Raw genomic sequence first — 115,343 nt, forward strand, 5'->3', positions numbered from 1 at the left:
TTGAACCAATTCGAACCATCGACCGGTCCACCCCAAAATCGTGGAAAGACAACAACTTCACCGGCGGCCGTTATGCATAAGCCACTGAGGCGCCACCGAAATCCCGATGTGTCTTGCGGCGCTCAGGCGGCGACCGGACGCCGCACACTAACCGTACGACTCAACCAACAGCGCTGAGTGGCTTCACGCGGCGTTTCGCTAACACATGAGAAGCGTGCTCCAAATCCCCAGAAGCAAATTTAACCGTGCAACACTCGGCGCCTGCCTTCCACCGGAACACGAATTCGTGCACTCAGGTTGCAAAGAGGAGCGACACCATGAGCACTGAGGAGCCAGAAAAGTCCAAATCGGAAACGCCGAGCAGCCGGATCTACGATCTATTCAGAGTGCTCGTTTCCTCTGTGCTCATCAGCCTGCTTTTGGCAGGTATCAGCACATCGGCGGTGAGACTCTGGGAGCGGCTTTATCCGGAGAAAGTTGTCAAGGTCTGGCAGGTGTCCGAAGGCGACTACCAACGCATCTCAATTGCCCTGAATAACTCGGATACCAATCTTGTGCGCCTCAAAGAGTTGGTTGCCAACAATCCGGAAGCGTTAAAGCTGGCAACGACCATGCAAGAGGAGCTTCAGGCTGCACATACGTCGCTCGCGAATTCGCCATTCATCGAGCAGCGCGATACTATAAGCGTCTCGTGGAATCTCATCTCCTCAGCCTACGCCAAAAGCGTGACGGGCGACACTGGCGGTCAATCCGACAACACGATTATCTACATTCTCTTAGCTTTGGTCGCCTTCGTGCTCGTTGCCTTCACCGGCATCTATGCCTTCTGCAAGGATAAGTCGCAGCGCGCATTCATCGAGAAGACCATCACGACCATCGTTGGATTCGCGCTTGGGATGATAACCGGCTCAACTACCGCGCGGTTCAAGTAGTCGGTGGCTCAGGAGCTGCGGGCGCGACCGGCGTGGGCTTCGGGAGCGAACGGAAATATGCGGTGCGCCGCTTTTTCTTGTGACCTGTGCGCCACGTCTTCGACTCCACGATATCGCAGTAGGTCTTGAACCCTTCCTCGCTTGCAGGAGAGCGTTCCTCAGCGAAGAACTCGTCGACGCGATCCTGCAAAACCTCGGTTTTGCCGTTGGTTAGACTGCAATTGAAAATATCGATTTGCGACGCAGGGGCGCGCGTCTTGTCGTCGTTGAGGGTGAAGCCAGCTTCGGCGACGGCGGCAACAAGCCCATCGAACGCCATCTTGAGCTCGGCCTCATCGTTGCCCGAGAGACATATATCGTCCATATACACGGAGACAGTAACGGACGCGGGAAGCGCACGAAGATAGACGCCTATTGGGGACTTCGCGAGAACGAGCGTCGCCAGGATAGGCGATTGGACGAACCCATAGGGGAGCACATACCCTGCCCCGTAAGGATTTTTGACTGTTGACCACTTCGCATAATATTCCGGGCGCTGGACGTGGATGTCCTTCAACACGCGCTTAACGCGATTGCGCTGGATGCTGTAGAAAAATTTCGAGATGTCGATGCGGCAGAAAAGCTGGTTGTTTCGATGCCGATGCAGCGCGAGAACGTGCGACCCGTCCTTGAAATGGTAAACAAAGCTGTCGAATTTGTGCGCCTTGTTCACCTTGCGCTTGAGTTCAGCGCCAAGTTTTTCCCCGAACGGATTAGGCGCATAAATGGGCTTGCCGTTCTTGTTGTAAGAATACAGGAAGTTTTCGAACGATAAGGGCATAGTTGACAACCTTGCTATAGATATCGAGCGCAACATTGATGATCTCCAAGGCGGAGTACAACATCGTCAAGACAGCTACAGCAAGGTCGAGATGCTTATGAAATTTCTTCATCGGCAAATCCTCCATTGCGAGATTTCAGCAAACTGCAACCCATGTTTAACCATGGAGTCGTCAACTGAGAGAACAATAGTATATTCCCGAAGCTCGTACATGAGGACAACCCGAAGGTCGAACTTTCCGTAGAGCCGTGAGCTACAGCCTATTGCTGAAATCGATGTGGATATACGGTTGCCTTCAAAGAGTTGCAAGGGGTACAACCTCTGAAGGAATAAGATTCTTACTGGGACTGGCGAGTGCCATTGCCACCGACCGCCGGACATGTTGCCCGATTAACCAGGTCTCGATCAATTCAAGTTTTGTGCGCCGGTTGACATGCTGCTTGACACATGGCTGCGGCCGCTATCATTCCTTTGTGCTCTTCGGCGCGGTTTTGACCGTCGCTTTCTTTCGAGTTGGAGCCCTCTTGCGCTTCTCGCCCGCGTTTGGACGCGCAACATCCAACACGATCACCGATATCTTACCTTCAGATTCCGATGGTAGGTCGTCGACAAGCATGGCCTGCAGTTCTTCGGCGGTGGCAGGAGCTTCTTTCCGGTCGCGTCTTGCTGGCACTCTGTATTCAGAGCCGAACCAGAAAACTAGATAAATGCCGTAGCCGAAAGCGCCCTCGTCCGCAGCGTAACCCGTCAACTGCTCGATGGGCGCACTCCACAGCTCTGAATTGTAGTGCCGTTTGGCTTCAATTGGAAGGTTTTTGCCTGCATGCGTTAGGAGCAAAACGTCGGCACGTGTACTTTCAGCCCGCCGAGCCTCTGGAAGAGATGCCGCAACACCGTAGCGCTCCAATCGAGACCTAAGAAGCTCAAGAAGTCGATCCCGATCCTCGTTTTCGATTTGAGGTTTGGTCGCAGCGCCCGTGTGGTCGGTATTCCAATAGCGCTTCCATGGCATTTCGCTGCCCGTCCGAAGGCTCGCCCTATATCGTTCGATTTCCTCCATGACGACTGCTGCAAGATCCGCTGGGTTCGCGGGTGGCCCGCCGCTAAGTGCAGCTTTCAATTGCGAAGCGGTCGGCGCAACGAACATGCTGTCTCGCAACATCGAGGCATGCTCCGCAGCTGCGTGACTCAACACCGGGCTCCAGCTTGGGTCGACGCCCGGAATGAGCGCCTTCAGGAGTTTTCCGGCATCCGCGCGACTTGACGCACTGAGGCGATTGATTGCCGCCCGAACAATGCGGCTTGAACTATCTGGATTGGCCCAGTCACGTTCTTCTGCAGGCTGATCCCCACCGAGCGCGGCTATGCGGAGATAGTCAAGCTGATCGAGATCAAGAGATAGCTGATTGTATTTTTCGACCAGGTCGCCATTCGGAGCAAGAAGCGCGGCACCAACCGCCTCGCGTGAATGGCCGATGGCGAATCTGACAGGGTCAAGCGCCAGATCGATGAAACTCCATAGCCCTGTCGCTTCCGCGTCGAGGGTGCCACCGAGCGCATTTGCGACAAGCTCCAAAATTTCATCTCGCGTCAAAAATTGAGCGGACGCGCTTAAGGCCTGTCTGAGCGCGGCCGGTGGCAGATTTGGTCGCTCCTTTAAGAGTGCTTTCAAGACCTCTGAGACCAATTCGTGCTCGTTCGATTGGGACAGGTAGTGGATAGCATCGAGGTCGGAATCGCCAGCATCGAGAGCAGCGTTCCAATAGTTCAGAATCTCGTGTTTCCCTACAGCGGCGTCGCGCGCGAGATGCCCCATCGCCCAATTCGCAAGCGACGGTTTCTCGTCTCCGCTGAAATAGTTCTGCCTCAGGGCTACAATTGCGGTCACGGGAGGGCATTCTGAGATTTCTTCGTCCCTTCCAGCCAAAATTGCCTGGTGAATGCCGGCGGCGACCACATACTCGTTATGGAAAGCCCTATTTTCCGCTTCGGCTTTTCCCAGATCGCTTGAGGTCAGTTTAATATCAGCGTGAATCGCAAATTGAACGAACCCTTCCGCGATCGCGGACTTGATCCGATTGTTAGTATATTTCTCAATCTTCGCGAGCGGATCTTCCTTCTTCCGGATGACTGCGTTTCGATAATGCTGAGAAGCCCACCGCAGGACCCCCAATTCGCTCTCGCGTCCCGCCGCAATTGCATTCATCTTGGGTGTCATGTCTGCAATGTTATGAGCTCGGGCTTCCTCATTATCCGCAAGCTCCTTCGCTTGACGCTTTGCCTCCTTTTCCTTCCAATCTCTATTTGGGTCGGTGCGCAGTGACGTTATGAAATCGCCAAAGCCGCCCTCTTTCTCCAGGGTTTCAACAATGCGCTTTTCCCAGATGGGCCAATGCGTTTCAGTCCGCACGGCGTATGCCGCGACCTCCAATAGCCGTCGGCGATATGGTCCTTCGGGGGTGCTCTCGGCAAGGTTGATCAGGTTTTCGATCAGCGTGTCCGACGGAAGCCTGCGCGCGATGGTGATGAAATGGTTTGTAGCCATCCACGCGCCTTCACCCTCTTCGCCGCTTTCCATCAAGACGGTAAAGAGGTCGAGTTCTCTTTGATTCGTGTCCCGACCAATCCAAGCGTTGATTGACTTCGACAGATCGTCGTCAATTCGCTCCCACTCATATTCGCGCGTATTCCGAATCCAGGACCAAAGTGTTCGCGCATCGATGTCGAGATTTGACGCGATTGCCGAGGATAACGTCTGCTGCAAGAAGTGCCGCACTTCGACCTTGTGACCACGGTGGTCGTCCGATTCACCGATCATCGGTTGATCAAACAGATCGCTGCGAGGCGATTTCATCAGTCCCATCATCAAGGAGAGCAAAGCCCCCGAGTCTTCGCTTTCCCCTGGGGGAACCGGGGGAAGTCGATCTAGGTCGGAAAGCAGCCCCCGAATCTCCTCCAGTTGGAGCTGCTCGGGCTTGATGCCGGAAAGCAGATTGGCTCGGAGCGAAACCTGATCGTAGTTGACCGGGGTAGCAGCGATCTCGCGGAATAGCTGACGTCTGGCCGCAGTTGGATCGGTCTGGCCCTTGATCCACGCCTCGGACGTGCGCAATCTCTGCCAATGTGGACGGGTCGGCGCGATTGAGATTTCGTGCAGCTTTACCTGCATGCCGACAAGAGGCAGACCATCCCCTAATGCCTCGAGTACGGTGAGCTTAAGGTGGCTCTGTGCGTCACTATCGAGAATGGCTATGAACTCGTCGACAAGATCGTCTGACGCCAGACCGCCAAGCACGGTGGCACCATCCCGCGATGACAGAAAATATGGATCGTCGCGATCCAGATTGTTTAGAATAGCCTTCCGACCGGCCGCTTTGAAGGCAGCCGCATCGCCGTAGGCTAAAACGGTTGCCGCATCTCTCTCAATCAACCGGATCGCTCCGGTTTCATCGCCCTTCTGTGACAGGCCTGCGGCAAACCAAGCGTACAATCCCCTTAGCTCACTCGGCGCCTTTCGATCGTTGCCTGTGATGAGCGCGGCAGCACGACCAAGAGGAAATGGAAGGCTGCCTGAGGAACCAGAAACCGCCCCAGCAAGATAACGGCCGGCAAGAAATTCGGCGACGGTTCTGTGGGAGGGTTCGAAACTTTGCCCTTCACCACGAAAAATGGCCGTATCCAATGCGAACGCCGCGCGGGCTCTATCGACTCCGATTGCATCGACGGTGACATAGCCTTCGGCTTGCACTCCAGTGGCAAGCGCGTTTGAACGCCAGATCCTGCGGGCGCCGGTCGCCAAAAGGTAAAAGCACAGTCGCTCGGCGTCAGCGATGATCTCCTCGACGCCTGGGCGGGGATCTAGGACGCGCTGAGGATCGTGTTCGTGCGCGAGAGCATCGATGGCTCGCTCGAACAGCTCAAACCTCGTTGCTGGCCAGACACCATCCCTGCGCACAACAGAATGAAGAAGGCTGAGGCTAAGAGGATTTTCGAGGGATGCTATTGCTCCCCTGCCGCGCGTGTCGGCTATGAATTTTTCGGGGTCAGGCTCTCCCAATCCGGCAAGGACAGCTTCCGCCTCTTCGTCGTCCAGAGGAAGAAGATGAGCGACAATGATTGGCTGGTTGTTCGCCGCCCGTCGCATTTGCTGGAGATCACCTGCGGCCCTCCAGTCCTCGGCCCGGCAGGTAAGCCGCCAACGCCCGACTGTACTGTTGGAAATCGCCGTGGCGAGCTGAAGTAACTTGTCCTTGCCGCCATCTCCCGCTCGATACTCATCGAGAGCATCGAGATACGCCGTCTGCGAACTGCTAAGAGCGACGCCGTTCATGACCTCTCGGCATGTTACGACCTCGCCGCCTTCCTGCATTGCTTCATGCTGAAGTGCTGTCGATTTTCCGACCCCGGGCTCCCCAAGCAAGACCACATATGGTCTGTCTCGTAATTCGCTAAGATGAAATTCAACGGTTTCGCTCTCGAGGCGAATGTTAACCCGTCGGTCGAGTGGCACAATGGTCATGACATCAAAGGTAGAGTTGATCGTTGCCCGCAATCAATTCCTAGATGAGATGCTCAACAATTTTATTGCGCGAGGCAGTGCCGCAGGCCTCAAGGATCAGGTCGGGATAATCGAGTGCAGCTCGGCTCGCTGCTGGCGTCAATTGAGTAGATCGACCTTGCGGCGCGCTACCGTTGGGTCAGTCGCGGACACCGGAGATCGCAGGCAATCGGCGCTCCTTCTCGCTCAGCCAACGTCGCTTGCGCCGCATACCGCCTCCGCGGACTTTGCGGCACATTTGCTACATTTGCGGGCGATGGCCACGGAAGCCATCTCGAATCGGAAGACGTTTCGACGGCGGCACTCAGACTAGCGCGGCAAAAATAGCACCCGATTTAAGGTCGGACCTCGCGATATTGTCACGCTTTCGACCTTCTGCTCTGTTCACAACTTTTTGCTGCAATCTCTTCATTCGTACTTGGCAGCAAACGATTTGCAGTGTGCAACTACAGCGTAAAATTATTCCCGACACGGGGCGGCGATGATCTCAGAAGACAAATACATTGAAATGCTGGCCGCGGCGCTACAGCGCGCGACCATTCCCGACGCCGATGTTCAGTGGAACGTCAAAGTTGGAACTCGGCAGTTCGACGTACTGGCGACCATCGCCGCTGGAATGCATAAGATTCTAATTGGATATGAAGTCAAAAACAAAACGCGGCCGGTCGCGGTCGACGCGATCGATGCCTTCGTGACGAAAACCAGGGACGCTGGTGTAAACAAGGCGGTGTTCGTCAGTCGATCCGGTTTTCAAAGTGGCGCTATAACTGTGGCGGCCAAACATAATATCGATCTGTTCCAGATCGACCTCTTGCCTGACGGGCTTCCGGGCGTTTCGAAGACCTAGGCTCATTTTGTGATAAGTCGCGGTGCAGCTCGCCCATTCGAAGGTTTGAAAGTATCCGTCGTCGACGAAAGCTACAGAACGAATGCGGTAGAGACTGTCCACATCATCTATGAAGATGGACGAGTGATCACTTTGCCCGACGAGCCATCGCAGATGAACTATCTGATCACGAAGAGCAAATTCAGATCAGGGCTATCGCTGAAAGATGTCATCGATCCTGTTGTCGATGAACTCGTCCCGCTTGGAACAGTCATCGATCGATCCATCTCTGTTCGTGATCATCTTATCCCCCCCGACGAGTATTTTCTAAATTCCGGCAAGACGATGGAAATCAAACTCGTCATACGAGGGATCCAAGCAATGCTCTTGTCATCGAATGCCACCGTGGAACTGACGACCGCTAAGTCGAAGGTCCGATACTCTAATCTTACGACAGGTGAGAATATCGAGGTCCCGGCTCATCAGTTGCCTGTGGGCGGTGACAGCTTTCGTGTCGGCGCCTTCTATTTCACTTATGAACCGTTGATATATTATTACTGCGACCGGATCGACGGCGACATTGCCCAATTCTATCTTGTCGAGAGTTTCCAGTCCGGAGAACTCGTACAGGCCCTCTTCAAGCTATCGACGAACTATAGCCGCTTTTACATCGAGCTGACGGATCGAGACATCATCACGCGACTCGAAGCGCGCCTAAGGAAGCTGAAGCAATGAGGGTGGGAAGCATATCCCCTGCAACTGCGCCCTGTTCAATCGGCGCGCTCGCCGCTCCATTTCCGCAAGCACCATGGGGCATGTAGTCGATGTATCCCAATGAAACTTCAGCCCCTCTGCCAAATATCGATTCCTTGAGGAAGGCCACCGCCCATGGTGTACTCGGCTTTTTTCGCCGAGCCGAGGTCATCGAAATCCTAGCCTTCAAAAAGGGCAATGCTCAGCCTATCAACGTCTTCACCTTGGTTGCCATCGATGAAGAGGAACCAACGAAGACGAACACGAGCCCACAGTTTCTCAATGAAAAGCGACTGTCGCTTCCCGGCCTCAGTGGTATTACGTTCGGGGTATGCCGCTATGAGCGAACGATAGAGCATCTCCTTCAGGCCATAGAGCGCCTCACGCGCGACCACATCTGGGACTTGTCGGGCAAGGCGGTGCTTCAGGAGGCCTCGACAGCCCAGCCGCCGATTTTTGTGTCGCCGAATTCGTTCCAAGAGATTCCCATCAATTCAATCCTGAAGAACAATTTCTGGAACGGGAGCCACGTCTTCGAATGGGCGGATGCAGAGAAACGCCTGATCTCTCATTTGCTGACCGAACCCCAACGCCTGCAGATGCTGTCGGAAGCGATCACGGAATATCTCCCTATACGGTTGGCGACTTTGTCGGACCGGATCGGGAATATTATCGTGCAGGTACCAGTGAATATTTTGATGACCCGTTTTTCCGGAGCTCAGCATGGTGACTTCGTTCTGGAAACAGGATGGCATCCCCGGGCGAAAGCGCGTCCTTTACGCACGACGATCGAACTTGAGTTCGACAACCTGATCACCGGCTACTGCTCCGCTGTCGTTTTGAACGAACGCACGGAGCTGTCGATGCCGCCAGGTTCCGGATCGCACCGCGCCACCCTTTGGGATGATGAGCACCAGTTGCTGCTCGCCGCAACGGGTCCAAGCGCCTTTGTTCGTAGCGTTCATTTGAACTTTCAGCCAATTGCTCCCGAGCCCCGTATCTTTTCGTTGCCTGATGGCAAAGGCGGCGACACGCCGCAGAGGGTGTCAATCCATACCTCTATCGAAAGCCTGGTGGGTGCGGTCGATTCCGATGAAAGAGGCGGCTGGACAGAGGGGCGAATTTATAAAAGCGAAACCGCGCGCCAGGCAAAGGAACGTCAGTTTGTGCAATATCTTCCCGAGCCAGGACGACAGCGAGAAGAGCATGATAGGGCTGTTGCCGACATCAGAAATCTGATTGTCAGATACGGAGAATCCGGAGCGTGGCTATGGGATCCGTACCTTAGTGCGCTCGACATCTTGGAGACACTTTTCTTTTCGCCCCATCATGGAGCTGACCTTAGAGGCTTGAGCGCTCGCAAAACCGCTTGCGAGGACGACTGTGTCGTAGTCGAAGACGATTATATGTCGCGGCAACAAGCGCAGTTTGGCTCTTTCGCAGGGAATTTATACGGATTGAAGCTCGAATTTCGCGCCAGAAGTGGACCAGCCGGGTGGAATTTCCACGATCGCTTCCTGATTTTTCCGCAAAAGAGAAAGGGCGCTCTGGCCTGGTCGCTCGGTACTTCGGTCAACAGCCTCGGCAAGGCGCATCACATCCTTCAGCGAGTCGACGATGGCCAGATCGTCATGGACGCCTTCGACGAGTTGTGGAGAGCGCTTAACGCTCCCGAACACCTTGTATGGAGAAGCACAGGTGCATAGTGGTCATTGATCAGATGTCTAAGGACGAGCTGGCGGACCTCCTTGCGAATCGTCGAGGGCGCGCGCCGACTGGGTTGTTGGCAGCACTCAGCGTCAAGGCGGATCCGCTGTCAGCTCTGGAGACCGTACGTTGGCAAGACGAGATCTGGCCCGCGGTTGTAGAGGACTTCGGGATACTCGCTGAGAGCCCTCCTCCTCGCATCTTCCATGGCGATGAGACAGCCAGACTGTGGGCCGAAAGCGTGTCGTGGTTGGTTGCGGGAATTGCCGCCTGGTCCAAGGCAGAAGATGAGCGACTTGTTATGCTATCGGCCCTCCTGATAACCGCCGACATTTGCGGCGGCCGACGAGGCCTTTGGGAGTTGCTGCCGGATGACTTCGCACCGTCTTCCGATTTTCTCGATATAATCGAGAGATATGTCGCGCAACGAAAAATAGTGTTTGAGCCCCGCGGAAGCGCCGTGGCGCCGATATGGGAGCGAGAGTTCGTCGACGCCTTTCAGCAAGCTGACAGCGAGGGCGACTGGCCGAGAGTAGCAACGATGTGGCCCTCAATTGAACAGGCAACTTATCGTCAGGGCGGGTTGGTGAGCCCTCTGGCCTTCCTAACGCGATATGGCTTTGAGCGACTGGTTCAGGCAGTCAATGCAATCGAGCAGGTTGCGGCAACAATGGAGGTTATTGATGCGTTACCGCCACGGCGGCGGCTGTCTCTAGCGCTTGCCAGCCCGTCGAGTCGTTTACGATTCTGCGTAACCATGCGTAGCGTACGGGCGGACGCACGACGTGATGCAACCGCTTATTCTTTGGACGAGCTGACAGAGCTTCTCGTGAAGGTAGCTGCCAGAGGCGATGAATGGCGTAAATGGATGAAGGCTTTCAACGCCTACCCGTCTCGTTACCCCCACCTCCATAAAGCTCTCGGGAAAGCGCTTGCGATGTCGTCGCCCGAGGCAATGTTGATCTATCTGGAATCGGTTTCCCTGCAGCCAAGCCCCCTTACGATGCGTGACGAAGGGCGGAGATGTGTCAGCGATTGTTTGCGTACCTTTGACGAATGTGCCTCCGAGTCCGATCGCGCATTAGCCTTGGCAAAGGCGTTTCAGCTTTGGAACGAATGGGGATTTGCATCACGGGATCCGTCTATTCATCTGACTGGCATCAACAGATCTGCCCTGGATTATGCCATCGTGCGGTATATCGAGGTTTGCATGGACGAAGAGCAACGCCAAGCAACCTTGTCAAATATCCGGCAAAACCTGTCGAAGGTGGATGTCCGATGGCATGCAAGCGATGTCGACTGCTACAGTGAGTGGAATCGTTTGTTGTCTCGATTCCAGCCCTATGCTCATGCAATCTCCCGGCAAGAAGGACGAGATGACGCCCTAGCCGAGAAAATATACTACCCGTTTGACCCAACACAATCACTGTATCACGTCATTCAGTTTCACATGACAGATCCCATTCGAAATCTCTGATTCGGATCAAGGTTGATGCTTGTCTCAGTTATAAGCCCGATCGGCCCAGGATATCCTCCCGCTTTCAGATAATCGATACCGTTTGTTCTGGCGCGTATATTTAGGATCGACCGTGAGGCCGGTCTCTTCAAGCTCAGGATTCGTCATCGACGCGGTGAAGATAATTTGACGGGAACCCTAAGCGTTCTTCGAAGGCCGAGAGCGGCGCACTCCGACCGTGAATTCATGAGGCCTTTGCCGCTGATAGGGTGCGATCAGACCTCATCGCCATTTGTATTCAGAAGCGGTTTTCTAAACTTCTCGGGGAAAATGACAATCCGGTCGGCGGCCTTGGGCCACAGAACCCGCGCACTTCCCCACTGACTTGCCGTCGACAGTTCCGGATATCCATCAGAGAATGGATGACCGTGCTCCTTTGCCGGCTCGAAATAGATATGAGGATGGCTTGTGATATCGTCGCCAAGCTCATCAATCTCGACGATCGAAGAAAAGGGAACGACACCCCACACCTCAAACCACGCCTTGTTCTTTTCAGGGAGCGAGTGCCAGAAGGCAAAGAGTTCGGCACGATCGTCACCGGCTGCATCCGTTCCGCGCCAAGGATCAGCGTGGGTGCCGAGGCGGGCATCATTTAAGGCGTTCGCCAAGTCCCAGTTTTTATCCTCGTCGCCGCGGTAAGCGAAATAACGTCGATGTAGACACTCCAGTCCTCGGAACGTCATCTTTGGCCGAGAATACACCCACCATGCATGGTCGTCGGAGCCGTCAGAGGCATAAGGATAGCTTTCGTCGGCAACATCCCGGAGAAGGATCTCGTACTTGTCCGTAATTGCCCGTTTGAGCTTGCGCTTAATCGTAGTTTGCGCGCGCAGGCGCGCTTGATCGGAGCGGCGTCGAATTGTCAGGGACAGGCCAAAATAGGCAAAAAGAAGATGATCGTTCTTTGGCTGAAAGAGTGCGTCCTCCAACTCCGCCTTTCCCCAAAGATAAAACTCACCAATGGAATTTTTGGCGCACCAGGATCGAAAAGCGTCTCGTGCCCGTTTCGAAAAATCTGAACAGGCGGCAAAGATCAGACCGTGTAACTGTGATCGTTCCACCGGAGGAATGGCGTCGAGATAGCTCAGGAGTTTGCCGGGACCGATCGCGCGCTCACGCTTGCATTGGACGAGCCAGATCCGATCGCCAGACTGTCGCAAGGCGATCTCTTCATCTTCATCGCTTGTCGCATCGGCGAGTGATCCGTCGGCAACTTCCCATCCCCTGGCATCGAAACCGTCGTCACCGCCAAGGCGTCCCGTGGGCTCCAGGGCGCGCCAAGCTCGGAAATCATAGAGCACCTGCCGCACCAGATCCTCGAAACGCTTAGGTTCGAGCGCCTCAAACTGCAGTGGATTGACCGTCCGTGTATACTTCGGTGAAACCATCGTGCTTAAACCTCAAAATATTGAGCGACGGCGATACCCGTCGCGTAGGGTGGCACCAATTCGGCGGATTCAATACAGACCATCGAGTCCAAATATTGGCTAAACTATCCCCCATGCCCGAAACCTCCCCCTCCCCGTCATCTCCCTGAGGCCGAGCTCCAGAACGATCCGCCGCGCCGCCTGCGGCGTCACATCCAGCGTTTTCGCCACCATCCCGGCCGACACCAGCGGCTTTGACATTACCAGCTCGACCAGCTCCGGCAGTTTTGAAGACGTCCGGCGTCCGTCCAGCTTTCGCTCAAACATTGTTCGCGCCAGCGCCAACCGGTCGTGCTCTTTCATGCCGAGTTCGGCGGCCGCCAACAATCCATGGGCGATGGCGAGCAGCCGGGTTTCGCGATCGCGATGCCGGCGCCGATCGACAGCAATAGTTTTCAGGCCGAGGTTGATGGCGGCGAGATGTGCGCCGCTGGTGATGCCGGCTTCTCGAAGGATCGAGGCGGCAAACAGCCGGCCGAGCCAAGGCGCGTGCTGCAGCACGGAGAGTTCGTTCCAAGCATCGAGGGCAACAATCGCCTGCAGCGCCGCCGGCAGATGTTCGGCCTGCCGCAGCACGCTGCGCCATTCGTCGAGCCGCCCATCCTCGTCCCAGTCGAGATCATAGATCATCGGGTCCTTCTCGGCTGCAGTGCGACCTCTGGCCCCGCCAGCCCGGGTTGCGTTCTCGATTGCGGCCGACGACCGGGCCAGCGTCGCATCGATGGCGGCATAGTCAATGTCGGGCAGATTTTCCTCGTCATCACCATCCCCCTCTCCTTGCGCGTCGATGGTGACCACGGGCGTGGTAACACCGGCCAGCGCCACAGCTTCGGCGCCGCCCGCGCCAGTGTCCGACGTTTGTCGCAAAGTCCGGATACCGTCGGCTGAAAGAGCCCAGTCGGGCGACTGCCCGGAAATCCGTCGGCGGGTTCGCAGCACGTCGCGGGCGATGGTGAGCTCGTGGGTTGGGGTGCGGGTATCGCGAAAGGCGTCGTGGAGGACGAGGTCTTCGAGATGGACGAGTTCGCCGTCGATCCACAGCGAGGCGCAGGCATCGGCGAAATGCATCCTCTCGATCCAGCCAGCGCCGACGGGCGAACGGGCGATGCGCTCGTCGAGACGCGTCAACTCGAGGCCGGCTCGAAAAGCCGGGTCCATCAAGGTACTCATTGGTAATTTCGCGAGATCGTAAGTCATTGAAATCATGGTAAACGATTTGCTAAACGAACTCTATCTTAAAGTTAGTATTCCATAGTTGGCATGACGGTGAGTCATTGACCTCACTTCCGATAAGTCATGCTTATCGGACGTTATTGCTATAACGCCGCAAATCAGTGAAAACGGGGTAAAGCGCAGTCGCTGACGCCATGCCTACAGCCGGATTTCCCCGCTTCAGGAGGACCAATGGACATTCTCGCTCCGAAATCAGCGCCGGACGCCATCGCCCGCCGGGCCGAAACGCTCGATACCATTGCCGCGGTGCTGCCGATCGACCGACGCGACAAGCTGGCGGAAATTCTCACCGACCAGGACGTCGAGACGCTGCGGCACCTGGTCAACGAAGGCATGGGCGACAATACGCTGCGGGCGCTCGCCTCCGACCTCGGCTACCTCGAGGCCTGGTGCCTGGCGGCGACCGGCAGCCCCCTCCCATGGCCGGCGCCCGAGGCGCTGCTGCTGAAATTCGTCGCCCATCACCTCTGGGATCCACGACGCCGCGAGACCGACCCGGAGCACAGCGTGACGGCCGAAGTCGAGCAGGCGTTGCGAGACGGCGGCTTTCTCCGTTCGATCGGGCCGCACGCGCCGGACACGGTGCGCCGACGGCTGGCCAACTGGTCGACGCTGACCAAGTGGCGTGGTCTCGACGGCGCCTTCGCCTCCCCTGCCCTTCGATCGGCGCTCCATCTCGCCGTCCGCGCCGTACCGCGGCAACGCCGCCGCAAGAGCGCCAAGGCGGTGACATCAGAGGTGCTGGCCAAACTGCTGGCGACCTGCAGGTCGGACAGCCTGCGCGATCTGCGCGACCGCGCCATGCTGATGGTCGCCTTTGCTTCCGGCGGCCGCCGGCGCAGCGAAGTCGCTGGCCTGCGGAAAGAACAGCTGACGGTCGAGGCGCCCGTTACCGGCGACGACGGCAGCCCCCTCCCCTCACTGTCGATCCATCTCGGCCGCACCAAAAATTCCGGCGCCGGCCAGGACGAGGTCGTCTATCTCACCGGCCGGCCGGTCGAGGCGTTGAGCGCCTGGCTGGCCGCCGCCAAGATCGACGGCGGCAGTGTGTTCCGGGGGATCGATCGCTGGGGCCATGTTTCTCGGCGGGCGCTCGATCCGAAGGCTGTCAACGACATCGTCAAGCAGCGGGTCAGGATGGCTGGGCTGGAGGTGGGGGAGTTTTCCGCGCACGGGCTGCGGTCAGGGTATCTGACAGAGGCGGCCAACCGTGGCATTCCCCTCTCCGAAGCGATGGAGCAATCTCGCCATCGCTCGGTCCAGCAGGCATCGAGCTACTATAACAATGCGACGCGTAGAAGCGGGCGAGCCAGTCGGATGCTGTAGCTGTGGCTCTCGGACATGCACCTGCCCTTCCGGCGAACACGGTAGGGCTATAGGGGCCATGCTTAGCGAACAACGGCTGGTTCAGATCTTTGAACCGTGTCGGGAGCGCTCCGCGATGCTAGACAGATCGACTTTCTTGCCCGCGACATCCGCGACGATCTTCAAAGTGCCTCCGAGGGATTCGACATAATCGCGGAGCGTCGACAGCTTCATGTCGGCGCGCTTCTCCAGTCTGGAAACATTGGTCTGCTTGAAACCTGTCGCAGCAGACACGTCTTCTTGTGTTCGTCCGGCAAGTGCCCGCAGTTCACGCAGATTATGAGCGGTCACGAGGTCCTCGGCGCGCTTTGCAATGGCGCGCTGTTCATCCTCAGGCAGCGTTTGTATCAGCTTGTCGAGATCATCCATGCTTCTTCTCCAACTCGCTCAAATGCTCGTCGTACCGTTTGTCCGCCAGATCGATCAGCCGTTTGTAGAAGAGTTTCTGGCTCACACCGCTCTTCGCACCTCCGCAGAGGACGACCGCCTTTCGCTCCGGATCGAAGGCAAAGGCGAACCGCCATTGTACCTTCAAGACCTTGACGCGAAGCTCTTTCATGTTCGCGTGTCTGGAGCCTTCGAGGGTGTCGACCTCAGGTCGTCCCAATCGAAATCCTTTCTCGCGAAGCAGCACCAGATGCGCGAGCAATTCGACCCGGACATCGGCTGGGAGGTCTGCGATCTCGCCTTTGAAGCGATCATGAAGCTCGACCTTCCATTGCGTCATTTCATATCCTGAACGATATAGATACTTTGGGATATATAATCCGTGTCTCTCCTCGACGCAATAGGGTTTGCTTCGTCGAAGAGACGCTCACAACATCATTTTTCTCACGCATTTCTTATCTGTACAAAACACATCAAATGGATCGCTGGAAAGCCGGATGGCAACGTCCTAAACCTATGAAGCGGCTCATTGGCTATGTTCGCGTCTCTACTGACGACCAGGCCCATGACGCCCAGATGAACGAACTCCGCGCCGCCGGCTGCGATCGGATTTTCCAGGAACACGGTTCCGGGGCATCGCGTGCTCGGCCGGTGTTGACGCGGCTGCTTAGAGAGCTCAGCGCGGGAGACGTCCTCGTCGTTGTCCGTCTCGACCGGGTGGCCCGATCTGTCAGCCACCTCCTGCAGGTGATCGAGGACCTTGAGGAACGCGGAGCTCGTCTCCGGCGAGGTTTCGAAGCTTTCCCTCCCTTCCCTGCAGGCCGTGATCGCTTTTCTTCGGAGGTACCGATTCGGTATCGTTTGGGATTGGTTATGTCATTTTCCTCGGCACGAATAAGATGGACCGGGATCATCGATAGATGTTGGGCCGTTTTTCGCACGACTTCGGGAAGACTGCTTTGAATCCAGAGAAAGATGTAATTGCCTGTCTTTCACCGGATGTGCGCGCGTATCATTGATTCCACAGGTGAGAACCGTCACTGTATTAACCACTTGTTAACCAAAAAACTCTTGCTCAGAGCACAGAATCGGCGCCTATTGCCATCGGCGGAAATCTTTTGATTTTTCGCTTCAAACCGCCACTGGCAAGAAATAGGTTACGAGATGGCGAATAACGCCGCAAAAACAGCACCCGAAATCGAGGGACTGACCGCTTTGATGGAGCGGCATGCTGAGGCCTTGTCGGGGCAATTGCAAGCGCATCATGTCAAGGTCTTTCCGCCATCTGCGGAGAAAGGCATCCGCGGGTTTGCGCCGTCGGAGGCCGCCAAGCTCCTGGGCGTTAAAGAATCCTATCTTCGCCAGATTGCCTCCGACATGCCTGAGTTGAACGTCAGTACGGGGGCGGGCGGCCGGCGCATATTTTCGATAGAGGATATTCATCAGATCCGAAAGCATATGGATCAGGTGGGCCGTGGCAACCGACGCTACCTGCCCCATCGGCGCGATGGCGAGCAGTTGCAAGTCATCTCTGTGATGAACTTTAAAGGCGGCTCCGGCAAGACCACCACGTCGGCGCATCTGGCCCAGTATCTCGCGATGCGTGGATATCGCGTGCTCGCGATCGATCTGGACCCTCAGGCCAGCCTATCCGCCCTATTCGGCAACCAGCCGGAAATTCACGTCGGTCCTAACGAAACGCTTTACGGCGCCATTCGCTATGATGAAGAGCAGCGCCCGATCGAGGAGGTGGTCCGGGGAACATACATACCCGATCTCCATCTCATTCCCGGCAATCTTGAGCTTATGGAGTTCGAGCACGACACACCGCGCGCGCTGATGAGCCGCAAGGAAGGCGATACGCTTTTCTACGGGCGGATCAGCCAGGTCATCGAGGATATCGCGGACAATTACGATGTCGTCGTCATCGACTGCCCTCCCCAGCTCGGCTACCTGACCCTTTCGGCCCTGACCGCAGCGACGTCGATCCTGGTGACTGTGCATCCGCAGATGCTCGACGTCATGTCGATGAACCAGTTTCTGGCGATGACGTCAAACCTGCTGCGGGAAATCGAAAATGCTGGCGCCAGGTTCAACTTCAACTGGATGCGGTATCTTATCACCCGCTTCGAGCCGAGCGATGGCCCACAAAACCAGATGGTAGGTTATCTCCGGTCAATCTTCGGCGAGAACGTGCTCAATTTTCCAATGCTGAAGACGACGGCTGTCTCGGATGCCGGGCTTACAAACCAGACGCTCTTCGAAGTCGAGCGTGGCCAATTCACGCGTTCGACCTACGATCGCGCCTTGGATGCGATGAATGCCGTCAATGACGAGATTGAATCTTTGATCAAAAAAGCGTGGGGTAGAACCACATGAGCCGAAAGGACATTTTGGGCGTTTCCGCTACCGTACCGGCTGCGCCCTCGCCGCGCGATCCGCAAGTGGCAAAGAGCCGAACCATGCCGCTTCTCGGTGTGGCTCGCAAGGACCGTGACCCGGCGACCAAGCTGACCGCTAATATCGGCAACGCTTTGCGCGAGCAGAACGATCGCGTGGAACGAGCCGAGGAAATCGAACGGCGTCTTGCCGAGGGACAGACTGTGATCGATCTCGATCCGAAGGTTATTGACCCTTCGTTTATGCAGGACCGGATGCCAGGCGACATTGATGGGCTGCTGGCGTCTATCAAGGAACAGGGCCAGCAGGTGCCGATCCTCGTGCGCCCTCACCCGCAAAAGTCCGGCCGCTATGAAGTTGCCTTCGGCCATCGACGCTTGCGCGCGCTGACGGAACTCGGTCTGGCGGTCAAGGCGGTCGTCCGCGATCTGACGGACGAGCAGCTGGTGGTTGCCCAAGGCCAGGAAAATAACGAACGGCAGGATCTTTCCTTTATCGAGAAGGCGCGCTTTGCCGCCCGCCTGAAGGAACGCTTCCCCCGGGACGTAATCATCTCATCGATGTCCGTCGACAAGGGCGATCTCTCCAAGATGTTGTCCATCATTGAGGCGCTTCCCACAGACTTGATCGATGCCATCGGCCCTGCCCCCGGTATCGGCCTCAGAAGCTGGCAGGAAATGGCCGAGCTGATCGAAAAAGCATCTCCGGCCGCCAACACCCTCGAACGTGTACGGTCCAGCGAATTTCAGGTGCTTCAGTCCGCCGACCGTTTCAAGGCGCTAATTGCGCACCTGAGGCCGCGCCGGTTGAAACGTGGACTTCCCGATGTCATGGCGAGCCCCGCTGGCGAGCGCCTAGCGCAGGTGAAGCAGAGCAAGGCGAAAGTGGAAATCATGATCGATCGGAAGGCGACGCCGGACTTTGCGGCCTTCGTGCTCGAGCAATTGCCGGCGCTTTATGAAGCGCACCGTGCGAAACAGAAACAGAAGAAGGAAGCGTAAGCCGCAAAAGAAAAGAGCCCCCTCAACGTTGCCGTCGCGGAAGCCCTTCTGTCTCTTTAGCACGAACAGAATCGCATTTCCTCGAATCCTCGTCAAGAGTCTTGGCACCGATTTGGTGAGCAAATTTCTTTTGCCTGCGGAAAGGTAAGAGACGATGCAAACGGGAAATGTGACGACGCCCTTTGGGCGGCGGCCGGTTTCGCTCGCCCTGGTCAGACGACAGCAAGCAGTTGCCGAGATCAAGGCGGGGAAGTCGGCGCAGAAGTGGAAAGTCTTTCGGGATGTTTCTGCAGCAATGGCCGCACTTGGCATTCAGTCGAACAGCCTGGCGGTGCTTGACGCTCTGTTGAGCTTCCATCCGGAAAATGAATTGCGCCAGGACGCGCCGCTTATCGTTTTCCCGTCGAACGCACAGTTGTCGTTGCGTGCCCATGGCATGGCGGGATCCACCCTCCGACGGCATCTTGCGGCGCTTGTTGAGGCCGGCCTGATCGGTCGAAAAGATAGCGCCAACGGCAAGCGTTATGTTCGCAGGGACCAGACCGGCGATATCGAGAACGCCTTCGGCTTCGATCTTTCGCCATTGCTGTCTCGCGCTGATGAGCTTGCGACACTGGCGCAGCAGATCGCGGCGGAGCGCGCCGCCTTCAAAAGGATGAAAGAGAATCTGACGATCTGCCGGCGCGACGTGCGCAAGCTGATTACGGCCGCCATGGAAGAGGGCGCGGCTGGCGACTGGCAGGCTATCGAGGGCATTTATGTAGGGCTGATTGCCCGGCTGCCACGCACACCGTCGCCCACCGATGTGAGCGTAGTTCTCGACGAAATGCAGATGCTGAAAGACGAAGTGCTCAACCGGCTGGAAAATCAAGAAAAAGCAGAAAATCCCGGCGGCAATGGCGCCCACAATGAGCGGCACATACAGAGTTCAAAACCCGAATCCCTTAATGAACTTGAACCTCGCTCTAGAAACGAGCAGGGGGCGAAATCGAGCAAAGCGAATGGAATTCAGCGAGAGCCGTTGAAGGCATTTCCACTCGGCCTCGTGTTGAAGGCCTGCCCGGAAATTGTCGACTATGGGGCTGGCGGCGCGATCGGGTCCTGGCGCGAGTTGATGTCCGCTGCGGTCGTCGTCCGGTCGATGCTGGGAATAAGCCCGTCGGCCTACCAGGAGGCCTGCGATATTATGGGGCCGGAAAATGCGGCGGTCGCTGTTGCCGGCATCCTGGAGCGCGTCAACATGATTAACTCGCCCGGTGGGTACCTTCGTGATTTGACGCGGCGAACCGAGCGTGGGGAGTTCTCACTGGGGCCCATGATCATGGCTTTGCTGAAAGCAAATGGTGCGGCGCAAGCGAAAGCGGGGTAGGGCGGCCGCGCCATTTTCGAGGTGAATTGCGTCGCCGCTTGCCTTTCAGAGCCCCGAAAGCGAGTTGGTCGCGACCAACTCTGCTAAACCTTTGTAGTCGTTGATTTTTCGGGCATGGGTGTTTTGGAGTAAAATCACCGGCCGCAATAATGACGTTCCACCAAGACCGATCGGCTGACCTCTGTAATTCAGCGGCGCCAGCCGTGGGATCGACGACGAGTAGGGTGGCTAAGGTACTTCAGCGTGTGAATAGCCGCTCGATCTCCCCACGCTGTTCGGCGTGTTTGACCGGGTTGTCGTTCTTTAGTTTTTGCGGGTTGAGGATCTTCCAGCGGATCGGCGGCAAGGCGAGGGCATGTGGCAAGCCGATAGGCTCGAAGTCGGGTTCGCCATCGTGAAGAGACAGCAGAAACGTGCGGCCCCGGCCGCGCCCACCGCGGTCTTGTCATCGAGGCCTGCCTGGATGTCCTTCAGGAACCGCTCCCGGATATCCAGCAAGTCATCCAGTGAGACCTTTCGATCGTCATCCCATCGAATTCTTGATTGAAGACATGTGTGACGTCGGCCCTATTGGGCTGCAGCAACTCATGGGGCGAGCGCCCGGAGCTCGCCACGTAGACAAGGAAAGTACGAAACAGCGGGTCAGTCAGTCCCTCGTTTTCATAAAGCAACTTGATGTCGAAGAGATCGCGCGGATGTTGGCGATCAATTGCTGCATGCATCTTGCCGCCGAAGAGGACTTCGAAGGCGACAACCTCCATTTCTACAAACCAAACTGGTCTTCGACCAGCTCGCTGACCCTGCGTCGTTCGACGGGGCGGACCGTGCCGCGGGCGACCGGAGAGGTCTCGACCTTGACTGCGGTTTGGCCCCGCCTCACTTCGACGCGCGTATCGCCGCCGCCACCGCCGGCTATTCGCTTTGCTCGGACTCCCTTGATCCTTTCAACCTTGGCGGCGACCCGGTCGAGGATCTCGTTGATTTCGGCCAAGCTCTCGTCCCTCGGTTTGAGCGGAAGGTAGGTCAGGTCGATATCGACTGACACGCGGGGGAGGTCTCTGTAGAAAAGATTGATAGCGGTTCCACCCTTCAACGCGAAAGCCGGCTCGTTGGCAATCATCGGCAAGACCTGGACGAGGAGATCTAGCTGGGAAAGATACTGGTCACGGGCCATCGGCGCTCTCTGGCTTTCCTGGAAGGTACTCTTCTGGGATGGTGATGCGGTATATGGGATGCAGCTTGCCGCCCTTGATGAATGAGCGGTCGCCTCTCCCAAGATCGATATTCGACCGGTCAATATATTTGAGCCAGGCGTGATCATGGCGGTCGGCAAACACGAAGAAGAGCCGTTTCACCTGGACTTTCGTGCAGTCTGCGAGAAGTTCGGTTATGCGGCGCGGACGAAGGGTTGTCAGACCCTCGAAGATCGCATCGATGTTATCAAAGCTCTCGTTTTCGGGCAGTTCGTCCAGCGCCTCGATAATGGCCCGCTCCGGCGTTGATGCGCGTATCGTCCAGCTCTGCAGAAACAGGATGTGATTGCCGTCCGGTTCCGCCGCCAGTAGTTCAATGCCGATACCCGCTGTCTTGAAGAGGCGCGTGCTGCGAAGGAGAGGGAGGCCATTGGTAGGCAGGTTCGCGAGCCAGCGCGGCGCATCGCCATAGATGAAGATCTTCTCGGCAGCCTCTAGTGTCAGGTAGGGCACATGACCGCGAAGGGCCAGCGCCGTGCGGCCGCCAACATGGAACGGATAATTCATGATCGTCTGTGCAGACATGACGGCAATGCGCCAGTCGATGTGTTCTTTCGGTGAGCCGTCCCGTCCTGAGGGGCGCCGGTAGACGCCATGAATGACAGGCTGCAGCCAACCGCGGCGGAGATAATCATGCGTCGAGCTCCGGCGGATTTGCATTTTCCGCATCCATGCCGAATCCACGAGGAAGCCTGCAGGAACCTCATCCAGCATTGACTTTAATTTAGCGCGTTTTCGATCGCCCATGACGGACAAAAATGACATTATTTAAAGTCGCTAGCAAGGATACTTTGATAAATGGCGAAAATGTCCGTTTGAAACGGACTTTTGTGATCGATTATACGGCGATGAATTGGCCGTTTGCTCACGCGCGAAAAATTAACGCCTTTTCGTACTAACGAAGCTGAACGCCCGAATCGGCGGCCATGCGGGATATCAGGGAGGATCTCAATGGATGCCCAATTGTGAATTTCGTGTCGCTATGGATTGTGGGCCGCCAATGCGATAGTCGCTATCTGCAGAACCTGCTGCGATGCTGAGTGCATCGCCGAACTTCAACGCAGACATCCAAGGCCATCAAAGTGAAAAGAGTCCAGCGCAGCTTTGCCGTCGAATACAGATCTGGTCGGCGAAAAGCAAATTCCAATCCGAATTCAATCTGGGGAAACATGGATCTTAAGTCCGTTGCGCAGGAACTGCGCGACGAGGCAATGCCATTACTACCGGGCGCACCTCAGACCGGCGGCAGCGAAAAGGCTTTGACCGGCGAAGACCAGGCCTCGGGGCTGTTGACACTACCTATAGAGCAGGAGACAAATGGGTCGGCTTTACAGGAGACCAGAATGGCCGACGAAAACAATACGATGAGTGATGCTGACACGCCGGCCGCAGCGGCGCCCGATGTCCTCAAGAAGGAGCGCAAACCTCGCGCCAGGAAGGCGGCGCCTGAGACCGCCTCGGCAGCAGTTTCCGCGCAACCGGCAGCGGCTTCGAATGCCGCAGCTGGAAGGCGAAAGAGAGGACCCAAGGCACAGGCTGACGAAGGTGCGACGAGCGCCAAACGTGCGCGTGTCAAACGTGCTCCGAAGGTTGTACAGGCGGTGACTGCACCGTCGGTGGCGGCCGTAGATGAGTTTGCCGATCTTCTGCAGCTGGAAGAGGAAAACCAAAGACTGCGAAAGCTTCTGGCCGAGAAACTCCGAGCTGAAAATGCCGATCTGCGAAAGCGGCTCAACCTCGGTTGATAGCTCGCGGCTGGTCAAGCGCTGGCCGCATTCTCATGCTTATCGAGACGAGCATATTGGCGGCGGTTAGTCCTGCCGCCAACGTTTTTGCCCGCTGCCTGCATGCGGGGAAAAATACGAGGTCGACTAAAATGGCGTCTCCATGGAAACTTCTTGCCCGGCTGGTGTCGCCGCGACGTCAGCAGAGACAAGAACACGGCTCGACCGATGACGTGAAGCCGGACCTGTTGGCCATCGCCACTCCGACTGAAACGGCCGACAACGGCTTGACCACCGGGGAATCGCCGGCCGACGAGAAGCCGGTCGCTGACGGTCAATTGGGCGCCGTGTCAGCGGCCCTGAATCATCCCCAAACGGCAAGCAGTGCCCACGGCACAGCGGATAGCGAAGATGCCAAGCACGTAGAGGCAGCTGACCCGGCTATATCCGATGACGTTGCTACGGTCGCACGCGACCCACGAAAAGCCTCCCAGGCTGGCGATGGTGCAAAGCGAAAGCCTAGCAAGCGGGGGAAGACAGCGGCAAGGAGTGAAGTTGTTCCGCCACCCTCTCCAGGCGTTCGCGCCGTTTCTGACGATGCGATCAGCCTCGATGAAGAGATCACGCTGCTCCGTGAGCAATTGGCGCGCAAGCTTCGGCTGCAAAATGCACAACTAAAGAGAATGCTGGCGCGGTTCGAACGCTGAACGTGTCATTCTCCATCGCACCAACTGGTGCCAGTCTCTTGACTGGGCAACTTGTTACACTAGCGCCTTCCATAGCGTCCAGCTACCGACATTGATGCTGGCCGGGGTCACCGCAGCTCCGAGTGGGATCGACGGATAAATTGCGCTGACACCTGCGACTAGGCCTGCAACGCCGCGAAGCGTCGGGTCTGTTTACCTTCACGTCACCAGCGGATCGCCGTCATAGATCTGACAGCGCCCTATGCTGAGACGCAGCTGCCTTCAACGTTTCGACCGTTCGGTTTCCTTCGCGAAACAGGTTGAGCATTACAGCTGCGGCAAGCTCGACATCTGGACTGTCTTTAGGAAAACCGCGCTGCGACCTCCACGCCTCGAGCACATTGTCCAGGATGTTCAGCTCCTCCGGCCCAAACGTCGTTTCCAGAAACTGATGCATGCTCGAATGACCCCTTCACAAGTGACGGCCGCAATATGGGGAGGGCTCGGCGCGGATCAAGGGCGGGTTCGCAGGTGGCGCGGTTGCAAAGAGGAAGAGGAGGGAAGGGGAGCTGTGACGGATTGAGAGGGTTGGAGAGAGTCTCCGTCCGGTCCGTCATGGAGAAACGACATGGCACAAGCCACCCCGAAAATCACCCTCAGTTCAGCCCGCGACATCCCCTTCAACAAGCTCGTGCTGAGCCAGCAAAACGTCCGCAAGATCAAGGCGAGTGTGTCGATCGAAGATCTGGCGGAGGACATCGCCCATCGCGGTCTTCTGACCAGCCTAAACGTGCGTCCGGAAGTCGATGCAGAGGGCAAGGAAACCGGTATCTACCGGATCCCGGCCGGCGGGCGCCGGTATCGCGCCCTTGAACGGCTGGTATCGCAAAAGCGGCTTGCCAAGACGGCCGGTGTTCCCTGCATTGTCAGCAGCGGCGAGACGCTTGAAGTTGAGGATTCTCTTGCCGAAAACGTCCAGCGCGTCGGCCTGCATCCGCTCGATCAGTTCCGCGCCTTCCAGACGCTGCGGGAGCAGGGGCTCGGCGAGGAGGAGATTGCCGCGCGCTTCTTCGTCTCGGTCGCCACCGTGAGGCAGCGCCTGCGGCTTGCATCCGTCTCGCCGCGGCTTCTCGACTTCTACGCAGAAGACGAAATGAAGCTCGAGCAGATCATGGCGTTCTCGATCACCAACGATCATGTCCGTCAGGAACAGGTCTGGGATACGATCTCGCGGTCGCATAGCCGCGAGCCATACTATATCCGGCGCCTGCTGACGGAAACGGCCATCCGCGCCAGCGACCGCCGCGCCGTCTATGTCGGCATCGACGTCTACGAGGCCGCCGGTGGCGTGGTGATGCGCGATCTCTTCGAGCAGGATCAGGGCGGATGGCTGCAGGATCCGGCGGTGCTGGAGCAGCTCGCGCTCGAAAAGCTCAAGGTCGACGCCGACGCGATCCAAGAGGCCGAGGGCTGGAAATGGATCGAGGTCGCCTTCGATTTCCCCTATGGCCATACATCAGGGCTGCGTCGCTTCTATGGCGAACAGGCCGAGATGACCGAGGAGGAGCTCGCTCGCTATGATGCCACAAGGGCCGAGTACGATAAGCTCGATGGGGACTATGCCGCGGCGAGCGAACACTCGGAGTCGACGGAACAGAAGCTCGAAGAACTCGGTGCGGAGCTCGACCGGCTCAATGATCGGCCGTATGTCTTCGATGTCGAGGAGGTTGCTCGCGGCGGCGTTTTTGTTTCGCTGGGCGCCGGCGGCGAGCTCAAGATCGAACGGGGCTTCGTACGGCCAGAAGACGAGCAGCAAGCCGAGGTCGATACCCCCGATGCTGACGGCGCGGGAAGCGTCGATTTTGACGGCGGTCCATTGGTCACCGACGGATCGGCCAGCAGCGGCGATCAGCTGGAAGACGAGGACGAGATGATTAAGCCCCTCCCTGATCGCCTGGTTCTCGATCTGACGGCCGTGCGGACCATCGCGCTGCGTAACGCGCTCGCCAACGATCCGGTCATGGCCTTCATTGCCGTACTGCATGCCTTCGTGCTGAAGACCTTCTATCTCTACGGCTCGGATTCATGCCTGGAGGTGACCCTGCAGAGCGCCAGGTTCAGCCAGACCGAAGGACTTGCCGACACGGTATGGGCAAAGGAAATCGACCAGCGGCAGGAAGCCTGGGGTCAGGATCTGCCCAAGGATCCGAACGACCTCTGGGCGTTTCTGATCGCACTCGACGAGGTCAGCCGCCAGGCACTGTTTGCCCATTGCGCCTCGCTGGCGGTCAACGCGGTGATCGAGCCCTGGAACAAGCGGACCCGCGCAGTCGCACATGCCGATCAACTGGCCCGATCGATCGGTTTCGGGATGGTCGAGGCAGGATGGACACCGACCACTGACAACTACCTTGGCCGCGTCACCAAGGCCCGCATCCTGCAGGCGGTCCGCGAGGCGAAGGGCGATCAGCCGGCGGAGCTGATCGGCCATCTCAAGAAGACCGACATGGCCCGCGAGGCAGAGCGGCTGATGACCGGCAGCGATTGGCTGCCGGAACCGCTCCGGCTTGTCACGGACAGCGCGTCGGTCGAGCCGGCGACTGTCGAAGCCGGGGAGATCGCCGATGGCGGGACGGTCGATGCACCGGCCCGCGACCTGCCGGCTTTCCTCACCGACGATATCGATGATGTCTCCACGTCCACCGACGAGATCGACGAACGCCAGCATCTCGACGCGGCCGAATAATCCCATTCACCAGACTCAACCGACGGCCCGGCTCCGCAAGGAGACCGGGCCGCATCTGTTTTCAGGAGAGTTCAATGCCCGATTTTACGATCGAAACCACCTATCACTTGCCGGTGTTCCGGCATCGCACCTATGCCGCCGAAACGCTGGAGGCGGCTTGCCGTGCTGCAATCGAAGACGACAACTGGGAGATCTCCGAGAAGGACCAGGATTCCTCCCGCGAAGTCCACGTCACCGGCGTCTGGAAGGGAACGCACGCTGCCTATACCGGCGCTTCGATCCCGGTGCCGCCGCAATTCGATGAAGCGGTCCAACGTCGAGCCCGCCATTTCGAAATTTTGCTTGGTCTCTTGAAGATCTTCCTCGACGATGCCCATGCAGCGCGTGAACCATCGCTCGATTGGCTTGCCCGTTCAGCTTGGGAGATCGCGCGGGGAGAAGCCATTCTCGCGGGAAGTCCGGATCCTGACGAACCTGTCGACCCGCCAAAGCCTGTCCACGTTCTCGCCCGGCTGCAGGAAGATCGGGTTCGCGACGCCATTACCGCCGTTCTCGAGGTCGATCACAGTTTCGGTGGGCTTTCGACCGAGGCGGTCAGCGATGACGAAATCCACGAGGCATGTGTATCCATCGCAACGACGACGGACTTTTCTGACGTCGTCGGCAATGCCGAATTCCAGGCCGCGCTGACGGCGATCCGGGCAGCGCACCTGCGCCTCCGCTGACACTGACCCAATCAGCGCTTCATATCCCTTCACCCCAGCCCGGACATTGCGCCGGGCTCTTTGCTTTTCAGGAGATAGTCCAATGAACATCCCCAGCTCCAGCCCTCGGCCCACCACTTCCGGCTTCAAAGTCGATATTTCCCGCGGCGAACGGATCGGCCGCGTTTCGTCGGAATGGTTTACGCGCCCCGACGACGAACGGTTCCTCTCATTGACCGAGCTCTACGATACCGTTCGCTCCCGTGCCGACCGGGCGCAGGCGCGAACGATCGAGAGTGCCGCTATCCGCGTCGAGGCCACGCGCGACAACGCCGAGGGGCTCGAACTCCTTGTTCCCGGCCAGCGCCAGCCGATCGCGCCGACCCATTGGAGCTACGGCCAGCTCTGCGGCCTGGTCGGCGCGCCCGCCACCTATATGCGCCAACTGCCGGCGCCGCTTGCCGCCATCAACCTTCAGCACGGCCTGCTCAATCACCGTGCCGAGCTGGTGAAAACACTCGAGATGGACGATGGCCGGCTCGAACTCCGGGCCGTCACCGGGCCGGAATACGGCCGCATCTGGGATCATGAACTCGTCTCGGCGGTGATGAAGATCGCCGGCAATGGCACAGGCGATACGATGTGGAAGGTGCCCGGCGTGCTCGATTGGGCGACGATGACGCACAATCCCTTCGTCGACATCACCAAGGACACGACGACGCTCTACGCCAGTGACCGCGACGTGTTCCTGTTTCTGGTCGACGACACCCATCCAATCGAAGCCGGACGGTTGCCAAACGGCGAACCGGATCTTTATTTCCGTGGCTTTTATGCCTGGAATAGTGAAGTCGGGTCAAAGACGCTCGGCATCGCTTCCTTCTACCTTCGCGCCGTTTGTGCCAATCGCAACCTCTGGGGCACGGAAAACTTCGAAGAGATCACCATCCGGCATTCCAAGTTCGCCGCCCAGCGTTTCGCGCATGAAGCAGCTCCCGCGTTGACCAGTTTCGCCAATTCCTCACCGGCGCCGTTCGTGGCCGGCATCAAGGCGGCGCGTGAGCGGATCGTCGCGCGTAAGGACGAGGATCGCGAGACCTTCCTGCGCCGTCGCGGCTTCTCGAAGGGGGAAACCGGCAAGGTGATCGAGATGGTCTTGTCGGAAGAAGGGCGTCCGCCGGAATCAGTCTTCGACTTCGTGCAGGGTATTACCGCACTGGCGCGCACCAAGACCAACCAGGACACGCGCCTGGAACTCGAAGGCAAGGCGAAGAAGCTGCTTGAAAGTGTCTCCTGATCGGAATGCGACCGCGAGATCGCATCTCCGAAACTTTCCATCCCACCATGCGCCCGGCCTTTGTGCCGGGCTTTTTTGATTTCGGATATGCAATCCAAATATCGCGACCCTTGCCGCTCCGGTCCCTGAAATTGGAGCTGTCGATTATGATAATTGGAAAGTCAAATACCTGTTGCTTGGGACTGGCTGGCATGAATTTTGGGACCCGGCAGTCGGTCGGATGCGTGCTTCCGGCTGCTGGTTGCCGCTGACAGGCGTCCGTCTCTCTCGACGGCGATCAGAGAGGGAGAGAGGGGCCGGAAAGGGTTGGCCTGGCGGGTTTAGAGAGCGCTCGACCGGGCCGATCCTTTCCTCGCTCTCGATGGGTTCTCCATGACCATCTCGTCTCTAGTCGCCGACGCGGCCACACCCTCGATTGTTTCCATACCTCACGGCAGCCGAGGCGGCTCTATCCTCAATGCCGCCAATGGGCTGCTTGCTTTTCTTGAGCAGGGTCGGCCCGTCGGCTCTGCCGACCTGCGCACTGTTATGACCGACGTTTTCGGTGGCAGCGATGCGGCGGGCTTCTGGCTTTGGAAAGACGCCTATGAAGCGGCCGAAGTCGCTCAGGTCTTGTTCCTGCGTAAGTTCGGCACAGCAATCGCGGCCCGTTGCAATGCGCCGCAATTGGCGCTCGCGATGCTGACGAAAGTTGCAAAGCTCCTGCCGACCCACAGCCGGCGGTCGGAAGAGAGTCAGGCGCTGCAGCAGCTTTCAACCCCGCTTCCCCTGGCTTTTGTCGCTGCACGGGCCGCAGCGATCAAGGCCGACGACCTTGTTCTCGAGCCCTCGGCCGGGACGGGGATGCTTGCAATCTTCGCCGAGCTTGCGCGCGCCCATCTCGCTCTCAACGAAATCGGCGACCTCCGTGCAGACGTGCTGCAAGAGCTGTTCTCCAAGAGGGTGGTCAGCAGGCACGATGCGGCTCACATCGACGACTATCTTGATGACGCGGTACGACCGACCGTAGTGCTGATGAACCCGCCCTTTTCGGCCGGTGTCCATGTCGAAGGCAGAGTCGCTGACGCCGCCTGGCGTCATCTCTCTTCGGCTCTTGCGCGCCTTGCGCCCGGCGGTCGTCTGTTGACGATCACGGCTTCGTCGTTATCTCCTGACAACGGCAGATGGCGCGAGCCCTTCGTCCGACTTCAAACCCAGGGGACGGTAATCTTCAGTGCCGCCATCGATGGCCGTATTTACGCTCGCCATGGCACTACGGAGGAAACGCGCCTCACTGTCATCGATAAAGTTCCGGCACCTGATCCGGCGCGGGTGATCGCCTCCCGGAGCATGGCGCCGGATGTCGAAACGCTGCTGGAATGGATCGGCGACCTCCCGCCGCGTGCGGCATTGTCGTCCTCGCCGGCGGTTGCTCAAACCGCTGCGATAAAAGCATATTCGGTTCTCGATACTCGGAATCGGGATAGGTCACCAAAGCCTATTGCTCCGAAGGTCGAGACCAGCGCCGCCACAGCTGCGAATGACATCGTCGAGCTTGCCTACGAGCTGGTTGACACCGACGTTCGAGCTGAACCGAAAATTGGCGTCGACGTTGTCTACGAACCTTACCGCCTGCAGACGATCCGTATCCCGAATGCCAAACCGCATCCGGATCGGCTGGTCGAGTCGATGGCGATGGCATCGGTCGCACCGCCGCAGCCGGGCTATCGTCCGCATCTGCCGCGCTTCATCGTCGAGAGCGGCGCACTTTCAGATGCTCAGTTGGAAAGCGTCATCTATGCGGGGGAAGCCCATAGCGGCCATCTCGCCGGCAACTGGACGGTCGATACGTCGTGGGACAATCTCAAAGCGGCGAGGGACGAAGACCAAAGTGCGGTACGTTTCCGTCGTGGTTGGTTCCTCGGCGACGGTACCGGCGCGGGCAAAGGTCGGCAAGTCGCCGGCATCATCCTCGACAACTGGCTGAAGGGAAGGCGCCGGCACGTCTGGATCTCGAAATCCGACAAGCTGATCGAGGACGCCCAACGCGACTGGAGTGCGCTCGGTCAAGAAAAGCTGCTGGTGACGCCGCTCTCGCGCTTTCGTCAGGGACGGCCGATCCAACTGCAGGAGGGAATCCTGTTCGTCACCTTCGCGACGCTCCGCAGCAACGAGCGCGAGGGAAAAGACTCACGCGTTCAGCAGATCGTCGATTGGTTGGGCCAAGAGGCGGGGAATGGCGAAGCCGCGACAGGGAACGAAATGCGCTTTGATGGCGTGATCGTTTTCGACGAAGGCCATGCCATGGCCAATGCTGCCGGCGGCAAGACCGATCGCGGCGACAAGGCCGCCTCGCAGCAGGGAAGGGCAGGGCTTCGACTGCAACGCGCGCTTCCCGATGCCCGCGTCGTCTACGTCTCGGCCACCGGTGCCACGGATGTCGAGTCTCTCGCCTATGCCGAACGGCTCGGTCTCTGGGGCGGCGCCGACTTCCCGTTTCCCACCCGTTCGGAATTCATCGCCGCGATCGAGGACGGCGGCGTCGCCGCCATGGAAGTGCTTGCCCGCGATCTGAAGGCGCTTGGACTCTACGCCTCCCGCTCGCTCTCCTTCGAGGGTGTCGAATACGACATCGTCGAACATCGCCTGACCGACGAGCAGATCCGCATCTACGATGCCTATGCGGAAGCATTCCAGGTCATCCACAATCATCTCGATGCCGCAATGCAGGCGGCTGGGATCATCGGCGCGACCGGCACGTTGAACCGCAACGCCAAGGCGGCGGCCCGCTCGGCCTTCGAGAGCTCGAAGCAGCGCTTCTTCAATCATCTGCTGATCTCGATGAAGACACCATCGCTGTTGAAGTCCGTCGAGGATGATCTGAAGGCGGGACATGCGGCGATCATCCAGATTGTCTCGACCGGCGAGGCGCTCACCGAACGCCGGCTGGCGCAGATCCCGACATCGGAATGGAACGACATTCAGGTCGACGTCACCCCGCGCGAATATGTGCTCGGCTATCTCGCGCATTCGTTTCCCGTCCAACTATTCGAGGAATTCTCCGATGGCGACGGCAATCTCAGTTCACGACCCGTCTACGATGCCAGCGGGCAACCGGTTCTATGCCGCGAGGCCGTCCAGCGCCGTGACGAACTGATCGAAAAGCTGGGTAGCCTTGCGGCGGTCTCGACTGCCCTCGATCAGATCGTCCAGCGTTTCGGGACTGAGATGGTGGCGGAGATCACCGGCCGCTCACGCCGCATCGTCCGCAAGGATAGCGGATCGATCAGCCGCTATGCTGTCGAAAACCGGCCGGGCTTGGCCAACCTCGACGAAACCCGAGCCTTCATGGAGGACCAGAAGCGCATCCTGATCTTTTCGGACGCGGGGGGCACTGGTCGCTCCTATCACGCGGAACTGACGGCCAAGAACCAGCGCCTGCGAGTTCATTATTTGCTTGAGGCCGGCTGGCGCGCCGACGTGGCGATCCAGGGGCTCGGTCGCAGCCATCGCACCAATCAGAAGCAGCCGCCCCTGTTTCGCCCTGTCACCACCAACGTCAAGGCCGAACGGCGCTTTCTCTCCACCATCGCCCGGCGGCTCGACACACTTGGCGCCATCACCCGCGGCCAGCGCCAGACCGGCGGACAGGGCATGTTTCGCAGCGAGGATAATCTCGAATCCCAATATTCCCGCGATGCGCTCCGGCAGTTCTACGGGCTGCTTTACGCCGGCCAGATCGGTGGATGCTCGCTCAGCCAATTCGAGGCGGTGACTGGTCTATCGCTGACGTCGGATGAAGGCGGCCTGAAGGACGACCTGCCGCCAATCCAGACATTTCTTAATCGAATGCTGGCGCTGACGATCGCAATGCAGAACCTGTTGTTCGATGCTTTCGAGCAATTGCTGACCGCACGGATCGAGGGCGCCATTGCGGCGGGAGTCTATGACAAGGGTCTGGAGACGATCACCGCCGACAGCATGAAGCTGACCGATCGGCGGACGATCTACACCCATGCCAACGGCGCGCAGTCGCATCTGCTGACGATCGAAGAGAAGCGCCGCAACCAGCCGATGTCGCTCGCCGATGTCCAGGCTTTGGTGCAGCAGGATCCACGCGCAACGCTGATGATCAACGGCAAGTCCGGCCGCGCCGCAGTCATGGTGCCGACGCTGTCGATCATGCTCGACGATGGCTCGATCCAGCCGCGCGTCTCTTTGCTCCGGCCGCTCGATGAGTTGCGCTTCGAAGTCCGTCAACTGGAAGAGACCAACTGGGAAGCGGCCGACCTGAGGAGCTTCGAGAAGGCCTGGATAGCCGAGATAAATAATCTGCCGGAATTCTCCGTCTCGACGCTGCACATCGTCAGCGGTTTGCTTCTGCCGATCTGGCGCCTGCTGCCGCAGGATTATCGCCGCGTCTATCGATTGGAGACGGATGACGGCGAGCGCATCGTGGGTCGCGTCATCGCCACGTCGGTGCTTTCCGCGCTTTGCCGTAATCTCGGTGTGGATCAGGCCCAGACGATATCAGCCGCACAGGCTTGGGCCTCGCTCATCGGCGGATCATCGGTGGCCGTGCTTGCCGGCGATCTCAGCCTGCGTCGCGTCCGGGTGATGAATGACCACCGGATCGAACTCGCCGGCTTCAGCGATGGCATGCGCGACTGGTTGAAAGCCATCGGACTTTTCTCTGAAATCATTGCCTGGAAAACGCGGTTCTTCTTGCCCGTGACGGAGGAAGGACCGTCGATCCTCAATAGGCTGATCGAGCGTCATTGGCTGCTCGAGCTCTCGAGCCGAAGCTGAGGGAGGTGATCATGGCATCCGCCTCCGAACTGGCTGCCCGTCTCGCGCGTGATGCCGAAGCGGTGTGTCGTCATTATCTTTCGGCCGGCCGGCGATATGGCAACTACTGGATCGTCGGCGATACCTGCAACAACAAGGGGCGGTCGCTCTATGTTCATCTGGCCGGCCCACGGGTCGGTCGCTGGACCGATGCCGCCACCGGTCAATACGGCGATCTCCTTGATCTTGTTCGTGAGAGCTGCGGCCTGATCGATTTTCGCGATGTCGCGAGCGAGGCGCGGCAATTCCTGCGCCTGCCGAAAACGGAGGGAGCGTCGGCATATCAAGCAACCAGCGCCACAGGCCGAACCAACCGCCCAGCATCCGCGCGGGCACGGCGGCTTTTTGCGATGGGGCAGCCGCTCAGCGGCACACTTGCCGATAGCTACCTGCGACAGCGCGCGATCTTGCGCGGATCGGAGCACGCCAGTCTCCGTTTCCACCCTTCCTGCTATTACCGCGATCTGCTCACGGGCGATATCGCGCGCTATCCGGCCCTGATTGCTGCTGTCACAAGTCCAAGCGGTGCGATCACCGGGGTGCATCGGACCTGGCTCGACCCGAACGGTGACGGCAAGGCGAAGGTCGAGGATCCCAGGCGAGCATTGGGCAGCCTGCTCGGCAATGCAGTGCGTTTCAACGTGCCAGCCGATGCACCCGTGTCGGTGATGGCGGCAGGTGAGGGCCTCGAAACCATGCTGTCGCTGTCGCATGTCATGCCGGGAATGCCGATGGTGGCGGCGCTCACTGCCAACCACCTTGCGGCCTTCCGGGCGCCGACAAGCGTCTTACGCTTCTATATCGCTGCGGATGCGGATGCGGCCGGCCGGCACGGGATCGAAAGGCTGAGCCAGGCGGCTCGATCAATCGGCATCCTGCCGCTCGTGCTCGCGCCCGAACTCGGCGATTTCAACGAGGATCTGCGCAGGCTGGGACCGGACCGGTTGACGGCGAACCTTCGTCGGCAGCTTATACCCGAAGACGCCGCTGCGTTTCTACCTGCTGCGTAACACCGGCCAGGCGAGGGCGCGAAGTGGCGTCAGGTCGGATTCTGATGGACGCGGCGTCATGGTTCTCCATGTTTGCCCGCACCCGCCAGCCTGCCGAGAGGCGACCCATACCACGCGGTGCCCTGACCTTCAGCGGGTCGCTCAGGTTTCTTCCCCGCAGCGGCTTTGCCGCGGCTCCTCGCGAGCCAAGAAACCCTCCCTCCGCCGCCCGGCGCTTCGCTGGGCCGCGGCGCGATCCGCCGCGGTTCCGGCCCGGTCCCACGTGGACAGGGATCGCCGTCAGGCCGCGAGAGGCGCGGCGAAAAACCGACGGAGATCGACATGAACCTTTTTCCATCCTTCAACGAGGCCCCCGAGCCGCAGCACGCATCCTCCCCGACCGACCGCTTCATCTACGAGATGCAACTGCACGGGTACCGCCCTTTCCAGGACGAGCCCGATCCTCGCCCGCTCCCTGAAGAACCGGCCGTCCAGGGGTCGCTGACCACGATCTTTGACGCCCTGTTCGAGATGCTCGGCGACACGCGGCTCGAACCTGATCTCGAGGACCTCTTCTGGTCGACCGTCAATCTCTTCCACCGTGCCGGCGAGCGCATCCAGCGTGAGCTCGACCGCAACGAGGAGGCGCAGCGCAGCGGTCAACGCGAACAGGACGGCTCCGAAGTCAAAAGCGTCGAACTCGAACGCCTGATCGCCGAAGGCATTACAATGCTGGAGCGCCGCAACAGCTTCGAGTTCATGCGCGACTTCGCCGCTGACCTCTTCGAGGCGCAAACCGGTTCCGCCTGGCGGCCGCGCACCGGCTCGAAAATCAGCCACGCCAACATGACCGCGGCGATGATCGATAGCCGTGATTTCCTGTCTGCCCGGCGGCGCGCCGAGACCGAAGTGCTGATCCCGCCCGGCACCAAGATCGCCTTCGCAGGCGGGATGGACTATAACGACCACGATCGCATCTGGGCGAAGCTCGATCAGGCCTATGCCAAGCATCCCGACATGGTCCTGCTCCACGGCGGCTCGCCTAAGGGCGCCGAGCGCATCGCCGCCTGCTGGGCAGAAGCCCGAAAGGTGACACAGATCTCCTTCAAGCCGAATTGGACCAAACACGCCAAGGCTGCTCCGTTCCGCCGCAACGACGAGATGCTGTCCGTCATGCCGGCCGGCCTGATCGTCTTCCCTGGTAACGGCATCACCGGCAACCTCGCCGACAAGGCGCGCCGGCTCGGCATTCCGGTCTGGCAGGCAGGCGGCGATTAGGCCGCCTTGTCGCCCATACGGTGGACAGAAGAGCGATCGGTCGACGGTGGCAATTGGATGGCTAAGTGGATGGCTTGGTGACAAGAAGCGGGATAGGAAGTGCAGCATTCGCATCGTCAAGGATTTCGAAGGAATGCCTTCCTTCGTCGTCGATTGACACGGAGTAACTCATTCGATCCTGGATGTGGTTGTTCTCATCAAAGGTTAGGATCTTCGGCTTCAGCGATGTGATCCGGTTCTCGTCGAGATAGATCGAGTTGCAGATGATAATTTGGTCCCCGGGCTGGCAGGTGCGGGCAGCCGCACCGTTGAGAATGCAGCACCGGGAGCCTCGCTCGCCCAGGATGACGTACGTCGAGATTCTGGCTCCCGAATTTTTGTTCCAGATCTCGACGAACTCCATCGGGAGTATGCCCGCTTCTTCACAGTGATCGGGATCCAGAGTAATCGAGCCATGATAGTTGAGATTTGCCTCTGTCACGTAGATGCCGTGCAATTTGCCAGCCACCAATTTTCGCATGTTCCCTCGCCTCAAATTTCAACGACGGCTTTATTAGAGGAAACTTGAAATCGACAAAAGAAGTTTGCTGCGATGCCCCGGCTCCGTCGAGCGGTATGTGGAAACCGCCACCCACTTCGTGGGCCACGGCTTGCAGGGACTGACGCGCTCGTCCTGATCGATAATTGCGAAGAAGCCATCAAAGTCCTGCTGGCGGCGCGCCCTCCGATCGGAAGGCTTTTGTAGTCTGGGTATTGTTTCAGAGGAAGCGTTAATCCCGGGCACGAACCGACTCCGGACAATCGCCTTTACGGTGCCTTTTGGTGCGGCTGCGTTCGTGGCTGACGTTCTGCCTTCACCCATCGCCGCAGACGAGTGTCACGGTTTACCCGCTAAACAATCTCAGGACGGCTCGCGCCATTGAGGCGATCGGGCTTGGAAGCGAGCCGTTACGCAGGGGGCGCGCGAGACGGCGGCAGCCCGGATTCCTCAACGACGGTGACGGGCTCCTGGTGGCTGCATCGAGGTGCGGTCGAGCCTTAAGGGCGCTTCCTCCGTCGGAGGCTTCGAAACCATTCCCTTCTCTATGTCGCCTTTCTAAGGGACCGGCCGCAATCAGCGTCAACCCGCAAGGGGTTCCCCTGCGCTGACGCTCCGGTGACGCCTGCGGCTCGCCCCCTTCTCCGGGCGCCATCGGGAATGGTCCCGAGCAACCGAAGGAGAATTACCATGGCTACCACGATCGCAACCCTGACGCAGAAGACCGATGGCAGTCTCGAAGGCGTCTTCGCCACCATCCGGGTCAATGCCTTGATCGCCATTATCCCCAATGTCAACAAGGCTAGCGAAGAAGCTCCGGATTACCGCATCATCCACCGCAAGACCGGCTTCGAAATCGGCGCAGGCTGGAACCGCATCGCCCGCCAGACCGGTGAAGAATATCTCTCCGTCAAGCTCGAAGCGCCCGAGATCGGCGTCATCTTCGGCAATCTCGCACCCGCTCCCGGCGGCGAGGCAAATCGCAAGGTCATCCTGTGGAACAACCCGGCCTGAGCGAGGTGGCCGGTCCCGAAATGGATCGGCCTCTCCCATCCACCTAATCCGAGGAGATGGCGATGAGCCGCTATACGATCACCGTCACCAGAACCGCATTACGCCATGCCGATCCCGATGCCGTCATCGGATACGACCGCCCGCTACAGACGTTCTTTCTCCAGGCCTTCGCCGACAGCGAGGGTGAGAACCTGGCGCTCTGGCTCGGTACTAATATCCGGGCGTTTGAAACCCTGTCCGATCTCCGCGCAGCCGCGATCGCTCTGGGTTACGACTTCGTTCCGATCGCATCTGGCACGCTATGCCGGCTGCTCGACGACTATGCCCGAGAGGCGATCTGCCCGGTGCCTGATAGCATTGTCCAGGATTTGCAGCCTCAAACTCACTAATCGGCGCTAGTTGCGCAAAACACGAAAGCCCGACCTCTGCTGGAGGCCGGGCTTCCTCTTATTCGCCCAGTTGGCCTACTTGTTGAGGGCATCCTTCAGGGCCTTGGCCGGCGTGAAGGCCAGCTTCTTCGCCGCGGCGACCTTGATCGTTGCGCCGGTCGCGGGATTGCGCGCTTCCCGCTCCGGCGTGTCCTTGACCTTGAACTTGCCGAAGCCGGGCAGCGAGGTTTCGTTTCCGGCGACGGCAGCCTCGGTAATCGAGGCGATCACAGCCTCGACGATTGCCTTACCTTGCGCCTTGGTCAGGTTGTGCTCAGTAGCGATCTTGTCGGCGATTTCATTGGTGGTGGTCATGTCAGTCTCCGCATCGTGATTGATATGGAATCCGTGACAGGCGATTTTCGTCCTGTCATCGGTGAAGAGTGAGTACGACGTTCAAAGCGCTGGATTTCCACAGCTTCTGATCGAGCGCAGCACTCCGCGTTCTGAGAGCCACGACAGTGTCCGCCGCCCCCGACAATTATCGGTGCCACACGAGAGGTTGGTTGTCTGCTTAGTCCCTCCGAGGGTGTCATGGCGGTCTGGCTCTACTCGTGTCGCTTCGCGCCACTCCCGGAGCCCGCTTTGCGGTCTCCGCCTCCGGTCACGATCCATCTCGCGGGCCAAGAAGCGATGTCGACGCCTCATGTCGAAACGGCGCCTCATCCATATGGCCGGCTGATCGCCGGATACGGTCGCGGCGCCTGCCGGCACCGCGGTGCTCTTCTTCTCTGACGTCCTATTGTGCACCCGCCACTCCGGCGTCAAGGACTGCGTGGGCTCCTTTCGTCAGAAACGAAAAGGAGAATGCGTCAATCAAAAGTTCAGCAGAATGGTCGATAGATAGTCAGCGGAATGGTCGATAGGAAGTCAGCGGAGTGGTATGTTGCTAGAGCCAAGCATTGACAAAAATGTCCATCGATCACGGCTCGCAAACCTTCACGTTACTGCGACCGAAGACCTTGAACACAGTTGCAAAATCAGCCTTGTACCTTTGCAGTCCTTCCTGTCTCGATCTCCTCAATCATTGCTTCGAAATCTTGTGGCAATGCTACATAATTCAGCAAGAATGCCGCCGCGGCGACACTTTACCCGAACCAAGACAACGGATGGCAGTTCCTTGAATGTGTCTCAATCGAGATACACACATGAACGTAGAGGTCAGGAGAAACTGCGATGGCCGCACACACATCCATGCTGCACGTTCGAGTAGACGACAAGCTCAAGGCCGATGCCACCGAAACACTGTTTCGGCCTATCCGTCTCGGATGCCGTGCAGATGTTCCTAACCCGCGTCGCCAAGGAGGGCGTCCTGCCAGTCGCTCTGACGACCGCCCCGAAGCGCACGACGAATGGTTCCGTGCCAAGGTGCGCGAGGCGCTGGTCGATACTCGACTAGGCGTGCCGCATCGGCAGGTCATGGACGAGGCACAAGCATTGATCGACAGGAAGCGCCGTGCCCGAGCTTAAATGGTTTTGCTGAAGACGAATTATTGCCCCGGTCAAACCGAGTCGATAAAATATCCCCGACAAAAGAGCGAGCTTGGAGTGTGCCGTGACAGATCAAAGCATCTCGTGGAAACAGGATGGAATCGACTCCGGCTGGTTCTTCGCCCAGGGCGTCGGTTCGGTGAGAAGCAGTGTCAGCTACCGCCCAGGCGGGTGGTGGTTCCTTGCGGAATGGCTACCCGACACTGAAGAGCATGATATCGGCCCCTTCAAAACCAAAGCAGCCGCGATAGCCGAAGCGGAGCGCCTTGCCGTTCAGCGGCTAAAGGACAATCATCGATCGCATGTGCTCACGACCTACTGTCAATAGGTCGGTTGGAAATGGAACCGATACGAAAATGAATGTTACGGAAATCATCGCCGCAATAGAGCGCGTTATTGAAAGCGCGACTCCAGGACCATGGTACGGTCGTGGATCTAAGGGTTCTGAAAGTTATGGGGGTGGATGTGTTGCCACGACAACAACCTATCAGGACATAAATTTTAAGGCGATCGCCGACGTAAGATCGCACTCTTCGGAAATCAGCTACGATCAAGCTGCTGCAAATCGCGAGTTTATTGCGGCCTGCAATCCTGAAAATATCGCCGCTCTTATCTCGGCCTACAAGGAGTTGGAGAGAAAGCTGGCGGCTGATGGCGTGTCTCTGTCGACATAATCGTAACAGCCTTTGCTGTTCGGCAGCCGGCTCAGAGCCTATGACCCGGGCGTCGTCCCAAACCTTCGGCGAACTTCCGAAATGCAGATGGCGACTTTCGATCGGGCCACAACGGGGTGGGGCTCCAGCCTTGTCAAAATCGTCATTAACGCCTGTCTTCAGGAAGCGTGCTTTTGCGCGGCGTAGACTACCGCGTGCGAAACACCTTTGCAGATAAACGGAACGCACGGGCGGGGGCAGTCGGTTCCGCCTCCCTGCCGGCCGCTATGCTGAGGCTCCTGCGGCTGCCCTTGTTCCGCCCTTAGCGTGGCGAGAATTCCCGAAATCCGCCTGACGGCGCCGCTATGCTGATTTCTCCGATACTCTTCATTGTTTGATTGTAACCCGCCTGCGGGCGGGTTGCCCCATTATCCCTGATCACTGCCGGCAGCCATACGATCGGGACTGCCAGATGATTCGCATCTCGGCCCATGAAGCATCGAAAATCAGTCAGTTTAACCGGCCTCCTGGCTGGCGCGAAAGGAACTCAGCTTGCTCAGGAGCTCCCCAGAGATCTCGAATTGCCGCGCCGTTCCCCGGCCCATGGAGTTCTTCCCCATCGTCTCTAAAAGCATTCCCCGCTTTACCAAAAGGTCGACCGTCTCCTTCACGCCGCTTCGCGTCAGCTCGGTAATCTCGATGATATTCGAGAGGGTTAGTTTCTGGTGGGCCTGGGTCATCGTATAGAGGATCGTCATCATGCCGATCTGCTTCAGTCTCGCCTGCGGGGTTTCGTCCGCCAGCGGATGATCGAGGATCTCATGAAGAATGAGGCCGGAGAAGGCAAGGTTGTGCCATTGCGTTTTAATCGCGCTTGTCATGTCATTTAACTGTGCTATATACGGCAGTATGAGCCTGGGAAGTCCGATTGGATCTCCCGAAACGCAATAGGGCGCCGTGGTCTCGAAGGATCCTGTTCATGAAAAGCCTTCTCCTGAATTCACTGCTCGCGGTCTGCTTCGTCGCGCCACCCTATCTTATTTCCGGCAGTAAAGCGCGGGCCGAAGATTGGGGATGCCAGGTTATCCTATGCCTTTCCAATCCCGGCGGGCCGACCCAATATGGCGAATGCCGGCCGCCGATCCAGAAACTGTGGCAGGCGCTTGCCGAGGGCCACTCGTTCCCGACCTGCAGCGGCGTCGGTTTTCAGAGTTCGCGGCCGGGTTATGAACCCTATTATTGCGATGCCGGGTACAGACTGACGAGCGATTATGGTCCGCGCGGGCAGGAAACGACCTGCGTGTCGACGTCGCTGCAGCCGGTGAGCAACAGCCTCTGCTCAAATGACGAGGAAGACTACACCCACAACAATTCGGTGCTGTCGCCACATTGGCAGCGCGTGGACGGACGGCGCCAATGCATGGGCTATCCGATAACGCGTCCGAATGTGCGATCGCAGCCGCACTATGTCGATGTCACCATCGACGGCGCAGGCACGCAAAGGGTCTGGTACTGATCGATGGCTGCTTCTTTCGTCGATATCGCGCAAACCTGCGCGCCGATGGCGCACGTCGAGACGCTGGCAGGCATCATAAGCCTCGAGAGCCGTTTTCAGCCTTTCGCCATTCGCATCAACAGCGGTCCGCCACTCGCCGCCCAACCCGGGTCGAAGGCGGAGGCGATCGAGGTCGCCACGTCTCTGATTGCCGGCCACCAGGATATCCAGATCGGGCTCGGCGGTATCTCGATAGAGGAGCTTCAAAAACTGAAGCTATCCGTCGCCGACGCCTTTGATCCCTGCCTGAGCCTCAAGGCCACGGCCACGCTTCTCGACGGATACTACCGCGCCGCATTACGTGAGGGGGATCCGGCTAAGGCCGAAAGCCTGATGCTCCAATCCTACTATGGCCGCGATGATCCATCCCTCGGCGCCATGGTCAGATATGACGAGCAGGTGCGCCAGGAAGCAAAGCGGTTATCGCCGATGCTTGCCTCCCTTGAGATTGGCGAGCCCGATGGTCGGGCCGGGCCGACGCAAGATGAGGCGCCGCCGGCGCTTGCGAAACAATCCTCCCAAACCGCCGAGGCCGTATCCTGGGATGTTTTCAGCTCAGGGCGGCAATCCTCGGTTCTCGTTTTTCCGAATGATCGATCGGAGCAAAGTGAATGATCTCCAAAGCCCGTCTTCGCCCCCTTGCCGCATCCACGCTCATGGCGGGCGCCATTGTCATCTGCCTGGTCGAGCCAGCCTTCGCCCAAGCCGCCGGCATCGAAACCGTTTTGCAGAACATCGTCGACATGCTGACCGGCAATATCGCCCGCCTGCTGGCCGTCATCGCCGTCATCATCATCTGCATCGCGTGGATGTTCGGCTACATGGATTTGAGGCGGGCCGGATTCTGGATCATCGGGATCGGCGGCATTTTCGGCGCCACCGAGCTGGTCAACACCATCGTCGGGAATTGAGCGCCATGGCGAGCACTCTGAGTCTCGAAGACGACACGTTGTTTCTCGCCTGCACGCGCCCGGCAATGATCGCGGGCGTGACCATGGAGGCGATGGGCGCCAACATCATGCTGACGACCATCCTCTACATCACCGCGGGATCGATCGCCTACGCGCTGGTCGGGATCGTCTTTCATGTCCTGTTTCGCGCGCTCGTCAAGCACGACCACAACATGTTTCGGATCCTGATTGCGTGGATCGAAACCCGTGGCCGCTCTCGCAATGCCGCCTATTGGGGTGGCGCCACGCTCTCGCCTCTGACGCTCACCCGGCGTTATGACGAAAGGGATCTCAGCTTTGTCTAACATTGCGACGCTCCGGTCGCGCGAGCTCGGGCCGGAGACCTTCATTCCCTATGTCAGGCATGTCGACGAGACGACCATTGCGCTCGAATCCCGAGCGTTGATGACCATGATCGCTCTCGACGGCGTTTCCTTCGAAACATCAGACATCAGGGACCTCAACGGCCTGCACCGCAGCCTGAACACGCTCTATCGCAATATCGCCGACGAGCGGCTGGCGCTCTGGACGCATGTCGTGCGCCGCCGCGACAATGCCTATCCCGAGGGACGCTTCGCCAATCCCTTCTCCGACGGTCTGAATGCGAGATACCGCGCGCGGATGGTGGGCGAAGACCTGTTTCGCAACGATCTCTATCTCACCCTCGTCTGGCATCCCGGCCGGGATCCCGCCGAAAAGGCAGCCAAACTTCTCTCCCGGCTGCGCAAGGCGCACCGATCCGATACCGAGCTTGACGGGCAGGCTCTGAAGCATCTGCGTGACCGCGTGGCCGATGTCGTCGCCGGCCTGCAGCGCTTCGAGCCGCGGCTGCTCACCCTTCATGAACAGGACGGCATCCTGTTCTCTGGCCCGAGCGAAGTGCTCCACCAGATCGTCGGCGGCCGGCGGGAACCGATCCCGTTGACGGAGGGACGAATTTCCTCGGCGATCTATTCCGACCGGGTGATTTTCGGGCGCGAGACCGTCGAGATCCGTCACGAGGCCGACAGCCGCTATGCCGGCATGTTCGGCTTCAAGGAGTATCCGGCGACCACGCGCAGCGGCATGCTCGACGCTATCCTGACCGCACCTTTCGAGCTCATCCTGACGCAGTCCTTCGCCTTCGCCTCAAAGGCCGATGCCCGCACGATCATGGGCCGCAAGCAGAACCAGATGGTCAGCGCCGGCGACAAGGCGGCCTCGCAGATCGAGGAACTCGGCGAGGCGATGGACGATCTTGAATCCAATCGCTTCGTTCTCGGAGAGCATCACCTTGCGCTTGCCGTCTTCGCGCCCTCGGTCAAGGAACTGACCGATCACATGGCGAAGGCGCGCGCCTACCTCACCAGTGGCGGCGCGGTTGTCGCCCGCGAGGATCTCGGGCTCGAGGCTGCCTGGTGGGCGCAATTACCGGGCAATTTCCGCTATCGGGCGCGCTCGGGCGCGATCACCTCCCGTAACTTCGCAGCCCTGGCGCCCTATCATTCCTATCCGGCGGGCAAGAAGGACGGCAACGAGTGGGGACCGGCCGTCGCCATGCTCAAGACCGCGTCTGGCTCACCCTTCTATTTTAACTTTCACCACGGCGACCTCGGCAACACTTTCGTCTGCGGCCCGTCGGGTACGGGCAAGACGGTGCTGTTGAACTTCATGCTGTCGCAGCTCGAAAAGCACGATCCGCATATGGTCTTCTTCGACAAGGACCGCGGCGCGGATCTCTTCGTCCGTGCAGCCGGCGGTACTTATCTACCGCTGAGGAATGGTGTCTCCACCGGCTGCGCGCCGTTGAAAGCACTGGAATTCACGGCGGAAAACAAAGTATTCCTCACCGGTTGGATCGCCAAGCTGGTCCGATCCGGATCTGGCGAACTATCGATCATCGAGTTGCGCGACATCGCCTCGGCGGTCGACGGGGTGGCGGACCTGCCGGTGGAGCGTCGCTCCATCGGCGCCCTGCGCACCTTCCTCAACAACACCGATCCCGAGGGCATTGGAGCACGTCTCCGACGGTGGGAGAGGGGCGGGCCGCTTGGCTGGGTCTTCGACAACGAAGCCGACGATATCGGCATCGGCGCCAGGCTCATCGGCTACGACATGACCGATTTCCTCGACAACGAGGAGATCCGCACGCCGTTGATGGCTTACCTGTTCTATCGCATCGAGCAGTTGATTGACGGGCGGCGCATCATCATCGTCATCGACGAATTCTGGAAGGCGCTACAGGACGAAGGTTTTCGTGATCTCGCCCAGAACAAGCTCAAGACGATCCGCAAGCAGAACGGTCTCATGTTGTTTGCGACCCAGAGCCCGCGCGACGCCATCGTCTCGCCGATCGCCCACACGATCATCGAGCAGTGCCCGACTCAGGTCTTTCTGCCGAACCCGCGCGGCGACCGCGCCGACTATGTTGACGGCTTCAAGCTGACCGAGCGCGAATTCGAGCTCGTCTCACGCGAGCTCTCCGTCGAGAGCCGCCGGTTCATCGTCAAGCAGGGGCACAACAGCGTCGTCGCCGAGCTGAACCTCAACGGCTTCGACGACGAACTCGCCATCCTCTCCGGCCGGACGGCCAATGTGGAACTGGCCGACTCGATCCGATCTGAGATCGGCGAGGGACCGGAGGACTGGCTTGCCGTGTTTCACAAGAGAAGGAAGACAGCATGATCCGCCCAGGAACGATTCGGTCCTTGTTTCTATCGGCCGCTTTTTTGGCTTCGGCGGTGCTGGCACCGGCCCAGGGCATCCCGGTCATCGATCAGACGTCGATCGCCAAGCAGATCGAGAGCATCACGCAGCTGAAGTCCCAGCTCGACACCTTGAACCAGCAGCTCCAGCAGGCCCAGCAGCTCTACGGATCGCTGAACAAGATCACCGACATGGCTGACGTCGCCAACCTGCTGAACGATCCCTCGATCCGCAAGGCGCTGCCGCAGGATTTCAACGCGATCGAGGGACTGTTCAAAGGTTCCGGCAGCGGCGTCTTCGGCAGTTCCGCCTCGAAATTCCTTCAGGACAACTCCAGCTACCGCACCGATGCCGACGATTTCTATGCGCAGGAGCTGTCGCGCATCCAGAACCAGAACGCCGCCCAGATGAGTCTCGGCCAGCAGATCTATGATGCAGCGACCAAGCGCATCGACGGTATCGACGAGCTTCGCCAGAAAATCTCCAGTGCGGCCGATGCCAAGGACATCGCCGACCTGCAGGCTCGTCTCCAGGCCGAGACCGCCTTCCTGCAAACCGATGTCCTGCGCATGGAGGGCCTGCAGATGGTTCAGCAGGCTCAGCTGCAGGTCGATGACCAACGCAAGGCCGAAGATTGGCGCAAGCGCATGGACACGATGGGAGCAGCACTCAAATGAGATGGTTTCTTTCTGGTGCGGCCATGGTTTTCCTCGCGGCCTGCTCCCCGCAGACGGAGAAGACTTACACCGTCGATGAACTTGCGGCCGATGATGGTCTGCTCGCGAAAATCATCGGCGAATGCCGCAACAATCCCGGCGAACTCCGAGACACGCCCAATTGCCGCAACGCCGAGGCTGCGGACGGCAAGCTGCGGCTGGAGCGCATGCGCAAGTCGCTCGGGGGCTGAGCGATGTATCAGGTCTTCAGCTTCGTTGACGGGCAATTCAAGACACCCTTGGAAAACTTCATTTCCTCCGGCACCTCGAATATCGCCAGCTGGGTCAGCGGCCCGCTGACGGCGGCGCTTACGCTCTATGTCGTGCTCTACGGCTATCTCGTTCTGCGCGGCTCCGTGCCGGAACCGATCCTCGAATTCGCCTTCCGGGCGATGAAGCTCGCCATCATCGTCATGCTGGTCAGGAATGCCGGCGACTATCAGACCTACGTCACCAATATCTTTTTCGATGCGCTGCCGCGCGAAATCTCGCAGGCTCTAAACTCCGGCACGGCGCCGAGCGCATCGACCTTCGACAGCCTGCTCGATAAGGGCCAGAAATGCGCCTATGAGATCTGGTCGCGCGCCTCCTGGCCGGTTGATATCGTCACCGGCATCGGTGGCATGATGGTCATCGGTGCGAGCTTCATCGTGGCGGCGATCGGCTATATCGTTTCGCTCTATGCCCGGCTGGCGCTCGCCATCGTTCTGGCCATCGGCCCGATCTTCATCGCGCTCGCGATGTTCCAATCCACTCGCCGGTTCACCGAATCCTGGATCGGCCAGCTCGTCAATTTCGTCATTCTTCAGGTGCTCGTCGTTGCCATCGGCTCGCTGCTGATCACCTGCATCGACACGACGTTTACGGCGATCGAAGGCTATAGCGACGTCCTGATGCGGCCGATCGCGCTCTGCGCCATTTGCCTTGCCGCTCTCTATGTTTTCTACCAACTGCCCGGCATTGCTTCGGCTCTTGCGGCGGGCGGGGCGTCGCTCACCTACGGCTACGGTGCCGCCCGCGATGCGCACGAAAGCACGCTCGCCTGGGCGACATCCCATACCGCCAGAGCGGTCGGCCGCGGCGCGCGTTCCGTCGTCCGCCGCCTGACGCCAGGCCGGACCGAATGACGGCAACCAACGCTTCAGACAATTGAACAGGTTTTTTGGATGCTCCGTATCGTTTTGTCGCTTCTTCTGACCGCTGGTCTCATAGGCTGCGGTTCGATTTCCCACCCGCTCCCGAAATGTGATGGTTATTCCCGCCGGCCGTTGAACCGTGCCATGTGGCAGTGGCAGGACAGTGGAGGCGAGCAACCGGCGACCGGGGCCGTTCCCGCTGAGCCGACCAGTCACGCCGCCGCCTATGTGCAGGAGCCGTCCTCAGTTCCGCCGGCCGCTTTCGCGCATTTCGATGTCGCGGGCTCCTACCGTCCGTGCGAGGGCGAATGATATGGTGACCACGGACAACCTCAAAAGTTACTTTGAAAAAGCCCGCCGGTTCGATCAGGACCGTATGATCCAGGTCGAGCGTTCCGCCCGCATTGCCTGGTTCGTCGCTGCTTGCGCCAGCATCCTGGCCGGCGTCTCGGTATTTGCCGTTGCCGGCCTCACCCCTTTGAAAACCGTCGAGCCCTTCGTCGTGCGGGTCGATAATTCCACCGGCATCGTCGATGTGGTCTCGGCGCTGACATCGACCGCCGGCACCTACGACGAGGCCGTCACCAAATATTTCGCGGCCAAATATGTCCGCGCCCGCGAAGGTTATGTCTGGAGTGAAGGAGAGGAGAATTTCCGCACCGTCGCCTTGCTGTCGACGCAGCCGGAACAGACGCGGTTTGCAGCGGTCTATCGCGGCAGCAACCCGGATTCCCCGCAGAACATCTACGGCCGTAGCGCCACGGCGCGGATCAACATCGTTTCCATCTCGCTGATCAACGCCAATGTGGCATCCGTCCGCTATATGAGAACCGTGACCCGCGGTGACGAGGTGCGCACCACGCATTGGGTTGCGACCCTTACCTTCTCCTATGCCAACGCTCCGATGTCCTCGACCGATCGGCTGATCAATCCGCTCGGCTTCGCCGTCAGCGAATATCGCGCCGATCCGGAGGCCATCAATTGAGACCGCACTTTCTCCTTCCGCTCTTCCTGGCCGTCGGCCTTTCCTCGGCGGCGCTTGCCCTGGAAACGCCACGCGGCGCCGCGCAGGACAGCCGCATCCGTTTCGTCGACTATCAGCCCTATAACATCACCAAAGTCGTCGGCACGCTCCGGTCTTCGGTGCAGATCGAATTCGCCGCCGACGAAGAAATCGCTCATATCGCGCTTGGCAACAGCGTCGCCTGGGAAGTGGCGCCGGCCGGCAACATTCTATTCTTGAAGCCTCGGGAAAATCAGCCGGTGACGAATATCTCCGTGGTGACGACACGACGGGACGGCTCGACCCGCAGCTATCAGATGGAACTCACCGTCCGTGACGGCAGCGTCGAAGCCGGTCAGAACACCTATTTCTATGTGAAATATCGCTATCCTGCAGATGAGGTGGAGCGACGCCGGCAGGAAGCGGCCGCCCGGGCGCAGGCGGCACAGGCCGGCGAGGCCGATCGCGTGCTTGCCCTCCACGAAGCCTATGGGCCGCGCAACTGGCGTTATTCCGCTCAAGGATCCCAGGCGCTCGAACCGCAAGCGGTCTATGACAACGGGAAGGTCACTACCTTCGCCTTTGCCGGCAACCAGGAAATGCCTGCGGTCTATATGGAAAACTCCGACGGCAGCGAAAGCCTGGTTCCGAAGTCCGTCGACGGCAATCTCGTCCTCGTTCACGCGATCAGCCGCAAGTTCATACTGCGCCGAGGCGGCGACGTCCTCTGCGTCTTCAACGAAGCCTACGATCGCGTCGGCATCAATCCCGAGACCAATACGACGTCACCATCGGTCGAGCGCCTCGTCAAAGCGCCGCCCGGCGCGGCGCAATAGGAGGTGACATGGCCGAGGAAGAGATTTCCCAGATCCCCGGCGAGCGCGCCGAGACGTCGGCCGGTGGCCGGCTCGACAACAACCCGATCCTCAAACGCGGCGCTGTCGCCTTGGCGATCGTCGTCTTTGTCGCCTTCGCTCTCTGGTCGATGCGCGGCCAGGACAAGCCGTCAGATGGTGCCCAGCCGGAGCGGGTGGTTATCCGCCAGACATCGGATTTCGAACCTGCGAAGGAGCCACAGTCGGTGGTGACACCGCCGCAGGTCCAGCTCCCGACGCCAGTCGCCGCCGAGCAGGCGCCGACCGACGACGACAAGCTGCTCGATGCTGCCCGCCGTGCGCCGGTCATTGTCTATAGCGGCGAGAAATCGCCGGCGACGCGGCGGCAGGATCAGGATGCGGCAACGGATCAGGCTTCCAACTACGTGCCGCTCGGCGCCAATCCCGGTGGCTTCGCCTCGCGGGGCGAAAACGAGGATGAGCGCTTCAACCGCTTACTGACGCCGACGCAATTGCAGGGATCGCGTGCCGGCACGTTGGGCAATCGCGATTTCATCGTCGCCATGGGCACATCCATTCCTTGCGTTCTCGAGACCGCGCTCTCTTCCGATCAGCCGGGGTTCACGAGCTGCGTCATCAACCGCGACGTCCTTTCAGATAACGGCCGCGTGGTGCTCATGGAAAAAGGCACGCAGGTCGTCGGTGAATATCGCGGCGGCATTCGGCGTGGGCAAAAACGTCTATTCGTTCTCTGGAACCGGGCGAAGACGCCGAAGGGCGTGATCATCACTTTGGCGTCGCCGGCAACCGATGCGCTCGGCCGCGCCGGCATCGACGGCTATGTCGACACCCATTGGTGGGAGCGGTTTGGCAGCGCGATGCTCCTGTCGATCGTCGGCGACGCCAGTTCCTATGCCAGCAGCCGGCTGCAGGACAGCGATGTCGAAACGCAAAACACCACCAGCGCCGGTCAGCAGGCAGCGGCGATCGCCGTCGAGCAATCGATCAACATTCCGCCGACGCTCATGAAACATCAGGGCGAACTGGTTTCGATCTTCGTCGCCCGCGATCTGGATTTCTCCAGCGTCTACCGCCTTCGTGTGACCGAGCCCCGCAACCGCATCTACGACCGTGCTGCGCTTGGGGATTTCAGCCCCTCCTCGAAGCTCGTGACAAAATAGGTTCGGCGATGACTGAAGCTGCCGACACCGGCGTCGTGCGCGAACTGCTTTCGCCGCTATCACGCTTCCTGCGCGACAAGACGCTCTATGAGGTCATCGTCAACCGGCCCGGGCAGATTGTCACGGAGGGCAGACAAGGATGGCAAACTCACGACGTGCCGGAGCTGTCATACGACAGGCTGATGCGTCTCGCCCGAGCGGTTGCGAGCTTCTCTAGCCAATCGATCGACGAGACGCGGCCGATCCTGTCGGCGACTCTACCGGACAGCGAGCGGATCCAGATCGTCATCCCGCCGGCAACGACGAAGGGAACCGTCAGCATCACCATCCGCAAGCCGTCCTCCGTGTCGCTGACCCTGGAGGATCTCGATCATGGAGGCTTGTTCGCCGATGTTTTGCCGGCCCAAGACGACGGGCGCCGATCAGACCATAGGCTGTTGGAATACTATCGGATCGGTGCCTACAAGGCCTTTCTCCGGGAGGCGGTGTTTGCAAGAAAGAACATCATAATTTCCGGCGCCACCGGGTCGGGAAAAACAACTCTATCGAAAGCGCTGATCCGCCACATTCCGCAAAGCGAGCGGATCATTTCCATCGAGGACACACCGGAGCTGGTGGTCCCGCAACCCAACCATGTTCGGCTATTTTACTCCAAAGGCGGGCAGGGGCTCGCCAAGGTCGGTGCCAAGGACCTGCTCGAATCGTGTCTCCGCATGCGGCCTGACCGTATCCTGCTGCAGGAGCTGCGTGACGGGACGGCATTCTACTACATCCGTAATGTCAACTCCGGCCATCCCGGCTCGATCACGACGGTCCATGCCGACTCCGCCCGCCTCGCCTTCGAGCAGCTGACGTTGCTGGTTAAGGAGTCGGAGGGGGGTGGGGACCTGGAACGGCACGACATCCGCGAGATGCTGACGATCGCAGTCGACATCATCGTGCAATGCAAGCGGATCGACGGCCGGTTTCGGGTGAGCGAGATCTACTATCGAGACACTGTTGAGGCGGTGACAAGGGCAGTGGGTCAGTATTCTAAGTGAACCCGTTCCCTGGAGTCTGTCCATTGCCGTGGCGGGGCAGACCTCGAATAGGCCTCTCTCAACCGACGGCGCAGAAAAATAGGGCCGCTGGAAAACCAGGGCCCTTTAAGGTGTGAAGGTCAATACCTCCAGAGGGGAACAGCTGACACGATGGTACTGGGAGGAAAACCATCAACTGCATCAGCTGGAGGCAATATGCTCATATTTTGACCGCTTGGTAAAACATTTTTTGTGCAGTGCAGCTATGCAGAAATGGCAGAGAGTTCTCTCGGCCGATTTGACCGGACGAAGAGCTTCATGCAGTCGAGGCCGCCGGCGCGATGTCCTTCCTTTAGGGTCATCTGCGTCGCGTGACTAAGGAAGCTGGCGTCGATCATGGCAGCCGCGGCATTTCGCCGTCGGCTAGACGCCAGATCCATGGTGTCATCTCGGCTCGCGCGGCGATCATCTCATCCAGGGCAATCTCGTAGTCTTCGTCGGCGTTCGTTGGAACGATGAACATAGCGACCGGCGCCGGCCTTGCCTCCGGTAACGTCGCGGAGGCAATGGGCCGGTCGCGAGAAAGATCGAACCGCAACCCCTTCACGCTTCTGCGCTTGAGGCCGGAGAGCCGCTCCAGGAGACGCAGTTCATGGACATTTTCGAACGGAATCCAGTTCTCGTTGACCATCATCATCGCCACTTCGTCGACCGAGGCGATCCCCGCGCCCGACATACCGAACGTGGCGATGAGGATGAGATGAAACTCCTCGTTGGATCGCCAGAGTTCCAGCTCGGTTTCATACCGGACGTTCAACCGCTTCCACGCGCCCTCGTCGATCATGAAAGGGAAAGGCAGGTGACGCACTACTATCTTCTGGCCATCGCGTGCCGAGGAAAATTCCTTCACCTCCGCGACCGTCATCATCAGTTTGCGTGGACCGGGGCCAGTAGCCTGCGCGCCGGCCAATATCGCCGCGCGCCTGGCGGAGATCCCATCCTTGTCCTCCTGGTGGAACACCTCCGGGACGAACAGGATGTCGCTGAGCGGGCCGCCGCGGACGATCATCTGCCTCGCTGCGTTCAACAGGCTGCTGCGGACGCGACCCCAGCCGCGTCTTCCAGCCCATAGCGCCGTCCATTCCGTCAGTTCCCCTGTCTCCCAGAGATAGTGGAGCGTCGCCTTGAGCGACAGTTTTTTCGGATCGCTTCGCACCGTTTCCGACGGTGCCGAAGATGAGGCCGAAGCCGACCGGTTCCCTCGTTTCGACAGCGAGAAATCGAGTTTGAGCACAGCCGCGCCCGTCGCCGCGTCGATCTGGATGGCATTGCCGATCAACGGCCCGAGGCCGGATAGCTCATAGGGCGGTTCGTAGGATGGGCAGCCGGTATCGTGATCTCGTCCTGAAAGCGGCATCCGTTTGATCAGGAACTGGTCGTCCATCCGGGCGATATACATCGGCACCGGCGCTTTCCTACACCGACAAAGTGGCCTGAGCTTCTGTTCGTAGGCGCGTTCGAGATGCAGCTGAAAGTCTGGGGAGCTTTCATCGAACGTCTGGCTACCGATCAAAAACTGTCGCACGTTTCCCTCGCTTGCCCGCAAAGACTGATCAAGCCGCACAGGAAGGCGTAGCATAGGTGCGGTGGATTATACTAGGGAAAATTCGTCAGTATAAGGGAACGAAAATGCCCGACACGCTATAGAGAAACGCGAAAAATCCAGCGACCGATGGTCCGGCGGGCCATGCCCAAGGATCATGAGAATGAGCGCCAACGCCGCAAGCCGCATCATCGAACCCTCTGATGTTCGAGTGCCTGACATCCGGATGACATAAAAGAGAGTGGCGCAGGCAGAATGAACCATCAGCGGGAAGGCAAGAAAATCACCCGGCTTGCCATCAACAAGCTTCACGACAGAAAGGCCAAGCCGTCCAAGCGCCAATGCGCATACGACGATCCCGGTCAGCAGCAAAGGCCTTAGGCGAAAATGCTGATCTTGCAATGTACGCCCCGACGACGCACGCGTGCGAAGGCAAATTTCCTCCGCCCCCAACCCTGAAATTTCGGCCCCCGGCGATCATGATAATTAGAAGTCATCAGGCCGGGAACATGGAGTGGTCTTGGTGCATCCGGCTTTTTTAGGCCGGCTGCAACTGGGCATTGCGAAAAGGGGGAGAGGAGCCGGAAAGGCTTGGTCCAGATGGGTTTGCCGCCTCGGCGTCTGGTTTTTTAAGCGAGTGAAGGCGACGGACACGTCGCTGGCGATCGAAGATGCCGGCTGCCGTGCAGCCGCACACGGCTTAAGGGTATGATCTCTTGAAGGGCAGTATTGTATCGCGACATCAAATGTACTATGTACACACATGTGATGTACGTGAAAGAAGGAGCATGTCGTGCACACGACCAAGGTATTCAAAAACGGCAACTCGCAAGCTGTGCGCATCCCTGCGGATTTGGCTTACAGCCAGACCGAGGTGGATCTTGAAATCGAGCGGATCGGTGACGAGCTTCGCATCCGTCCGCTAAAGCCGTCCTTGGAAGGCGTGCTTTCGCGTTTCGCGAGGTTTGACCGTTCGTTCATGGCGGAGGGACGCGATGATCATGAGCAGGCCGAGCGGGATGCGCTTTGATGCCGCTTTATATGCTCGACACCAACATGTGCATCTACCTGATGAAGGAGCAGCCGCCGCAAGTCGCGCGTCGCTTTGCTCAATGCCGTGTCGGGGACGTTGTCATGTCAGCCGTTACATTTGCGGAACTTGAATATGGTGTCTCTGCCTCGACGAACGTGGAAAAGGAGCGGGCAAACCTGGAATTCCTGATAGAAGCGATCCCAGTTGCGCCTTTCGACGCCAATGCGGCGCGGGCCTATGGACCTGTCAGGTTTGCCACGCGCGAACGCAAAAAAGATCATCTGGACAAATTGATAGCCGCTCATGCACTCTCGATCGACGCGATCCTCGTGACCAATAATGTGCGGGACTTTTCATTCTACGATGGTTTGCCGATTGAGAACTGGTTGTTGTTGTGAGCGCGAAAGCGCGACCAAGCTACGTGCTGCGTTCTCGTGGCGATAGCCGCGGCGCAGTTTGCGACTGGCCACACGTTCCAGGGCAACCGCAGCTTGCCCGAGCGTGTCGAACAGTTCCACCTTTAGCCGACCTTCGGTTCCGATCCGGCCCCAGTTGCGCACGAGCGAGCTGCCTCCGAACAATGTCGGCTGGATCGACAGGCGATAGAAGCGCGCCATGTTCAGCGCCCGGTCGATCCGGTAGAGCAATGTGGTGTCGGCTTGTGCATCCATGACCGGATCATGCGCGCTCCCCGTTTGGCCGTCTAACGACTTTCCTGAATCGGTCATGGCAAATCGATTCATATCGGTGATGCATCTTGCCGCTCGATGGTCTCTTTAACCGTGCCGCCACTGACGACCATCGCTGAGATAAGACGAGCGGGAGTGCTGGCGTAGGCGTCGACGAATTGGCGAACACCGATGTCTCGGGCCGGAGTGCTCATAAGCAATGACGCCAGGACCGTTGTTTTTGCCGTTCAGCGTCGCGGATGAAACCCGGCCATGATCGTCTACCTTCCTGTCTGAAGTGTTGGCGCACCCATGCAGATCTCGATGGATCTGGTGTGACCGAAGGGCGCCTTTCGTCTCGATCGCCATCCCGCAACGGCCGTCCGCGACTTTCTTCCCCTGCGAACTGCGTTCGCATTCCTCGCGATCCAAGAAAGCCGCTCCCACCCGTCCTCCACTTCGTTCCGGCCCGAACGGTGCGGCGTCGATCGCCTGCGGTCCATACACCGCCATCGAGGCCGCGATGGGCGCGGCCCGAACAAACCGGAAGGAACAAGATCATGGCAGTCATCGGCGAATTCACCACCAACGGCAACAACTCCATCGTCGGCAACGTCCGCACCCTCACGGTTAGCATGAAGGCCCGCCTGAATCCCATTGAGCGCGTCTCGCGCGACGCCCCGGACTTCCGCGTCACCGCCGGCAACGGCGTCGAGGTCGGCGCAGGCTGGAAGGCAATCTCCAACGACGGCGAGGAATACATCTCCGTCAAGCTGGACGATCCGAGCTTCAACGCTCCGATCACCGCAGCACTTTGGCCGGGCGACAAGGAAGGAGAATACGCGCTCATCTGGAACCGCCCCAAGCGGGAGGTCTGATCCCAGCCCAAGGAGCTCCGCTAGCGAAGCGGGGCTCTCGTTCTTCCGCACGAACAGCCGAACAACGGGCATCGCGCCCGTTGTTGGCTTTTCTGGTGCCACACGAGAGGGGAAGTCTGCTCAGTCCGTCCGAGGGTGCCATGGCGAAATGAAGGCCTCAAGGACGAGCGGTTCCCCCAATTTTGCCTCCGCTCCGGTTCCCTCCGCTCCGACAAAATCGGCTCCCCCACTCGCCGGCTCCGCCGGTTGCTCCGCAATCCTTGACCCCTCCATCCCGCCATGACCGCGGGCGTCGTCTTTCACAACGTCAAGGAGACGACAATGACCACTTGCATCGACGAAATCATCGAACTGCTGGGCGCCGAGCTGCGGAATGCCGATCCGGCCGAGCGCCGCCAGATCGAGAACGACCTCGAACTGGCGCTGGCCGAACGCGAAGTGATCTGGGCGGAGCAGGATGGCCGCATCGACGCCGAGCCTCCGTTCTGACGGAGGTTTCTTGCCGCATTCACGAGCCTGGCGGCCGGATCGACCGGCCGCCAGGCTGTCAAGGATTTCATCCCTCGACACTCCCGCCGGCTCGCGCCGGAAACGGTCGCGTTCCCTCCAGGCCCGCGGGGCTCTTCTCTTTCTTCCGTCCTATTTTACTCCAGCAAATCCGGCGTCAAGGACGGCGCGGTCTCCCCCAATTTTTCCGCCGCTGCGTTGCACTTCGCTTCCCGAAAAAATCGGTTCCCCCGCTTGCGAGCCGCGTCCCGCGGTCCTTGACCCCTCTTTGCAACAGAGTGGCCGATCTCCGTCATCAACGAAGGAGACGCATCATGACAACCGATCAGAACCTCATGCTCTACACCAAACTTGCCGGCTTCCGGCTCGTCGTCCTCGCAAATCGCTTCGGCTGCGACAGCGAATTCTCGCGAGAGCTTCATGATCGTCTGGTTGAAGGACTTGAAGCGGCGATTGCGCGGATCCAGGTCATCATGGAATTGGAGCGAAGCGTTTTCGCCGGCGAAGATGAGTTCGCCGCCTATCGGCTGGAGGGTGAGACCGAGATTTTCAATCGCCTCAGCATCAATCTGCTGAACACGCTCGAATTCGATTTCGACACGTTTGAATACCGCATCAATGGCAGCAGCTGGATCATCGCGGTGGCGGCGGATGATGACGGTGTCGAAGTCAACTATCCGGAACTGGTCGCGCTGTCCCAGGAGGAACTCGGCTCGCTGGCGCCGATCATAAAGAACATCACGCAGGAAACGGGAATTCCGGTCCACGCAGCACGCGCCATCTAATCCTTGGCATAGAGCAGCTCGGATACTGAGAGGCGGCGGGTTGCCGCCTCTCGACGCATCGGGCGTTGCGCGAGAGCAAGAATGGCACCCTCCTGCCAAACCTCCAATAGGAAGCGATTTGCAGCATTGTTGGAAGTGCTGTATATAACAGCAAATACAGCAATGAGGAACCACCAATGCCCAGGTCAAGCGGCTCCTATTCTACCAGCGATCTCTCCCGCAAATCCGGAGACATCATCGCCGAGGCGCTTCGCCATCCGGTGACCATCACCCAGCGTAACAAGCCGCGTCTCGTCCTCCTCAACATCGAGGATTATCAGCGACTGATGAAACAATCCGACCGTCGATCCGCCGGCACGATCGAGACCATGCCGGATGAACTCTTCGCCGAATTCGAAAACGCCGTCGAGACCTATGCTGGTGAGGATGAGGCAAGTCGGTAATGAGCTATGATCTGATCCAGACCGCAAGCGTCATACGCTATCCCTACCTGTGGGCACGGGAGGCCGAGCGCGGAGAGACGGAAGGGCGCAGGGAGCGGCCGGTCGCGGTCGGCGTAAGAATGCCGCGGCCGGACGGGGATCTGGTTCTCTTCTTTCCCATCACCACCAAGCAGCCGGAGGCGTCGCGCTTTGCCGTAGAGGTGCCCGTGATCGAAAAGCGCCGCGCCGGCCTCGATGCCGATCGCAGACTTTGGGTCATCTTCGATGAATTCAACACCGACATCGTCGGCAATTCATTCTATCTCGAGCCCGAGCCGCCGTCCGGCCGCTTCAGCAAGGCCTTCTTCCTGCCGCTGCTGCGCGAATTCATCAGCCGCCGCAAGTCGGCCACGGAAGTCAGCCGGTTCCGCTGATCTGCGGCGACGAGGTACGGCCTCGCATTGATCCTCAAGTAATCGACTTGACGAAGCGGTTCGCCTTGGCGACCGCATCCATCTCCCTGCGCCGGAAGTAGATCGCGCGTCCGCAGCGGATCGGACTATGACCCTGCACGATGATGATTTGCTCGTCTTTGCGCATCGACTGGGTGATTTCATGCGGCATGATCAGCGGCCGCCGTTGGAAACTGATGCTCTCGGATTTCCGCGGGCCAGCGGCCCGTTTGTCCCAACCGAGGTTGCGTGAACTGCCTTTGACCTCGACGGTCATCTCACCGCATTGGGCCGAGACGGAGCGGGCGGTGTCGAGCGCCTTGATCGCGGCATAGCTCGCGAAGGCGCAGCCCTCGATCCATGAGGTCGCGCCGTCTTTTCCGAAATGCCGTTCCAGCTGACCGACCGATTGGTACATCAGCATCATGCTGATACCGTACTTGCGGCCGCGGTCGCGGGCCTCCTCGAGAACGCGCATGTAGCCGAGCAGATCGACCTCATCGAGCATGAACAATGCCCGGCGCGTGAAAGCGCCGTCGGCCTGCATCATGGCGTTGATCAACGAGCCGATGATGACGCGGCCGATTCCGGGATAGGAGCGCAGGATCGATGCCGGGATATTGAGGAACACGTCCTTTCTGCCGCTGACGATATCGCTCGGTTTGAACGCGTTGCCGCAGACGAGCGCGGCATAACTGTAGAGCGAAAGCCACTGCGTATCTTTCGATGCCGTGGAATAGACGCCGCTGAAGGTCTGCTCGGTCATGTTGGTGAAGACACCAAGCGTTTCCCGGATGAAGTCCGATTGCGAGTTTTCCTGGATGTCGCGCAGCATGGCGAGCACCGAGGGCTCGGGCTCGGAAACGATCTCCCGCAAGCTTCGCAGATTCCGCCGCCCGGCATATTCCGGTGACAGCATGACGTGCGCCAGCAGCCCGGTCAGGAGATTGTGTGCCTGGCTCTGGAAATAGGATCCCGTCGAGGATTCGAAGCGCACGCTCTCCGACAGCAGCATATGCGCGATGCCGACGATATCCTCCTCCTTTTGGCTCGACGTCTCGATTCCGTCGAGCACGTTGAAGCCCATGGTTGGGTTTGTGGGATCGAGCACCATGACCTCCCGCCGGAGCGCGTTGGTGCGGTGCTCGACGACTATGGGCGCGACCTCAGTGGAGGGATCGAGGCAGATCAGAGGTCCAGTATATTTGAGCGCTGTCGGCACGACGTTGCTGGTGGTTTTGTATCCGCCCGATCCGGCGAAAAACAGCATATGGGTGGAATCGAAATCCTGTTTGTAGGTGAGCAATGGCGCCTTCCCGCCCTGTCCCCATGTGCTACGATCGCTTGCATCGAAGGGAAGCGCATGGACGATTTCCCTGTCGACCCGATAGCGCTCGCCGACGACGATTTCCCCATCCGGCGGAAACAGTTTTCCTGCTGCCGCCATGGGCAGCCAATCGGCATCTCCGAATATTCCACGCCGGGCACGCTTGATTTCATCCGGCACGACGACGGAGATGCGGGCGGACACAGCCACTGCCATGAAGCCGGCGACGGCGGCGATGACTGCGACCATATCAAGATAGGACAGCGCTCGATCCCACGGAACGACCCGGGCCTGCACAGCAGGTGCAAGCCGGCCGAATTCGCGCAGCGCATAGAAGGCGGCAACACCGAGAAAACACAAAAGACTTGCCATGGCGACCGGCCTTCGCCGATGCAGCGGCAAGGCCCACACGGTCAGAAGTCCGGCAAGAGGTCCGAACAGTAGAGGCGGCACAGGTGCTGCCCGCAGGAACCAGTGTTCCATCTTCCCGGACATGCCGGCGGCGAGTCCCGGCCATCGCCAGCCAACAATGTAGATTGTGATCGTGGTGACGGCGATCGGCGCCAAAACGAGCAGCAGGCTTGGATGTGGTTTGTCTCTTAGGCCCATTCCGCCGTCTCCTTGAGATGCGATGAAACGTCGGTCAGCGACGGAGCCTTGAAAGCCTCTTCGCCGATATCGCGTAGCCGCCGATGCTCAATGGAGCCTGGGACGAGCGTTGCCATTTCAATAAGGCCGCCGAGCAGGAATGCCCTATCCGCCTTCGACAGCCCGGCTTTGACGACGATCCCGCCGAGCAGGATCATTTCGCGCGCGTCGCGCCTGCGCTCAGCCGTCATTTGGAACCTGCCCCTGCGCTCCAGCGCCGCTATCTCCTGATCGACGCGCTTGAGGAGCGGGGCCAGCGGCGCCTTTCCTTTCCCCCTTTCGAAATCGCGCGGCGATCTCCTCGATGATCCGATCGACCTCCTCGTCGGCGATCTCCATCTCTGCCAAGCCGGATTTCGTTGCGGCGCGGGCAAACCGCTCGGCCGATTTAACTATCAACAGACGTTTGCGTTCACGCAGCTTTTCGATCTGGGCGTCGAGATCGGAAATCGATGATTTTGTCGCCACTGCCGGATCCTTTCCGTTTTCAGGCAATCGATACACAGCGATTATACTAACTAGAATAAAATAGTAAAATGCGTTAGCGTGCAACCGGAAAAACGGCATCGGCCCTGCGGTCCGATCGGTTCGAGGGCGCAATATACGTCGCTGTCGCGACGTGCTTGGAAGGTCAGGAGACGTCAGTGGCGATCATGTTCGTCAGAGCGCAGGTGATCAGCAGGGGAGCGGGACGCAGTATCGTCTCGGCCGCCGCCTATCGCCACCGCGCCCGGATGATGGATGAACAGGCCGGCACCTCGTTTAGCTATCGGGGCGGAGCTGGCGAGCTGATGCATGAGGAGCTGGCCCTTCCGGATGACATCCCGGATTGGCTGCGGTCGGCGATATCAGGTCAGTCCGTCAGCAAGGCCAGCGAAGTGTTTTGGAATGCCGTCGATGGCTTCGAGACTCGGGCGGATGCGCAGCTCGCCCGCGAACTGATCATCGCGCTGCCGGAAGAACTGACCCGGGCCGAGAATATCGCGCTGGTGCGCGAATTCGTCCGCGACAATCTCACTTCGAAAGGGATGATCGCCGACTGGGTCTATCACGACAAGGACGGCAATCCGCATATCCATCTGATGACGACGCTGCGGCCGCTGGCGAAGGAAGGGTTCGGGCCGAAGAAAGTTGCCGTCGTGGGAGAGGATGGCAAGCCGCTGCGTGTCGTCACGCCGGACCGCCCGAACGGCAAGATCGTTTATAAAGTCTGGGCGGGCGACAAGGAAACGATGAAGGCGTGGAAAATCGCATGGGCGGAGGCTGCGAACCGGCACCTAGCGCTTGCCGGCCACGAGATCCGGCTCGACGGCCGCTCCTATGCCGAACAGGGTCTCGACGGTATCGCGCAAAAACATCTCGGGCCGGAGAAGGCGGCGCTTGCGCGAAAGGGCAGGGAGCTCCACTTCGCGCCGGCTGATCTTGCCCGCCGCCAGGAGAGGGCCGATCGGCTGCTGGCAGAGCCGGAGCTTTTGCTGAAGCAGCTCGCCAATGAGCGCTCTGCCTTCGATGAGAGGGATATCGCCAGGGCGCTGCATCGTTATGTCGACGACCCGGTCGATTTTGCCAACATCCGCGCACGCCTCATGGGGTCGGACCAATTGGTCATTCTGAAGCCGCAGGAGATCGGGGCAGAGACGGGAAAGGTGTCGGAGCCCGCCGTGTTCACCACACGGGAGATGCTGCGTATCGAATACGACATGGCACAGTCGGCGCGGGGTTTGTCGGAGCGCCACGGTTTCGGTGTTTCCGAGCGGAATGTGAAAATGGCGATCGAACGCCTCGAGAGTGGCGATCCCAAAAATCCGTTTCGGCTCGATGCAGAGCAGGTCGATGCTGTCCGTCATGTCACCGGTGACGATGGCATTGCCGCCGTCGTCGGGCTCGCCGGCGCCGGCAAATCGACGCTGCTTGCTGCCGCACGTCTTGCCTGGGAGGGCGAGGGACACCGGGTGGTCGGTGCCGCCCTTGCCGGCAAGGCTGCGGAAGGGTTGGAAGGAAGTTCCGGCATCCGGTCGCGTACACTCGCCTCCTGGGAGCTGGTCTGGGCCAATGGCCGTGAGACGCTGCACCGCGGCGACGTCGTGGTGATCGACGAGGCCGGCATGGTCTCGTCGCAACAGATGGCCCGCGTGCTGAAGATCGTCGAACAGGCGGAGGCGAAAGTCATTCTAGTCGGCGATGCGATGCAGCTGCAGCCGATCCAGGCGGGTGCTGCCTTCCGGGCGATCAGCGAACGCATCGGTTTTGCCGAGCTTTCCGTCGTGCGACGCCAGCGCCAGGAATGGGCACGCGATGCCTCGCGTCTGTTTGCACGCGGCGAAATCGACAAGGGCCTCGACACCTATGCCAGGCGAGGCCATCTGGTCGAGGCGGGGACGCGGCAGGAGATCGTCGATCGCATCGTTGCCGATTGGAGCGATGCGCGCAGACAGGCAATCGGTCGATCTGTTGGCGAGGGCAGGAACGGCAGTCTTCGCGGCGATGAGTTGCTCGTGCTCGCCCACACCAACGCCGACGTCAAACGTCTGAACGAGGCGCTGCGATCGGTGATGACGGGTGAGGGGGCGCTCGGCGAAAGCCGCAGCTTCCGGAGCGAGCGGGGCGCACGGGAATTCGCTGCTGGCGACCGCATCATTTTCCTGGAGAACGCCCGCTTCATCGAGCCGCGCGGCCAGCGGCTCGGCCCGCAATATGTCAAGAACGGTATGCTCGGCACGGTCGTCTCCACCGGCGATGCGAAAGGCGAGGTCCTGCTGTCGGTGCGCCTCGACAATGGCAGCAAGGTGGTCTTCGGCGAGGACAGTTATCGCAATGTCGATCATGGCTATGCCGCGACCATTCACAAGTCGCAGGGCGCGACGGTCGACCGCACCTTCGTGCTCGCGACCGGCATGATGGACCAGCATCTGACCTATGTGTCGATGACGAGGCATCGCGACCGCGCCGATCTTTATGCGGCGAAGGAGGATTTCGAGGCGAAGCCGGAATGGGGACGCAAGGCCCGCGCCGATCATGCCGCGGGTGTGACCGGCGAGCTTGTCGAAACCGGCGAAGCCAAATTCCGGCCTGACGACGAGGATGCCGACGATAGCCCCTATGCCGACATTAGGACCGACGACCGAACCGTGCATCGGCTTTGGGGCGTGAGCCTGCCGAAGGCGCTCGAGGAGGCCAACATCTCAGAAGGCGACACCGTCACGCTGCGCAAGGACGGCGTCGAGAAGGTCAGGGTCCAGGTTGCGGTCCTCAACGAAGTGACAGGCCAGAAGCACTACGAGGAGAGGGAGGTCGACCGCAATGTCTGGACGGCCAAGCGGATCGAAACCGCCGAGGCTCGCCTCGAGCGCATCGAGCGGGAAAGCCATCGGCCGGAACTCTTCAAGCAGCTCGTCGAGCGGTTGTCGCGCTCGGGCGCCAAGACGACGACGCTCGATTTTGAGAGCGAGGCAGGTTACCGGGCACATGCTGAGGATTTTGCCAGGCGCAGTGGGCTCGATCATCTCGCTTTGGCAGCGGCCGAGATGGAGGAAAGCCTGTCCCGGCGGTGGGCGTGGGTTGCCGAGAAGAGGGAGCAGGTGGCGAAGCTCTGGGAGCGCGCGAGCGTGGCGCTCGGCTTTGCGATCGAGCGAGAGCGACGCGCCTCCTACAATGAGGAGAGAACCGAAGCCTTGTCGCAAACGGACCTTGCCGACGTGCGCTATCTGATCGCACCGGCCACCGCCTTCTTCCGGAGCGTTGATGAGGACGCGCGGCTGGCGCAACTATCATCCCCGGCCTGGAAGGAGCGGGAACCACTCCTGCGACCTTTGCTCGAGACGATCTATCGCGACCCGGATGCCGCGCTTGCCGCCCTGAATGCGCTGGTGTCGAATCTGGGTATCGCGCCGCGCGAGCTCGCCGGCAATCTTGCCGCAGTACCGGATCGGCTTGGTCGCCTGCGTGGTTCAGACCCGATTGTCGACGGACGCGCCGCCCGCGATGAGCGCAGTGCCGCGATCGCCGCCTTGAGGGAACTCAAGCCGCTGGCGCGAGCCCACGCGACCGAGTTCCGCAGGAACGCCGATCGATTCCGCGAGCGCGAGGAGAGACGTCGGGCGCATATGTCGTTGTCGATCCCGGCGCTCTCCGAACGCGCCATGGCGCGCCTTTCGGAGATCGAGGCGGTGCGCAGCCAGGGCGGGAACGACGCTTATAAGACGGCCTTTGCGCTCGCCGCCAAAGATCGCTCGGTCGTGCAGGAGATGAAGGCAGTTAACGAGGCACTGACTGCCCGTTTCGGCTGGAGCGCCTTCACCTCGAAGGCGGATGATATCGCGGAACGCAACATGGTCGAGCGCATGCCGGAGGATGTCACCGATGAGCACCGCGGAAAGCTGACGCGGCTGTTCGAAGCCGTGCGACGCTTCGCGGAAGAGCAGCACCTCGCCGAGCGTCGGGATCGCTCACAAGTCGTCGCCGGCGCGCGTGCTGATTTCAGCAAAGAGCCAGGAAAGGAGAATGTCATGCCGTCCATGATCGCTCCCGTTACCGAGTTCAAGGTCCCGGTCGAAGAAGAGGCGCGATCTCGTGCCCTTGCTTCGCCTCTCTATCGCCAGCAGCGCGCCGCGTTGGCCGAGGTGGCACGAGTGATATGGCGCGATCCGGCCGGCGCCGTTGACAAGATCGAGGAGCTGTTCGGGAAAGGTTTTGCCGCTGATCGCATTGCTGCCGCGGTGACCAATGACCCGGCCGCCTACGGAGCCTTGCGCGGTTCCGACCGTCTCATGGACCGGATGCTAGCATCGGGTCGGGAGCGGAAAGAGGCAGTGTTGGCCGTGGTGGAAGCAGCAAGGCGTCTGCGCATGCTTGGTGCGGCCTATATCAATGCGCTCGATGCCGAACGCCATGCCATCACGGAAGAGCGTCGGCGTATGGCGGTTGCCATTCCTGCGCTGTCGAAGGCTGCGGAAGAGGCGCTGACGCGCCTGACCGGCGAAGCGAGGAAGGACAGCAGGATGCTCAGCGTCTCCGCCGCGTCCCTCGATCCGAACATCCGCCGGGAATTTGCCGCTGTCAACCGGGCGCTCGACGAGCGCTTTGGTCGCAATACCATCGTTCGGGGCGATAACGACCTCGCCAACATGGTGCCGCCTGTGCAGCGCCGAGCTTTCGAGGCGATGCAGGAAAGGTTGAAAGTCCTGCAGCAGACTGTTCGCCTGCAGAGTAGCGAGCAGATCATCGTTGAGCGGCGTCAACGGGCTGACCGCGCTCGCGGCATCAACCTCTGAGGCTCGAAGAATCGGGGCATGAAATGGTTGGTCGGTTGGAAAAGCACGAGGAGCCGATTGGACCGAGATCGATCTTCCAATGGGTGGCGAAGCGGATGAAGCTATTGTTCGTCCGTTCCGCAGCGGTCATTGTAGAAGCGATTGCAGGCCTCGCCAGATCGCATGTTGTCTGCTTGACGCCACTCGATGGTCCCCTCGGACACTGACGTGGCCAGAAACAAGCTTGCCTCCAACAGCGCGCGGATGCCACAGAATGTGACGAGGTCTCGCGCTGACACCCTGAAAAACAAGCTTTCACTGGTCGGCACTATGATCGCGCCGCCATCTTCGAAAGTTAGAAGCCTGTCAGGTCCCATGGCGACGAGGGATTGGCAGAAGTCCTCGATTTGCGTGCAGATTATGTCGGCAACGTGCTGCGTGCGCGAGATAGCGACAAACGCTTCGGCGACGTGTACGCACTTTGAAATATCTCCCTCACCCGCCATCATTGGCGCTCGTGGCAGGATCAGATGCGCCTTGCCCGGCGGGCCAAGGTCAACGAAGTGACAGATTTCGCCAATCGATTTCTTCATGCTGTTCCTGCGTGTTTGGAGAAAAAAATTGTCGAGACGGAGAAGCGCTCGACGCTGCTCAACGTCGCATTCTGCAGATGCAAAGGTTGTTGCAGCTGGTGTTCGTGAAAAGATGGGGCAGTTGCGCTCATGCGACGGTCAAGACTGAGTGAGATCGCTAAAGAGTCCAGGATTGCCCCGATAGCCGCCTTGCTTCGGATTCTGGGTAAAGGCGGTAAGGAAGGTCCGCATAGACATATTCTGCCGGAATCGCGGGTGGGGACAGCTTCGATAGGAACAGGTCGAGATTCTCCTGACTGTTGCTGGAGACAAGCGTGTAGAAATTGCCGCTGTTCCAGGTGACGAATGAGTGTACGAAGAACCGGCGTAGTGCTTCGCCCATCTTCGAAAGGGTGACTTCGTTTCGATCCATTCGTGTCAGCACCGTCTCTTCCTTCGCGCGAATGTCTGACGCGCTGAAGAAGCGGGCTTTGAAGCTATGGTCCTTCTGGCGTTCCCGTCGCCGATATTCCTCGTCGTCTTCATGCCTGAACTTCTCCACGAACATGAAGAGCCCGTTGGTCTTGAGATGCTGCGAGACGAAACGGATCTGATCGAAGCGATTTGGTGAATACATCTGGAAAGTCGTGTCCTCGAGGATGATATCGAAACCGCCGCCAAACTTTCGAAGCTCCACGTCTTCTTGGATCCTTTGCGATGTCAGATGATGAAATGGTCCGTGGAAAAACATGGCGTGAGGAGGAACGCCATAGGCATAGAAGCTTCTGAGGTTCTCGACGTTGGGACTGCAGGACAGTGTTTCTATCCTGCCATTGCCAAGTTCGCCGATCACACGGGCCATCGTCCCCTCGGCTGTGCCTAGAGTGTAGAGCTTCAACTGCCCCTTTCTGGCGCGCGAATATTTGAGGATCGCGCTGCCCATGCGGCACTCTTCTTCGAACCGGTAGGGTATGCTGCTCAAGTAGTGCTTGTCGAACGGACCTTGGCGCAGCGGATGAAGGGCTGAAAAGCGCCTGAACGTCATGTCTACTGGGAACAAGCGGCGATCGAGCTCAGGCGATCTAACAGGCATTCCAGCCTCTCCGGACGCGGTTGTCGAAAAGAATTCCGAAAGCTCGTTAAGACGAGGTGCGCGGTCGCACTCCTCAATGAAGTCGGCAAATTCACGCATGCGAAAGCCTGCCTTTCTCTCGCACCATCGCGTTTTCAGGTTTTCAGGGAGGAAATCGCGCATCCCGAAAAGATTGCGCCCTCAGCGACGATGCTCCCAGAAGATGATCGTGATCATCATGTTTTCGCATCCACGATTTTGATCGGGTTTCACGAAATTGACATGAAATTCGACCTGAGGTTAAAGCCAGGTTTTTTAGCAACTTCGGGTGAGCTAGGCTCGCTGCCTGCGGTCTTTTGAGGAGCAGCTACTCGAGTGGGGATCCTTCCAATAATTCAGCCCGAACGGATGAAGAAGTCACAAGGGGAAACCATCCTTCACCAACAGGGCCTCTGGAGCCATGCCCGCGCCGATATCGTTCGTCGGCGCGGTCTGGGGCGACAGGTTATCGACGTTGTCGCGGACGATCACCTGATCTTCCTCAACATAAGGGGTACTGCGGCATCCGGCGAAAACTTTCTGGACGGACGAAGAGTCGAGTTCAGTCCGCGGCCGGACGGCTCGCTCGTTTATATTCCCCCCGGTTGCCATTGGACCGGTTGGGACGAAGGGGATGCTGAGGGTTGTTATCTTATGATAACCATGACGCGGGACTTCTTTTTCAACCTCGCGATCAAGCTGCCCCGCGCCGGCACCTTACGTCCGGAACTTGGATTTAGAGATCTGCCGATCCAATGCTTGGCGCGGCAGATTGCCGGAGAACTTTCACACGACGATTCCATGGGGAGTCTGATCGTTGAAGGGCATCTTGCGGCTATCTTCGGACTTCTGCAGCGCCGCTCCGGTACATCTGGCAGAGTATCTCGAGGAGGATTGGCGCCTACGGTTCTCAAGCGAGTGATAGGGCGAATCGAAGCTCATATCGATCGGCCTCCGAGCGTGCGCGCTCTGGCCGAAGAGGCGGGATTGACCTACGAGCATTTTTCCCGCGCTTTCAAGCAGTCGCAAGGCTCGACGCCCTATGGGTTCTATAATCAGCGCCGTCTTGAACGTGCGACCGACCTTCTCCGCACGACTGCGATGAGCGTGACCGAGATCGCGATTGCTTGTGGCTACGCCAGCGGGAGCCACCTCTCGACCAGATTTCGCCGGGAGACGGGATTTTCACCCGCCGAGTACCGGGCACTCTGGAAGGAATAGGTGGTTCTGGACAAGAGATAATATCAAATTCATGAAAGCCGCCAGCTATTCAGAGGAATAACATGTCCTCACGAACCTGCCAGTAGGGAGTGTGGATGAAGTGGGCGCGACAGAAAGCAGTTGCATTGGGTGTTATGCCTCTCGCGGCGTCTATCTCTTCTGTGTTCTGGCGTCGGCCACCGGCCGCAATGTCTACTTTGTGCTGGCGGCATGGGTTGCGACAGATGTCAGCAAGAGCGCGAGCGCTCTCGCCATCCTTTTGGCGCTCGGCAGTGCCGCTGAGTTGCTCACCAGCAATATTGGTGGGGTTCTAGTTGATCGATTTGATCGTCGCTTCGTCTGTATCGCTTGCGATTTATCCAGATTGATCCTCATATTTTCAACGGGCATTGGTCTCTCGTTCGGTGACCCACTTGGTGTTCTTTGCCTATCGTGGACCACCTTCGCGTTCCTCGACAGAACCCATTCGACTGCGCTGCAGGCCATCATTCCTGACATCGTTCGTCCTAAGAACCTCACTTCATTCAATTCGGCGTCTTATATTGCGATGCAGGCGGGCAATCTCATCGCCGCCATCGTCACCGGGTACAGCTTAGCTGGCATCGGCATGAATCTGACGTCGATCCTGCCTGGCGCCTTTTTCGGCCTATCACTGTTGGGGCTGCTGGCACTCGGCCGACAGCCGCTTTCTCGTTCTCGATCGGATTTGCAGGCAAAGAGCATTCGTCGGATGGATCTGTTGCCGACGACCTTTGTCGTTCACTCACTGAAGGCCATCGCCGTCATGTACGCGTTGACCTATGCGATGGGCATGCTTGTGAGTGTATTGGGCGCCGCATATGTCACCCGTGAACTCAAGGGGTCGGCGCTCGAGTTCGGTTATCTCGAGGCAGGTTGGGCCCTCGGTTCGATCGCGGGGTGTTCAGTCCTTCTTCTCAGAAGGGCGCGTCCGCGACGGCAGAGCATCCTCTTCCAGTCGGCGCTCGCCGGCGTAGTCCTGTTGGGCTTTCCTGTTTTCCAGAGCTTTTTGTCCACGCTCGTCCAAATGCTGTTGCTTGGCTTCTGCTACAACGTCACCCGGATTTTAATCGATGTACGGGTTCAATCGACTGTTTCGATCGACATTTTGGGGCGGGCGCGAAGCCAGATCCACACGATCTGTGTTTCGATAGGGCTTCTTGCTTACGGCATCATCGCGACCATCGGAGACGCAATTCCACCTTCGGGGATTTTTGGCCTCTTCGGGGCGCTGATGGTGGCCGTCGCGCTCTTCTTTCGTTTCAGTATGGATCGGGGAGCGCCGGTGGAAAGCCGGTTCGTCTGAGGATGGAGACGTCGCCCAATACCGAATTGGTATCAAAAGGTGAGGTGTTGGCCCTCATTTTTGATTTGTTCCCTTGGTTGCGTCAGTTTCAGCAGGCATCGCTGAACGACTATGCAAAGACGGCGTTCACGGTGGGATCGGAGCCATCGGGTTGCGTCGCGCGCAGCCAGGCAATGTCTTTATTGCGCTCACACGTGGGGGCCGTCGCGCAACGTCAGGGTTATTCAGCAGAAGCCGTGTCGAGCTTTCAAACCGAAATTGAATCCGCACCGGTGCTGCAGAGTGGCCCCCATCTCCACCTGTTGATCGAGCCGGACGCGTTTTACACCCATCTGTTCTCCCTGATGGGACTTCGCGCGCATGGCAGGACATCCTATATCTCCTACGCTTGCTCGACAGTGAAGTTTGTGGAGCGCGGTCGCAAGGGTCCGGCCTGGCTCCACGTCGATGGTGATGCAGTCAATGTCTTCGGCCTGTCCCGCAGCAAGATGATCCCCTACAGCATCCTTGGCAGAAACGGCTGCTACAGTTTTCATCTTCAAAACGTGGACAAGCCCGGTCGTGACTCGGAGGCAATTTCGAGCTTGCGGGACCTTTTGCCCCGTGGCGAATTCCAGTCGGCGGCAGAGGCGATCAAAGCGGCAAATCTTGGCCTCTGGAAGCGACATTTTGACAGCCAGGTAGACTTTCTTCAGCTTGACGATAGCGACATTGCCGATCTGGTCGCGGACCACCTTTCCGATGGTCGGTCCTGGCTGCGAGGCTCGCTGATCGAGGACCGAGCATTCGCGATGCGCCTCATCCATTGCATCGATCAACTCGCTGATTCGGCTTGGCGAGGTTGGCTGAAAAACTCGACTCATTTTTTCTGGGGCTGCACTGAAGGACGGCTTTTTCCGCTTTTGCTGGATGGCCGGTTCCTCCGGTCGAAAGCGCCCGAAGATGTCCGTGTTGAATTCTCGCCGGCAAGTCTTGTGGAGGCCTTGAGAACTGGCCGGATCGTGCCGAACCTTCTGCTGATGTTCATCGTAACGTCGATCCTGCCTGGCGTGCGTGTCCTAGGTGGAAGTCGGCATACGATCTATTATCCGTTGATGCGCTGGGCATTCTGCGAGGCGTTGAGGAGCAACCATCGTGACACACAGCTTCTCAACGCCCTGTCAAACGACGAACGGCCGGGGGTTTGGGGCCATCGCATCATCTCCTCGCCGTGCGAGCCGTTTTCGCTGCTGAATGCAGTTAGCCGCGGGGGTGTTGCAACGCTTCTCGAGCAGTTCGGCAAGATGAGCATTATCGACGCCTGCGGGCCCTTTTCCAGCTTCACCCAGGACCCCCTATGGGCGGAGCTTGCGGTGGCATACTCCTCCGGGAGGGTGGGCAGACACTCCTCGCAATGGGCGTTCCGCTGATCGCACCTCCTTTGGTTTTCTGACCACTTTACCGCCCGAAGCGTGACCTCTCGCTTTCGACTCAAGCGTCCCGCGTGTAGAGCGAAGCTATTGAATCTTGTGAAGAATTTGGTTGCGCGTCGAGCGGCTTTCAACTATTCTTTCCAGTGGGGCAGTACGCGCTGTCCCGGGGTGTGGAAACCCCTACAAGCGGTTGGTGTCGGCCGATTCGGCACCACACTCCTTGACCTTCGGTCGAGGAGCCTGTGGCGTATGTCCAGGTTCCTCGGAACTAAAGGCCACAGGACCGTCTTGTACGGTTTCCAACTCCCCGATCAGTGGGTTTAGCGAGTTATTCCGCGGGGGCGCACCGCGTGAAACTCTCCACACGGGGTATTCACCATGAAGCGCTATTCAGCAGCCCAGGTCCGGACTTCGAGGCCTGCGCAAACCCAACAGTCGAATATTGCACGCGAGTCGGTGCATCCAGTCGATCGACATGTCGGACAGCAGATCCGTATGCGCCGAATGCAGTCGAATGTGTCCCTGGGGGATCTCGGCGCCGGCATTGGGGTCAGCTTGCAGCAGGTGCAAAAATATGAAAGCGGCAAGAACCGCGTCAGCGCTTCGATGCTCTACGAGCTTGCAAATTGCCTCAAGATCCCTGTCTCGAGGTTCTTCGAGGGTCTTCCAGATCCCGAAACCACTCAGGACCAGCAATTCACAATAGAGATCGATGAGAAGATTGCCTACATTTCCACCGCGCAGGGACGGCGTCTGATTGAAGACGTTTTGCTCCTTTCCCCGCGAGTGCGCACTCGCGTCGCTGCCCTCGTCAGCTCGCTTGTCGACGAAGAGTTGGAAGAACAGAACAACGTTTCTCGCTAAAAAGAGACAACAAGAGCGGCGGTTGCAGATTTGGTCAGCGGTTCGCAGAGTTCTCGCCACGTGCTGCAGGTCTATCCCGCATCTAAAGAGCGATCTGGCCGACGTTCTTCTCTCGTTCAAGCACAGTGCCAAAACCGGCACTGCGGTCGGCAAGATCGTCAAAAATATCTGCCGCCGTTCTGCCATCGGCAAGCACAGGGAAGGGGAGGCGATCGCGGGCAGGATTCGATAGGGCCTCAGTTCCACCGATCACAATGGGACGTAAGCGTGCATTTTCCAGCCGTCCGCCAGATCCAAAGTTGCAGGTCGCGATGACGCTCCTCCACACTTCTGGCGGGCTCCATTCCTGTTCGTCTTTTTCCGTATGGAAGAGGAAGTTGCCAAGGCCGTAGAAAATCGGCGTATTCCGATATATCTCAATCGCTTGAAGGACCGGTGCGCCATGGCTGACGAAGAGGCCTGCGCCGGCATTCACGCAATCATGCGCAAATTCCGGACCCAGTCGGGGACTTGCTGCCAGTTCGGCTCCCAATGGTGATGATGCAAATATACGATGACGAATGTGTCGCGGCCCGCTTCTTCCGCGATCGCCGAAAGGTGAGCCCGGGCGCTGTGCCGGTCCACCACGATGCGGCGAGCGGTCTCGTCTGATCTCCGAAACACGGTTCCATAGAAATCAATTTCGTCTTGGCCCTGAAGATCCGGCGGATCCTCCGGCTGGGCATAATTGGCGCGCTCCAAAGGCGAACTTAGAAGATGTTCCTGAATGGAGCGAACCAGGTTGAAGGTTCCCGTTTCCAAGTCGAACACCCTGGAGACCTTCAGCCTATTGATGCCGGGCCTTGCTATCCTGTCCTGACTTGCGTCCTCGGCGTACATGAAAGACGGGCCCGGCCCGGCATCCATGGCAATGAGGGCAACACTCCGGGATCCGAACGTCATTTTCTGTGCCGTGGAAGCATGATGCTTGTTATGGCCGATGCCGGCATGCAGGAAATTGTGTGCCGCAACCTCCTCCAGCGTCGACAGGATCCCCGGCGGTCCGAGATCGAAGGCATGGTTGTTTGCCAGCGCCAGGCTGTTAAAGCCAAGCTCCTTCAATGCAGGCAAAACCTCCGGCGCCGCGGCGCCGAAATAGCGGCCTTTGAGCGGCCATCCACCATGACGACCATAGATGGTCGTCTCGAGATTGGTGAAGGCGACATCGCTTGCTTTGAGGATCTCCGCGATTTCAGCGAGCCGTGGATCGCTGATCGCTCGAAGATCATGACGAATGAGCGACTGGCCGGTGACAGCAATGGAAAAGGGTGCGGACATATGGTCTGCCTTCGATTTTGGGACGGCCGATTGCTCACGCGCTGTGGCTTCGGGGGAAATGCGGTCGTAGAGCCAGCGTCTAGTTTGATGTACGCGGCGAAACGTCGATCTTGAACCACTGCTCGCTCAGCCGCCTCAAGGTACCGTCTCTCGTGGCGGCGTCGATGGCACTATCGAACGCCGCAACGAGTTCCCTGTCGTCTTGCCGAAGCCCGACGCCGACACCCGGGCCCCACAAGCCACCGGAGAGCTGCGGGCCGTAGAGCGTTGCAATCCCGCCATCGTTGCTGTCGAGAAAGGCTTTCCACGTGAAATAGTCGGCAAGGCCGCCGTCGATGCGCTCAGCCACGAGATCGAGATGCATGTTGTCCTGGGAATCGTAGCTCCTGATCGTCGCGACCTTTCCGAACAGTTCATTGAGCACCGCTTCCGAATTCGATGATCGCAACACGCCTAGAGTTCTGCCGTTGAGGGCGGTTCGTAGCTCCTCGATCTTTGCCCGCTTTTCAGAGTCGATGGTGGTGAGATCGAGCGCCGCCGACGTATTCGTCGGCGGAAGATCGAGATCCTTGCGCATGACAAGTTGGTTGAAACCTCCGGCGTAGGGCTTGGAAAACGCGATCGATTTCTTCCGCTTCTCGGTTATCGCCATGCCCGACATGATCGCATCGAACTTCCCGACGGTGAGCGCCGGTATAATCCCGTCCCAGTCTTGAGGCACGAAAGTGCATTCGATCTTCATCCTCCGGCAAAGATCACGGCCAACGTCGATGTCAAAGCCGGCGAGTTCCCCTTCGGGGGTGATTGCATTCCAAGGCGGCGAAGCACCTTCAGAGGCGATTGTCAGTGTCTTCCTGTCCACTGCTCCGGAGTTGTTGGCACAGACGACAAGAGATAGGGCAAGCAGAAGTGTTCGTTTCACAACGATGTTCCTTTCATTGCTGTGTTTGATTGTTGGCGTCTGGAATGTGGGCTGGCGTCAAGTTCCGCCTCGAGTCGAGGGGCGGCTTTCGTCCGATCTTCGAGTGCAGGTTGCGCCGGCGGTCGACGGCTAGCCGTTGGTGTCCAATGTGTCTCCAGGATCTGGAAGCCTTGCGTGATCAAGAGGGTAAGCAGCAGGTAGAAAGCACCCGCGGCAATGAAGACCTCGTATGGAGCGAATGTCTCCGACACCAGCTGCCGCGCGAGCCCGGTCACCTCAAGCAGCGTGATCGTGCTTGCAAGGGAGCTTGCCTTCAGCATTCCAACCACCTCATTTGCATAGGCGGGAAGAGCGATCCTGAGGGTCAAAGGGAACACGATGAATCGGGCAGTCTGGAAACGGGAAAGGCCCAAGGCTTTGGCCGCTTCAATCTGCCCACGCGGGACCGCCTGGATCCCGCCGCGCAGTACTTCCGTCGTATGGGCAGCGCTGTTCAGGGTGAAAGCGATGAATGCGCACCAGAATGGCTCTCGCATCACTGCCCAGAGAAAGCTTTGGCGGACGAGGGGAAGCTGGCCAATCCCATAGTAAATCAGGAAAAGCTGCACCAGCAGCGGCGTGCCGCGAAACGCATAGGTATATGCCAGCACAGGCGCGGAAGCCCACGGATTTGATGATGCCCGTAGGAAAGCGAGCGGGACAGAAATGGCGAAGCCTGCGGCAAGCGATGCGAATGTCAGAACCAAAGTGAGAAAAAGGCCGCGGGGAAGGGTGAGCAACGCTTCAAGCGCGATGGTCGTGCTCATCGCCTCAAACTTTCATCGCCGGGAGCGAATAGCGGCGCTCCAAGAGCCGGAACGAAAGCAGGGACAGGCTTGTGAGCGCAAGGTAGATTCCAGACGCTGCGAGGTAGAAGGGGAGCGGAGCGCGCAGTGAGCCCGCGCCTATATAGGCGACACGCATGACGTCCGTCAGCCCGACGACGGAAATCAGCGATGTATCCTTCATCAAAGAGATGCAAAGGTTGCAGAATGCCGGCAGAGCGACGGGGATCATCTGAGGAATGATGATCAGAAACCAGATGTGTAAGTTCGAAAGCCCAAGCGCCGCTGCAGCCTCTCGTTGGCCTGGCGCAACCGCGTTGATCGCTCCACGAAATATCTCCGCTGCGTACCCACTGAACACCACGGTCAATGCCGCGACACCGGCCGCAAATGCATTGATCTCGATGTAGCGACCGATAATCGCGCTCAGAAGGGCGGTTCCGCCGAAATACACGAGGAGGATAATCAGAAGTTCTGGAACGCCGCGGATAATGCCGGTGTAGGCCCGCATGCACGCTGAAACCGGCTTCCGGTTTGAGTTGCGGAGAATGGCAATAAACAAACCTAATAGGGTCCCGAGAACGCAGCTCAAGGCAAACACAAAAAGTGTGTTCTTCAATCCGAACAAAAATTGATCCACAAATGCGTACAATGCAACTCTCCAATATGCTTGTGGGCGTACCAAAATACGAAATATAATCTCCGCGCATTACAGAGAATGCGCCGAGATTTAACCACAGGTAGATTCGATGTATTTTCCTAACTGGCGCTCTAATTCTGGCGTATCTCGAAAATATACTTTGACTTGCCGTCGTCAATTTATAAGATTCAGGAAGTTTCGATAAGCGCACCTTATGAGGCGCGTCGCTCTATCACGATCGAGATTCTTGGCCATGGACATCACCGACTCCGGAGTGAAGATCCGCCACCTTCAAATATTGCGGGAGGTCATGCGCGCCGGCTCGGAAAGGCTCGCAGCGCAGATGTTGCGAATAACCCAACCGGCGGTCAGCCAAAACATCAAGCAGCTAGAGGAGACTGTCGGCTTCGCGCTCTTCCGCCGGGAAAACAACAGGCTGGTTCCAACCGTCAAGGCATGGGAGTTTCTGCGCACAATCGATGCGGCGTTTGCAGGACTTGATCGGATCGGACCGTCAATCGACTTCCTGCGGAACAACGACACGCGAATGATCGGAATTGCGGCGCCAAGTGCTTTTTCCTTTGCGACCTTGCCGAAGGTGGTCAAAAGGATCCGGGAGAGGAGCCGCTCTTACGCCGTTCAGGTGAAAACAGGAACGTACCAGCAGATTACAGAACACGTGTTAAGTGGCCGCTCGGACATTGGCATCTCCCGATTGCCTCTTGATGATCGAATCCTAGACTGGCTTCCAATCGGCTCAGCTACCAACGTATGCCTTTTTCCCGCAAATCATCGATTTGCGGCGCAGCAGCTTGTCACCTCCGAAGATCTGGCCGGTGAGGCGATCATCGACATCGACCCGCAATTTGCCTCTCACCAAATGAGCGTCAATGCCCTTCGATATATGGGAACGACTCCTGACATCGCTGTGGAATATGACGCGAATGGCCACGACATTGGCTATGTCATGGCAGGGATCGGCGTCTCGATAACGAACGAGATCATTGCGAGAGAGTATGCTGACTTCGGCGTTGCGTTCCGCCGATTTCAACCAGGAGCGACATATCACTACGTTGTCGTCTGGCAAAAGGATCGAAGGCTAAGTGACAGCTTAAGATTTGCGCTGGAAGAGATAGTCGCGGCTGCGGCAGATCGAGCTGCTCAATCGTTGTCAAACGAGCGAGAGGCAGTCGGCGATACATCGCTATTGCCATCCGAGAACTAAGAATTTTCGACGCAGGGGGACCTGGCGCCGCGCGCTCACGGTGGGTTGTGGAGGAGCCAGACCTTCGTCGCGTCAGCTTCAGTCCCACCTGGATAAGGCAATGTCGCTATCAAGCACTGGAAGCGTTGGCGACGCTGAGATCGCTGGGTACTGCCTTTTCGCGTTTTTGCGGAACCCGACCCTGCAAGCGAAAGCGATGGTGCCCGGAGCCCGAATGCATAGTTCGCCGCCGACCCAATCTGTCCGTTAAATTTATTCCGGGATGGCCGCGAAAGCGGGTGTCCACCCTCGGGCGGCACACGGAGGAGTGTTGCCGGATTTCTGTCGCGGCGCTTTTCACATCAATAACCGAGCGGCACTCTGGATTGGCTTCCCCTTAAGCTCGGCATCACTTCGGTTCTCACTATGATCACGCTCAAGAAGCGATGACACTATTGAAGCCTATCACGGGTTCCCTCAGACAACTCCTTGAGGATCAGCGCGCAAGACGTCGCACCAGCATCCAGCACGCCGAGCGATCGTTCGCCCAGCCTGCTGGCTCGGCCGATCCGCGCGATCAAGTTCACCGTCGAATCGCGGCCACTTTCGGCTGCCGCAACGAGGAGTTCCAATGCCTCGTCGAAGGATTTGCCTTCTGATGTCGCTTTGTCAAAAGCTTCAACAGCAGGCACCAACGTGTCAAGCAATGTCTTGTCGCCGACTTTGGCCGAACCAATTTCTTGAATACCCGTCAAGCCAGCATGCAGCATTCGGCTGAACGTCTTGTTGTCGACCTGGTCGACCTGATCGATCTGCTGGGCAAACTCGGTGAACATCACACCGTAAAGCGGACCCATAGATCCGCCGATCTCGGTCATCAGGACTGTTCCCAGGGTCTCAAGTGCTTTTGCAAGCGATAGCTCCTTGCCGCGTATCCGGTCGGCCACTAAACCGAAACCTTTCGCCATATTTATTCCGTGATCGCCGTCGCCAATCTTGCCGTCGATCTCGCTGAGGTAGGCGCGGTTGTCGATGATCGCTCTTGCCATGGAGACTACGATTTCTCCGGCTGCCGCGTTATTCATTTTTTGCATTGTTCCCTCCTTAAAGTGTCGTCGCGCAGCGAACCTCGACCTCCAGTAGCGACTTTAGCTCTTCATCGAGCGCCATGACCGTCAAAGTCGCTCCAACCATCTCAAGAGACGTGAAGTAGTTACCAACATACGCTTTGTGGATCCTGAGGCCGCGGCCGGAGATTTCCTCCTCGACTGTGTCGAAGAGAATGTAAAGTTCGTTCAGCGGTGTCGCGCCAAGGCCAGATACCAGTACGGCCACTTCTGTCCCCGAGCTGAGATCATGGTCATCCAGCACGATCTGGCACATATCCTTGGCGACCTCTGATGCGCTCTTGAGCGCTTCTACTCGCACGCCCGGCTCGCCGTGATGGCCGATGCCGACTTCAATGGTGCCAGGCTCGATCTGGAAGTTCGGATGTCCGACCGCGGGAAGAGTGCACGGCCCCAATCCGACACCGACCGAGCGGCAATTGTCGATGGCCTTCTGCGCTGCGTCACGAACCTCGGATAGGCTGGCGCCCATCGACGCTTTCGCTCCGCCCACCTTCCACATGAAGATCTCTCCGGCAACGCCTCGGCGCTTCGCCTGCTCCTCCGCGGGGGCGGAGCATACGTCGTCGGTTGCAACGACCGTGGCAACCTCGATGCCGTCCTTTGCGGCGAGCTTCATCGCCATCTTCACGTTCATGTTGTCTCCGGCATAATTTCCGTAGAGGACAACGACCCCTTTTCCACCATTCGCTTCGCGTATGGCATCCTGAAAGCTCTTGGCCGTTGGCGACGAAAACAGCTCGCCGACCGCGACCGCGTCGAGCATGTTGCGGCCTATATAGCCAATGAAGGCAGGCTCGTGTCCGGAGCCACCTCCAGTTACGACACCCACTTTTCCTTGCGCGGGCCGGTCAATCGCCGTCACCACGCGTTGGTTTTCGGCGAGGCGCACGATGTCTCGGTGTGCCTTCACAAAGCCCTTGATGGTATCTTCCACGACCTCATCGCGGTTGTTTACAAAACGTTGCACTGCGTCCTCCTCCAGACACGGTCATTGATTGTCGTTGAGCGCTCGCCGGACGACCTTGAGCGACCGAGCCAGCGAGTCCTCGATCGATGACAGCGGCACGGGATCTTGGCGGCGAACGGGCTGCGCCTGCCGATTGCGATGCAGTCTCAAGGGAAGTTCAATACTGACCGGGAGGCTGTCGAGCTTTGCGATTGCAGCCAGGAGGCGCTCGCACCCGACCTTGCCGTCGCCGATATCGCAGAAAAACCAACCTTCCTCGGTTTCACGGACATCCTTGATATGGGCGTGCGCCGATTCCGGCAGCGCCAGGATTCCATCACCTGCGAGATCGTCCATGTCCGGTCGATGTGACGCTGTGTTTGCGGCGTCGTAATTTAGCTTTAGAAAGGGCGATCCGAATTCCTCAACAAGAGAAATACCGTCTCGCGCGGTGTTGATCAGGCTATCGCTGCCGTCTCCTGGGTTTTCCAGGCCAACGATGATATCGAAGGCTTCCGCTCTTCTCAGTATGGTTTCGACGTTGCGACGGAATGTTGCCTCTCTTTGTCGGGCGGCCGCGTTGGTCGCAATAACCTTGGCTCCAATCGCCGCGGCGAATGCCATGCGGCCCGTGAACACTTCGACCGAATCTTCGAAACCGAGGTCGATGTGCGACGACATTGCATGACACAAGAGCCCCGAAGACCTAAGCGCGCTGCGCCAACTGGTCATCTCGGAAGCTTTGAAGGCGGTCTCGTCAAAGGGTTCTGTATATCCAACGATAAAGGCCGGCTCGAAGTGCGTGAACCCGAGGGTTGCCGCGCTCTCCAGTGCGGCCTCTCTGCTATGCCCGTCGTACGGCGCGCCGGACACGGAGATCACCCGTTCAGCCATGCATTCCTCCCTTAGAAGAACGGCGCAAAGTCCGTTCCGAAGGGCAAAGTGTTAAAAACGCTTCATCCGGACAAGCGAATTCCATCGGTCAATGCATGAATACATCTCAACAGCTGCATCATTTGCGTTAAATTTCCTCATGGAATATAGAGGAAGGGCGTCCTCCAGCGTACTGAATCTCTCCAGTGGGAAAGGTGGCGAGGCACGCATAAACGGGAGGAGGGGTGATGAGCGCGTTGGAGTTTCCTTCGCTGCGATCGCTACAGGTGTTGGAAGCTGTCGCACGTCTTGGATCGTTTGGAAAAGCCGCCGAGGAACTGAGCATCAGCCCCTCGGCCGTGAGCCATCAAATGGCCGCGCTGGATTCGGAGCTCGGAATTGCTTTATTTCATCGCTCCGGGCGTTCAATCATGCTGACTGACGCGGGGAGGGCTTACGCCGAAGAGATCAGCGCCTCGTTTCGAAGGATCGAGAGCGCCACGCGCAATTTCACGAAGAAGGGCAAAAGTGACATTCTGAATATCCATTCGGTCGTCAGTCTCGCTTCGCAGTGGCTCATGCCTCGCCTGTCCCGGTTTAGCGCCCGCTATCCGGAGATCGATCTTCGACTGCACGCTTCTGGTGACCCGGCCGAGCTCAGGACCGGCAACGTCGATATAGACATCCGCTACGGAACGCAGCCCGTGGAGGTTGGCATCGCCGTCGAGCCCTTCCCACCCGAGCCAATAATGGTCCTGTGCGCCCCATCGTTGGTCGAGGGCGCAAACGGAATACGCTCACCGCAGGATCTCGCCAGATTTCCGCTCATCCACTCCGAAGTGAACCTCTATCGCTGGCAGGATTGGGCCGACGACCACGGTGTGAGGCTCAACATGGATCGGGGACTGCGTTTCGATAGATCTTTCATGTCCATCAATGCGGCCGCGGATGGACTTGGCGTTTGCCTGGAAAGCCTCATACTCGTCCGGCAAGATCTGAAAAGCGGGAGGCTCGTTGCGCCGTTTGGCCCGGAAGGCCCCAGCATCAATTGCCATAGTCTCGTGTACTTAAGGTCCAGGGCAAGAACACCAAAGATCGCTCTGTTCAAGCGTTGGATCGAAGAGACCCTGGCTGGCGACACGGTTTCTGCGAGTGAGATCGACGTCGGCGGGAGGTGAGTTATGCACACTCAGGGTCGGTGATGCGCGACTGGTGGATCAGACGCGCATCCCCCGACGTCAGGCAGTGGTTTAGCCAAAGAATTTCCGGAGTTCGTTCGCTATGAATTCGGGAGCTTCTTCTGCAACCCAGTGACCCGAGCCCGGGATCAATCCGCCTCGAACGTCACTCGCCACCCGGTGCATTGATTCCATCGTCTCCATGCCGCGGCCAAAACCACTGTCTCCGCCCAGGGCGAGGACCGGCATTTCGAGCTTGCCATCCCTCTCGAGGAATAACTCGTTGTCTTTGACGTCGGTTGGAAAGCCCCGATAATAGGCGAGAAGTGTGCGTAGGCCACCCGGTTTTAGGTAGGTACGGAAATACTCATTCTTGTCTTCCTGAGATAGCACGTTTGCCCGGCCGCCATAATTGTCAAACAACCATTCCAGATAGATATGCTCGCGACCGCCGAACATCGCTTCCGGCAAATCCGGCGTCCTAAAGAAGGGGTGGTGCCAACGCCGGCCGCCTTGCGACATGTCCGCTCCATCGCCAGGAATGGTAACGTCCAGGATCGCGAGCTTGCTAACAGCCTCCCGGTGCTGCGCGGCCAGGGCAAACGCCACCGGGCCGCCCCAGTCGTGTCCCACAAGATTGAAGCGATCGATCTTCAGATGTTCAGAAAGAAGCTCCCACACGTCTTCGGCAATCGTCTTCTTGTCGTACCCATCGGCGGGCCGGGAAGTGTCGCCGAGGCCCCGCAGGTCCGGCGCGATAATCGCGTACTTATCGGCGAGGAAGGGGATCACGTGCCGCCATTCGTGCGAACTCTGCGGCACCCCGTGAAGGAGAACCAGCGGCTTACCGGATCCTGCGGTCAGGTAGTGCATGGTGATGCCGGACAGTCGCGCGTAATTGCTTTTGATCTCGGCACTCATTTCTTTGCCTCCTTCTGGCCCGCCGTCATCCCCCGATACGCACGAATGACCTGACTGTCATCTGCCGAGCCCGACCCCTGGCCAGACGCGGCAAGGAAGAACTGATGCGCAACGGAGGCGAGCGGCAGGGCGGCCCTGGCAGAGGAGCCAGCGGCAAGCACGATACCGAGATCTTTCACAAAGATGTCTACCGCGCTCGTTACCTCTGGGTCTTCCAGAAGCATTCGCTGGCCACGATCGTTGAGCATCCAGCTGGCAGCCGCCGAGCCGGACACGATCTCGAGTACCGTTGAGGTGTCGAGCCCAGCCCTTTCGGCGAGCGACAGCGCCTCAGCCGCTGCCGCCAAGTGTACACCGCACAGCAACTGGTTGACCGCTTTGGCAACCGATGCCTGGCCAGGCCGCTCCCCGAGATAATAGATCTTGGAGCCGAGCACGTCGAGAAGATCGCGGCTCATTTCATAGGTTTGCCTGTCGCCAGCCACCATAATGGAAAGCGACGCGTCACGCGCTCCGGCGACGCCGCCGGAAACAGGTGCATCCAGAAACCGGTGACCGCGAGCAGTCACGGCCTCGGCCAGCTGTTCAACCTCGCCGGGAGGGCATGTTGACATCAGGACGACGATGCTGGTCCTGGTTGAATTTGCCAGGGCGCCCCGTTCGAAGAGGGCTTGGTGCGCCTGGTCGATGTTGACCACCATCAACATCAAGACGTCGGTCTCGCTGGCGGCTTCTGTGGCGTCTGGATAGGCAGTCCCGCCACTGTCAGCGAAGCTTTTTAGAGCATTCTCCGAGATGTCAAACCCCTTGACCCTGAAGCCGCTTTTTAGGAGATGCGACGCCATGGGCAATCCCATGGAGCCGAGACCAAAAAAACCGATTGTCGGTTTTCCCGGTTCTCGTGCCGGGCTCGGCTTTGTTTCTAAAGCTTGGTGCAATTCCGGTCTCCTCCGAGATACTGGCACGTCATAGGTCGGCACATCCCACCGGAGTGCCATGGTCGCATGCAAAGCGGTTAGCATAGCGGCTTCCTCCACATCAAAAGAGTTTGCGCAAGAAACATGTGATCTGGATTCATGTTGCCTGGCGCGTTCTCCTAGAAAAACTTTGTCTCCATCGCGGGTCACGCCGAACTCGCCTGAGTTCAACTCACCATTGGTCTGAGGCAATTCATTTGCGGACGTTTGGCGCAAGCGCCTATTTTACGTCCAGCCGCACAGTGGGAGGCTTCCGGCTTCAGCGACGTCACACCAAGGTCTAAGCAACCTGCGAGAAACTGAGGACCTCTTACGAGGAGAGCGCCTGCGCTGGAGAAACATCGACATAGATCAACACGGTTAGAGGAGGAACCAATGATCACAATGAACCGCCGTACCCTTATTATGAGTTCCGTGGCGATGACCGCCACGCTTGCGGCACCTCGCACAATGCGCGCGAGCTCGCCAGAGTTTTCGTTTAAATTTGCCAACATCATGCCCGTTGATCATCCGCTCAACACCCGTATGACCGAAGCTTCCAACAAGATCAGCGAGCAAACAGACGGCCGCGTGAGTATTCAGGTGTTTCCCGCGAGCCAGCTCGGCACCGATGCTGATATGCTCAGCCAGCTTCGATCGGGTGGCCTGGACCTTCTTGCGCAGACAGGCCTCATCGCAGCGACACTCGTTCCGCCCGCGGCCATCACCGGCGTAGGATTTGCCTACCCCAACTATGCTCAGGTCTGGAAGTCGGTGGATGGCGAGCTCGGCCGGAGCATCCGGACGGCTTTTGAGAAGGTCAACCTGATCGCCTTCGAGAAGATGTGGGACAACGGCTTCCGGCAGACCACCTCGATCGGCAAACCGATCAAGTCGCCCGAGGACCTCAAGGGCTTCAAGATCCGCGTCCCTCCTGCGCCGCTCTGGACATCGCTCTTCAAGTCCCTCGGCGCCGCGCCGACATCAATTCCATGGGGCGAAACCTATTCCGCGCTTCAGACTCACGTGGCTGACGGTCTCGAAAACCCGCTCGCTGGCATTTACTTTGCCAAAATGTACGAGGTTCAAAAGTATCTTTCCCGGACCAACCATATGTGGGACGGCTTCTGGATCCTTGCCAATCGGGACAACTTCGAGATGTTGCCTGAGGACTTGCGTGACATTGTCGTCACCGAAATCAATCGCTCGGCTCTCGTGCAACGCGCTGACGTCGAAAAGCTGAATTCCGAACTCCAGGCAGAGCTGACGAGCAAGGGTCTTGAATTTATCGACGTCGATACTGCCCAGTTCCGCGCGACGCTGCAGGCTTCGTCGTTCTACTCCGATTGGAAGGGGCGTTTCGGCGAGGAAGCATGGGCGTTGCTGGAGTCTACCTCGGGCAAATTGATCTGAGGCGTTGACATGGCTACTTCTGAAAATGTCAGCCCCCCGGTGATCGGCGCGTGGCCAGTCCTGGCGAAAGCTGAAGCGGGGGTGGTGCGCCTGATTGAATTGATCGCCGCAGCACTTGTTGTCGTCGAGGTACTCGTGCTGTCGGCGGGCGTCTTCGCCCGCTATGCATGGGGCGAGCCGCTCATCTGGTCGGACGAGCTCGCCTCCATGTTGTTCCTCTGGCTTTCGATCGTGGGCGCGGTCCTCGCTTTTCACCGCGGACAGCACATGAGGATGGGCGTTATCGCGGACGCGATGCCGCCCGTCGTAAGGGCAAGACTGGAGGTGGCTGCACTTATCTTTTGCCTTTCGGTCTGCGTGCTTCTTCTACCCAAAGCCACGGTCTACGCTCTTCATGAAGTTCCGGTCGTCACTCCCGCGATGGAGGTTTCGGTCGCATGGCGTTCGTTTGGTCTTCCGATCGGACTTGGCCTGATGCTTATCCTTGGCGTGACCAATGCCCTTCAGCGCATCAGGCTGAGCGATTTCCTGATCGGAGTCCTTGTAGCCGCATGCTTGATAGGGTTGGCGATTGCGGCCAAACCGTTGATCATGGCGATGGGCAACTGGAACCTCGTGCTTTTCTTCGTAGTCTTCATCGCACTAGGTGTGCTGAGCGGCGTACCAATCGCGTTCGTGTTCGCTCTCGCTGCCATCAGTTATGTGGCTCTGGGTACGAGCCGTCCGATAAGCGTGATCGCGGGTCGGCTTGATGAGGGAATGTCGCATCTTCTCCTGCTGGCGGTCCCGCTGTTCGTGCTGCTGGGTATGCTGATGGAGGTTACGGGCATGGCAAAAGCGATGCTGAACTTCCTGGCGTCCTTGCTCGGACATGTCAGAGGCGGCCTGTGTTACGTCCTCGTCGCGGCAATGTATCTGGTGTCTGGGATATCGGGTTCGAAGACCGCCGACATGGCTGCTGTCGCCCCGGCACTGTTCCCGGAGATGAAAGCGAGAGGATCAAAGCCCGGTGATCTCGTGGCCCTGCTTGCGGCTACGGGTGCGCAGACGGAGACGATCCCGCCGAGCCTCGTATTGATCACCATCGGATCGGTTACGAGCGTATCGATTTCGGCCCTGTTCATAGGCGGTCTTTTGCCGGCGTTCGTCTGCGGATTGATGCTTTGCGTTGTCGTCTGGTGGCGCTATCGCAACGAGGACATGTCGGGTTTTCGCAAGCCGCCGGCCAGGGAGATCTTCCGCACATTCCTGATTGCGCTTCCGGCTTTGGCCCTGCCTTTTATCATCCGTACAGCGGTTGTCGAAGGCGTTGCTACCGCCACGGAAGTCTCGACAATCGGCATTGGCTACTCGCTGCTGGCAGGCCTCCTCATTTACCGCCGGTTCGACCGGAAGCGGGTGGGTCCGATGCTGGTGGAAACGGCGGTCTTGTCCGGAGCCATCCTTTTCATCATCGCGGCGGCAACGGCTGTGGCCTGGTGCCTGACTCAATCGGGCTTTTCGCGTGGGCTGGTTCAGACGATGGCGGGTCTACCCGGAGGAGCGCCGATCTTTATGATCGTGTCGATCGTCGCGTTCATTGTGCTCGGTAGCGTGCTGGAAGGCATTCCCGCGGTGGTTCTGTTCGCACCTCTGGTATTTCCGATCGCCAAGGGATTAGGGATCCACGACGTGCACTATTCGATCGTGGTCATTCTCGCCATGGGAGTGGGCTTGTTCCTCCCGCCGTTCGGCGTCGGTTATTATGCCGCCTGTGCAATCGGCCGTGTGAACCCGGTGGAAGGGATAAAGCCGCTGTGGGGGTACATGATCGCCCTGCTTCTCGGGCTTGCGATCGTCGCAGCGGTGCCCTGGATCTCGATCGGCTTCCTATGACGTGCGACCGTAGGCGGCCGGTAGAGAAGTCGGCCATTCTACGGTCGTAACCATGTCGGATAAGGCGGAATGCCGGGCTGGCAACGTGCTTCAGAAGCATGCTGCTGGCTCCGCACTATGCCCGGGAAGGAATGTACCGCCCACCGGAAGATCGTCACGTCCTCGCGGCTTTCCGTGGCTTCTTCCTCAAGGAGCGGTGCGCTCTTCGAGGGAAGAGGTAACATCTCTCCTCCTACCGCTTAATGAACACCGTTGGCGACCTGACGCAGAGCCACTCACATGACAAAGAGGCAGCCAAGGCGATCCACGATAATCTTGCCGATATTCGGATGCGAGCCGCGTCCCGCAGTCAGGGAGCCAAGAGTTCTTTCGAACTCACCGTAAGCCAACGAGATCTGATGGCCGGAGCAACGCGGTACCCCGAAACCGGTTGTTTCGATTGATTAATCGCAGGTCCGAGCGAGATCATTTGTTGAGCGATGCTCATTGAAATGGACTTGCAATTCAGTTGTCGTAGACCTGCCACTTGATACCTTTCCGATGCAGACAAAGCCGAAATCCGTCGCAAGACAAGCGCGGTCTGCAGACGCTTTTTTACAAATGGGGAGGAGTGAAATGGGAAGTGAACGTTTCGAGATCGACCGCCGCAACTTACTATTGGCAGGGGGAGCTGCTTTGAGTGGAGCCGTTTTGGGTTCGAACAGTATAGCGGCTCACGCTAGGGCGAGCCCCGTTTCTGGGGCACAAGCTCCGGACTTTTATCGATTTGCCATTGGGGACGCCCAGGTAACCATCGTATCAGACGGCCCACTTCCGCTCGGCGACCCGACACAAAGCTTTCTCGGCGTCCCGGCCGACGAGATAAGATCCATGCTAAACCACAGCTTCCTGCCCACGGATGAGGTCGTTCTCGCTCAGAACGCACCTGTCGTAAACATCGGTGGCAAGCTGATTTTGTTCGACACGGGGATGGGATCGCTTAAGCAATTTGGCCCGACGACTGGCCGTCTCAAGTCTTGCTTGGCCGCCGCGAATATTGCGCTGGAAGATATTGACGCTGTCGTCTGTTCGCATGCTCATTGGGACCACGTCGGCGGAATCTGGGGCGACGACGGGAAACCAACGTTTCCAAACGCCCAGGTGTACATCAGCCAAACCGACTACGATTTCTGGACCGACGAGAAAAAACTTGGAGGCGATCTCAACGGTCTTGTTAAAGCCGCGATCCACAACCTCAAACCCGTGCGGGACCGCATGGTTTTTTTCCAAGACGAACAAGAGTTTCTTCCTGGTATTCATGCCATTAGCGCTCCTGGACACACACTCGGCCATAGCTGCTTTATGATTGAATCAGCAGGAAAGACAATGTGCTATGGCGGCGACCTCACTCATCATCCTGTGCTTCTGTTCGAAAAGCCTTTGATGGAATTTGCGTTTGATACCGATCCCAAACTGTCGGCTCAATCGCGTGTGCGCATTCTGAAAATGCTGGCCTCCAATAGAATACCCTTCATGTCCTACCACTTCCCATGGCCGGGCTACGGGCACGTTGGCATAGCGGGAGAGGGCTTCGAGTATTTTCCTGAGCCACTACATCTTAGCCTGTTGGACTGAGTGGTAGAGAAGGGCGCGAGGGCAATCCTTCGCGTCAATCCTATCCGGAGGGCAGTCGAACGAAATCATCACATGGCGGAAGTTACGCAACAAGCAGTGTGCGCCTTCATCGCGTTGCTAGACATCAAGTCTCGCGGGAACGCCAACTGAAATCAAGAGCGATCGGCGGACCGCACCTAAAGGCCATTCCTGATCGGAAACATATCCTCGCCGTAGTGGTGAAGCCTCGTGTGATGCCGTCGGCATAACCAGCGCACCTTTAAAGGGTCGTCGTATTGATCATGATGGGCGTCGACCATTTCAGTCCCGCAGACCTCACATGTTTGCTTTTCCAGCTCGCCTGCCTTTACAGCTCGCTGTACAGCAAGATGAGCATCATATTTCGCTGGATTAGCACGGCGCCAATTTGCTTGGCGGGTGTCGGTTTTCAGCATCGCCGCATCCTGTGCCTGTAATTTTGAACGTGTCCGCCAACGCTTCCGACGCCATCTTCGCCGCCTATGAAGGTCGGTATCCTTCCTGTCGATGACAATATCGCCCGTCTTGAGCCATTCATTCACTCATTCACCGAGCTTCACCGCCACTGCGCTCTTTTTTTGGGACTCAACCACCGCCAAACGTAGTCTTTGATTCTCTGCACGATTAGAGCGCTAAGACAGCGCCCTTTTGCGTGACAGTTCCACTCAAACGGATGTCGGTGGCCGAGAACCCAACCATAACTGCAAATTCCCCCGTCTCTATCCGCCAGCACCGCTCGGTCGTGTCGAAGAAGGCAAATGTTCGGGCGTCAAGAATGAAACTGAGCCTTCGTTTCTCACCGGGTTCCAGGCCGATTTTCGAGAAGGCCTTCAATTCTTTAACCGGTCTGGGTACAGATGCTTCAACATCGCCCACATAGATTTGCACCACTGCCGAACCTGGCCGCTCGCTGACGTTGGTCAATCCCAGTGTCACTGTCACCGCGCCGGCAGGATCCGGCAGCCCCACCGTCAGGTCTGACATCGCAAAGCTTGAATAACCGAGACCATGACCGAAGGGGAACAGTGGCTTAATGTCCTGGCGATCGTAGTGCCGATATCCAACGAACACACCTTCGTCATATCGCACATGGCCATTCTTGCCTGGATAGACCGCGTCATCCTCGGTATGTGTGGGATTGTCAGCCCAGCGCACGGGGAAAGTCTGTGCCAGTCGGCCCGAGGGCTCGGCCTTGCCAAGGAGCACATCGGCGATCGCGTTGCCAGCTTCCTGACCGGGATACCAGCATTGCAGTACTGCACGAGCACCGGAAAGCCAGGGCATTTCCACCGGTCCACCGGTTTGTAGGACGACAATCGTGTTCGGATTGGCCGCAATTACCGCCTCAACAAGCTGGTCCTGCAGACCAGGAAGTGCAATGCCGCGGAGATCGGAGCCCTCGGTATCCCAGTCGCCCGTTCTGCCCACGAAGACTACCGCATGATCAGCCTTCGCGGCGACGGCTGCTGCCTCGGCAATCTCCGCTTCGGCCGAAAACCTGCCTATTCCTACCCGAATTGCGGCGATATAGAGGTTGACGTGATCGTGCCGGGCGTACTCGGCGACGACCTCGTATGTACGGCCGGCTTCGAGCGTGATTTCGCCCACGACCTCCTCGCAGCCTTCTTCAAAGAATGTGGTACCACGTGTCCAGGAAGCCCAGGCGTCCACCACAAGCCTGCCGTCCACATAGACCCGACCAAGCCCGGCCGAGGTCAGGCCGACGCGATAGACGCCGGCTTCTAAGGCTGTGAATACGGTGCGCATTCGGGCGGAAAAGCGATACGGATCGACTAGGCCCCCGGCCACGGGGGGCAACCATACACCGAGGCTCGACGGTTCCTCGATAACCTTCACGGGCCCGCCAGCAAGCTCCCTTTCTTGGAAAAATTCGAAGGTTGTCGGGTTTTCGATCAGCGGCTGAAACCGATAATTGCTGCAACCCTGAGCGTAGCACACGTTCTCCTCACCCAGGGCGTCCGCCAGCCCCTGCCACGGACTGACGACATAGTGGGGGTTCAACTGCGCCGAGCCGCCTCCCATAACCTGCGCGATCTTGGCATTGGGTCCAATGATGGCGACCGTACCTTGCTGAGCCAATGGCAGGATGCCGTCATTCTGTAGCAGAACTGCGCTTTCCGCTCCCGCGCGCCTGATGAGTGCCCTATGTTCCGGCCGATTAATGGCGTACTCCTTAAACTCGCGATGATCGTTGATTGCGCCGGTGCGTTCCATCAGGGTCAGGATATTGTGCACACAGGCGCGGACGGTCTCGACACTTACCTCGCCCGCGTCGATCGCCGCCAGAAGCTTGGAGCCGCGGTCGCGGGTCGGGCCCGGCATCTCCAGATCCAGCCCAGCATTCACGGTGGGTGCGGTCGAACGCGAGCCGAACCAGTCCGACATCACCACGCCGTTAAAACCCCAGTCACCGCGTAGTACCTCGTTCAACAGCCAATGGCTTTCCGCCGTGTAAGTACCGTTTAGTTTGTTATATGAAGACATCACGGCCCAGACCTTTGCCCGCTTCACCGCCGCCTCAAAGGGTATTAGGTAGACTTCGCGCAGAGTGCGTTCATCGATATCTGAAGAGATGGTTGTACGTTCGATCTCGGACTCGTTGCCGGCGAAATGTTTTATCGTGGCACCCACTTTCTTGGACTGCAGACCTTCGATATAGCCGACGGCAAGTTCCGCCGTCAGTATCGGATCCTCAGAGAAACACTCAAAGTTGCGGCCGTTTGTGACGCTGCGCTGGATGTTAACGGTCGGCGCCAACGAGACATGAGCCCCTTTGGAAAGAACCTCGTCACCTAGCGCACTGCCGATTTCCCTGGCTAGGTCCGGGTTCCAACTCGCTCCGATGGCAATGCCTACCGGGAAAGCCGCTGCAGTCACACCCCCGACAAAAGACCCCGCCCCGCGGGCGCCGTTGGGGCCGTCCGTCAAGCGCAATCTCCCTATCCCTAGGCGGTCGATGGGCGGTAAAGACCAGAACGTATCGCCGGAAAGTAGCGAGACCTGCTCGGCCAAGGTCATATTATCGAGCAATGCTCTCGTATCAGTCATCTTCTCTGCTTCCTCAATCTCAACACTTACCGTTCCCAGATCGGGCATCTCTATATGCATATTGGGAAAGCTGGTGAGGTCGGCGTCATCCGTGGAGCCGTCCATCCATGAGAAGGAAGGCCCGTTTGTTCACCAAGGCGCCGTCACCACGACGACGACATGTTCGCAGCCTTCACGTGGCCGAGATGACGTCACCGCTTTCCACTGAAAACAAGGACATCGCGGTTTGATCGATGTCAGCGGTGAAAGTTGTGCCGGCTGCGGCAGCGCCGGTTCTGGAGTTATTCCTCCGCAAGTTCGCGAGACAATTTGAAAACCTGAACATGCTATCAGACAATCTGTTGACAGACAATCCTCAGTCGCGCAGCCTCGTGTCGTCATTGATGATTCGATGTCTCCATCGGAGGCGGATCCCGATTGATGAAGCTTCTTCACCGCCTATGGACAAGGATGGACCACGATGGACAGGCTGTTGTCCCGTTTCCGGCTACAGACAAAAGTAATCATTTTCGTACTGCCTTTCATAATCAGCATTTGCGCGGTGGGATTTTTGGGGCACTACGCCGCGGGTCTCCTACAAAGCCGCCTGGAAACCTCGAGCCAGGTGATGCAGGTGCTCTCGGGTTTCCGTGACGTCTCCGCCTCGATGAGAGAGTTTCTCGATGAGGCGTCGGAAGAAAGGCGCGATCGCGTGAAGGCTGACCTGCTCGCCCAGCAATCGCATCTGCAAGCTTTAGTGACGAATGCCGGAGCTACGGGGGAAAGCGAAGGCCTCCTGTCGGCAAACGCGATTATGCGGGACGTGGTGGACAATTTTGGCTCTCTCTGGAGCATCCATGAAAGCGAAGAGCAACTGATAACCTCGATCGCCAATCATTCTGAATCGCTGGTTTGGTCGCAGGATGAAATGCTCAGGCTAGCTGACGAGTTGAGGAAGTCCGGCGAGCAGTCCGAGGGCGCCGCCAAATCGATGTTGCGCGATGCCGACAGGGTGACAGGCTATGCAACCTTCTTCCTTGATTTTGCCGCGGGCTACCAATCCGCCGGAACGACCGAGCTGAAACTCGAATATTTGCGCGGCAAAGTGGGCGAGTTGCGTCGAAGCGCCCGAAATCTGCGGGCTTCCTTGCCGTCGGACGCTACAAAACTGTCGAGCTCGGTCGACGGCGCGGTGAAAAGCGTAACAGAAATTCTGTCGCAGGGCGCCGCATCGGACAACGCCGTAGGCCTCGACACCGCAATGTCCGCGTTCAAGGAAATCTCCGTCGGGATTAACGCGGTGGCGAACCAGCAAACAAAGAAAGCAATCGTCGAGTTCGCAGGTCTCGACCAACGTTTGGCCAAGATCAGCAGCGCCTTGGACGGCAGCCGAAGACTTTCGGACTCCAGCTATCTCATCAGGATACACCTTGCGCGCTTCATAGCCGACCCTACCGAACAAAACCGCGCGCAACTCATCCAGAACTTCGACAGAACGAAGAAGGAGATATTGGACATCTGGAGTGCCGCTTCCGATCTCGACCTTTTCAAGGCAGTCCAGAATACGGTCCCTCCGGCGGTAGAGGGTATGACGCAGGACAGTGCGAAGCTCGTCGAGATCTCGGAAGTCAGGCGTGCGCAATATAGGCAAACGACAGACCAGTTGAACACCATATGGGGCCACCTCACGACGTTTGCCGACGCCCAGCGTGCCAGGGCCATCGAAGAGACGGCCCGTGCGAACGGCATTGCCCTCATCACGATATTTGCAGGCGTCCTCGTCGCGCTTCTCGCTGGCTTCGGGATGATTGCGACTTTCAAGAAACCTGTCGTCCGGTTGACCGACGACATGCGGCGTTTGTCCGAAGGGGACCTTGACATAGAGATCGGCGGTTCTGAGCGCGCTGATGAGCTCGGAGAAATGGCCCGGGCACTCTGTGTCTTCAGGGAGAATGCCGTAAGGAAAATCGAGATCGAGAACGACGCGGATCGTCAACGATCAGCTTCCGAAGCTGAACGTCGGCACAACGAGGCGGAGAAAGCCCAGATCGACAAACAGATCGGCGACGCCGTCGACAGTCTTGCCGCTGGGCTGGAGAGGTTATCCAACGGTGATGTTTCGAGCACGATCGATCAACCGTTCTCCGGGCGGCTGGAACAGTTGCGAAAAGACTTCAACAATTCGTTGCTGCGCTTGCAGGCGACGATGTCGGAACTTCGCGGCAACATCGTGCTCATTCGGCAAAATGCAGACAATCTCAGCAGTGGCGCCGATGATCTCTCCCGCCGCAGCGAGCGCCAAGCCGCGTCGTTGGAGGAGACAGCGGCTGCGGTTCATCAACTCACCGCGACGGTGCATTCGTCGACAGAGCAGGCGCAGGCCGCAGCCCGGCTTGTAAAGGAAACCAAGCAGGCCGCGGATGCGTCTGCTTCAGTGGTCACGAACGCGGTCGACGCTATGGGCCGAATAGAAGCGGCTTCCGGGCGCATTTCGCAAATCATCGGCGTAATCGACGAGATCGCTTTCCAGACCAATCTCCTGGCACTCAATGCCGGCGTCGAGGCCGCGAGAGCAGGAGAAGCCGGGCAGGGTTTCGCGGTCGTCGCCCAAGAAGTCCGGGAACTTGCCCAGCGGTCGGCTCTAGCCGCCCAGGAAATCAAGGGACTCATCGCAAGATCGACCGAGGAAGTCGCCTCGGGATCGCGATTGGTGAACGAGGCGGGCAGGGTGCTCATTGCAATATCGTCGAATGTTGCCGGAATTTCCGAAAGGGTTGAGCTTATCGCTGCGGCAAGCAGGGACCAGGCGGCTTCGCTTATCGAAGTGAACCAGGCCGTCGGCGAGATCGATGACAGCACCCAGCGAAACGCTGCCATCGCCGAGCAAGCCCACGCCGCCACTCAGGAACTCACAAAGGAGACCCAGCGACTGATGCAGCAGATAGAACAGTTCAACATCGGCAGGCCGAGGGGTCACATGCTTTCGATCGTTTCCTGACGACAGACTATCATCAATATTCTGTTGACAGATTTTCATACAATCTGTCAAATGGTACAGCCAATCTGGGAGGATATCCGGCGTGCTCAATGACCAAGCGCATCAGACTAAGTTGCCCTATTTCTATCCGTTCAAGTTCGGAACCGGCGAAATAACGGTGCTTTCGGACGGACCGTTGGAATTGGGCGACCCGCGGGAGAATTTTCTCGGAGTCGACGCGGCCACAGTGACGGAAATGCTCGACAGGAACTTCCTGTCCAGTTCGTCGGTAACCCTCGAGCAGAACATCCCGCTGGTCAAAATTAACGGAAAGACCATCCTGTTCGACACCGGGATGGGGACGTCGAAGATTTTCGGGCCGACGACCGGCCGCTTGCTGAAAAGCATGCAGGAGGCAGGCATCGACCCCTTGGAAGTCGATGCCGTGGTGTTGTCCCACGCACACATCGACCACACCGGCGGACTTTGCGATCAGGACGGCAAGCTTAATTTTCCGAACGCGGAGATCTTCATAAGCGAAAGCGACTTCGATGACTGGACCGACGGAGGCAAGCTTGATGCCGGTTTCAAGGCTCAGGTGGAAAATGCCCGGAGAAACCTTCTTCCACACCGTGATCGGATAGCGCATTTCGTGGACGGTCAGGAGTTCCTGCCGGGCGTGCAAGCGGTGCACGCTCCAGGCCACACCTTGGGCCACTTTTGCTTCCTCATGCAGTCTGACAACGATCGGCTCTGCTTCCTCGGCGATCTCACCCATCATCATATCCTGCTGATGGAACGCCCGTGGATGGAGTTCAAGTACGACACCGATCCCAAGCTCTCGGCGCGCTCGCGCACCCGGGTGCTGGATATGCTCGCGACAGACCGCATACCAGTGATGTCCTATCACTTTGCGTGGCCCGGGCTCGGCAACGTCGCCCGGGAGCGGGAAGGCTTCCGCTACGTACCCGCCGCCATGCAGATGCTCTCGAGATAGGAATACACGACAATGCAGATGAAATCCGTCATTCTCCGAGAGTCAGGGCTTCCCAAGCCGTATGCAAGTTCGCGACCTCTCAGTGTCGAGACCGTCGATCTGACGCCTCCGGGCAATCTTGAGGTCCTGGTCAAAATCAAGGCCGCTGGTGTGTGCCACTCCGACCTGTCGGCGATAAACGGCGACCGGCCCCGCCCGCTGCCTGTCGCGTTGGGGCATGAAGCATCCGGCATCGTCGAAGAAATCGGACCCGGTGTCGATACAGTGAAGGTTGGCGATCACGTCGTGATGTCGTTCCTGCCGATCTGCGGACACTGCGATTACTGCGCGGGAGGACGCGCTAGCCTCTGTGAGCCTGGCTATCGCGCAAACGCCGCCGGGACATTGTTGAACGGTAGCAAGCATATCCGTCTTCGCGGCTACGATATCAACCATCACAGCGGCGTATCGGCGTTTTCGGAATACGCGATCGTGTCGGCGCACTCGGTCGTCAAGATCACCAAAGATGTGGACGTCACGATGGCGGCCCTGTTCGGATGCGCCGTCATGACAGGCGTCGGTGCGGTCGTAAACACGTGTGGCGTGAAGCCGGGACAGTCGGTCGCCGTCATCGGCCTTGGGGGCGTGGGCTTGTCGGCGGTCCTCGGAGCGGTGGCCAGCGGAGCAAGCGAGATCGTCGCCATCGATTTGATGCCGGAAAAGCTTGAGCTGGCTAGGTCGCTGGGCGCGACGCGTACCTTCCTGGCAACCTCGCCGGATGTGGTCGGCGAGGTCAAGGAAGCGACACGCGGGGGAGTGGACTACGCCATCGAGATGGCAGGGTCGAGCAAAGCGTTCGAAACCGCTTATGGCATTACGCGGCGCGGCGGCACGACAGCCACAGCGGGTCTGGCGAACGTGAACACCAAATTCGAGATCTCGCCGCTTCCTCTTGTCGGGGAAGAACGCATCATCAAAGGCAGCTACATGGGGTCCTGCGTGCCTTCGCGCGATATTCCCCGTTATATCGACCTGTTCCTCAAAGGCAGGTTGCCCGTGGAGAGACTGCTGTCGAGCACTGGCCCGCTTGAGGAAATCAACGAGGCCTTCGACCGGTTAGACCGTGGCGAGGTGATCCGGCATCTGCTGGTTCCCTGAGCCTGCGGAAGGAGCGAGAATTTGAACGACTGGAAAGTCCTGGCGATACATTACGGCACTGCGGTTCGGCCCGTTAGCGAACTCGGCCTGGAAGCAGGAGATCCCCACGACGCCCCGGGCAGGATCGAGTATTTCGTCTGGTTGATCCGCCATGGTGAACGTCTGATCCTGGTTGACACCGGGTTTAGCCCGCAGGAGGCTGAAAGGCGCGGGAGGACCATGTTGATCCATCCGGTCGAGGCGCTTCGCCAGCTCGGGATTTCCGCATCGTCCATTACCGACGTCGTTATCACGCATCTCCACTATGATCACGCGGGAAACCTTGTGGACTTCCCCAAAGCCCTGTTCCACTTGCAGGATCGGGAGATGGCCTACGGTACAGGACGATGCATGTGCCATGATCGTCTTCGGCGTCCCTTCGCAGTGGACGCCGTCGTTGATGCGGTCCGCCTGACGTTTTCCGGCAGAATGCGCTTCCACGACGGGAACGGCGAGATTATGGAGGGACTCACCATCCATCTCGTCGGCGGTCATTCCAAAGGCCTTCAGGTCGTGAGGCTGGACGATGGCGATGAAGTCGTCGTCATCGCATCGGACGCACTCCATTTTCAACGCTATCTGGAGCATGACGACGTCTTTCCGCTTTTTGCCGATTACGCCGACGTACTGGAGGGATACCGAACGCTCCGTGAACTATCAGGACCGTCCGGCTTACTTGTTCCAGGCCATGATCCCGCAGTCCTGACGGGTTTTCCATCGCTGTCACCCGATCTCGCTTTTGCAAAGGTTCTACGGTAATGGGGACGCGTGGAATGTCCGGTAAGAGATAAAGCTGAGGCGTTCTTCGCTTTTGTCAGACAATCGGGTTGTCTCACCAGGATAACCCACCATATAGTACCATGACTTGCACGGCCGCTTTCGGCCTTGGTAAAACGGACTTTTGGATCCAATGGGTGATATGGATTTACAGATTGCACGACAGAGTGCCACATTGCGCACTCAGGTAGAAGATAAACTGCGGCAGGCGATATCAAGCGGCCGTTTCAAGCCGGGTCAGCGCCTCGTTGAGCGAGAACTCTGCGAGTCGATCGGTGTAGGACGGACATCAATCCGCGAGGCGCTTCGACAACTCGAGGCCGAGGGCCTCATTACCAGCTATCCGCACCGCGGTCCCGTCGTCAGCACTATCACTTACGAAGAAGCCGCTCAGCTCTACAGCGTCAGGGCTTTGCTAGAGAGCTATGCCGGAAAGGAATTCGCTGAAAACGGAACCGCCCAGGATATCCATACACTCAATGAGGCGGTTGCTGAGTTTGCGGAAGCGGCGGCAAGCGGCGGTGGGAGCAGGCTCATCAAGGCGAAAACCGCGTTTTACGATTGCCTGATGCAAGGGAGTGGAAACGTCTTCGTCAAGCAAATGCTGACATCGCTCCACAATCGGGTGACTCTTCTGCGCATGACGTCGATGACGCAGCCGGGGCGCTTGAACCACAGTGTGGAAGAGATAAAGGAGATCGCTGCGGCCATTACTGACCGAAACGGAGCGAAAGCCGCCGCAGCCTGCAAGTACCACATCGACATGGCGGCTAAGGTCGCACTGGACTACCTTCGTAAAACCTCCGAAAACGACGGCGATTAAAGGAAGCGGCAACAGCCGGTATTGACAGATTGTCTGATAATCTGCTTATTCGAAGTCATGGCGCTGCCGACGCGTGCGGCCTGGCGCTCGTTCGAACAGGGAGGTTGCTTTGGGCACTTTTAATGAATTGCGGTCCCGCATGGCGGAGGCTCTTGGGGATCCGGAATTGCCCCGGCTCACTCCGGACCTGACAATGGACATCGCCTTCTACGTCGGCGATCAGGTGATCGCCCTCAATTTCGCTGAAGGCGGCGCGGCGATCTGGGGGGAAAGCGATGACCCCCAGGTGACAGTGAGGGCCACTGCAGACGCCTGGGAGCAGCTTCTGATGACGCCGCCGCCCGCCACCTTTCATTCCTTCACGGCGTTACAGCTTGCAAACCCTCTCTTCGAGATCGCCGGCTCACCGCTCGCCCTCGCGAAAGCACGCCCGGCTCTGGAACGGGTGATTGAGCTCGTCGTAACGTCCCCCGAGATGAAAGCGGAGCATGCGCAACGCGACCTGCGTCAAATCCGGGGGCAGTATGCCGTCGTCGATATCGATGACGTCCCCCATGAAATATATTACGAAGAAGCAGGCGAGGGGGTGCCGGTCCTGTTTCTCCACACCGCCGGAGCGGATAGCCGCCAATTCTTGCCTCAGCTGGCGGACACCGAGCTTGCGAAAAACTACAGGCTGATCGCGGTTGACCTACCATTCCACGGTCGGTCCATGCCGCCGCTGACATGGGATGGCGCACCCTACAAGCTCACGGCATCGCTGTACCTGAAATGGTGCACGGCCATACTCGAACAGGTGGTTCGCGAAAAGGCGATTGTCGCGGGTGGGTCCATGGGCGCGGCAATGTCGCTGGTTCTCGCCGCGGAACGGCCGGAGCATGTCCTCGGGATCGTGGCGATCGAGCCACCTTTCCGCTCCAAGGGACGCCGGAACCCATACCAGCACAACGTAAACGTACACGGCTCACTTCATAACTCGGCGTATGTCAGAGGGATCATGAGCCCACTCAGCCCCGCAGGGGACCGCAGGAGGTCAAGCTGGATCTATTCGCAGGGAGCACCCGGAGTTTACCCAGGCGATCTTTCCTTCTACAGCGACGAGTTCGACGGAGCAGTGACAACTCCCCGGATTGACCCGTCGCGCACCCCGGTGGCGCTGCTCTCGGGCGACTATGACTACTCAGCCACTCCGACGGATGGGGCCAGGCTCGCCGAACTTATTCCGGGATGCCTCCACCTCGTCATGGATGGGCTGGGTCATTTCCCCATGTGCGAACACCCGAATTTCTTTCGGAGCTATCTTGTAAAAGGGCTCGAGTTCGTACGGCAAGCCGCGCGCTAAGCGGTCGCAGTGACTCTGGTCGCTCGGTGCAACACGCCGGGCGATCAAATTTGAAAGTGGGCGGGCGCCTACCGAGGCTTCGCAATTGGCGTCCCGGCGATGACACAGCCGGCATCGGGGGCGGCATCCTCACGCTCCCGAGAAATTCCGGTAAGAAATTGGAAAAATTCCCGCGATATCTGAGTGAAGGATCAGGCGCGGCGATGCGTTTAAAAAATGCCGTAGCGGCGCCTCATCGCAGGGTCCTGATCACGCAGCCTTGCGCGTGATCTCTATCTTCCCGCCGCGGCCTCTGTGTTTCCGACATGTAGTTGCCACAGTAAAGGTGCCTCCCCTTGGTCAAGAAGGAGGCACCCATCAGCACCCATGTGCTTTAGCGCACCAAGTGGTTCCCGATCGACGATCCTCCGTCGACGGTGAGAGTGCTTCCGGTCGCAAACCGCGAGCGGTCCGAAGCTAGAAAAAGCATCGCCTCGGCGATCTCTTCCGGGTCGCCCATCCGGTGCAGGGCTGCACGGGCGTTGAAGTCTTCCCGCAGGGCTTGCGGGTCTGCCGCTTCGGCGAAAATCTTGGTGAAATAGGGAGAGTCGATCGTTCCGGGGGCGACAGCGTTGACGCGGATCCCGTCTTTTGCGTGGTCCAGTGCCATGGCTCTCGTGAGTGCCGAGATCGCGCCTTTCGACGCCACGTAGGCCGTGCGGTTAGCGATGGCTGACACGGCCGTGTATGAGGTCGTGTTAATAATGGATCCGCTGCCCTGTTCCGCCATGATGGGAACCACGTATTTCGAGCATAGGAATATCCCCTTCACGTTCACCGCCATGATCCGGTCCCAGTCGGATTCGGCGATGGTCGTGACGTTTCCGGTCATTCCGAACCCCGCGTTGTTGACGAGAACGTCGATACGCCCCCATTTTTCCTTAACTGACCTAACCATCGCCTCTACTTCGGCGGACAAAGACACATCGGCCTTTAACGCGATCGCACCTGTCCCCATTTCTCGCGCGACGTCTCGTGCGGCATCGATGTTGACGTCGACGACGCCAACCTTAGCGCCCTGGCGCGCAAACAGTTCAGCTGTAGCGCGCCCGATCCCGCTGCCAGCCCCCGTCACCACACATACTTTCGATTCCAGATCCATAATCGTCTCCTCTTTCGCTGTATCGAGAAAACATTTTCGCAGACAATCTGTCAATGACGAATAAAACGTGTTGACAGATTGTCTGCTAATCTGCTTATCTTGGCTATCAAATGACTTGGGGAGGTAACCATGGCTGGTGCTGAAATAGCAGCGCAAGCGGCGTTCAAGACCGCTTTGCGCCGGTTCACATCGACAATTTGCCTGATCACAACGGAATGGGAAGGTGCCCGTTACGGAATGGCTGCAACCGCCGTCCAGTCGGTGACGGCTGACCCGCCGACCCTCCTGGTTTGCATCAACCAATCTGCTTCGATCAGCGGCCCACTCAAGCTTACGGGAAAATTCGCGGTCAACATGCTGCATCTTAGCCATGCGCCTTTGGTTCCGCTGTTTAGTGGAAAACTGAAGGGAGAGGAGAGGTTCGCGCATGGTGAGTGGATCACGGCTGGCGGCGTTCCCATCCTCGGCGACGCCCAGGCCGCATTCGTCTGCAGCCTCAACTCCGCAGTCTCCGTCGGCACCCATGATGTCGTTCTAGGGGAAGTTATCGAGGCCCGGTTTATCGAGAATATTGCCCCGCTCCTCTACGAGGACGGGAAATTGGTTAGATCGGCAGCGCTGATCGATGCTGCCGCCTGAAACGTTTGGCCGAGCTTTTTCGGCCTATCACATCCACCAGCCTTTCGGCCGATAATGAGGAGTTTGATCCGTGACTATTGCCACCGATGTGAAATCGCAAGTGAATGGGCGTCCCGTCAGTGAACGGTTCGAAAAGGGTCTGCAGACCCGTCGGGAGGTTCTCGGCGGTGCATATGTCGACGCTTCGGTAAACAAGGCGACCGAGTTCAACTGGCCGATGCAGGAGCTTGTCACCGAGTATTGCTGGAACGAGATCTGGAACAGGCCCGGCCTCGACCGCCGTTCACGCAGCCTTCTCAATCTGGGCATGATTTCCGCCCTTAACCGCCCCCACGAGTTGAAGCTGCACGTTCGCGGCGCGATCAATAACGGCCTCAGCAAGGACGAGCTTCGTGAAGTTTTCCTTCAGGTCGCGATCTATTGCGGCGTGCCCGCGGCGATCGACAGCTTCCGCGTCGCACAGGAAGTCTTCGAGGACATGGGCATCTAATCGGTGCCCCGACCTTCGGGCCGGGAACAGACCAACTCTGTGGAGGAGACTTCAATATGACGACCAGCGATGATTTCCGCGCCGCCGGAAACCCGATGTTTAACAGCAACAAGCTGAAGCTTGGCGTATTTGGAACAAATTGTTCGAGCGCATGCGCCATCACCACCGCGGAATCAACGTTCGAACCGACTTTCGAACATAATGTCGAAATTGCCAAAAAGCTCGAAGCGGCTGGGTGGGAATGCATGGTGCCGATCGCCCGGTGGCGCGGTTTCGGCGGGCCGACGAACTTCAACGGCGTGAACATGGACACGTTCACCTGGGCCGCGGCCCTGGCTGCCGTGACCACGAAGCTGCAATTTTTCTCGACGACGCATATCCCGACCCTGAACCCGATCGTCGCGACGAAGATGGCGACGACGATCGACAATATTTCGAAGGGCCGATACGGCCTGAACCTGGTGACGGGTTGGTTTACCCCGGAAATGGAGATGTTCGGCGTTCCGATGATGGAACACGACACCCGCTACGAATATGCCACGGAATGGATGGAAATCGTTGACACCTTGTGGAAGAAGAACGGTGTCACCTATGACGGCCAGTTCCTCAAGGTGAAAGACGCGTTCAGCGAGCCGAAGCCCTATAACAAGGAGACGGGCCGCCCGGTCCTCATCTGCGCCGGCTCCTCGGGCAAGGGCCTGCACTTCACCGCGAAGTTCTGCGACTTCAACTTCGGCTTCATGCAGGACATGGAATCGGGCGCAGCCTGGGTGAAGAAGGTGAAGGAACTGGCTCGCGAGGAATACAAGCGCGAACTCGGAACCTTCACCGCGTGCCCGGTCGTCGTTCGCGAGACCGAAAAGGAAGCCCAGGACTACTATGACTACTACGTGAACCAGAAGGGCGATTGGGAAGCCTGCGAAAACATCTGCGAGGTTCTCCAGGTTCAGTCACAGAACCACTCGGCGGAGATGTACCAGAAGTTCAAGGAGCGCTTTATCGCTGGCTGGGGCGGCTACCCGATCGTCGGAACGCCGGAACAGGTCGCCGACAAGCTCGTCGCGTTGAGCAATACGGGCGTCGACGGCGCGCTTCTCACAATGGTCGACTACAACGAAGAACTGCCGTTCTTCAACGACCGCGTCATGCCCCTGCTGAAACAGGCTGGCCTCAGGAACTGACCGTTCCGCGGGCGGCTAAGCCGCCCGCCACCGATCCGAAATCGAAACACGTTTCACCAATTCCGTGGCTCGACGCCAACGGCGTCGACTGCTGTAGCGGATGTACGAAGGGGAGGAGACCCTACACATGCTGAAGAAGGTTTACACCGCATTGAGCGTGATCATCGGGCTAGGCCTGATGACCACCGCCGCATTCGCGGACGGATTAGACTCGCTACCACCGGACCAGAAGCAGCTTTACCAGCTCGTGGACCCGGCAATTCCCCTCGGCGGTACGCCGCTCAAGGATTTTGTGGCGAAGCGGCCGCCGCCGTGGAAAATCGGCTACGCGTCCACTTATGCCGGCAACACGTGGCGTGCCCAGATCCTCACTGAAATGAACGAGGTTCTGCTTCCCAAATACAAGGAGGCTGGACTGGTATCTGACCTTGTCGTCACGCAGTCCGACCTGAAGGACGCGACGCAAATCCAGCAGATGCGCCAGATGGTCGACGACGGCGTCGATGCCATCATCATCTGCTGCTCGAACGTGACGGCCATCAACCAGACCATCGAATACGCGCATTCCAAGGGCGTCCCGGTTTTCTCCTTCTCGGGTTACGTGACATCGCCCTACGCGATCAATGCGACCGAAAACAACACCCAGGGCGGTTACACGGCCGCGAAATGGCTGGCGGAGGAAATCGGCGGTAAGGGCAACGTCCTGACGGTTTCAGGCATCCCGGGCTTCGCATCGTCCGACAGCTTCAATGTCGGTGCCAAGAAGGCGTTCGACGAGTATAAGGACATCACCGTCGTGGGCGATGTCGCTGGCAAGTGGACCGATCAGGTCGCCCAGGTCGAAGTCCAGAAATTCCTCGCGACCAACCCTACCGAAATCGCAGGTATCCTGGTCCAGTCGGCGTCGGAAAACGGTGTCGTCAACGCGGTCCAGCAGTCCGGGCGCGACATGATGCCAATCGTCCTCGGCGGCGAGGCGTCGGCGGCGTGCTACTGGCGCAACAATCCCGACTTCATCAGCCAGAGCTTCCATTTCTGGCCGCCGCGGGCCGATGCTCGCCTGGTGTGGGACGTGATGATGAGGACACTCCAAGGCCAGGGGCCGAAGATCCAGTCGATCCTGCGACCGGCTCTTCCCTACACGATCGACGATGTGAAGGAAGCAATTCCGGAAGATTGCGATCCGAACTCCACGGCGTGGATCGAGCCCAAGGGCGACGCATGGTGGCCCGCGGACGTAGCAGCACAGTACTTCGAGCGCCCGGAAGATCCGCTGGCCTGGCGCCCGAAGAAGTAATCGACGACCTCCCAAGTTGTCCAGCGACCTCCGCGCCGGCTTCATCCGTCGGCGCGGAGGACCTACGATAAGGAGCCAGAAGTTGGAATTCCACAAGATACAGCGTTTGCCTCCTTACGTCTTCGACCAGGTGAACCGTCTCAAGTCCAGCGCGCGCGCGGCCGGAGTCGACATCATCGATCTTGGAATGGGCAATCCCGATCTTCCCACGCCAAGCTGGGTTGTGGACAAGCTATGCGAAGCGGTGCAGCATCCGCGCACGCACCGCTATTCGGCTTCCAAGGGCATTATCGGGCTTCGCCGCGCCAAGGCTGCGTATTACGCCCGCCGGTTTAATGTGAAGCTTGATCCGGATACCCAGGTTGTTGCAACGCTCGGGTCCAAGGAGGGGTTTGCGAACATGGCGCAGGCCATAACCGCCCCCGGGGATGTCATTCTCTGTCCGAACCCTTCCTATCCGATTCATACGTTCGGATTTGTCATGGCAGGGGGCGTGATAAGGTCGGTACCGGTCGAGCCGGATGAGACCTTCTTCCAAGCTCTCGAAATGGCGGTGCGGCATTCGGTACCGAAGCCTCTGGCGCTCATCATAAGCTACCCGTCGAACCCCACCGCTCGCGTCGCGACGCTCGACTTCTATAAGGACGTCATCGCCTTCGCGAAGAAGCACGATCTCATCGTTCTGTCGGATATCGCCTACGCTGAAATCTATTTCGACGGTCCGCCGCCGCCGTCTGTTCTCGAAGTCCCCGGCGCGATCGACGTGGCCGTCGAGTTCTCCTCGATGTCGAAGACATTCTCTATGCCCGGTTGGCGCGTTGGGTTTGCGGTGGGCAACGAACGCCTCATCCGGGCGTTGACGCGCGTGAAATCGTACCTGGACTACGGAGCATTTACGCCAATCCAAGTCGCCGCCGCTCATGCCCTAAACTCGGACGGGGAGGACGCCGCGCGGGCCCGAGACATTTACAAGACGCGCAGAGATACACTGGTGAAGACCTTTGCCGATGCCGGTTTCGACGTTCCAGCTCCTGCGGCGACGATGTTCGCATGGGCTAAGATACCTCCGGATTTCCGACACCTTGGCTCGCTGGAGTTTTCGAAACTCGTGCTCGAGAAGGCACAGGTCGCGATTTCGCCTGGTATCGGTTTCGGCGAGATGGGTGACGAATTCGTACGGCTGGCTCTCGTGGAGAATGAAGACAGAATCCGGCAGGCTGCACGGAACCTGAAGCGGTGGCTTTCCGCGAGCGCGCGACCGCCACAACTCGATAAAGCAATGAAAGGATTTTGAAGATGCCGATCCTCGGATCTTGCCAATGTAAAGCGGTCCAGTACGAAGTGTCGGAACTGGACGGCCCGATGTGGAACTGCTTCTGCCAGACGTGCAGAAAGTCCCATGCGGCCGATCATAACACTGCCGCCAAGGTGAAGAGTGAGAACTTTAATCTGATTTCCGGCGATGACGTCCTTCACAGCTTTGAGTCGACGCCTGGAAAACTGAGGTGGTTCTGCTCACGGTGTGGTTCGCACGTTTATGCCGAACGGCCTGCCAACCCGGAGATGAAGGTGCTGCGGGCAGGCACTTTTGACACTGATCCTGGTTCAGTTCCTATGTCCAACGTCTGGCTGTCCCACGCCACGCCGTGGCTTGCCCACGACCCCGCGAAGGAAAACTTCGAAGAATTCCCGTGATCCTTTCACGGTTGCGCGCCCCTATGGGCTGATCGACAATGAGTGCGGTTTGCCCGGGCACGCCCGTGAAGGGGCTAACTCGAGTGGCACTTGCCGCGTTCGAAGCGTGGAGGTTGGGCTGTGACGTATCCCCCAATTGAAACGGTCGCCTTCATCGGAGTGGGTGCGATGGTAATTCCCATGACCGGACACCTTCAACAGCGCTTTGGTCTTGGCTTGATAGCGGAGGCCGCCAGATCGCTTCCGATCTGGCGGACGAGTTCCGGTTGAGAACCACTGACCGGACGTCAGGTGCGTGCCAACGCGCTTTCGCAAATATCGGGGCGTCTAGCGACCATATCATCGTGATTTCATCGAAACCAACTCGACATCCCGACAAGGGCATGACGTCTCTATTGACAGATTAGCAGACAATCTGTCATTCTGAAGTTCGCCGGGTGAGTACTCGGAGCATTCAAAGACGGCAGTCACAATCCAGCAAGAGGCCGGGCATCGGATGCCCTGGCGCGATTTGCTGCTGCCTAAAGGGAGGATGGGCATGACGAATGACGTCGCCGTAAGCATGACGGCCGTTGCCAAATCGTTTGGCGAAACGAAGGCTTTGAAGAAATGCGATTTTGTCGCCAGGGCAGGAGAGGTGCACGCGATCGTTGGCGAGAATGGCAGCGGCAAGAGCACCATGGCGAAGATCATGTCCGGCGTTATCGCTGCCGATGGAGGATCTGTCCTAATCCTTGGCAAGTCCATCACCTCGCCAGTCGATGCCAAAGAGGTTGGTCTCGCTACGATCTTCCAGGAAGTCCTTGTCGCCGATGAGGCAAGTGTCCTCGACAACCTTTTCGTGGGAAGCGAGGACCTGTTCTCGCTTCGGAAATCCTCCAAGGAACGTGGAAGCGTTGCGCAAAGCCTTCTGGACCGCCTGGTCGGAAAGCATATCGATCTCAGGCAGAACGTCGGTGATCTTCCGCTCAGCATCAAGCAATGGATCGTTATCGCCCGCGCCGTCCTGAGGAAACCCAAGGTCTTGATCCTGGACGAGTCCTCGGCTGCACTCGATCTCGACGCGACCGTCCGGCTCCACGAAGAGATCGATCGGCTCCGGTCCGAGGGGTGCGCGGTAATCATCGTCACGCACCGCATCGCTGAGCTCGTCCGTATCGCCGACCGGGCGACAATACTGAGAGACGGTTTCACCGTCGGTGTCCTTGAGAAATCCGAGATCACCGAGGCGAACCTCCTCCGCATGATGACCCCTCAAGACCGCCAGATTTCCGCCGCCGCTTCAACGTCTGCAGCGGGCCTGTCGGGTGATCGCAAGGAGGTTCTTTCCGTGCATGGCGCGCGCCCCCAAGAGGCATCGCAACCCTTCGACTTCGTCCTTCCGCAGGGATCTATCGTGGGCGTTGCGGGTCTGGACGGCCAGGGCCAGGACGCGTTCGTGCGACTGGTCGCCAGGATTATGTCGCCGTTCGGAGGGGAGGTCCGGATCCTGGATCGGGAAAGCACCGGTCTCGTCAAAGTCAGCACGCTCGACGACGCCGCGAATAAGGGCATTGTGTACGTATCCGGAGACCGGAAGCGGGAAGGAATTTTCCCACAGCAGAGCATTTTCGAGAACCTCGCCATCGGTATCTACCAAAAGAACCTGGGGCCGTTCGGTGTCATCAGGCGTAAAAGGCTGAAGCAGACGTTTGCCCGGGAGGTCGAGCGGCTCCGCGTCAAGATCGGGCACCCGGACAACCGCATTACGTCCCTTTCCGGGGGTAACCAGCAGAAGGTCCTGATCGGTCGTGCCTTCGCCAATGATCCCAGAGTGATCGTTCTTAACGACCCTGCTCGAGGCGTGGACCTCAACACCAAACGCGACCTGTATCGCGAGCTTCGGCTGTTTGCCGAAGGTGGCGGCTCGGTAATCTACCTTTCAAGCGAGATCGAAGAGTTTCTCGGTTTCGCCGATCGCGTTGATGTCTTTCACAAAGGGAGCATCCATCGTTCCCTCGACGGCCCCGACATCAACGAAGAAACCATTCTCGCTGCAATGTTCGGCCGCTCGGTTGCCGACACCATGGAATTCTCCAAAGAGAGAAAGGCACACTGATGTCGCAACGTTTTGGATTTCCTGCGCTCGACAGGTCGCTGACCGTACCGCTCGTTCTTTTCGGAGTGTTGCTCGTCGCCGCAGCCGTGCTCTCGCCGCGGCTGTTCACCGCAACCGGAATGGGCGGAGCAATCATCGTCGCAGCACCTTTGATCCTCACGACGCTGGCCCTGACACCGATCGTGATGGCAGGCCGCGGTTCGGTCGACCTTTCCGTTGGCCCGCTGATGGGTTTCGTGAACGTCACCCTGATCGGCTGGCTCTCAGCAAGGGGTTACACGTCTCCGCTCGCAGTGATTTGCTGGGTGGTGGCAGTCGGCGCACTGTATCAGTTGCTGCAGGCGCTCATCATCATCTACGTCCGGGTCGCCCCCATCATCGTCACGCTCTCCAGCTTCCTCGTCCTTTCAGGCTTGAACCTCATGGTCATGTCAAGGCCGGGCGGCGTTGCGCCGGACTGGATGATGACGTGGGGAGCAGGAACGACGATCTTATCTCCGGTGCTGATCATCGTCTTGGCGGCGTTGGCTCTTTGGGCCGTTATGCGCCGGACCACCTTTTACTCCCACCTTCGCATGACAGGCGCTGACGAACGGATGGCCTACACGAGCGGGGTGAAAGTCGACACCGTACGCATCTGCGCCCATCTCCTCGGCGGCGTCTTCGTCGGCCTTGCCGCGCTCAGCTATACGGCATTGATCTCTTCTGGCGATCCTACCCAGGGAAGCAGCTACACGCTCCAGGCGGTTACCGCCCTGGTGCTCGGTGGCGCAAACCTGGCTGGCGGGAGAGGAGGAGCTTTGGGGGCCACGCTTGGTGCGCTGAACATGTTCCTCATCTCGTACCTGCTTTCCGCCTTCAGCTTCGGAAGCGTGACGGGGTTCGTGACGCAAATGGCTTTCGGCCTGATCCTCGTGGCATCGCTCCTCGTCAACGTATTCATGACGGCCCGGCGCACGGCTTTCTAGAGAGGACTGGTAATGACTTCACTCACAACGGAACAGACGATGAGCCAAATCACAGGACGATCGGTAAAGCTTCAGCGCAGCATCGTAATTGGCTTTGGTCTGCTTGCCGCACTTCTCGTGTTGGGTACGATCCTTGTTCCGGGGTTTATCTCGCCCCGTAACGCGCGTTCGATATTGCTGCTTGCCGCTTTCCTGGGGCTTGCATCGTTGGGACAGACGCTATGTGCCATGGTTGGCGCGCTTGATCTCTCCATTCCATATGTCATCGGGGGAGCGAATATTCTCTTCCCAAGCCTGTTGGTCACCGGGATGCCTGCCTGGCTGGCCGTGATAGCGGTCGTTCTCCTGGGAGCAGCAATCGGGCTTGCGAACGGCTTTTTGAGCTTCAAGCTGCAGGGCCAGGCTCTCATCATGTCCCTTGGGGTCGGCTTCGCATTTGTCGGCGCGGTACAACTCTACACCTCCATCGGTTCCGACTACGGCGGAACGGTTTTCGCCCCCGTACCGGACTGGCTCCGCAATATCGCCGCGTTCAACGGGAAGACCTTCGGGCTGCCCCTGCCGCCAGTGGTACTGGTGTGGCTCCTCGTCACGCTCGTCACCATCTGGGCTCTGTATAACACATGGTTCGGCCGCTCCATCTACGCCGTCGGCGGCAGCAGGACTGCAGCGGCACGGCTTGGCATTTCCGAAACCAAGGTCTGGACCAGCATTCACGGTATCAGTGGGGCGATGTCGGCACTGACGGGCGTATTGCTGCTCGGGTTTTCCGGCGGCGGCTTCGTTGGCGTCGGAGACCCATATCTCTTCACCACCGTTGCGGCCGTTGTGATCGGCGGCACCTCGTTGCTCGGTGGCGCAGGCGGATACGGGGCAACCGTTCTCGGGGTACTCGTATTGACGATATTGACGTCCCTGCTGGTCGGGCTCGGCCTCAGCTTTGCCGCGCAACAGGCGATCGTGGGTTTGCTGATCGTGCCGATGGTGGCCGTCTACGCGCGTACCCCGCATATCCGCAACCAGATCTGATCGGAGGGCCGGCAAAATGAAGATTGTCGCGATAACCGGCAATGTCTCGCGCCCCTCCAAGACGCGGGCGCTCGGGGAATACGCACTCTCGAGCGTCTCGCCCGGCCACGGCCGGTATCTCTTTGACCTGGTCGATGTTCTCCCGGTGTTAGGAACCACGCTGTGGCGTTCGGAGGCTCCTGCTGGACTTGCGAACGTTCTTGACGCAATCCAATCTTCAGACGTCCTCGTTGTGGGGACACCGGTCTTCAAGTCCTCGATGACCGGTCTTCTCAAGCATCTTTTCGACCTCTTCGAAATGACAGCCCTGCAGGGTAGACCCGTTTTGATATTCGCAACGGGCAAGGCCGAGGCCCATGGCGAGCATGTCGAGGCTCACCTGCGCTCATTGATGGGCTTCTTCAAAGCCGAGGTTCGCGGTGACTTCATCTATGCGATGGACGGCGACTTCCCGGATTCGGCACCATCTGCGGAACTTCGGGAGCGGGTCGACCGCCAACTCGCACGCACTCTGGGCCATGGTTAGTTCAAGGAGAAGAACATGAAGTTTGCTTCCATCGAGAGCGCGGTTAAAGCAATCGCCGCCGGAGAGATGATCATCGTCGTGGACGACGAAGACCGGGAAAACGAGGGCGACATCCTCGTTGCCGCGGAGAAGGTGACGAACGATCATGTTGCCTTCATGATGCGTTATGCGCGCGGCCTGATCTGCGTTCCCTTGACCGGGGAGCGGTTGGACGAACTGGATATCCCGCTCATGGTGGAGCGCAACTCGGATTCCATGCAGACGGCGTTCACGGTCTCAGTGGACCTGATAGAAGGCGTATCGACCGGTATTTCCGCAGAAGACCGCGCCAAGACCATCAGGGCGCTTGCCAACGCATCGACGATGCCGGAGGAGCTGTCCCGGCCAGGCCACATATTCCCCCTGCGGGCAAACCCGTCGGGTGTTCTCGGACGCCCCGGCCATACGGAAGCCGCGGTGGATTTCGCTCGGCTCGCCGGGCTCGAGCCAGCGGGTGTTATCTGCGAAATCGCCAACGACGACGGCACTATGGCGCGTCTTCCCGAACTCAGCGAATTCGCCGCGCGCCACAACCTTCTCATGGTGACCATCGAAGCCCTGATCGATTATTGCCGCGAGATCGATGAACGCGGCCCTCGTTTAGAGGACGCGGGCGCGGCGGCGGCGCTGTCGAATGTTTCGTATCTGGCAAGCAGACGTACTACATGCCCCCAGCGGGAGAGCGGAACTACTGCGTTCGCAGTCTCTGATACAGCACAAGAAAAGTGCGTTTCGCAGGTGCCAACGGGGGGAACGGACCTTGGGTTCGCTGTGCGATGATTGGGCATGACAAACCGTGACCCGCTTTATCGCCCCCGCCGCTTTCCTGCTGAAATTATTGCGCACGCGGTGTGGCTTTCTTTCCGCTTTGCTTTTGCGCCTGCGGGTGATCGAGGCCATGCTGGCCGGTCCTGGGATCATTGTCTCGCACCAGACGATCCGCCTGTGGGCAGAGTAATTTGGTCATACCTCCGCCAACAACAAGCTTCGATCCTACCACGCTGTAAAACGAGAGTTCATGCCGGATGTAGCGCTTCGGCTCCACCCTGTTCCACACCCCACCCCATGACCTCACCACGAGCCATCGTCGCGAACTGGGAGTAGAAGCGATGAACCTATGGGCCCAAATTGCTCGCGCATCACTGACAAAATCGACCGGCGTCATGGGCTCGTCTCTTTGCCCTTAAGTCTAAGATTCCCGTCGAAGTGACGGCGAAGGACCGGCTGCAAACCCTCAATTGCCCTGTTCGCCCGTCGATGGCGAAAGGCCGACCTCATGCTTGGAAACCGTTTCGGGAAGGAAGTGATGATGTGGAGAGTTGAGAGTGTCCCCTCCAAGATTGACCATTTCTCGCTCAAAGGCACTTGCAGCGAGGAACTCGCGGAAGCGCTTTCCAGGCTTTCCCCGCAATCTCCAGCGCATGTACAGGGCGACAAGACGATCGCCTACGATATACATGCGATTACCAATGGCCCGATTGCAGTTATTGCCGCGCATTACGAGGGCGACCTAACGGTCCAGCACCAGGGACCGGCGGAGGCAAACATTATCATGCTTCCACTATATGGGCGATCGGTCGTTACCGTGGACGGCAGACAAATCCTGTCAGAGGGAAGGCGTGGCGTTTTCGTGAACAGTATGTCGGCGAGTACAACCCAATTCATTGGGCCCAGGAAACATTTGGGTCTTAGGATCTCCCATGATGAGCTGACGCGCCGTTTAGCACGTCGGCTCAATACGCCAATAAGAGGCAGCCTCGATTTTTCGCCAGAAATCGACCTATCGGTCGGGTTCGGCTCCCTTTTGGTGCAACTGGTACCAGTGCTTTATGCTGGATTACGAGACGGAACCCTCCTTCAATCGCCGATAGCACTTAATCTCCTCACCGAAACGACGATAGAGCTTTTGATCGAAGCTGCGCAGCATCGCTACTCACCTGAGTTATGCCGCGTTGCTGAACCACCCTTACCCAAGGCCGTTAAGCGGGCGGTCGACTATATGCGTGCCAATATTGCTCGGCCGCTATCTCTTGAGGAAATCGCAACGGCTTGTGGCGTGAGCCGACGCACTCTTCAGAGCGGTTTTCGCAACTTCCGAAATACGACCCCTCTGGCATTTCTGCAGCACCTACGGTTGGAATCAGTGCATCAGGAACTGATGACAGGCGAGCCTGGCATCTCGGTCAAGCAGGTCGCTCTGAAATGGGGCTTCATTCATAGAGGCAGATTTTCTGCGGACTATCGCAAGCGCTATGGAGTATATCCCTCTGAAACATTGCGTATATCGGAGGCGGATTGCGCCGACTGATCTACGATCAGTCAGCGCGCTCGACCGTCTTCGAGGCTTGATAGCAACAGAACTCTCCAGCAAACCGACTGGCTCGGCCCAAGATCTGTCTTGCAGATGATCCCCTGAACGCAACGATGTTCCGATCTGCGCAACGCAGTTTCAAATCAGTACAGGGGTTAATCATATGGTAAGTCTGCCGAGCTCATCTCATATGTAGCGGTCGATTTCACAATGTTCTTGACCGCGTCGCTAATGGAATCCGGTGTAATTTATAGTCCATGAGGAACGTATGTCCAGACTGCCGCTATCCCTACTTTTAATGATTTTGGCAATTATTCCGTTGACGGCGTTCGTACTCATCGGAGTATCAACATCACTGGGATATTACCACGAATATTCTATGTTCCGAAGCGCACAAACAACGCAGCAACTTGGGCGGGAAGGCGGATTCCTCGCCCAGGCTATAGCGGCGGAAGCGTTTGCAGGCGCCGACGTCCGTCGGGCGAAGCGAGCCGCATCGGACAGGGCTTTTACAGCGGTCTTTTCCGCTTACGACTCTTGGAAAAAGGCATTTGACGATCCGGCCATAGAACGGGCAGTGCAAATCATTCGTGAAAGGCGAGACAATATCGATAGCTTCCGCCGGCGCATCGATGACGGAACGGCGGGCGAGGCGGAGGGAGCCGTTGCCTTGCGCCCAGCTGCCGTTGCGGGTTTGGAGCTCGTCCGTCGCACTGGGGCGACTGTCAATAATTTGGATTTGGCACGCCAAATTACCGGTTTTCACGCGCTGATGCAGATCACGGAAGCTAGTTTGCTGGAGATCAGGCCCGGCCGAGCTTTCATCAAAAATTCAGCGATGTCCGTCGATCTATTTTCGTCCCTCTTACAATCAAAAAATCTAAAGCAGCTTTATGTGCCTACGATGCGCGAATTTCTCCCTGCCGATCTCGTCAAATCTTATGACGACTTCGAGGCCAGCGCCGCAGGCAAGTTCATCGCGGGCGTTCGCGATCAGATGTATGCGAACCAGCCGGGCGTTTCCTTCCCCCCCGAGACGTTGGATCGATGGAATGAAATCACCCAACAGCGGGCTGCTTTGTTGACCGAGCTCATAATGCGCACCGGCGACAAGTTGGACGAGATGGCATTTCAGCGGTACGCCGATCTTCGCAATGCCTTTATCGGCTACTCCGGCGCCACGCTTCTGATCATGTCTACGGTACTCATTCTGTGCATTTCGGTCGTTCGGAGAATTTCAAATTCCATTCGGACTCTGACAAGCCGAATGAAGGCACTCGCAGAAGGCGATACGTCGGCGCCGGTACCCTTGACGATCCGACGCGACGAGATCGGGGACATGGCGCGTTGCCTTGAGTTTTTCCGCGGCGCGGCCATACAAAAAAATCAAATGGAGACATCCGCGGAAGCTGAGCGCATTCGTTCTGAGAAAGAGAAGCTGGATATTCAGATAAGGGCTGAAAAAGAAGCAGATGAGCGCCTCGTTCGAGCGACGACGGCATTGGCAACCGGGTTGAAGCGGATGGCGGATGGAGACTTGATTTATGAGATTGAGGAGCCGTTAGCGCCACAGTTTGAAAGGTTGCGCGGCGATTTCAACGCTTCCATTCGTCAGCTCCGGGGCGCGCTTGTTACCGTCGGCCATTCAGTCGAAACGGTCACGAATGGCAGCTCGGGCGTCTCGGCCGCATCTGAAAATCTTTCAAGACGCACCGAGCAGCAGGCGGCTTCGCTCGAGGAAACTGCAGCGGCGTTGGAGGAAATAACCGTCAACGTTGCATCGACGACAAAGAGGACGGCCGAGGCGCGCGGAGCCGTCCAACAGATGCGAGATCATGCGGAAATGTCCGGTCGGGTTGTACGCAATGCTATCGGAGCCATGCATCGCATTGAAAACTCCTCCAAACAGATTTCGCAGATCATCAGCGTCATCGACACGATCGCCTTTCAAACGAACCTCCTGGCGCTGAACGCCGGCGTCGAAGCAGCGCGTGCTGGCGACGCGGGAAAAGGCTTTGCGGTTGTTGCCCAGGAGGTCAGGGAGCTTGCGCAGCGCTCAGCGACAGCGGCAAAAGAAATCAAGGATCTCATCGGCAATTCAGCTCTGGCCGTCGACGAGGGCGTAAGGCTCGTGAGCGAAACCGGATCGGGCCTGAGAACGATTGAAGAGCTTGTGCAGGATGTAAATCTTCATATGGACGCAATCGCAACGGCCTCCCAAGAACAATCGTCGGGCCTGCGCGAGATCAACGGCGCGGTTAATCATATGGACCATGCCACTCAAGAAAATGCGAGCATGGTCGCGGAGATGAATTCTGCAGGATCACACCTCGCCCAAGAGAGCCAAAGCCTAGCCGCGCTGTTGAGACATTTCCACTTCAAAGACGAGAGCGGGGATTTCAAGCCACAGAAGGTCTCGGGCGAACCTGGCAAGAGTTTCCCGGCCGGTCAGACAATGGTTGACCGCGGAAACTATCCGATGCGCCGCGGTAACCTGGCGCTCGCGCCTTCGAATGATGATTGGCAAGCGTTCTAAATCATATGGGCGGCGTCGCCGACCACAGTCAAATACACATCTTTGATGATTGTGAACGAGAGCGATATCCCGGTGGGGTAGCGGCATGGTACTCCGCCAAATGACTTGTGCGGTCCTAACAAAACCCTGGCTTGACGCATGATTGTTCAGCCACGTTACAAGAGGACTTGGCACATGAAACAGATACGTCAATCGGAACTAACATCCCGCCTCGGACAGCCTGTAGAAACGCAGATGGCGACTGATGCTCAAAACATCCAGGGGCGTCACGCCTTACGCAATGCGGTCAATGCCAGTCCTCCGCTTGCTACGGGCACGGCACCGCCATTTTCGGAGGCCTCCATTGTCCGGCCATCGCCCGGTCACGACGAGGATGTCGCGAGGCTTGGGCAACCCTTTGAGAAGTCTTTTCGGGCGCCCCCCCGGCAACCTGAGATAAACGTCGACATGCCATTCAACGCCGAAGAGATGTCCAGTGCCGTCGTACTCGACGCGATCCCGTTACCCGTCTTCTTCAAGAACAGAGATGGGGTACACCTTGGTTGCAACAGGGCGTTTGAAAGCTTCTCCGGTCGCTCAAGAGCAGAGATTATCGGAAAAACCGTTTTCGATTTGGTACCCGCACCCATAGCCGAGACGTATGCCGCGTTGGACGAGGCGCTTTTTGCAAATGGCGGTGTTCAGCAATATGAAGCAAAGGCCACCGCCGAAGATGGTGGCGTAGTTGATCTTTTACTCAGCAAAACAGCGATCACTGATATAGCTGGCAATAGGGTCGGCTTGGTTGGCGCGATGTTGGACATCACAGAGCGGAAACGTACGGAGCATGATCTCAAAGAGGCTCTTGAATTCGCAGAGGGAATTATCGCCGCCATTCCTGACGTTCTGTTCGAGGTAGATGCCGACGGTCGCTACCTGCAGGTCTGGGCCAGGGATCAGGAGCTCCTGGCGCAACCAAAAGAGGTGCTGCTCGGCAAGCTTGTCCGCGATTCGCTCCTTCCAGATCAGGCCGACATCGCTATGCTGGCTCTTGAAGAAGCCGATGAAACCGGCGCCTCCTACGGTCGATGTATCCGTATCGCCCTTCCGAATGGCGAATCCCGTTGGTTTGAACTGTCGGTCGCAAAGCGACCAAGCAGCAATCACTCAACCGTCACTTTTCTTGTGTTATCTCGCGATATTACAGAGCGAAAGCACGCCGAGGGAACAATCATTGAAGCTCGGACTCGCCTCTTGAGTGTACTGCAGACCATTCCGGACATGGTATGGCTGAAAGACGTAACAGGCAAATATCTGTTGTGCAATCATGCCTTCGAAGGATTGGTCGGCAAGGCAGAAGCGGAAAT

General features: G+C 58.5%; 103 protein-coding genes and 4 pseudogenes (1 of these 107 cut by a window edge). 74 read left to right on the forward strand and 33 right to left on the reverse strand.

The genetic code is table 11. The features are described 5' to 3' along the window. Positions 1 to 317 precede the first annotated feature (317 nt). Positions 318 to 932 carry a hypothetical protein gene (locus ATY77_RS19330; RefSeq protein WP_088688426.1) on the forward strand — a complete coding sequence of 205 codons (615 nt, stop codon included), beginning with the start codon at positions 318 to 320 and terminating at the stop codon, positions 930 to 932. Here ATY77_RS19330 and ATY77_RS19335 read toward each other — a convergent pair. Both ATY77_RS19335 and ATY77_RS19340 read right to left on the reverse strand, forming a co-directional pair. After that, on the reverse strand, positions 925 to 1,788 hold the full coding sequence (locus ATY77_RS19335; protein WP_245314358.1) for a reverse transcriptase domain-containing protein: 864 nt from the start codon (positions 1,786 to 1,788) through the stop codon (positions 925 to 927). The two genes, ATY77_RS19330 and ATY77_RS19335, sit on opposite strands and share 8 nt — an antisense overlap. 427 nt (positions 1,789 to 2,215) lie before the next feature. After that, positions 2,216 to 6,304 (reverse strand): hypothetical protein, encoded by a 4,089-nt coding sequence (locus tag ATY77_RS19340; protein ID WP_141103948.1) that lies wholly within the window; start codon positions 6,302 to 6,304, stop codon positions 2,216 to 2,218. 487 nt (positions 6,305 to 6,791) lie between these two features. On the opposite strand from ATY77_RS19340, the gene ATY77_RS19350 reads away from it, so the two are divergent. The 4 genes from ATY77_RS19350 to ATY77_RS19365 all read left to right on the forward strand — a co-directional run bounded on the left by ATY77_RS19350 (position 6,792) and on the right by ATY77_RS19365 (position 11,073). After that, complete coding sequence (locus ATY77_RS19350; protein ID WP_088688430.1) at positions 6,792 to 7,157, forward strand: restriction endonuclease; 366 nt, start codon at positions 6,792 to 6,794, stop codon at positions 7,155 to 7,157. 153 nt (positions 7,158 to 7,310) lie between these two features. Continuing rightward, complete coding sequence (locus ATY77_RS19355) at positions 7,311 to 7,871, forward strand: hypothetical protein (RefSeq protein ID WP_141103949.1); 561 nt, start codon at positions 7,311 to 7,313, stop codon at positions 7,869 to 7,871. Between the two features lie 89 nt (positions 7,872 to 7,960). Beyond that, a complete protein-coding gene (locus ATY77_RS19360) occupies positions 7,961 to 9,595 on the forward strand; it encodes a VPA1262 family N-terminal domain-containing protein (protein ID WP_141103950.1) in 1,635 nt (544 codons plus the stop codon). Further along, positions 9,595 to 11,073 carry a hypothetical protein gene (locus ATY77_RS19365; RefSeq protein WP_141103951.1) on the forward strand — a complete coding sequence of 493 codons (1,479 nt, stop codon included), beginning with the start codon at positions 9,595 to 9,597 and terminating at the stop codon, positions 11,071 to 11,073. The genes ATY77_RS19360 and ATY77_RS19365 overlap by 1 nt, the downstream gene beginning before the upstream one ends. 254 nt (positions 11,074 to 11,327) lie before the next feature. Here ATY77_RS19365 and ATY77_RS19370 read toward each other — a convergent pair whose 3' ends face one another. Then, positions 11,328 to 12,500 carry a hypothetical protein gene (locus ATY77_RS19370; protein ID WP_088688434.1) on the reverse strand — a complete coding sequence of 391 codons (1,173 nt, stop codon included), beginning with the start codon at positions 12,498 to 12,500 and terminating at the stop codon, positions 11,328 to 11,330. Positions 12,501 to 12,599: 99 nt separating this feature from the next. Further along, positions 12,600 to 13,745 carry an RHE_PE00001 family protein gene (locus tag ATY77_RS19375; protein WP_190237657.1) on the reverse strand — a complete coding sequence of 382 codons (1,146 nt, stop codon included), beginning with the start codon at positions 13,743 to 13,745 and terminating at the stop codon, positions 12,600 to 12,602. A 198-nt stretch (positions 13,746 to 13,943) separates the two neighbouring features. Here ATY77_RS19375 and ATY77_RS19380 point away from each other — a divergent pair, with 198 nt between their 5' ends. Continuing rightward, on the forward strand, positions 13,944 to 15,098 hold the full coding sequence (locus ATY77_RS19380) for a site-specific integrase (RefSeq protein WP_088688435.1): 1,155 nt from the start codon (positions 13,944 to 13,946) through the stop codon (positions 15,096 to 15,098). An 81-nt stretch (positions 15,099 to 15,179) separates the two neighbouring features. Here ATY77_RS19380 and ATY77_RS19385 read toward each other — a convergent pair whose 3' ends face one another. Continuing rightward, positions 15,180 to 15,506, reverse strand: coding sequence for a helix-turn-helix transcriptional regulator (locus ATY77_RS19385; RefSeq protein WP_088688436.1), 327 nt, complete (start codon positions 15,504 to 15,506; stop codon positions 15,180 to 15,182). Beyond that, positions 15,499 to 15,864: a type II toxin-antitoxin system RelE/ParE family toxin gene (locus ATY77_RS19390; protein ID WP_088688437.1), complete on the reverse strand. Its 366-nt coding sequence runs from the start codon at positions 15,862 to 15,864 to the stop codon at positions 15,499 to 15,501. The genes ATY77_RS19385 and ATY77_RS19390 overlap by 8 nt, the downstream gene beginning before the upstream one ends. A gap of 137 nt (positions 15,865 to 16,001) precedes the next feature. On the opposite strand from ATY77_RS19390, the pseudogene ATY77_RS19395 reads away from it, so the two are divergent. From ATY77_RS19395 to repC, 4 genes and pseudogenes are all read left to right on the forward strand, one after another. Beyond that, positions 16,002 to 16,298, forward strand: a pseudogene (locus tag ATY77_RS19395) (recombinase family protein); the annotation flags it as partial. Positions 16,299 to 16,688: 390 nt separating this feature from the next. Next, positions 16,689 to 17,903 (forward strand): plasmid partitioning protein RepA, encoded by a 1,215-nt coding sequence (gene repA / locus ATY77_RS19400; RefSeq protein ID WP_088688438.1) that lies wholly within the window; start codon positions 16,689 to 16,691, stop codon positions 17,901 to 17,903. Beyond that, positions 17,900 to 18,925 (forward strand): plasmid partitioning protein RepB, encoded by a 1,026-nt coding sequence (repB, locus tag ATY77_RS19405; RefSeq protein ID WP_088688439.1) that lies wholly within the window; start codon positions 17,900 to 17,902, stop codon positions 18,923 to 18,925. The genes repA and repB overlap by 4 nt, the downstream gene beginning before the upstream one ends. Positions 18,926 to 19,079: 154 nt before the next feature. Further along, positions 19,080 to 20,294, forward strand: a complete 1,215-nt coding sequence (gene repC / locus ATY77_RS19410; RefSeq protein ID WP_088688440.1) for a plasmid replication protein RepC — start codon at positions 19,080 to 19,082, stop codon at positions 20,292 to 20,294. Between the two features lie 470 nt (positions 20,295 to 20,764). Here repC and ATY77_RS33260 read toward each other — a convergent pair. From ATY77_RS33260 to ATY77_RS19420, 3 genes and pseudogenes are all read right to left on the reverse strand, one after another. Then, positions 20,765 to 21,082: pseudogene (locus ATY77_RS33260) on the reverse strand (nucleotidyl transferase AbiEii/AbiGii toxin family protein); the annotation flags it as partial. Further along, positions 21,058 to 21,468, reverse strand: a complete 411-nt coding sequence (locus ATY77_RS33265) for a nucleotidyl transferase AbiEii/AbiGii toxin family protein (RefSeq protein WP_280950751.1) — start codon at positions 21,466 to 21,468, stop codon at positions 21,058 to 21,060. The pseudogene ATY77_RS33260 and the gene ATY77_RS33265, both read right to left, overlap by 25 nt. Further along, positions 21,458 to 22,312 carry a type IV toxin-antitoxin system AbiEi family antitoxin domain-containing protein gene (locus ATY77_RS19420; RefSeq protein WP_088688441.1) on the reverse strand — a complete coding sequence of 285 codons (855 nt, stop codon included), beginning with the start codon at positions 22,310 to 22,312 and terminating at the stop codon, positions 21,458 to 21,460. The genes ATY77_RS33265 and ATY77_RS19420 overlap by 11 nt, the downstream gene beginning before the upstream one ends. 317 nt (positions 22,313 to 22,629) lie before the next feature. Between ATY77_RS19420 and ATY77_RS19425 the strand changes: the two genes are divergently transcribed. Further along, positions 22,630 to 23,292, forward strand: a complete 663-nt coding sequence (locus ATY77_RS19425; protein WP_088688442.1) for a transcriptional regulator — start codon at positions 22,630 to 22,632, stop codon at positions 23,290 to 23,292. Between the two features lie 131 nt (positions 23,293 to 23,423). Then, positions 23,424 to 23,978: a hypothetical protein gene (locus ATY77_RS19430; RefSeq protein ID WP_088688443.1), complete on the forward strand. Its 555-nt coding sequence runs from the start codon at positions 23,424 to 23,426 to the stop codon at positions 23,976 to 23,978. 220 nt (positions 23,979 to 24,198) lie between these two features. Here ATY77_RS19430 and ATY77_RS19435 read toward each other — a convergent pair whose 3' ends face one another. Next, entirely contained in the window at positions 24,199 to 24,414 is a 216-nt protein-coding gene (locus ATY77_RS19435; RefSeq protein ID WP_088688444.1) for a hypothetical protein, read from the reverse strand. 171 nt (positions 24,415 to 24,585) lie between these two features. On the opposite strand from ATY77_RS19435, the gene ATY77_RS19440 reads away from it, so the two are divergent. From ATY77_RS19440 to ATY77_RS19465, 6 genes are all read left to right on the forward strand, one after another. Further along, on the forward strand, positions 24,586 to 26,703 hold the full coding sequence (locus tag ATY77_RS19440) for a ParB/RepB/Spo0J family partition protein (RefSeq protein WP_088688445.1): 2,118 nt from the start codon (positions 24,586 to 24,588) through the stop codon (positions 26,701 to 26,703). Positions 26,704 to 26,777: 74 nt separating this feature from the next. Further along, positions 26,778 to 27,428: a hypothetical protein gene (locus ATY77_RS19445; protein WP_088676180.1), complete on the forward strand. Its 651-nt coding sequence runs from the start codon at positions 26,778 to 26,780 to the stop codon at positions 27,426 to 27,428. 82 nt (positions 27,429 to 27,510) lie between these two features. Next, positions 27,511 to 28,701, forward strand: coding sequence for a DUF932 domain-containing protein (locus tag ATY77_RS19450; protein ID WP_088688446.1), 1,191 nt, complete (start codon positions 27,511 to 27,513; stop codon positions 28,699 to 28,701). A gap of 372 nt (positions 28,702 to 29,073) precedes the next feature. Then, a complete protein-coding gene (locus ATY77_RS19455) occupies positions 29,074 to 33,489 on the forward strand; it encodes a strawberry notch family protein (protein ID WP_088688447.1) in 4,416 nt (1,471 codons plus the stop codon). Positions 33,490 to 33,500: 11 nt separating this feature from the next. After that, positions 33,501 to 34,538, forward strand: a complete 1,038-nt coding sequence (locus ATY77_RS19460; protein WP_088688448.1) for a toprim domain-containing protein — start codon at positions 33,501 to 33,503, stop codon at positions 34,536 to 34,538. A 321-nt stretch (positions 34,539 to 34,859) separates the two neighbouring features. Next, the gene (locus ATY77_RS19465; protein WP_088688449.1) at positions 34,860 to 35,795 is read left to right on the forward strand and encodes a DUF2493 domain-containing protein; all 936 of its coding nucleotides are present in this window, start codon (positions 34,860 to 34,862) and stop codon (positions 35,793 to 35,795) included. Between the two features lie 61 nt (positions 35,796 to 35,856). Here ATY77_RS19465 and panD read toward each other — a convergent pair whose 3' ends face one another. Further along, positions 35,857 to 36,315: an aspartate 1-decarboxylase gene (panD, locus tag ATY77_RS19470; RefSeq protein WP_088688450.1), complete on the reverse strand. Its 459-nt coding sequence runs from the start codon at positions 36,313 to 36,315 to the stop codon at positions 35,857 to 35,859. A gap of 708 nt (positions 36,316 to 37,023) precedes the next feature. Here panD and ATY77_RS19475 point away from each other — a divergent pair. Continuing rightward, on the forward strand, positions 37,024 to 37,347 hold the full coding sequence (locus ATY77_RS19475; RefSeq protein WP_088688451.1) for a DUF736 family protein: 324 nt from the start codon (positions 37,024 to 37,026) through the stop codon (positions 37,345 to 37,347). 62 nt (positions 37,348 to 37,409) lie between these two features. Next, a complete protein-coding gene (locus ATY77_RS19480) occupies positions 37,410 to 37,736 on the forward strand; it encodes a hypothetical protein (protein ID WP_088688452.1) in 327 nt (108 codons plus the stop codon). Positions 37,737 to 37,811: 75 nt separating this feature from the next. Here the strand turns inward: ATY77_RS19480 and ATY77_RS19485 are convergent, their stop codons facing one another. Continuing rightward, a complete protein-coding gene (locus ATY77_RS19485; protein WP_088676189.1) occupies positions 37,812 to 38,090 on the reverse strand; it encodes an HU family DNA-binding protein in 279 nt (92 codons plus the stop codon). An 861-nt stretch (positions 38,091 to 38,951) separates the two neighbouring features. On the opposite strand from ATY77_RS19485, the pseudogene ATY77_RS19490 reads away from it, so the two are divergent. The 3 genes and pseudogenes from ATY77_RS19490 to ATY77_RS32615 all read left to right on the forward strand — a co-directional run bounded on the left by ATY77_RS19490 (position 38,952) and on the right by ATY77_RS32615 (position 39,940). Then, positions 38,952 to 39,245, forward strand: a pseudogene (locus ATY77_RS19490) (type II toxin-antitoxin system RelB/DinJ family antitoxin). An 85-nt stretch (positions 39,246 to 39,330) separates the two neighbouring features. After that, positions 39,331 to 39,594 carry a hypothetical protein gene (locus ATY77_RS19495; RefSeq protein WP_088688453.1) on the forward strand — a complete coding sequence of 88 codons (264 nt, stop codon included), beginning with the start codon at positions 39,331 to 39,333 and terminating at the stop codon, positions 39,592 to 39,594. 28 nt (positions 39,595 to 39,622) lie between these two features. Continuing rightward, entirely contained in the window at positions 39,623 to 39,940 is a 318-nt protein-coding gene (locus ATY77_RS32615) for a hypothetical protein (protein ID WP_141103952.1), read from the forward strand. 494 nt (positions 39,941 to 40,434) lie between these two features. On the opposite strand, the gene ATY77_RS19500 is transcribed toward ATY77_RS32615, so the two are convergent. Continuing rightward, the gene (locus ATY77_RS19500) at positions 40,435 to 40,800 is read right to left on the reverse strand and encodes a MarR family transcriptional regulator (protein WP_088688454.1); all 366 of its coding nucleotides are present in this window, start codon (positions 40,798 to 40,800) and stop codon (positions 40,435 to 40,437) included. A 98-nt stretch (positions 40,801 to 40,898) separates the two neighbouring features. Here ATY77_RS19500 and ATY77_RS19505 point away from each other — a divergent pair, with 98 nt between their 5' ends. Genes ATY77_RS19505 through virB11 form a run of 13 tightly spaced genes read left to right on the forward strand, consistent with a single transcriptional unit; the run spans position 40,899 to position 51,021 of the window. Beyond that, entirely contained in the window at positions 40,899 to 41,435 is a 537-nt protein-coding gene (locus tag ATY77_RS19505; RefSeq protein ID WP_088688455.1) for a hypothetical protein, read from the forward strand. A 3-nt stretch (positions 41,436 to 41,438) separates the two neighbouring features. Further along, a complete protein-coding gene (locus ATY77_RS19510) occupies positions 41,439 to 42,089 on the forward strand; it encodes a lytic transglycosylase domain-containing protein (RefSeq protein ID WP_088688456.1) in 651 nt (216 codons plus the stop codon). Beyond that, complete coding sequence (locus ATY77_RS19515) at positions 42,086 to 42,385, forward strand: TrbC/VirB2 family protein (RefSeq protein ID WP_088688457.1); 300 nt, start codon at positions 42,086 to 42,088, stop codon at positions 42,383 to 42,385. The genes ATY77_RS19510 and ATY77_RS19515 overlap by 4 nt, the downstream gene beginning before the upstream one ends. Positions 42,386 to 42,390: 5 nt before the next feature. Beyond that, positions 42,391 to 42,729 carry a type IV secretion system protein VirB3 gene (locus tag ATY77_RS19520; RefSeq protein ID WP_088688458.1) on the forward strand — a complete coding sequence of 113 codons (339 nt, stop codon included), beginning with the start codon at positions 42,391 to 42,393 and terminating at the stop codon, positions 42,727 to 42,729. Next, on the forward strand, positions 42,722 to 45,088 hold the full coding sequence (locus tag ATY77_RS19525; RefSeq protein WP_088688459.1) for a VirB4 family type IV secretion system protein: 2,367 nt from the start codon (positions 42,722 to 42,724) through the stop codon (positions 45,086 to 45,088). The genes ATY77_RS19520 and ATY77_RS19525 overlap by 8 nt, the downstream gene beginning before the upstream one ends. Further along, positions 45,085 to 45,786 (forward strand): P-type DNA transfer protein VirB5, encoded by a 702-nt coding sequence (gene virB5, locus ATY77_RS19530; protein WP_190237658.1) that lies wholly within the window; start codon positions 45,085 to 45,087, stop codon positions 45,784 to 45,786. The genes ATY77_RS19525 and virB5 overlap by 4 nt, the downstream gene beginning before the upstream one ends. Continuing rightward, a complete protein-coding gene (locus ATY77_RS19535; protein WP_088688460.1) occupies positions 45,783 to 46,016 on the forward strand; it encodes an EexN family lipoprotein in 234 nt (77 codons plus the stop codon). The genes virB5 and ATY77_RS19535 overlap by 4 nt, the downstream gene beginning before the upstream one ends. A gap of 3 nt (positions 46,017 to 46,019) precedes the next feature. Next, positions 46,020 to 46,952 carry a type IV secretion system protein gene (locus ATY77_RS19540; RefSeq protein ID WP_088688461.1) on the forward strand — a complete coding sequence of 311 codons (933 nt, stop codon included), beginning with the start codon at positions 46,020 to 46,022 and terminating at the stop codon, positions 46,950 to 46,952. A gap of 39 nt (positions 46,953 to 46,991) precedes the next feature. Continuing rightward, a complete protein-coding gene (locus ATY77_RS33270; RefSeq protein WP_088688462.1) occupies positions 46,992 to 47,273 on the forward strand; it encodes a hypothetical protein in 282 nt (93 codons plus the stop codon). Between the two features lies 1 nt (position 47,274). Next, complete coding sequence (locus ATY77_RS19550; RefSeq protein ID WP_088688463.1) at positions 47,275 to 47,946, forward strand: virB8 family protein; 672 nt, start codon at positions 47,275 to 47,277, stop codon at positions 47,944 to 47,946. Further along, positions 47,943 to 48,800 carry a P-type conjugative transfer protein VirB9 gene (gene virB9, locus ATY77_RS19555; protein WP_088688464.1) on the forward strand — a complete coding sequence of 286 codons (858 nt, stop codon included), beginning with the start codon at positions 47,943 to 47,945 and terminating at the stop codon, positions 48,798 to 48,800. The genes ATY77_RS19550 and virB9 overlap by 4 nt, the downstream gene beginning before the upstream one ends. A gap of 8 nt (positions 48,801 to 48,808) precedes the next feature. Continuing rightward, entirely contained in the window at positions 48,809 to 49,981 is a 1,173-nt protein-coding gene (virB10, locus tag ATY77_RS19560) for a type IV secretion system protein VirB10 (protein ID WP_088688465.1), read from the forward strand. Between the two features lie 8 nt (positions 49,982 to 49,989). Next, entirely contained in the window at positions 49,990 to 51,021 is a 1,032-nt protein-coding gene (virB11, locus tag ATY77_RS19565) for a P-type DNA transfer ATPase VirB11 (RefSeq protein ID WP_088688466.1), read from the forward strand. A 373-nt stretch (positions 51,022 to 51,394) separates the two neighbouring features. Here virB11 and ATY77_RS19570 read toward each other — a convergent pair whose 3' ends face one another. Continuing rightward, the gene (locus ATY77_RS19570) at positions 51,395 to 52,585 is read right to left on the reverse strand and encodes a DUF1173 domain-containing protein (RefSeq protein WP_088688467.1); all 1,191 of its coding nucleotides are present in this window, start codon (positions 52,583 to 52,585) and stop codon (positions 51,395 to 51,397) included. A gap of 66 nt (positions 52,586 to 52,651) precedes the next feature. After that, positions 52,652 to 53,005 carry a hypothetical protein gene (locus ATY77_RS32620; RefSeq protein WP_141103953.1) on the reverse strand — a complete coding sequence of 118 codons (354 nt, stop codon included), beginning with the start codon at positions 53,003 to 53,005 and terminating at the stop codon, positions 52,652 to 52,654. Positions 53,006 to 53,396: 391 nt separating this feature from the next. Between ATY77_RS32620 and vapB the strand changes: the two genes are divergently transcribed. Both vapB and ATY77_RS19580 read left to right on the forward strand, forming a co-directional pair. After that, positions 53,397 to 53,633, forward strand: coding sequence for a type II toxin-antitoxin system VapB family antitoxin (gene vapB, locus ATY77_RS19575; protein WP_088688468.1), 237 nt, complete (start codon positions 53,397 to 53,399; stop codon positions 53,631 to 53,633). Beyond that, positions 53,633 to 54,034: a type II toxin-antitoxin system VapC family toxin gene (locus ATY77_RS19580; protein WP_088688469.1), complete on the forward strand. Its 402-nt coding sequence runs from the start codon at positions 53,633 to 53,635 to the stop codon at positions 54,032 to 54,034. The genes vapB and ATY77_RS19580 overlap by 1 nt, the downstream gene beginning before the upstream one ends. Here the strand turns inward: ATY77_RS19580 and ATY77_RS19585 are convergent. Beyond that, the gene (locus ATY77_RS19585) at positions 53,990 to 54,364 is read right to left on the reverse strand and encodes a WGR domain-containing protein (protein ID WP_245314359.1); all 375 of its coding nucleotides are present in this window, start codon (positions 54,362 to 54,364) and stop codon (positions 53,990 to 53,992) included. The genes ATY77_RS19580 and ATY77_RS19585 overlap by 45 nt on opposite strands. Positions 54,365 to 54,864: 500 nt before the next feature. On the opposite strand from ATY77_RS19585, the gene ATY77_RS19595 reads away from it, so the two are divergent. The 5 genes from ATY77_RS19595 (at position 54,865) to ATY77_RS19620 (ending at position 57,330) form a co-directional block, all read left to right on the forward strand. Beyond that, positions 54,865 to 55,182: a DUF736 domain-containing protein gene (locus tag ATY77_RS19595; RefSeq protein ID WP_088688471.1), complete on the forward strand. Its 318-nt coding sequence runs from the start codon at positions 54,865 to 54,867 to the stop codon at positions 55,180 to 55,182. Between the two features lie 321 nt (positions 55,183 to 55,503). After that, complete coding sequence (locus tag ATY77_RS32935; RefSeq protein WP_190237660.1) at positions 55,504 to 55,671, forward strand: hypothetical protein; 168 nt, start codon at positions 55,504 to 55,506, stop codon at positions 55,669 to 55,671. Between the two features lie 332 nt (positions 55,672 to 56,003). Continuing rightward, a complete protein-coding gene (locus ATY77_RS19610; protein ID WP_088688473.1) occupies positions 56,004 to 56,474 on the forward strand; it encodes a hypothetical protein in 471 nt (156 codons plus the stop codon). 176 nt (positions 56,475 to 56,650) lie between these two features. Then, positions 56,651 to 56,917: a type II toxin-antitoxin system prevent-host-death family antitoxin gene (locus ATY77_RS19615; protein ID WP_088688474.1), complete on the forward strand. Its 267-nt coding sequence runs from the start codon at positions 56,651 to 56,653 to the stop codon at positions 56,915 to 56,917. Continuing rightward, complete coding sequence (locus tag ATY77_RS19620; RefSeq protein WP_088688475.1) at positions 56,917 to 57,330, forward strand: hypothetical protein; 414 nt, start codon at positions 56,917 to 56,919, stop codon at positions 57,328 to 57,330. The genes ATY77_RS19615 and ATY77_RS19620 overlap by 1 nt, the downstream gene beginning before the upstream one ends. Before the next feature lie 34 nt (positions 57,331 to 57,364). Here ATY77_RS19620 and traG read toward each other — a convergent pair whose 3' ends face one another. The 3 genes from traG to ATY77_RS19635 are packed head-to-tail and all read right to left on the reverse strand — an operon-like array spanning position 57,365 to position 59,791. Beyond that, on the reverse strand, positions 57,365 to 59,284 hold the full coding sequence (gene traG / locus ATY77_RS19625; protein WP_088688476.1) for a Ti-type conjugative transfer system protein TraG: 1,920 nt from the start codon (positions 59,282 to 59,284) through the stop codon (positions 57,365 to 57,367). After that, the gene (locus ATY77_RS19630) at positions 59,275 to 59,514 is read right to left on the reverse strand and encodes a conjugal transfer protein TraD (RefSeq protein WP_088688477.1); all 240 of its coding nucleotides are present in this window, start codon (positions 59,512 to 59,514) and stop codon (positions 59,275 to 59,277) included. The genes traG and ATY77_RS19630 overlap by 10 nt, the downstream gene beginning before the upstream one ends. Beyond that, a complete protein-coding gene (locus ATY77_RS19635) occupies positions 59,504 to 59,791 on the reverse strand; it encodes a TraC family protein (protein ID WP_088688478.1) in 288 nt (95 codons plus the stop codon). Before ATY77_RS19635 ends, ATY77_RS19630 begins: the two co-directional genes overlap by 11 nt. 176 nt (positions 59,792 to 59,967) lie before the next feature. Between ATY77_RS19635 and traA the strand changes: the two genes are divergently transcribed. Then, a complete protein-coding gene (gene traA, locus ATY77_RS19640; RefSeq protein WP_088688479.1) occupies positions 59,968 to 64,593 on the forward strand; it encodes a Ti-type conjugative transfer relaxase TraA in 4,626 nt (1,541 codons plus the stop codon). Positions 64,594 to 64,694: 101 nt separating this feature from the next. Here the strand turns inward: traA and ATY77_RS19645 are convergent, their stop codons facing one another. Next, the gene (locus ATY77_RS19645; RefSeq protein ID WP_088688480.1) at positions 64,695 to 65,165 is read right to left on the reverse strand and encodes a hypothetical protein; all 471 of its coding nucleotides are present in this window, start codon (positions 65,163 to 65,165) and stop codon (positions 64,695 to 64,697) included. 157 nt (positions 65,166 to 65,322) lie between these two features. Next, the gene (locus ATY77_RS19650) at positions 65,323 to 66,336 is read right to left on the reverse strand and encodes a class I SAM-dependent methyltransferase (protein WP_088688481.1); all 1,014 of its coding nucleotides are present in this window, start codon (positions 66,334 to 66,336) and stop codon (positions 65,323 to 65,325) included. Positions 66,337 to 66,624: 288 nt separating this feature from the next. Here ATY77_RS19650 and ATY77_RS19660 point away from each other — a divergent pair, with 288 nt between their 5' ends. The 4 genes from ATY77_RS19660 (at position 66,625) to ATY77_RS19675 (ending at position 71,076) form a co-directional block, all read left to right on the forward strand. Further along, positions 66,625 to 67,476 (forward strand): AraC family transcriptional regulator, encoded by an 852-nt coding sequence (locus ATY77_RS19660; RefSeq protein WP_245314360.1) that lies wholly within the window; start codon positions 66,625 to 66,627, stop codon positions 67,474 to 67,476. A 100-nt stretch (positions 67,477 to 67,576) separates the two neighbouring features. Continuing rightward, positions 67,577 to 68,800 (forward strand): MFS transporter, encoded by a 1,224-nt coding sequence (locus ATY77_RS19665; RefSeq protein ID WP_088688601.1) that lies wholly within the window; start codon positions 67,577 to 67,579, stop codon positions 68,798 to 68,800. A 2-nt stretch (positions 68,801 to 68,802) separates the two neighbouring features. Next, positions 68,803 to 70,209, forward strand: coding sequence for a hypothetical protein (locus tag ATY77_RS19670; RefSeq protein ID WP_088688483.1), 1,407 nt, complete (start codon positions 68,803 to 68,805; stop codon positions 70,207 to 70,209). A 381-nt stretch (positions 70,210 to 70,590) separates the two neighbouring features. After that, positions 70,591 to 71,076 (forward strand): helix-turn-helix transcriptional regulator, encoded by a 486-nt coding sequence (locus ATY77_RS19675; protein ID WP_088688484.1) that lies wholly within the window; start codon positions 70,591 to 70,593, stop codon positions 71,074 to 71,076. Between the two features lie 82 nt (positions 71,077 to 71,158). Here ATY77_RS19675 and ATY77_RS19680 read toward each other — a convergent pair. The 4 genes and pseudogenes from ATY77_RS19680 to ATY77_RS19695 form a co-directional block, all read right to left on the reverse strand. Further along, positions 71,159 to 72,393: pseudogene (locus ATY77_RS19680) on the reverse strand (CapA family protein). Positions 72,394 to 72,472: 79 nt separating this feature from the next. Beyond that, positions 72,473 to 73,315 carry a transporter substrate-binding domain-containing protein gene (locus tag ATY77_RS19685; RefSeq protein ID WP_088688485.1) on the reverse strand — a complete coding sequence of 281 codons (843 nt, stop codon included), beginning with the start codon at positions 73,313 to 73,315 and terminating at the stop codon, positions 72,473 to 72,475. Further along, entirely contained in the window at positions 73,312 to 74,121 is an 810-nt protein-coding gene (locus ATY77_RS19690; protein WP_245314361.1) for an ABC transporter permease, read from the reverse strand. Before ATY77_RS19690 ends, ATY77_RS19685 begins: the two co-directional genes overlap by 4 nt. A 4-nt stretch (positions 74,122 to 74,125) precedes the next feature. After that, positions 74,126 to 74,791 carry an ABC transporter permease subunit gene (locus tag ATY77_RS19695; RefSeq protein ID WP_088688486.1) on the reverse strand — a complete coding sequence of 222 codons (666 nt, stop codon included), beginning with the start codon at positions 74,789 to 74,791 and terminating at the stop codon, positions 74,126 to 74,128. A gap of 241 nt (positions 74,792 to 75,032) precedes the next feature. On the opposite strand from ATY77_RS19695, the gene ATY77_RS19700 reads away from it, so the two are divergent. After that, positions 75,033 to 76,004: a LysR family transcriptional regulator gene (locus ATY77_RS19700; protein ID WP_245314362.1), complete on the forward strand. Its 972-nt coding sequence runs from the start codon at positions 75,033 to 75,035 to the stop codon at positions 76,002 to 76,004. A 431-nt stretch (positions 76,005 to 76,435) separates the two neighbouring features. On the opposite strand, the gene dhaL is transcribed toward ATY77_RS19700, so the two are convergent. From dhaL to ATY77_RS19715, 3 genes are read right to left on the reverse strand one after another with little or no spacing between them, the layout of a single operon-like run. Next, on the reverse strand, positions 76,436 to 77,077 hold the full coding sequence (gene dhaL, locus ATY77_RS19705; RefSeq protein ID WP_088688487.1) for a dihydroxyacetone kinase subunit DhaL: 642 nt from the start codon (positions 77,075 to 77,077) through the stop codon (positions 76,436 to 76,438). Between the two features lie 10 nt (positions 77,078 to 77,087). Next, complete coding sequence (locus ATY77_RS19710; RefSeq protein WP_088688488.1) at positions 77,088 to 78,080, reverse strand: dihydroxyacetone kinase subunit DhaK; 993 nt, start codon at positions 78,078 to 78,080, stop codon at positions 77,088 to 77,090. Positions 78,081 to 78,101: 21 nt separating this feature from the next. Continuing rightward, positions 78,102 to 78,953 (reverse strand): TIM barrel protein, encoded by an 852-nt coding sequence (locus ATY77_RS19715; protein ID WP_088688489.1) that lies wholly within the window; start codon positions 78,951 to 78,953, stop codon positions 78,102 to 78,104. Positions 78,954 to 79,180: 227 nt separating this feature from the next. On the opposite strand from ATY77_RS19715, the gene ATY77_RS19720 reads away from it, so the two are divergent. Further along, entirely contained in the window at positions 79,181 to 80,110 is a 930-nt protein-coding gene (locus tag ATY77_RS19720) for a LysR substrate-binding domain-containing protein (RefSeq protein ID WP_088688490.1), read from the forward strand. Positions 80,111 to 80,182: 72 nt separating this feature from the next. Here the strand turns inward: ATY77_RS19720 and ATY77_RS19725 are convergent, their stop codons facing one another. Together ATY77_RS19725 and ATY77_RS19730 are read right to left on the reverse strand one after the other, a co-directional pair. Further along, a complete protein-coding gene (locus tag ATY77_RS19725) occupies positions 80,183 to 81,031 on the reverse strand; it encodes an alpha/beta fold hydrolase (RefSeq protein WP_088688491.1) in 849 nt (282 codons plus the stop codon). Further along, positions 81,028 to 81,996 carry an NAD(P)-dependent oxidoreductase gene (locus ATY77_RS19730; protein ID WP_088688602.1) on the reverse strand — a complete coding sequence of 323 codons (969 nt, stop codon included), beginning with the start codon at positions 81,994 to 81,996 and terminating at the stop codon, positions 81,028 to 81,030. Before ATY77_RS19730 ends, ATY77_RS19725 begins: the two co-directional genes overlap by 4 nt. A 387-nt stretch (positions 81,997 to 82,383) precedes the next feature. On the opposite strand from ATY77_RS19730, the gene ATY77_RS19735 reads away from it, so the two are divergent. The 3 genes from ATY77_RS19735 (at position 82,384) to ATY77_RS19750 (ending at position 86,889) form a co-directional block, all read left to right on the forward strand. Beyond that, on the forward strand, positions 82,384 to 83,400 hold the full coding sequence (locus ATY77_RS19735) for a TRAP transporter substrate-binding protein (RefSeq protein WP_081284275.1): 1,017 nt from the start codon (positions 82,384 to 82,386) through the stop codon (positions 83,398 to 83,400). 9 nt (positions 83,401 to 83,409) lie between these two features. Continuing rightward, positions 83,410 to 85,275 carry a TRAP transporter large permease subunit gene (locus ATY77_RS19740; RefSeq protein WP_088688492.1) on the forward strand — a complete coding sequence of 622 codons (1,866 nt, stop codon included), beginning with the start codon at positions 83,410 to 83,412 and terminating at the stop codon, positions 85,273 to 85,275. 615 nt (positions 85,276 to 85,890) lie between these two features. Further along, positions 85,891 to 86,889, forward strand: coding sequence for an MBL fold metallo-hydrolase (locus tag ATY77_RS19750; protein WP_088688494.1), 999 nt, complete (start codon positions 85,891 to 85,893; stop codon positions 86,887 to 86,889). Positions 86,890 to 87,065: 176 nt separating this feature from the next. Here ATY77_RS19750 and ATY77_RS19755 read toward each other — a convergent pair whose 3' ends face one another. Both ATY77_RS19755 and ATY77_RS19760 read right to left on the reverse strand, forming a co-directional pair. After that, a complete protein-coding gene (locus ATY77_RS19755; protein ID WP_088688495.1) occupies positions 87,066 to 87,323 on the reverse strand; it encodes a hypothetical protein in 258 nt (85 codons plus the stop codon). 208 nt (positions 87,324 to 87,531) lie between these two features. Beyond that, positions 87,532 to 89,976: a glycoside hydrolase family 3 C-terminal domain-containing protein gene (locus ATY77_RS19760; RefSeq protein ID WP_088688603.1), complete on the reverse strand. Its 2,445-nt coding sequence runs from the start codon at positions 89,974 to 89,976 to the stop codon at positions 87,532 to 87,534. A gap of 460 nt (positions 89,977 to 90,436) precedes the next feature. On the opposite strand from ATY77_RS19760, the gene ATY77_RS19765 reads away from it, so the two are divergent. From ATY77_RS19765 to ATY77_RS19790, 6 genes are all read left to right on the forward strand, one after another. After that, the gene (locus tag ATY77_RS19765; protein WP_064843775.1) at positions 90,437 to 92,953 is read left to right on the forward strand and encodes a methyl-accepting chemotaxis protein; all 2,517 of its coding nucleotides are present in this window, start codon (positions 90,437 to 90,439) and stop codon (positions 92,951 to 92,953) included. 82 nt (positions 92,954 to 93,035) lie between these two features. Further along, the gene (locus ATY77_RS19770; RefSeq protein ID WP_040140103.1) at positions 93,036 to 93,929 is read left to right on the forward strand and encodes an MBL fold metallo-hydrolase; all 894 of its coding nucleotides are present in this window, start codon (positions 93,036 to 93,038) and stop codon (positions 93,927 to 93,929) included. A 12-nt stretch (positions 93,930 to 93,941) separates the two neighbouring features. Then, positions 93,942 to 95,066, forward strand: a complete 1,125-nt coding sequence (locus tag ATY77_RS19775) for a zinc-dependent alcohol dehydrogenase family protein (RefSeq protein WP_064843773.1) — start codon at positions 93,942 to 93,944, stop codon at positions 95,064 to 95,066. Between the two features lie 21 nt (positions 95,067 to 95,087). Beyond that, complete coding sequence (locus ATY77_RS19780; protein WP_064843771.1) at positions 95,088 to 95,864, forward strand: N-acyl homoserine lactonase family protein; 777 nt, start codon at positions 95,088 to 95,090, stop codon at positions 95,862 to 95,864. A 151-nt stretch (positions 95,865 to 96,015) separates the two neighbouring features. Next, entirely contained in the window at positions 96,016 to 96,705 is a 690-nt protein-coding gene (locus ATY77_RS19785; protein WP_007636440.1) for a GntR family transcriptional regulator, read from the forward strand. Between the two features lie 109 nt (positions 96,706 to 96,814). After that, entirely contained in the window at positions 96,815 to 98,047 is a 1,233-nt protein-coding gene (locus tag ATY77_RS19790; RefSeq protein ID WP_064843770.1) for an alpha/beta hydrolase, read from the forward strand. Between the two features lie 373 nt (positions 98,048 to 98,420). On the opposite strand, the gene ATY77_RS19795 is transcribed toward ATY77_RS19790, so the two are convergent. Then, a complete protein-coding gene (locus tag ATY77_RS19795; RefSeq protein ID WP_040114027.1) occupies positions 98,421 to 99,188 on the reverse strand; it encodes an SDR family oxidoreductase in 768 nt (255 codons plus the stop codon). 129 nt (positions 99,189 to 99,317) lie between these two features. On the opposite strand from ATY77_RS19795, the gene ATY77_RS19800 reads away from it, so the two are divergent. The 15 genes from ATY77_RS19800 to ATY77_RS19870 form a co-directional block, all read left to right on the forward strand. Then, positions 99,318 to 99,827, forward strand: coding sequence for a flavin reductase family protein (locus tag ATY77_RS19800; RefSeq protein ID WP_064843768.1), 510 nt, complete (start codon positions 99,318 to 99,320; stop codon positions 99,825 to 99,827). Between the two features lie 70 nt (positions 99,828 to 99,897). Then, complete coding sequence (locus tag ATY77_RS19805; protein ID WP_007636445.1) at positions 99,898 to 100,317, forward strand: carboxymuconolactone decarboxylase family protein; 420 nt, start codon at positions 99,898 to 99,900, stop codon at positions 100,315 to 100,317. Positions 100,318 to 100,373: 56 nt separating this feature from the next. Next, positions 100,374 to 101,498, forward strand: coding sequence for an LLM class flavin-dependent oxidoreductase (locus ATY77_RS19810; protein WP_064843766.1), 1,125 nt, complete (start codon positions 100,374 to 100,376; stop codon positions 101,496 to 101,498). 127 nt (positions 101,499 to 101,625) lie between these two features. Then, entirely contained in the window at positions 101,626 to 102,795 is a 1,170-nt protein-coding gene (locus ATY77_RS19815; RefSeq protein ID WP_064843764.1) for an ABC transporter substrate-binding protein, read from the forward strand. A 67-nt stretch (positions 102,796 to 102,862) separates the two neighbouring features. Then, the gene (locus ATY77_RS19820; protein WP_170961509.1) at positions 102,863 to 104,089 is read left to right on the forward strand and encodes an LL-diaminopimelate aminotransferase; all 1,227 of its coding nucleotides are present in this window, start codon (positions 102,863 to 102,865) and stop codon (positions 104,087 to 104,089) included. A 2-nt stretch (positions 104,090 to 104,091) separates the two neighbouring features. Next, positions 104,092 to 104,490 carry a GFA family protein gene (locus ATY77_RS19825; protein ID WP_064843760.1) on the forward strand — a complete coding sequence of 133 codons (399 nt, stop codon included), beginning with the start codon at positions 104,092 to 104,094 and terminating at the stop codon, positions 104,488 to 104,490. 538 nt (positions 104,491 to 105,028) lie between these two features. Then, complete coding sequence (locus ATY77_RS19830) at positions 105,029 to 106,588, forward strand: sugar ABC transporter ATP-binding protein (protein ID WP_064843758.1); 1,560 nt, start codon at positions 105,029 to 105,031, stop codon at positions 106,586 to 106,588. Continuing rightward, positions 106,588 to 107,556 carry an ABC transporter permease gene (locus ATY77_RS19835; protein WP_064843756.1) on the forward strand — a complete coding sequence of 323 codons (969 nt, stop codon included), beginning with the start codon at positions 106,588 to 106,590 and terminating at the stop codon, positions 107,554 to 107,556. Before ATY77_RS19830 ends, ATY77_RS19835 begins: the two co-directional genes overlap by 1 nt. A 39-nt stretch (positions 107,557 to 107,595) precedes the next feature. Then, the gene (locus tag ATY77_RS19840; protein WP_237359385.1) at positions 107,596 to 108,585 is read left to right on the forward strand and encodes an ABC transporter permease; all 990 of its coding nucleotides are present in this window, start codon (positions 107,596 to 107,598) and stop codon (positions 108,583 to 108,585) included. Between the two features lie 16 nt (positions 108,586 to 108,601). Further along, positions 108,602 to 109,111 (forward strand): NADPH-dependent FMN reductase, encoded by a 510-nt coding sequence (locus ATY77_RS19845; RefSeq protein WP_064843752.1) that lies wholly within the window; start codon positions 108,602 to 108,604, stop codon positions 109,109 to 109,111. A 15-nt stretch (positions 109,112 to 109,126) separates the two neighbouring features. Next, positions 109,127 to 109,930: a 3,4-dihydroxy-2-butanone-4-phosphate synthase gene (gene ribB / locus ATY77_RS19850; protein WP_081284273.1), complete on the forward strand. Its 804-nt coding sequence runs from the start codon at positions 109,127 to 109,129 to the stop codon at positions 109,928 to 109,930. A 16-nt stretch (positions 109,931 to 109,946) separates the two neighbouring features. Then, positions 109,947 to 110,108, forward strand: coding sequence for a hypothetical protein (locus ATY77_RS33470; protein WP_310865685.1), 162 nt, complete (start codon positions 109,947 to 109,949; stop codon positions 110,106 to 110,108). 318 nt (positions 110,109 to 110,426) lie between these two features. Beyond that, positions 110,427 to 111,458 carry a helix-turn-helix domain-containing protein gene (locus tag ATY77_RS19860; RefSeq protein ID WP_170961507.1) on the forward strand — a complete coding sequence of 344 codons (1,032 nt, stop codon included), beginning with the start codon at positions 110,427 to 110,429 and terminating at the stop codon, positions 111,456 to 111,458. A 271-nt stretch (positions 111,459 to 111,729) separates the two neighbouring features. Further along, a complete protein-coding gene (locus ATY77_RS19865; RefSeq protein ID WP_088688496.1) occupies positions 111,730 to 113,997 on the forward strand; it encodes a methyl-accepting chemotaxis protein in 2,268 nt (755 codons plus the stop codon). A 174-nt stretch (positions 113,998 to 114,171) separates the two neighbouring features. Then, positions 114,172 to 115,343: the beginning of an EAL domain-containing protein gene (locus ATY77_RS19870; protein WP_088688497.1), read on the forward strand. It continues 1,543 nt past the right edge of the window; the window shows 1,172 of its 2,715 coding nt (coding positions 1–1,172); the start codon lies at positions 114,172 to 114,174; the stop codon falls past the right edge of the window.

Origin of the sequence: Rhizobium sp. R634 (assembly GCF_002211305.1) — a bacterium.
In the GTDB taxonomy this organism is placed as follows: Bacteria; Pseudomonadota; Alphaproteobacteria; order Rhizobiales; family Rhizobiaceae; genus Rhizobium.

Coding starts and splice junctions, on each gene's coding strand:
- ATY77_RS19860 (WP_170961507.1), top strand. CDS start 110,427: ATGCTTGGAAACCGTTTCGGGAAGGAAGTGATGATGTGGAGAGTTGAG.
- ATY77_RS19785 (WP_007636440.1), top strand. CDS start 96,016: ATGGGTGATATGGATTTACAGATTGCACGACAGAGTGCCACATTGCGC.
- ATY77_RS19480 (WP_088688452.1), top strand. CDS start 37,410: ATGAGCCGCTATACGATCACCGTCACCAGAACCGCATTACGCCATGCC.
- ATY77_RS19830 (WP_064843758.1), top strand. CDS start 105,029: ATGACGAATGACGTCGCCGTAAGCATGACGGCCGTTGCCAAATCGTTT.
- ATY77_RS19670 (WP_088688483.1), top strand. CDS start 68,803: ATGGAGACGTCGCCCAATACCGAATTGGTATCAAAAGGTGAGGTGTTG.
- panD (WP_088688450.1), bottom strand. CDS start 36,315: ATGCGAAAATTGGTGGCTGGCAAATTGCACGGCATCTACGTGACAGAG.
- traG (WP_088688476.1), bottom strand. CDS start 59,284: ATGGGCCTAAGAGACAAACCACATCCAAGCCTGCTGCTCGTTTTGGCG.
- ATY77_RS19595 (WP_088688471.1), top strand. CDS start 54,865: ATGGCAGTCATCGGCGAATTCACCACCAACGGCAACAACTCCATCGTC.
- virB10 (WP_088688465.1), top strand. CDS start 48,809: ATGGCCGAGGAAGAGATTTCCCAGATCCCCGGCGAGCGCGCCGAGACG.
- ATY77_RS19645 (WP_088688480.1), bottom strand. CDS start 65,165: ATGAAGAAATCGATTGGCGAAATCTGTCACTTCGTTGACCTTGGCCCG.
- ATY77_RS19420 (WP_088688441.1), bottom strand. CDS start 22,312: ATGTCATTTTTGTCCGTCATGGGCGATCGAAAACGCGCTAAATTAAAG.
- ATY77_RS19765 (WP_064843775.1), top strand. CDS start 90,437: ATGGACAGGCTGTTGTCCCGTTTCCGGCTACAGACAAAAGTAATCATT.
- ATY77_RS19740 (WP_088688492.1), top strand. CDS start 83,410: ATGGCTACTTCTGAAAATGTCAGCCCCCCGGTGATCGGCGCGTGGCCA.
- ATY77_RS19615 (WP_088688474.1), top strand. CDS start 56,651: ATGCCCAGGTCAAGCGGCTCCTATTCTACCAGCGATCTCTCCCGCAAA.
- ATY77_RS19475 (WP_088688451.1), top strand. CDS start 37,024: ATGGCTACCACGATCGCAACCCTGACGCAGAAGACCGATGGCAGTCTC.
- ATY77_RS19750 (WP_088688494.1), top strand. CDS start 85,891: ATGGGAAGTGAACGTTTCGAGATCGACCGCCGCAACTTACTATTGGCA.
- ribB (WP_081284273.1), top strand. CDS start 109,127: ATGAAGTTTGCTTCCATCGAGAGCGCGGTTAAAGCAATCGCCGCCGGA.
- ATY77_RS19440 (WP_088688445.1), top strand. CDS start 24,586: ATGGCACAAGCCACCCCGAAAATCACCCTCAGTTCAGCCCGCGACATC.
- ATY77_RS19385 (WP_088688436.1), bottom strand. CDS start 15,506: ATGGATGATCTCGACAAGCTGATACAAACGCTGCCTGAGGATGAACAG.
- virB11 (WP_088688466.1), top strand. CDS start 49,990: ATGACTGAAGCTGCCGACACCGGCGTCGTGCGCGAACTGCTTTCGCCG.
- ATY77_RS19675 (WP_088688484.1), top strand. CDS start 70,591: ATGAAGCGCTATTCAGCAGCCCAGGTCCGGACTTCGAGGCCTGCGCAA.
- ATY77_RS19825 (WP_064843760.1), top strand. CDS start 104,092: ATGCCGATCCTCGGATCTTGCCAATGTAAAGCGGTCCAGTACGAAGTG.
- repB (WP_088688439.1), top strand. CDS start 17,900: ATGAGCCGAAAGGACATTTTGGGCGTTTCCGCTACCGTACCGGCTGCG.
- ATY77_RS32615 (WP_141103952.1), top strand. CDS start 39,623: ATGAATGTTACGGAAATCATCGCCGCAATAGAGCGCGTTATTGAAAGC.
- ATY77_RS19540 (WP_088688461.1), top strand. CDS start 46,020: ATGTATCAGGTCTTCAGCTTCGTTGACGGGCAATTCAAGACACCCTTG.
- repC (WP_088688440.1), top strand. CDS start 19,080: ATGCAAACGGGAAATGTGACGACGCCCTTTGGGCGGCGGCCGGTTTCG.
- ATY77_RS19550 (WP_088688463.1), top strand. CDS start 47,275: ATGGTGACCACGGACAACCTCAAAAGTTACTTTGAAAAAGCCCGCCGG.
- ATY77_RS19725 (WP_088688491.1), bottom strand. CDS start 81,031: ATGAGTGCCGAGATCAAAAGCAATTACGCGCGACTGTCCGGCATCACC.
- ATY77_RS19380 (WP_088688435.1), top strand. CDS start 13,944: ATGGACATTCTCGCTCCGAAATCAGCGCCGGACGCCATCGCCCGCCGG.
- ATY77_RS19460 (WP_088688448.1), top strand. CDS start 33,501: ATGGCATCCGCCTCCGAACTGGCTGCCCGTCTCGCGCGTGATGCCGAA.
- ATY77_RS19800 (WP_064843768.1), top strand. CDS start 99,318: ATGGCTGGTGCTGAAATAGCAGCGCAAGCGGCGTTCAAGACCGCTTTG.
- ATY77_RS19445 (WP_088676180.1), top strand. CDS start 26,778: ATGCCCGATTTTACGATCGAAACCACCTATCACTTGCCGGTGTTCCGG.
- ATY77_RS19435 (WP_088688444.1), bottom strand. CDS start 24,414: ATGCATCAGTTTCTGGAAACGACGTTTGGGCCGGAGGAGCTGAACATC.
- ATY77_RS19355 (WP_141103949.1), top strand. CDS start 7,311: ATGAACTATCTGATCACGAAGAGCAAATTCAGATCAGGGCTATCGCTG.
- ATY77_RS19835 (WP_064843756.1), top strand. CDS start 106,588: ATGTCGCAACGTTTTGGATTTCCTGCGCTCGACAGGTCGCTGACCGTA.
- ATY77_RS19690 (WP_245314361.1), bottom strand. CDS start 74,121: ATGAGCACGACCATCGCGCTTGAAGCGTTGCTCACCCTTCCCCGCGGC.
- ATY77_RS19370 (WP_088688434.1), bottom strand. CDS start 12,500: ATGGTTTCACCGAAGTATACACGGACGGTCAATCCACTGCAGTTTGAG.
- ATY77_RS33270 (WP_088688462.1), top strand. CDS start 46,992: ATGCTCCGTATCGTTTTGTCGCTTCTTCTGACCGCTGGTCTCATAGGC.
- ATY77_RS19485 (WP_088676189.1), bottom strand. CDS start 38,090: ATGACCACCACCAATGAAATCGCCGACAAGATCGCTACTGAGCACAAC.
- ATY77_RS19585 (WP_245314359.1), bottom strand. CDS start 54,364: ATGACCGATTCAGGAAAGTCGTTAGACGGCCAAACGGGGAGCGCGCAT.
- ATY77_RS19840 (WP_237359385.1), top strand. CDS start 107,596: ATGAGCCAAATCACAGGACGATCGGTAAAGCTTCAGCGCAGCATCGTA.
- ATY77_RS19660 (WP_245314360.1), top strand. CDS start 66,625: ATGAAGAAGTCACAAGGGGAAACCATCCTTCACCAACAGGGCCTCTGG.
- ATY77_RS19815 (WP_064843764.1), top strand. CDS start 101,626: ATGCTGAAGAAGGTTTACACCGCATTGAGCGTGATCATCGGGCTAGGC.
- ATY77_RS19465 (WP_088688449.1), top strand. CDS start 34,860: ATGAACCTTTTTCCATCCTTCAACGAGGCCCCCGAGCCGCAGCACGCA.
- ATY77_RS19510 (WP_088688456.1), top strand. CDS start 41,439: ATGGCTGCTTCTTTCGTCGATATCGCGCAAACCTGCGCGCCGATGGCG.
- ATY77_RS19520 (WP_088688458.1), top strand. CDS start 42,391: ATGGCGAGCACTCTGAGTCTCGAAGACGACACGTTGTTTCTCGCCTGC.
- ATY77_RS19755 (WP_088688495.1), bottom strand. CDS start 87,323: ATGCTGAAAACCGACACCCGCCAAGCAAATTGGCGCCGTGCTAATCCA.
- ATY77_RS19715 (WP_088688489.1), bottom strand. CDS start 78,953: ATGGCTGAACGGGTGATCTCCGTGTCCGGCGCGCCGTACGACGGGCAT.
- ATY77_RS19375 (WP_190237657.1), bottom strand. CDS start 13,745: ATGATTTCAATGACTTACGATCTCGCGAAATTACCAATGAGTACCTTG.
- ATY77_RS19515 (WP_088688457.1), top strand. CDS start 42,086: ATGATCTCCAAAGCCCGTCTTCGCCCCCTTGCCGCATCCACGCTCATG.
- ATY77_RS19795 (WP_040114027.1), bottom strand. CDS start 99,188: ATGGATCTGGAATCGAAAGTATGTGTGGTGACGGGGGCTGGCAGCGGG.
- ATY77_RS19845 (WP_064843752.1), top strand. CDS start 108,602: ATGAAGATTGTCGCGATAACCGGCAATGTCTCGCGCCCCTCCAAGACG.
- ATY77_RS19620 (WP_088688475.1), top strand. CDS start 56,917: ATGAGCTATGATCTGATCCAGACCGCAAGCGTCATACGCTATCCCTAC.
- ATY77_RS19360 (WP_141103950.1), top strand. CDS start 7,961: ATGTATCCCAATGAAACTTCAGCCCCTCTGCCAAATATCGATTCCTTG.
- ATY77_RS19535 (WP_088688460.1), top strand. CDS start 45,783: ATGAGATGGTTTCTTTCTGGTGCGGCCATGGTTTTCCTCGCGGCCTGC.
- ATY77_RS19330 (WP_088688426.1), top strand. CDS start 318: ATGAGCACTGAGGAGCCAGAAAAGTCCAAATCGGAAACGCCGAGCAGC.
- ATY77_RS19450 (WP_088688446.1), top strand. CDS start 27,511: ATGAACATCCCCAGCTCCAGCCCTCGGCCCACCACTTCCGGCTTCAAA.
- ATY77_RS19630 (WP_088688477.1), bottom strand. CDS start 59,514: ATGACGGCTGAGCGCAGGCGCGACGCGCGCGAAATGATCCTGCTCGGC.
- ATY77_RS19735 (WP_081284275.1), top strand. CDS start 82,384: ATGATCACAATGAACCGCCGTACCCTTATTATGAGTTCCGTGGCGATG.
- ATY77_RS19500 (WP_088688454.1), bottom strand. CDS start 40,800: ATGACAAGCGCGATTAAAACGCAATGGCACAACCTTGCCTTCTCCGGC.
- ATY77_RS32935 (WP_190237660.1), top strand. CDS start 55,504: ATGACCACTTGCATCGACGAAATCATCGAACTGCTGGGCGCCGAGCTG.
- repA (WP_088688438.1), top strand. CDS start 16,689: ATGGCGAATAACGCCGCAAAAACAGCACCCGAAATCGAGGGACTGACC.
- virB5 (WP_190237658.1), top strand. CDS start 45,085: ATGATCCGCCCAGGAACGATTCGGTCCTTGTTTCTATCGGCCGCTTTT.
- ATY77_RS19865 (WP_088688496.1), top strand. CDS start 111,730: ATGTCCAGACTGCCGCTATCCCTACTTTTAATGATTTTGGCAATTATT.
- ATY77_RS19700 (WP_245314362.1), top strand. CDS start 75,033: ATGGACATCACCGACTCCGGAGTGAAGATCCGCCACCTTCAAATATTG.
- ATY77_RS19455 (WP_088688447.1), top strand. CDS start 29,074: ATGACCATCTCGTCTCTAGTCGCCGACGCGGCCACACCCTCGATTGTT.
- ATY77_RS19335 (WP_245314358.1), bottom strand. CDS start 1,788: ATGTTGCGCTCGATATCTATAGCAAGGTTGTCAACTATGCCCTTATCG.
- ATY77_RS19810 (WP_064843766.1), top strand. CDS start 100,374: ATGACGACCAGCGATGATTTCCGCGCCGCCGGAAACCCGATGTTTAAC.
- ATY77_RS19650 (WP_088688481.1), bottom strand. CDS start 66,336: ATGCGTGAATTTGCCGACTTCATTGAGGAGTGCGACCGCGCACCTCGT.
- ATY77_RS19430 (WP_088688443.1), top strand. CDS start 23,424: ATGGCGTCTCCATGGAAACTTCTTGCCCGGCTGGTGTCGCCGCGACGT.
- ATY77_RS19505 (WP_088688455.1), top strand. CDS start 40,899: ATGAAAAGCCTTCTCCTGAATTCACTGCTCGCGGTCTGCTTCGTCGCG.
- ATY77_RS33265 (WP_280950751.1), bottom strand. CDS start 21,468: ATGGCCCGTGACCAGTATCTTTCCCAGCTAGATCTCCTCGTCCAGGTC.
- ATY77_RS19350 (WP_088688430.1), top strand. CDS start 6,792: ATGATCTCAGAAGACAAATACATTGAAATGCTGGCCGCGGCGCTACAG.
- ATY77_RS19610 (WP_088688473.1), top strand. CDS start 56,004: ATGACAACCGATCAGAACCTCATGCTCTACACCAAACTTGCCGGCTTC.
- ATY77_RS19580 (WP_088688469.1), top strand. CDS start 53,633: ATGCCGCTTTATATGCTCGACACCAACATGTGCATCTACCTGATGAAG.
- ATY77_RS19760 (WP_088688603.1), bottom strand. CDS start 89,976: ATGACTGATACGAGAGCATTGCTCGATAATATGACCTTGGCCGAGCAG.
- dhaL (WP_088688487.1), bottom strand. CDS start 77,077: ATGCAAAAAATGAATAACGCGGCAGCCGGAGAAATCGTAGTCTCCATG.
- ATY77_RS19720 (WP_088688490.1), top strand. CDS start 79,181: ATGAGCGCGTTGGAGTTTCCTTCGCTGCGATCGCTACAGGTGTTGGAA.
- ATY77_RS19775 (WP_064843773.1), top strand. CDS start 93,942: ATGCAGATGAAATCCGTCATTCTCCGAGAGTCAGGGCTTCCCAAGCCG.
- ATY77_RS19390 (WP_088688437.1), bottom strand. CDS start 15,864: ATGACGCAATGGAAGGTCGAGCTTCATGATCGCTTCAAAGGCGAGATC.